Here is a 115343-nt window from a genome sequence, read left to right as displayed (position 1 = left end):
GGCTCAAAATATATGTGCTATTGCGCTGCTTCATAATATCGTTTTTCTATTTCTAGAGCTTCCACGAATTTGCTCGCTAGCTCTCGCCCACCCTTATGATTAAGATGAGTATAATCTTTGGCGGCCTTACCCTGAGCTGCCATCTGTGTAATGCCGCCTATTGAGCGCATAGCCTTGAGCAAGCTCCAAAAGGGCAACCCTAGGTCTGCCGCCAGCATCTCTTGCTGCTTGTGCAGCTCTATGATAGCCGGCATAGTGGTCATTGAGCCAGACGAACGCTGGGCCCTATCCGACACACCTAGTAGCATGACGTCGGCCTCGGGATAGAGCTGTCGTAGATGTTGTATGGCTCGCTTCATTTGCTTGGCATACCCACGATAATCTCGCTGTTTGGCATTGGCCACATTGAGGCCGTACTGTAGAATAATCAGATCGTACGGGCGTAAACGCCCAAACGTTTGGTTCAGATCAACGTCTAGGGAGGACAACAATAGCCCTGAGTTCCCTCGTAGCGACATATTGTCTACCGTAACGCCACGGCTCTGCTCTAGGGCTATACCATAGCTCGTCATGGAGCCAGCTCCGCTGGTGAGCGCCATCTTGATGCTCGTAGTCGGAGGTGTGGCATAGGTATAGGTGGACATAGCTACGCCTTGCTCTGTGGCTGGGAGGTGAAGCTCTTCCTCACCACTATCAGTCGTAATCTTAACGGAAAGAGGCTCCGTGGCTTGATAGTACATAGTGGCACGATCGAATGCACCCATTCCCTTAGGCAGGCTATAACGAGACCATGCACTACCCTCTGGACGAAAGATATGCCCAGAGATAATATGACGCTCTCGCTTGCTGTGTAACATTGACTGATCCTTCCAACCTCGGAAGTCATGCCGTACCGACATACGAAATCCAGCAGTCGTACTGCTCATCGGCATCCACCCCACACCCGAACCTCCATATAGGGTCTGGAGCTTAGAGCGCAAAGCATCGGTAAAGATATCTCCCTCAACAAACGAATCTCCCAGCACAGCAATACGAACCGATGCATCTAAAGATTGGCACTTAGCAAGACTAGAGAAAAAGCGTCGAAGACCCGTACGGGTTTGGCTATAGTCTACAATCTCAGTGCTGATACTATCCTCTTCTGACCAGCTCTCTGTATGGATCCGTTCATATACTTGAGCCCGTCTTACCTGCTCTTGCTCTATCGCCTGTGCGTCACTGTGTGATGCATCTTCCCCTTCCAGCTCTATAGTTGGAGTTTCGTACATATATACATCTAGATCGATAGTATCAATCACCTCTGTGGATCTCTCGACACGAAGATCTGCCAGCATATCAATAGGCTTAGGCTCCCAGCCTCCAATACTCCTAGGCAAGTAATATAATAGTAATAGCCCCAGCATCACAACTAGTAATAGGGCATACATACGATAGAAGTAATCTTTCGTTTTTTTCATCCAGCGTCAATCAATATCTGCTTATTTGCTTCTCCTCACTCGAGTCTTACTCTTCTCTCGATCTCGCTTAAGGCGTTTTCGCTGCTTAGCTTCCTGCTTAGTTCGCTTCTCTCGCTGCTCAGCCTTCTCTTGCATCTCATCGTAGCTAATAGGAGGTCTAGCTAACGCAGACTCACGAGGCACTTGTAGGGGATCTGAGGCAATGGCAGTTGTATCAACCGCAGCTGGCACTGCTGTGCCGAATCCGAAATCTAGCTTCTCTCCCGCAGCAGACCTAGTCTGTGCCTCTCCGTTGGTTCGCTTGCTTTGCTCCGACAGCCAATAGTCGGCAAGCTCTCTCGCCACTTGCACATTTACAGAGAGTAAACTGTCTACCCCATGTAGTAGAAAATCCAAATAGTTCCACAGCATATCGGCTCTATTGAGCCGAGCAATATTAGTCTGCGAGATGGGAAGTATTGCCAAACGACCCAAAGTGCCGTAGCTATCATCGGAGATAAGCTGATTGAGGTATAACTCCAGAGCATACGTTGTGGTAAATTTACCTACCGCTACAGCCGGCATATCAAGCTCATTCAACGCCCTAAGTGGGACTAGCGATTGCGTCTGTTTCGTGAAGTTGTACACTGCCAAGCGATAAATCAACTCAGGAGTGGAGAGCGAATCCATACCGATCAAGAGCAGTGCATAGCGATCACTTGCTCCACTAGGAGAGAACACCTCTGCTTGATCTATCTGAGTAGAGTCTACCCCTCCAGTGGCAACAGACCAATTGATTGGCTTAGGGTGACCGGCATAGATAGGGCGCCCCTCTCTCAACCCTTCAAGCATGGCCTCTACCAAAGTCTTGATCTCTTCTGGTGGTGTTATGGTCTGCAGCTCTTGAAGCTTCTCGCAGAAGCCCACAGCATTACCCGCACTAGCTTCTGCCATAGCAGAGAGAAAGAGCAGACGAGGCAGGTGCTCACTAGTCGGATAAGTTCGTTTGATCTCGCTGTAAATACTAAGAACGCTATCGGGCTGCCCATGATGATAGGCCTCGAAGGCTCGTACATACCGCCGAGCGACAGTCTGATCTCGATCTCGCAGACGCTCTAGATAATTGGGCGTAGACAGCTCTTGAGCGAGCTGAGTATTGGGGGAAGTAGCCAAATATCTGCGACGGACTTGATCTGCTTGTCCTTCATCTCCCTGCCTCAGATAGAGCAAATAGAGTCGATAGAGTATTTGCTCCGCATATTTCGTTTTTGGGAAGCGCTCTAGTACCTGATGATAAATCTTGGTAGCATCTCCTAGACGTTCTAGTTTATCCGTTAGTACACGCCCCATCTCTACGAGATTCTGCTCGATCCGGGCTTCGCTCTCTTGCTGTGCCTGTGGCGTCATGGGCAACCTAGAGAGGTAATACGCAGGGTTGTGCGGATCTTCGGTAGGTTGGGTCTCTTCTTTGACCTCACTTTGATCCGACATATTGACCTGCCCATCACCTGAACGAGCAGTACTATCGGCCCCTCCCGGGAGCTGTGATTGAATACGATCTAGGACAAAGCCATCATGCTTACGCAGGCGCCAAAGGTCCTCTAGCTTACGACGGCCCCATGTTCGCTCGAAATCTTTGCGCCCCTCGCTGAGCAGGGCATAGTTGTAGAAATAGAATTCTCCGCTCTCCCCTATCACTTTGGGAATAGATGGAGCACTGGGGGTAGTCGCCCCCGGCATACGTGCAGCGATATCCTGATTGCGCTGAGCGATAGAATCTCTAGCCCTCTGAGCAGCCTCCTCTGCTTCCTTGGCTTTGAGCACCCTGATCACACTGTCAATCACTCGGGCTCTAGCCTTCTCGTCCATGCGAGCCAAAGCGAGCACACTATCCTCTCGGTGCAGAACCTCTGCGGGCTGAGCCAAAGAGTCCAGACCTTGTGCTAGATAATTGTATGCCTTGTAGCTCGGCTCAAGCTGGGACAGAGCCGGTATGGCTTGGGTGTATGCGGCTCGGGCTGGGAGATATTGCATGCGTTGCAGATAAATCTGTCCTAGAGCGATATTGGCCAGAGCATAGTCTTGCCCTTTATTTTGGCTCGTATCTATGGCAAAGCGAAAAGCACCAATAGCCCCGAGGGTATCCCCCGAAGAGAGATAGGTGCTACCTATGGCGTAGTAGATTTGGTCGAGTTGAGTTCGATACTTACCTCGGCGAGCCATCGCCTTGAGTGACCTAAGAACATCTGTATGCCCTCTAGGCGATAGCTCTGCTCGTCTGATGCGGGCAGCAAAGTCTAGTGCAGGTCTAGGAGAGAGAGAGAGCACCTTACCGTATGAACGGTAGGCTGCTAAGGCATCGCCCGAGCTCTGCTGTAGCTGTCCGAGCAAATAATACAACCTAGCCTTCTGAGCGGCTAAGGGTTCTACCTGTGCAGCCAAGGAGAGCCAAGGTAGAGCTAAAGCCTGCTCCCCCTGAGCCAGATGGTGCTCTGCCATAGTAAAGCTATACAGAGGTTTAAGATCGTTATAGTGACTTCTATTAGTCGTATCAATGAGGGCTACTAACTGCTTACCCTCACTCGCTCGGTCCGCAAGACTGAGGCAACGGACCTGCCAGAGCAAAGCTACATCTCGAACCTCTGGCGAAGCCTCATAGAGGCGAGCAATGTAAGCGAACGTAGCCATAGCCTCATCGACATCAGCATTGTAGAGCTGAGCCTTGCCTAGCAACAGCCAACTTTGATGCAAAAATGGATTATACTCGCCTCTGAGCTGCTCTGCTACGGCCTTGGGATCCTTCCGCCAACCGGGTTTGCGTGCGGGTTTAATGCGAATGCTATGTTCTTTAATGGCCTTCTGTGCCTTCTCTACTGAACGATCGAATGAGCCTCCAGACTTCTTATCCGTACCTCGTACCTGTGCTATCTTATAAGCAATGAGGTCTGGGGCGATAGGGCGTGTGTAGCTCTCGTTTTCACCCTCTAGTAGTGAGCGGTAAGCCTCGTCGAAGGCGGTCTGTCCGTTGTAGTGTACGTTATACCTTGTCGTCAGGTTATGGTATAGACGGGTAGCACTATTGTTTTTCTTAACCGTACAGCCCCAACCTAGCCCGAGTGCTATAAAACATAGGACTAGCCACAATGGATGGAAAATAGAGGAGCGAAAAACAGCTTTCATACGGTCATCATATACGGTTGTCTATACGATACGCAACTGTAGCCGACGCAAAAGCTTCGCACAGCCCAACATTAAGAATAGGACCAGTATGATCAGTACCCCCGAGGGGACAGCTAGCAAATAGTAACTAAGCAGAAGACCCGAGATATTCGCAAACAAACATACCAAGACAGAGCCAAGCATTAGCCGCTTGAAGTCGGCGACAAAGAGCCCTACTATACTCTGTGGCAGAGTGAGCAAAGACATCAAAAGCATAATCCCCACTAGCCTGATGCACAATACCAAGCCTACTGATACGATCACAAGCATAAACATATTCCAGCGGTCCGCTCTCACACCTCGTGTCCGAGAGAAGTCGGGATCGAAAATGGAATATAAAATGGGACGATAGAATAGACCCAAGCAAAGCAATAGCAAGGAACCAAAGCCCGCAAGCCACAATAAATCAGTCGAGCTAACCAGCAAGATATTACCAAAAAGGTAAGAAGAAAGGCCCGTTGTATAGCCGGGTGTAAGAGTTAGAAACAGAACACCCAATGCCATACCAAGAGCCCAAACACCAGCAATAGCAGAGTCTTCTCTGATCTCTCCACCTCGGCTCAGAGAGCTAATGCCAAGAGCGGCCAGTACGGCAGCTACTCCAGCAGATAATATGGGGCTAATACCTAAGTAAACCCCCAGTCCCAGCCCTCCGAATGAAGCATGCGTAATCCCTCCACTAACAAAGACTATGCGGCGTACCACAATATAAGATCCTATCAGCCCACAAACTAGAGCTGATAGAACAGACGCCCAAAGTGCGTTTTGGAAGAATTGAAACTCAAAAATGCTAGCCACGCCCAGAGCCTACTACTTAATTAATGATGATGTGCGTCTGGCCCGTGCTCCATATGGTAGGCTCGGCACTCGCCTACGATGAGGAAAACCTCTGGTTTAAGATCCTCGGGAAGCTCTATCTGACGTAGTTGCAAGCTACGCACCCATCCTGCCACATCATCTTGGTTTAGTGTGATGAGGATATCTCGAAACTCATCAACTGCCTCGGCTGAATAGTCGCAGGCCTGAGTACCATGGAAGCGGTCGAGCTCCTCGTCATCGTAGTAGACAATCCGTGTGCTGACTGCAGAGAGCAAGCTATCTCGCTCGCAGGTCATGTGCATACCACAGCAACCGCCTACACTGACTGGACGCTCGGGCTCAACTTCCACTGCCTCGCCACGTGCGATTTTAGCTTGACGAATCTGTCCTTGTATCCAGTCGACCAAGGCAGCGACAGCCCCAAGGGCTAGAAGGGCGATAACTGCCCATGTTATATTCATACTCTTGTTCCTCTTAACTATATCACTTGCTAAATAGGGCTTCGCAGATGATTGGGGACACACATCAAACGCCCAGATGTATCTATCTATTGCCTCGCAAGTTTACAACAAAAGTACAATAAAGATGTTTCAATCCACGCATAGACCATTTTAGCTTCAAGGGACTGTACCGAAAACTCACTTCCAGTACAGCCCCTTGGCTTGACTAAATCACTCTAATATCTAGAAGTGCTGAAGCATCTGCTTGAGGCTTTCCTTGGCATCGCCGAGGAACAGATGCACGCCCTCGGCTCGTGTGTACAGAGGATTGGGGACGCCTGCATAACCGGGAGAGAGGTCGAAGTTGCAGATGACGATCTCTCGAGCTGCGTCTACACTCAAGACAGGCATACCATAGATTGGCGTGCCCTCGGCCTCACGAGCAGCGGGGTTAAGCACGTCATTGGCACCAATCACAACTACCAAGTCCGCAGTCTTGAAGTCATCATTGATCGCGTCCATTTCGTACAGATCCTCGTAGTCTACATCAGCCTCGGCTAGTAGCACGTTCATGTGCCCCGGCATACGACCTGCCACGGGGTGGATGGCGTAGCGCACTCGAGCGCCTTGGCTAGTTAGCTTATTGGCTAGAGCTCGCACCTCGTGCTGAGCCTGAGAGAGTGCCATACCATAGCCGGGGACGATGATGACTTCACGAGCTGAGCGAAGCACCTCCGGCAGACGATCTGCTGTATTAGACTCTGCCTTGCTCGAAGCTCCCTTCTCGTCAAAAGCTGACAGCAGTCCCTCGAGGCTTTCCTTAGCATCACCGAGGAGCAGATGCACGCCCTCGGCTCGTGTGTACAGCGGATTGGGGACGCCTGCATAGCCGGGAGAGAGGTCGAAGTTGCAGATGACGATCTCTCGAGCCGCATCTACACTCAAGACAGGCATACCATAGATAGGCGTGCCCTCGGCCTCACGAGCAGCGGGGTTAAGCACGTCATTGGCGCCAATCACAACTACCAAGTCCGCAGTCTTGAAGTCATCATTGATCGCATCCATCTCGTACAAATCCTCGTAGTGTACATCAGCCTCGGCTAGTAGCACGTTCATGTGCCCCGGCATACGACCTGCCACGGGGTGAATGGCGTAACGCACTCGAGCGCCTTGGCTCGTTAGCTTATTGGCTAGAGCTCGCACCTCGTGCTGAGCCTGAGAGAGTGCCATACCATAGCCGGGGACAATGATGACCTCACGAGCCGAGCGAAGCGTATCTACGAGCGTTGGGCGTGCTGACTCACTGGGCTTAGACTCGTCTGCGACAGGAGCTGCTGTACTCTGTGGCTTGCTCGCAGTTTGTGACTGTGGTTTGGAGGTGTTTAGTCCCTCTCCAAGTAAGATGGAGGCTAGGCTACGGTTCATAGCTCGGCACATGATCTGTGTGAGGAGCAGACCGCTAGCTCCCACGACACCTCCGATTGCCACGAGTAGCAAGTCGCCCGTAGCCATACCTGCAATGGCACCTGCCAAGCCGCTAAGCGAGTTGAGTAGAGAAATGGTAATAGGCATGTCTGCACCACCGACACGAATGGCGAAGAGATAGCCAAAGAGCGTCGAGAGCACGGTTACTATCCCAACGGTGAGTGCATCTGACTCTAGATAGCCCAAGAAGATCATGACCGTGAGCGCACCGCTCATGCCGATGCACACGTTGGAGATGAAACTATGGGCAGGGTAGACAATAGGACGCTGGGGTAGGAGCTTGTGCAGTTTGCCTGCTGCCACAAGACTCCCCACTAGAGTCATCATACCAATCAAGATCGCTAGAACCGACGTACCAGCAGCGAAGCGAGGATTGTCGCTCGTCATGATACCTAGACTCATGCCTTGTAAGCTGAGGAAACCGACAAGGGCCGATGCGCCACCTCCAATACCGTTGAGCAGAGCCACAAGCTGTGGCATCTGTATCATCTGCACACGTCTGGCCAAACGCAAACCGATGAGGCTACCAATGGCGATGAATAAGTAGATCGTCCAAGCAGAGAATACCTGATGATAGACCAAAGTAAAGATAATGGCCAGCAGCATGCTTAGAGCACTGAGCTGATTGCCTGCTTTGGCTGTCTGCACACGGCTCATCATCCAAATACCGCCTAGCACCATGACGGTAAGCAAGGCGCATATACCATAATATATGTAAGGTGTCATGGGCCAAAACTATTTTTTGCGGTTGAACATGCGTAGCATACGGTGCGTCACAGCGAACCCGCCTACTACATTGACTGTGGCTAGGATAATGGCTAAGCCTCCTAGTATCTGGCTAAGCCAGAGATGCCCACCTGTGGCACTGAGCAGAGCCAGACCTGTGGCAGAGACAGCACCAACGACGGTAACGCCACTCAGAGCGTTCATACCCGACATCAGAGGCGTGTGTAACAAGCTAGGGACATTACGAATCAATAGATACCCGACGACCGTAGAGACAGCCAATACTATGAGATAGAGCAGTGGGGACATAAGTGTTGTATTCCTAAATAGTGAGTTATCAATAAGCCGAGGCTGTGCCCCTGTGATGCTACTCGCAGCGACACAGCCTCGTAGACTAGTTGCAGATTGTCTGATTACTTGGCTGCCATAGCCTCCAGCGTACCAGCGTGCACGATCTGTCCGTCGCGTGTAACGAGGATCTTGGCACAAATCTCATCATTCATGTCTAGATGTACGGCACCGTCCTTGACGAGGTACTTGACTAGATTGTACATATTGTTGGCAAACATCCATGTAGAACTCTTTGGGAGCATGCCCGGGATATTTTTGATGCCTTCTAGGATTACTCCATGCTTGACGGCTCTCTCTCCTGCTGGTGTTATCTCGCAGTTACCGCCTTGGTCAATAGAGATATCTACGATCACTGAGCCCTTCTTCATTTGGCGAACCATATCCTCGGTGATGAGTATGGGGGCAATTTTTCCGGGGATTAGGGCGCTACAGAATATCACGTCCATGTCCTTGATGACCTCCATAAGGCGCTTACGTTCCTCCACCAGCACATGCTCGGGCAGTGTATTGGCATAGCCACCCTCGGCTACGGCTAGCTCGGCTGGCACGCCAAGGTCCACGACCTTGGCCCCTAGGCTCTGTGCTTGTTCGACGGCAGCAGGGCGAATGTCGGCAGCATAGGTCTGGCAACCTAACCGTTTGGCCGTAGCTAGAGCTTGTAGTCCTGCTACGCCTACGCCGATGATCAGAGCCTTAGCAGGGGGGATCATACCTACGGCAGTACCCATCATCGGCATAAAGCTCGCCAAGTCGTTGGCTGCCATCAAGATTCCCTTGTAGCCGGCACAAGTACTCATCGAGGTGAGTGCATCTAGGTTCTGAGCACGACTGATACGTGGCACGCCATCGAGCGTCAGACCAATGACTCCCTGCTGAGCTAGTCTGCGTACCATGTCGTGATTAACTGGCGAAGCTGGGTGAATGAAGGTGATGAGGTATTGACCCTGATGCATCATATCGACCTCGTGTAGCCCGAGCTCATGGTTCATCTGGGGTTCTTTTACTTTGAGGATAATGTGTGCCTGATCGTAGATTTCACGTGGCGAATCAACTAGCTCAGCGCCTGCTGATGCATATTCTTCGTCATGGTAAAGTGCGCCAAGGCCTGCATTCTTCTGAATGAGTACTCTGAATCCGTCCTTAACAAACTTGGAAACAGTCTCTGGTGTCGCAGCTACACGAGCTTCGCCGTGCATAATTTCTTTTGGGATACCAATGATAAGCATCATTTTTAACTTTTTAAGCGTTAATATATCGTACACTTTTGTTTATATCCAACACAATGCTGCAAATATACTAAAGAAATACTAGCATCAAAGAGAAACTCAACAAAAACACATCTTCAGTTTGTTCGCAATCCTAATACCTCGGAAGTTTAGCCCCAAACATCATGCTTAGGTGCCTGCACAAGGAGCCACTGATCGCTCATGGCGTGCTACCAGAGGCCTGCCCCTCGGCACATTGCTGGTACTATACCCTACTCCAGCGGGCGAAGCTCAAGCCATGGTCCGTCATTTATGCCCCGCAAGGGGGCTACATGGGGCAAGACACACAAGTTTGGCGCCTCGTTTATCCCTCACAATCATTTGGTTTATAAAATAAACTGAATTACATTTGTAGAGTCATTGCGCACTTAATGCAGTGATATTTGTAATTACTAGTAAGCAAAGCGGACGGCTACAAGCATTTAATCACATCGTATTACTTATCTCAACACGCACACAATGGCGGCAGAAAATCTCAACCCAAAGCAAAGTCTAGAGGTCATCGAAGCGATGATCAGCAAGACAAATCGTAGAATCAACACCACGGGGGCGACCCAATTCCTCCTCTGGGGCTACGTCACAGTCCTAACAAGCCTGCTACACTACTCCCTAATGCCTTATATGACGTCTATACATCACGCCTATATCTGGCTACTTATTCCGTTTGTCGGTGGCATTATCTCTTGGCTAATGGCTCGCAGAAAGCGCCATCAACCGTATAGTAGCAGTCAGATAGACTACTTCATCAATACTGTTTGGCTCGTGAGCGGACTCAATGCCCTTGCTTGCTCCTTTGTCTTAGGGTTCTTTACGTTAATTGCAATCATCATTCTTCTAGGCTCGGCTTCGGCGATTACGGGCTTTGTCCTACGCATCAGAGTGCTACAAGTCTGCTCTATCTTGGGTATGGCGATTGGTTATGGCAGCATCATACTCGACCGCACTCTAGACATGCTCTCTTACAGGGATTATAGTCTGGTGTTTGGAGCCGTCTTTTTCGTCATGCACTGTATCCCGGGGCATTACCTCTATGCGCAAATACGCCGAGAGCTCAAGAGTACACCTAATGCGTCTGTCGTATGAGCGACGTGATCAACTTGCCAAGCCTCGACCCACTACTCCTCTCCGAGCTCAGACTCTCGATCATGTCGATCTTGCTCTCGCTAGAGGAGGCGGACTTTCTCTATATTAAGGAAGCAACAGGAGCCAGCTCGGGCAATATCAGCGTACAGATAGACAAGCTCGCATCGGCAGGCTATATCACCATTGAGAAGGGCTTCATCGGCAAGCGAACACGTACTACGTGTCGGCTCTCGCCGCTTGGGCGAGAGGCTTTTGTCAAGCACTTCGAGGCTTTGAAATCATATCTCCCTAATTCTAATAAGTTATGACCATCTCTACCAGATTTATGTGCATCGCACTGCTGATGACCTGCTCGAGCCTAGCCGAGGGCCAGACCCTAATCAAGGGACGAGTGCTCGACGGGCGTGGGCGCCCGATACGCCTAGCGAATGTGTACCCGGCAGACTCTTTCGACGGCACAGCGACCGATTCGCTCGGCCACTTCTCTCTCTCGACGGAGGCACCGCTCCCTCTAAGCCTCGTCGCCTCGCATCTGAGCTACGAAGCCGATACCATTGTGCTCAAGCGTATGGAAGACGCCCAAGACCTCACCTTTCGCCTCAAGGAGAAGCTATCGCTGACGCTAGAGGAGGTTGTAGTGAGTGCCTCTGCTCTACGCTTCAACGACCGCAAAGGCCAAGCCGTCATGAAGCCGATGGACGTCTACACCAACCCAGCAGGCTCGGGCGACCTAGCCCTATCTATGCGGCAGATGCCGGGCTTGCAGCATGTGGGGCAGACAGAGGGCTTCTTCGTGCGTGGAGGTGCTGCGTGGGAGACGAATGTGAGCATCGAGGGGATACGTGTCCAGCGTTTCTTCGGCAAGAATGGACACAACACCCCCACGAGGGCACGCTTCGAGACGGGTATGTTCCAAGGACTAAGCCTAGCCACTGGCGGCTATGGTGCAAGCAAACAGGGCGGTCTGAGCGGATTGCTCGAGCTACAACTCTCGGGGCAGTCGCCTTCGTCGCTCAATGTATCGCTCGCATCGGTCTTCGCTGGCATCGGCTGGGGCTACCTCTCACCCAAGAAGACGACCTATATTGAGCAGGGAGTGAGCGTCATTGAGGGCTCTGCCCTTAGGCTGATGCTTAGGGACGAGTACAAACTGCCCGAGGCTCCTTTCGGTATGATCTATCATGCTCGACTAGCTTGGTCACCGACAAAGCAGGACGACGTCAAGGCGCTCGTGATGATGCGCCGAGATAAGCACACCTCACTCGCCCCAGCTCCCACACCCTATGGCACCACCTCGGAGCTATACAAGGGACGCAACGACTATGCTTTCGGCATGGGGCGCTGGCGCCATCATTTCCAAGACGGCTATACCAAGACTACACTTGCCGTTGGTCTTGGCTGGGACGACAATAAGCTCCACATAGCCTACCCCGACTGGCAAAGCCGCAGCCTCGAGATGACGTCACGAGAGCTAGATGCCCAGATACGTTTGAGGCTAGACACACGCCTCTCCTCGCTCAAGGTGGCTGGTGGTCTGGACTATGCCTACGTCCGTGCCAAGGCTGCTCTACGGCAGAGGCAGGGCATTGGCTCGATAGCTGATGCGACCTCATCGGCTTGGGTTGAGGCTTTCTACCCTATTAGCCGCTCACTATCGCTTGAGGGTGGGCTAAGGCTGGAGCATTCGTCCCTCATTGGCTCGGCCACACTGCTTCCACGGGCTGCGCTTGCTCTGCGCTTGCATCAGACTGGTACCCTAAGCCTAGACCTCGGTAGATATGCAGCCCTAGGCGACTACTACCTGACACATGGGATACAGCCCAACGCTCGAGAGGAGGCCTATCAAGCCAACCTAACCTACGAATGGCGTCCCAAGCTGCATCATCTGCTACGCTTACAGATCTATAACAAAGAATACAGCAGCCTCACTCGCCTGCATCACAACTACCGAGTGGACAATCTAGGCCGTGGCTATGCTCGTGGAGTCGATGTATTCTGGCGAGTTACACGCCTTATCCCCAACGTTGAGCACTGGCTCTCCTACACCTACACCGATGCCCGTCGTAGCTGGCTGTATGCTCACGAGCTAGAGCAACCCGACTTCGTCGCCACGCATACAGCCTCGGCCGTGATCAAGTATTGGTGCAAGCCTATCTCTTCGCTCTTCAACCTCGCCCTAAACTACCGCACGGGTATGCCCTATCATAATCCTAACAGCAAGGCTCGAGGCTACTACAACGAGCTCAATGACGAGAGTTTCGGTCTGAGCTTCTCGTACAACTATCCGTTTATGCTTGGCCGTATGGCAGGTGTGGTCGTGGCTAGTGTGGAGAATATCCTCAATGCTGCCCCAACCTTCGGCTACCGCTACTCGCCCGAGCCTAATGCTCAGGGGCACTACTCGGCTACACGCATCACTACACCCTATCGGCAGGTCTATATGCTCGGCTTCTTCGTCAATATCGGTGTAGATAGACGAAAGGAAATCATGAATACAAACCTCTAAATACATTAATAATAATGAAGCGAATAACGACTCTCCTACTCTGCGCTCTGCTCTTGCTCTGCTCGGTGAGCCTTGGCGCCCAAAGCTCAGCCTACCAACGTGCGATGACCGAGCGTACTGCCAAGCTAGACTCTGCCTCGATTGAGGTCTTGCAGAGCTTAGCAGCGGACTTTGACCGATTTACTCTGATGACGGGAGCAGACTGGACAGCTCCCTATTACTCGGCTTACTGCCGTGCCATACAGGCCTTTGCCGACAGTGAGGCAGCCGACCGCCTCGCCGAGCAGGCAGAGCAATACCTAGAGAAGGCGACGGAGCTAGGGGGCGATGCTTCCGAGATTGCCTGCTTGCGTAGTATGCTCTTCGCCGCTCGCCTGCAAGTCAATCCGCAGACACGCTGGCAGATCTATGGGCCAGAGAGCGCTAAGCAGCTCCAACTAGCCCAAGAAGCCAACCCCAATAACCCGAGAGTCTACCTGCTACAAGCCCAGTCCGTGGCCTATACGCCAGCAGCCTATGGCGGAGGTAAAGACAAAGCGCTACCGTCTATAACCAAAGCACTAGAGCTGTACACGAAGCAGTCGCCCGAGCCAGCCTATGCGCCACACTGGGGAGAGGAGCAAGCTAAGGCACTCTATCACTTCTGCACAGCCGAGGAGGCGAGATAAACCCACCTCAATGAAGATATCTAAGGGGTTGCATCAAGGTAAAACTTGGTTGCAGCCCCTTCTCCATACCCTAGAGTTAGTACCTATAAATCCTCTAGTAGCCTACAATGATTGATTTCATCTATTACTTACCTTCTGGTATTATAGTACTCATTAGTCAGTAATACGCATCATTTAGCTCTAGAGCAGACGTCTTATAAGCAAGCTATTGGTGTCGCTACTCTAGAGAAATATCGGCCTCAACGACTTCTCCAAGCATCATTTCACAAACACCTAGTTATCATTGACTTAGCATAGACCTATCAAAGCCTAAAATTTGAGACGTCTCAATCCGAAAATTCAGACGTCTCAATCGTGCTGTTCAGACGTCTCAATTTTCGGATTGAGACGTCTGAATTTTTTGTTTGAGATGTCAGTGCATTTTTTAGCATTTTTTTGAATGATTTTCGGGGGGCGTTAGTCCGATTATTCGCACTTGTAATTAACACTTTTTTGAGCCGAAAAAAATCGCACCACAATCCATGCCATCTATTGGTTTGGCTCGGATATTTGTTATACATTTGTCTGTTTCCTTATGAAAAGCACTCTAGTGAGGGTAAAGCCTTCAACTTCTCTAGAGGAAAAACATCATGAAGGCATATACAATTTATTATGGCTAATAGACCATTGGCTTACGTACTCGTTGAGCGGAAAGCAAGTTTCGGGAAGATGGCAGGCAAGACTGTCCTACAAGCTCGTCCCACTGGTAGAAAACGTATTGATCATCGCAACTTCTGCGAGGAGGTGGCTCGTGCAACCACTTTTACCGGCGCAGAGGTGGAGGCAGTGCTTCGTCTAGCTGCCGAGATTGCGAAGCAGCACGTGGAGAACGGCGATATTGTGGACTTTGGGGACATCGGTACGCTCAGTCCGTCATTTCAGAGTAAGCTAGTTGAGAAGGGCAAAGAGAAGTTCAATGCCAATGTGCACATCACTAAACCCGTCGTGCGGCTTAGTGCATCACGCAAATACTTCGCCCTTAGCAACGTGAGCTATGAGCAAACACTCGTCAAAGCCCGCAAAAGCATCGACACACCGCCAAGCGACACCGACAGTGGTGGCAGCAACTCTGGCAGTGGCAGCGACAGCAGTAGTGGTGGCGGTGGCAAACTGCCAGAGGCAGGCTTGTAAACTCGCCTAAGCTCCAAGACAAACATCGCAAGCGAGCGACTCTACACAAGGCACTCCGTGACCTACACAGCGTCCAGTAGGGCCGAATGACTTATCCTAAAGAGTACACCAAAGGGGCTACGTCTAAGTATTATCTAGACGCAGCCCCTTTGGTATGTCGTGCTCTCGGTCGCCTACCGACTACTCTTGGTAGTAGAGCCGCTGTATGCGGTGCGAGAGTGTGGTGAGTATCTCGTAGCTAATAGTGCCACAAGCCTGTGCCATCTGCTCGAGCGAGCGCGCCTCGTCTGCGAAGATGAGGACCCGATCGCCCTCTCTGGCCTCTGGCACATCGGTTATATCAATCATACAAGCGTCCATGCAGATGTTGCCGATAGTTGGGCACAGCCGACCTCTGACGGCCACAGACCACGCACCATTGCTCAGCATACGCCTAAAACCATCGGCATAGCCAATGGGGATAACGGCTAGGCGTGTGGGACGAGCCACCTCCCCCCGACAACCATAACCTACCATCGAGCCAAGTCCGACGTCTTTGATTTGTAGAATAGTAGTAGAGAGGCGAGCCACAGACTTGAGGTTGGGCTGCTGCGTAGGGCTAACGCCATACAGACCGATGCCTAGCCGAGCCATATCGAAGGCATATTGGGCAGCGAACCGCTCCAGACCAGCCGTATTGAGCAGATGAAGCAGGGGGCGATAGCCGAGTCCCTGCTCAAGGGTTGCGTGCGCCTCGAGCAGATAGTCCGCCTGTGCCTTGGTGAAGTCGTCCCACCTTGCTTCGTCTGCCGAGGCCAAATGGCTGAATACACTCGCCACCGATAGGCTCTCGGTTCGCTCGAGCAGGGCGAGCACTTGTGGCAGCTCATCGAGCGAGAAGCCTAGGCGGTGCATACCACTATCTATCTTGATGTGTATGGGTCTACGCTCTAGGCCTCGTGCCTCGGCTTCCTCGATCAGACCACTAAGCAGAGCCAGACTGTAGACTTCGGGCTCTAGATTGTATTGGAAGAGTGTTTCGCTACTCGATAGCTCCGGGTTCATCACGATGATAGGGCTACGGATCCCCTCCAAGCGTAGTGCTTTGCCCTCATCAGCCACCGCCACGGCCAGATAGTCCACACGGCTCTCCTCAAGTGTGCGTGCTAGCTCGAGGGCTCCGATGCCATAGCCGTCGGCCTTAATCATGCAAATAATCCGCCCTTGACGTGGTAGCAGGGAGCGGTAGTAGGCTAGATTGTGGCGCACTGCCGAGAGATTGACCTCGAGCGTAGTCTGATGCTCTAGGCGAGAGAGCTCTCGATAGATGCGCTCGAAGCCAAAAACTCTAGCTCCTTTGAGCAGAATACAAGCCCTATGCAGATCGTACAGAGCAGATGAGCCAAGTAGCTCCTCGGTCGTAGCGAAGTGCGTGCAGGCAAACGAACGGCGCTGCTCGAGCAACCTGCCGATAGTAGGCCCGACAGCGAAGACTTCGGCGACCTGATAGGCCTCGAGTAGCTCCGCCACCTGAGCGTAGAGCTCGTCGGCAGAGAGGGGGCTCTGCTCTATGTCGGACAAGACGACCACAGCCTTGGCATTGGAGCTCTGCACACGTCTGCGCTGGAAGTCGAGCGCCATACGCAAGGCATCGAGATCGTTGGAATAGGAGTCGTTGATGATCGTATTGCCTCGATAGCTCTCTTTAACCTCCAGACGCATCTCCACAGGACGCAAGCGGTGCAGCAGACCGATGGCAGTAGGCAGATGATCGGGGCATAGTACAGCGATCGCAGAGAGCGACGTCAGCGCATTCTCTATGCTCGCCTCGTCGCTCATGGGCAGTAGTGCCTCGTAGACTTGCCCCGAGTGGTGTATGCGCAGTAGCGTTTCGTCGCCACACTTCTGGCTCTGCTCTAGCCAGAGCAGGGCAGAGCGATCGGTACGGCTCCAGCCACGCAGACGCCCAAGTAGCCCCAAGCGCTCGAGGCTGGCACCGATGAGCGGGTAATCAAGCGGAGCAATAATAGACTCAACCGAAGCGAAAAGTTTGAGCTTCTCGTCTAGAAGCGCCTGAGCCGAGGCGAAATGCTCGGCGTGCGCACTACCCAAGCTCGTCAGTATGCCCACCGAGGGCGCAATCATATCGGCCAAAGCCTGCATCTCACCGGGATAAGAGATGCCCGCCTCGATGAGTGCCAGCTCGTCCGATGCCTCCAGCTCCAGCAAGGATAGGGCAACGCCAATCTGCGAATTGTAGCTACGAGGCGAGCGACAGATGTGCTTGTAGTAGGGGCGCAGTAGCGTATAGAGAAACTCTTTGACTATGGTCTTGCCATTGCTGCCAGTAATGCCGACCACAGGCAGGTCAAAATGCGCACGATGATATGCCGCCAGCCTCTGGAGCGCACGAATGGAGTGCTCGACCCGAACGAAATTGGCTTCGGGGCAACTCGACAGATAGGCGGCGAAGTCGTCCTCAACAATGAAGGTACGCACACCTCTCTCGTACAGCTCTCGTATGTAGCGGTGCCCATCGCCCGATGAGGTGCGTATGGCGATGAACGCAGTACCGTCGGCTCTAGAGAGCGAGCGGCTATCGGTTAGCCATATGTGTAGCTCCTCACTCTGTACCAACCGAGCTTGTCGGGCGGAGAGGAGATCGGCAAGAGCGTCTGATGTTATATGCATAGTACAATACTCATATTATAATTGATCTAATCGGAGAACCACGAAGACAAGTCCGCCTCGGGGAAGCGGCGCTCGAAGGCTCTAAGGCGCACGAGTAGCTGCTCTCGTCTAAGGTCAGCCTCGGGGTGATCGGCATGCAAAGGGCGATGCTGGTACTCGCTACGCAGACGCGCCAGATGCGTCATGGCCTCCAAGCACTCGGGCGAGCAAGCCCACTGGACGAAGCGATCGCCCACGATACGTGCCGTCTGGGCAGTGGGGTGCAGCATATCCTCGGCGTAGAAACGGTAATCTCTCAGCTCGTCCTGTACGATCTCGTATGCAGGGAAGTAATGTATGCGATCGGGGAATAGCTTGTGTAGCTCCTCGTTCATCAGCATCAGCGTAGCCTTGCTCAGCTGATTGCCATGCGCTCCGTCCCTAAGATGACGCACGGGACTAATCGTGGTAATAATCTGTAGCTCGGGGCACTTGGCCAGTAGTGTGCCGAGCACGTCCTGCCACGGAGCGACCAATTCGCCCACCGAGAGGAGGCGGCGCTGGAAGTAGTAGTCGGGGAGTTTGTGGCAGTTATTGACCACTCGGCTACTCTCCTTGAGGTAGTAGACGAAGGCAGTGCCCCAAGTGAGCAGGAGGAAAGAGGTCTTCGGCAGGGCCTGCACAGCTCGCTCATAGTCGGCATTGATCAGACTAAGGGCTCTATCGGGGTCTGCACTGGAGTAAGCTCCGTGGTGATCGAAGCTGTGGAATAGACCATCGTGCTCGATAAGCTCGTCTAGGGTGTAGGCTCTATGCTCCATAAGCCGCATGAGCGACCTCAAGATAGAGAGCGGATTGTACTGTATGCCGAAGGGATTAATCACGATGCTGTGCCCAGCATCACGCAGCATGGCTCCGATGTGCTCGCTAAAGCACGAGCCTAGACTCATCACTCCCTGCCCGTAGTCTAGTGGGTCGAAGGTGCGACGAGGCGTCTTAACGACTGTCTGTAGCTGTGTCATTGCTTGTCTTCTATTTATATACGACAAAAGTACTAAATAGCCAGCTAGCTCTGTGTCTATACAAAACAAGTTGATAGAGGAGAGCCAAAGCCCCCTCTATCAACTCGCCTTACTTCGTATGATACGTATCTAAGCTATGCTAGCCCTCCCAGAACGTGAGATCTGGCGCTTGAGCTTCGACCCGCTTCTCCAACTTATCGGGCAGATTGTAGAATAGATCTAGCCCTGTCTTTTCCTCCAGCTCGTCGATGGAGATGACTACCGACTCAGTAGCAGGGAAGTTCGCTTTCTTCCTACCATATATCTTATGCTCCACCCAGAAGGCTAAAGCTTGGACTGTAGTCCCCTTACGAACGAGCATCGCCATCCAGTAGTAGCTTGGCCTTGCCATTGGTACTCCTTCGGGTAACGTGTACGTGCCGCTCTTAATCGAACCGCCCTTGGCGACATACATCACATCTCTGAAGCTATTATCTCTCCCCCACTTCTGCACCTTATCCTCTAGATGCTGCCAATAGCCTTGATTGAAGTCCGAGAGCTGTGGGCTCACATTCGAGAAATAGAACGTTTGCTTCTCTGCTTCTTGCGTCATTCGCCTATCATTGGAGGCCACCATGTGCCCACGGTCATAGCTGTTCTGATCCAATTGATTGTTGTGCGGATACCATTGTGCAAAGAGATCGACCGTGCTCCATGATTGAGGAATGTGCGTAGAGTCCCATAGCCATTTGCCACTACGCTTCACTCCTTTGCCCTTAACAGAGTTGTGGCTGTCGAAAGTGAACGCTACCCAACGAGGGTGACGGATGTCGGTATCGTATTCGGTTGAGTAGTTTACCGATCCGTCTTGCAGTGTGTAAGTGATGTTGTAGATGTTTGCGCCCATAATCCATCTAGGTAGCTCGTAGCGCACGCCTTCGAGCGGGAAGTCTTCGTTGTCTGCTGGAGGTGTTGGAGGCGTTGGGGGAGCTGGAGGTGTGTCAGGTCCGTCGGGGTTGGGATTAGGCTGATGCCCTCCGCCACCTGAAGACAGATCTATATAGTCATTACCCCAGCCAGCCTCAGTCTTAGGGCCATAGAGGCGCTTATTCTTTTTGTCGATGTACCAGTCGCCTTCCTTACCGAGATTGTCTTGTGGAGCTCCTTGACCTCCGTAGATGCGAGAGCCGTCACGGCCGGGATCGCCTTTATCGCCCTTAGCGCCGTCTTGGCCATTCTTGCCGTCACGACCGGGATCACCCTTGTCCCCCTTAGCGCCGTCTTGGCCATTCTTGCCGTCACGGCCGGGATCGCCCTTGTCCCCCTTAGCGCCGTCTTGACCATTCTTGCCGTCACGGCCGGGATCGCCCTTGTCACCCTTAGCGCCGTCTTGACCGTTCTTGCCGTCACGGCCGGGATCGCCCTTGTCACCCTTAGCGCCGTCTTGGCCATTCTGACCATTGTCGCCCTTCTCTCCTTTCTGACCGGCAATGCCCTTGAGGCTGATCGGCTTGCCCCAGCCTAGAGCCGTTTTGGCTCCATACAACTCCGAAGTCAGCAGGTCGATGTAGTAGTCGCCAACCTCTCCCAAACTTGGAGCTGGAGCACCTTGCCCCGAATGAATGACACTACCCTTACGTACCTCTATACGCTCAATGATCTTCTCTGGCGTACAAGCACTGAAGGGTAAGACGAGAACTGCGGAACATATTAGTCCCCAAAGCAAGTGTTTAACTGATCGTTTCATGGAAATAACGATTAATTAGTATTAAAAATCAATTAATTACTTCTTCATAGTTAGACAAAAATGCAGAAGCCGTAGCCTAATCCGAAAGACGATCATTTTCTACAGCTTCTGCGTTGTACATAATTGTGATTGCTTTTAGTGATCCTAAGATACCTAGCGGTTGAGTCGTTTGCGCTCCGTTTCGTCAAGGATAATCTTACGCATACGTTGCGAGTGTGGTGTAATCTCCACATATTCGTCGGGCTTGATGTACTCCAGCGCATCTTCCAGACTAAATACTACGGGTGGCGCGAGCGCTACTTTGTCATCACTGCCCGAGGCTCTCATATTAGTTAGCTTCTTGCTCTTGCAGACATTGACCACCAAATCGCCCTCTTTGCTGTGTTCGCCGATGACTTGGCCAGCATAAACTTCCTCTTGTGGAGAGATGAAGAAGCGTCCACGACTCTGCAAGTTGTTGAGTGCGTATGCAAAGGCTGTACCCGTCTCTAGGGCTATGATCGAGCCATTGTTGCGCCGGTCGATATCTCCCTTCCATGGCTGATACTCAAGGAAGCGGTGCGCCATGACTGCTTCGCCTGCCGAGGCTGTCAGTACCGCATTGTTTAGCCCAATAATGCCACGAGAGGGAATGTTGAACTCGAGGAAAGTCCTATCTCCCTTAGTTTCCATCATCGTCATCTCTCCCTTGCGGCGAGTGACCATGTCAATGATTTTGCTGGCGCTCTCTTCGGGCAAATTGACCGTCAAGTGCTCGATAGGCTCATGCTTGACGCCGTCTATCTCACGGATGATCACCTGAGGCTGACCTACTTGTAGCTCATACCCCTCTCGACGCATCGTCTCTATGAGAACCGAGAGATGGAGCACGCCTCGCCCATAGACGAGCCAGCTATCGGCCGTATCGGCTGGCTCTACACGCAGCGCAAGGTTCTTGTCTAGCTCACGCATCAGGCGATCATGTATATGGCGGCTAGTAACGAACTTACCCTCCTTGCCATAGAAGGGCGAATTATTGATCGTGAAGAGCATACTCATCGTAGGCTCATCGACAGCAATCGTTTCTAGAGCCTCTGGGCAAGAAACATCGGTAATACTCTCGCCTATCTCGAAGCCATCAATGCCCACTAGGGCGCAGATATCTCCCGAGGAAACGGAGTCTACCTTAGTGCGTCCTAGCCCCTCGAAGATATTAACCTCCTTGATGCGCATCTTGCTGGTCGAGCCATCACGCTTGCAGAGCATCACGTCCTGCCCCTCTCTGAATGTACCACGGTGCACACGTCCCACGGCAATACGCCCCACATAGCTAGAGAAGTCTAGAGAAGTGATGAGCATCTGGCTAGGGCCGTCAATCTGCTCGGGCGGGGGGATTTGCTCAAGGATTGTGTCGAGCAGTGTGGTGATATCTTGGGTAGGCTCGTTGAAGTCTTTGCTCATCCAGCCCTGCTTGGCGGAGCCATATATTGTTTCGAAGTCTAGCTGGTCCTCGCTTGCTCCGAGGCTAAACATCAGGTCGAAGACCATATCCTGCACCTCACTGGGGCGGCAGTTGGGCTTATCAACCTTGTTGATCACAACGATGGGCTTCAGACCCATCTCAATGGCTTTTTGTAGCACGAAACGAGTCTGAGGCATTGGCCCCTCGAAAGCATCTACGAGAAGTAGACAGCCATCTGCTAGGTTAAGTACACGCTCCACCTCGCCACCAAAATCGGCGTGCCCGGGCGTGTCTATGATATTGATCTTAACATCACGGTAGCGAATGCTCACATTCTTCGATAGGATCGTGATGCCTCGCTCACGCTCTAGATCATTATTATCTAGGTAGGTGTCTACCTCAGCGGCTTTGTCGTCTCTAAAAAGTTTCCCTGCCAGTAGCATCTTATCCACGAGTGTAGTCTTACCGTGGTCTACGTGGGCGATGATGGCAATGTTTCTAATATCTTGCATTTATCTCATTAATTCTTGGCTGCAAAGGTAATACAAAATCTGAGGGCACTACATCAACAATCACCACTAGAAAGTAGGAATAGAAGGGGTTGTCACGAGGGACTGACTAGCATAGAGCATCTATGCAGTTCCAGAAGCTCCGAGCTAGGCTGTGCTTGCCAGCCAGATTACGTTCACTCGGAGGGAGCATCATACCATATGCGCAGTTGCTCGGTCTTGATACATTTGCGTTAAGGACTGTAAACTCCTTGGCACCAAACCAGAGATGATGCCCAAGAGGTTGAGCCGAAGCGATAGGTGATCGTGGAAAGATTGAAGGACTAACTCCCGGCAATTGATGGACTAATACTCTAGGAGATGTCCATCAATCTGATCAAGTTAATGGGAAGAAAAACCGAGATGGAAGGGACAATCTGACTATCTGGCGCAAAACACAAAACCAGACATCTGGTTATCAGCACATTAAAAAAACCATGTTTAAGAGGGGGATTCTCCGACTATGGGGCGAGAGAGCCGAAACGACTCTAAACGCCGTGTAGCCCCTCCTAGGGGGCAAATACGGGATCTATACTTTTTTCATCAAGCCACGAAAGACTTTCCCATAGACATTCTGAAAAGTGATCAAAAATATAAATATCGCCACTTGCAGAAATAGCTCTAAAATTGGGGAGCAAGGATATCGTAGCGGTAAGCCAAGGCCTACCTCTCCTGCCAAGGGCTGGCACACTTAGAGGAGAGCGACGAGCCTTGGGCACTACGAACGAGAGTTATCCTCTTGGGGCTTCTGCTCTCGTAGCCTCTCGTAATCTTGCCGATCCATCATATTGTGGTAGAGTAGTGCTTCCTCAAAATCTTTGTCCTCTGGACACTCTAGATGCATCTGTATGCCCAAGGGGTCGAGGTGTATGAGCGAGAGTATACGATCTTGGGCATCGTAGCCCACGACTGCCTCACCGTCCTCGCTACCAGCCCAGTGACGAGCCACCATAGTGCAGTAGGTCGAGAAGAACTTAATGGCTCGCTCTGCCAGAGCTTCTCTATCTCTACAATAGGCCTCCGCTTCTGCCTCATCGACATAGTAGGCATCTACCCTTACACCTCGCCGATCAATCTTGTACTTACCCAAGAAGAGTTTCTCCTCTCTAGGCTTATTTGCTGTTTTCTTCTTCATTGCCTCTTTTAGGTTGGGGATCATATCAAACACAAACTCTCAGTCGGCAGCTCTACACGCCCACACAAATCGTATGCAATCTCAAGGTGCGTGGGCAACAACCTGCCAATCAGCGTAAAAATACGAACTTCGATAACAAAAGGCCAATCCCTAGGGTCCAGAACTAGCTTTGCTCGATCCTCCTATCCCCTGCCCTCTCGCATCTAGACCTCCACTAGAAAGGATAAACAGCCCTACCCTAGAAGATTGGATTTCAGTATCTAGTACCAATCCACTAAACTTATAGCTAGGATTTACCTAGATGCGTCTTATCGGCCATGAGTATTAAAGACTATATATGTATCTTTGCTCGTTATTTCTTCGGAAGAATGTAAGAATAGAACGGATATGTCTAAGAACCGCAAGCGGTATCAACAATATACAATCCCACTAGGAATCCTCCTAATCCTTATTTTATCGGCCTGCGTCTTTCGCCGTCCTATACCCCTTGCATCTCCCAAGGTAGAGGCAGAGCAAGGCAATACGCTCGATACAATCCTTCTCGCAGTACCCGACAGCCCTGCAAAGGCTATTGACACGATCTCTCTACGCATCGATAGCCTCTCGGCAACCAACGATAGCCTTCGCCTACTAGATAGCATCTTCATAGACTCCCTACGCCCTAGGACAGACAGCCTTACCGTAGCAGACAGCATCTCAGTGGTCGATAGCTTACAGAACCAAGCAGATAGCAGCAAGCGCAACCCCGTAGTAGATGGTTTCGACGACATCATCGAGTACAAGGCCAAGGACTCTATCGTCATGATCGGATCCAATCTAGCATATCTCTTTGGGCCAAGTACAGTGGACTACAAGGACAAAGGACTGGAAGCTAACTTTATGCGTATGAATGTAGACAGCAACCTTGTCTACGCTCACTACGTACTAGACAGCCTCGGTCGCCCTACGGCTCACCCCAAGTTTAGGGACGGCGACCAAAGCTATGAAGCCAAGACGATGAACTACAACTTCAAGACAGCCAAAGGGTTCATCACTGGGGCCGTAACCAAACAAGGTGAGGGCTATGTCGTGGCTGAGCGCACGAAAAAGGATACAGAGGGGCACATGTACATGGAGGGTGGCACCTACACCACGTGTAGCGACCTAGAGAGCCCCCACTTCTGCCTAAAACTCACCAGAGCCAAGGTACGCACGGGTAAGAATATCGTCGCAGGGCCATCTTATCTAGAGATCCTAGGCGTACCGCTACCTATTGGTTTGCCTTTCGGATTTTTCCCGTTCTCTAGCTCCTACTCCTCTGGGATCATCATGCCTAAGTACGGAGAGGAAGCACAGCGAGGCCTCTACTTGCGAGAGGGAGGCTACTACTGGGCGATCAACGACTATGTAGATCTAGCGATCACAGGGGACTGGTACAGCCGGGGCTCATGGGGGGTAAATGCTAGCTCCAACTATCGCAAACGCTATAGCTACAATGGCGGATTTAACCTCAGCTACATCGTTACCAAAACGGGTGACGAAGATGTGGCAGGCGACTTCACTTCGACCAAAGACTTCCGCATCAATTGGACGCACTCGCAGGACGCCAAGGCAAACCCCAACCAGACCTTCTCGGCAAGTGTGAACTTCTCCACCAGTAGCTACAACCACAATTCACTCAACACGCTCTACAACCCCAATCTCTCTGGTCAGAACACCAAGAGCTCATCTATCAACTATAGCCGTACGTTCGTCGGCACACCATTCCGCCTCTCAGCCTCAATCGATGCCTCTCAGACCTCATCGACCAAAGAGGTAGCCCTTACCTCGCCCAATATCTCGGTAAGTATGAACCGTATCTTCCCATTCAAAAGGAAGAAGCGTGTGGGCAAAGAACGGTGGTACGAGAAGATCGGACTCAGCTACTCAGGACAACTACGCAATAGTATCTCGGCCAAAGAAGACGAAGTATTCAAGAAGAACCTCATCAAGGACTGGCGCAATGGTGTCAGCCACAGCATTCCGATCTCGGCATCGTACAAGATATTTGACTATATAGATATGACGCTTAGCGCCAACTATACGGAGCGCTGGTATAGCTACAAGTCAGTCAAAGAGTACGACCCCACGCAAGACAGGCTTGTAAGCAAAAGGAAGTACGGCTTCAACCGATCCTACGACTTCAGCACATCGGCTAGCCTCAATACCACACTCTATGGTTTCTTCAAGCCTTGGCGTATCTTCGGCGACAAATTGCAGATGATTCGCCATCGTATGACTCCAAGCATCGGGATCAGCTACCGCCCCGACTTCAGCGAAGACTTCTGGGGATCTTGGCGGCACATCGAGTACACAGACAAGAATGGTAATAGAAAGCAAGAGATCTACTCGCTCTTTAGCGATGATCATATCTTCGGAGGAGCAGGCCGAGGCAAGAGTGCATCACTCAACTTCAGCCTAGACAACAATATCGAAGCAAAGATCCGCAGTAAGCAAGATACGGTAGAGAGCTTCAAGAAAGTCAGCCTTATCGATAACTTCTCCGTCAGCACAAGCTATAATATGGCAGCGGATTCGTTTCAGCTGAGCGACATCAATGCACGTATCAACCTCAAGCTCTCCAAGAGCTTCAACCTCAACCTCAGCGGATCTTTCGACCCTTATATGTACGGGCATACGACTAGCCCCGATGGGACGAAGCGAGAAATAAGACTCAATAAGCTACGTGTCTTCAACGGCAGAGGAATTGGCTCGCTCAGAGGGACGGGGACATCATTTAGCTATACCTTCAATAATGGCACTTTCGAGAAGCTCATGAAGCTCTTCAGTGGCGAGGACAAGGACAAACAAGGTAACAGATCGGGGAAAGACTCGGGCGAAGGCACCGACAATATGCAGGGACCCAACCAAACGAACCGAGATACATCTCTGGGAGAGATAGCAGCCAATCAGAATGCTAGTCAAGACGGAGGATCGATGTATGGCAATCAAGACGATATACAGTACGATGCAGACGGCTACGGTATAGCTTCTGTACCTTGGAATCTCTCAATCAGCTATGGGGTCAATCTCAACCGAACGACTTTCGACTTCGATCGTGACGAGTATAACTATGGGCTAACCCACAGCTTAATGTTCTCGGGCAGTATACAGCCAACGAAAAATTGGTCGTTCAACTTCAATGCGAGCTATGACTTCCTCAGCAAGAAGATAGCCAACATGACCCTCGGCATCAGCCGAGACCTACACTGCTGGAGTTTCACTGCTAGTGCCATTCCGTTTGGCCCGTACAAGAGCTACAATCTGACTATCGGAGTCAAGAGCTCACTACTCAAGGACCTCAAGTACGACAAGCATAGCCGTCCTAACCCATCAGTCTGGTATTAGTAAGGTCTAAGTTTGGAAACTCTATTGTACAGAGCGGTAGACTTCGTCACTTTTTCCGTACCTTTGCAAAGATGTTCCCTAAGAAACGATATGAACTAGAGGCAACATCTAGAAAGAACTTGCATGTTACTGACACTAATTAAAGGTATCATCATAGGTATTATCATCTCAGCTCCACTAGGACCTGTGGGTTTGTTGTGCCTGAGAGAGACCATATATGGCGGACGCAAGGAAGGTTTGCTCACAGGTGTAGGAGCCATGATTAGCGATGTCCTATATGGTTTTGTTGTTTACCTAGGTGTGGGCCTAGTCTTGGACTTCGTCAATGCGTACGATGCCGCTCTGCGCATTTTGGGCGGAGTGATTATTATGATTTTTTGCTATGTGGTTTTTCGCAATGCTGGCAAGGGCGTCAAGCATCAACCCACCAAGCGCCTCAGCAAGATACATGGCCTGCGCAAAGTCGTAACGGCTTTCCTCGTCACACTCTCGAACCCTTTCATCATGCTCTTGATCCTACCACTATATACGCGCTTCGGATTTGTCCGAGAGAGTAGCACGCCCGGGCTAGAACTAGCCCTTGCCCTGACGGCCATAGGCATCGGCTGTATGCTATGGTGGGTACTGCTGACTTACTTGGTTACGAAACTCTCACAGCGTATGGGGGACCGTGGTGTAATGTGGATTAGCCGTGGTGTAGCGACAATCCTATTCATCATCGCCATCATTGGTATCTATACAGGGATTGAGTCCTATTACTTGGCTCACTATTAGTGGCGTCTAACCAACGAAACAGCTACATTAATATGAAAAGAACAACTATCCCATTCGTCGATCTATCCTCAACTTCTATGACCGACCTCCCGCTTCTTCTCGAGAGCAGAGGGCGTCGCCTACATATTGACACCTTACCATGGGAGGCCGACTTCCCATATCAACCGATAGCGGTGGTAGATATTGCCCACTGCCATGAGGGTATTGCTCTGCACTACTTCGTCAGAGGTCTAGATCTACGTACACTATCGGAGGGAGATGGTCACTATGTTCACGAGGATAGCTGTGTGGAGTTTTTCATGCAACGTGAAGAGGGGGAAGCCTATATCAACTTCGAGTTTAATGCAGCAGGTGTCTGCTACGCCTCTCATCACCCAAGAGTTGGCGAAGGGACTGGCTTCACTGCTGAGGAGTTTGCGACAATCCGCCGCCATGCTACGTATGCCGATCAGAAGCTAGACCAAACAGGCCTGCATACGTGGGAGCTAACTGCCCTAATCCCATGGACAACCATGGGATATGCCGAGGGAGAGCGCCCACAGTCAATGCGAGCTAACTTCTACAAGTGTGCAGACGGTACAGCACACCCACACTACCTATCTTGGTCGCCAATCGTAGAGGAGCAACCAGCCTTTCACAGACCTCAGTTTTTTGGTGAGCTGATTTTTGAGCAAGCCTAGAGTTGGCTGTAATGTTTCTGTCCGCTAAGGTAATATCGGCGAAGCAGACTAAATGTTTTGATACCCTCGGGGTTCGGAACCTTTGTTTGGGCTAAGTTCTCTCGTCGATCAGCCTCGAAGTCGGGACGCATCGTACGATAATCTCTATGCGCCTGCCAAACTGCCCTAGCATGGCGCACTTGCCCACGCAGCAAGAAGACCAATAGAGCCAAACAATCCAACAAAATACGTACCCGAAGTACTGCCTCAAGGCGTGCTTCGGGTAAATTTTTGTAGAGCATAAGCAGATTATTGCGGAAGTTGAGGTAGGTTTTGCGCGGATGCTCCGCTGCTAGACTAGCACCTCCCACATGATAGACTATCGAATGGGGAGCTAGAGCAATTCTCCCTCCCCGAGCTACTACACGCCAACAGAGATCTATCTCCTCTTGATGCGCGAAGAAGCGAGCATCGAGCCCCCCAGCCTGCAAGTAAGCCTCTCGGCGAATGATCAGACACGCACCAGATGACCAGAGCAGATCTGTCGCAACTTCATCATACTGCCCCCTATCCGCCTCCAAGGTATCGAAGATACGCCCCCGACAAAATGGGTAACCATATACATCTAGATAGCCTCCAGCAGCTCCTGCATACTCAAACATCTCAGGCGAACGATAGGCACGTATCTTGGGTTGTACTGCCGAGATGTCCGAAGAGTGTTCAAGCAAAGCAAGAGGCTCATCGAGCCAGCCTGCGGTCAGGGCCACATCACTGTTGAGGAGGACGATTACCGAGTGCTCAAGCATCTCTATTGCCCTATTGTAACCGAGGGCAAACCCATAGTTTTGGTCAAATGCAATACATCGAACATCGGGATAATGGCTCTGTAAATAGGCGACCGAATCATCGGACGAACCGTTATCAACAATGATTAGCTCCGCTTCGGCTGGCGTAAACGCAACCCAAGAGGGCATAAACTGCTCGAGCAGTCTACGGCCATTCCAGTTCAAGACAACGACAGCTACACGCCTGAGTCTTTCCATCGGACTAGTTGATTTGAGAGGGAGTGGATTGCGCCTCGGGGGGCTTGAGCTTCCACCTGCGATGACTCCAGAGCCAGCAGGCGGGATCTCGCCGAATAGTTTGCTCCAGCTCATGGATATAGAGCTTGGTGAGCTCATGCCTTGGCAGCAAGTGTGGGGTAGCGCTCAACAGCTTCATTCGGCCAGTATAACAACGATTGTTATGACGAACGACGTCCATATACACCACGGGCAACTGATATTTGGCAGCCAAACGCTCCGCTCCGTCGAGGAACGCAGTAGGCTGATTGAGGAAATCTGCCCAAAGGCCCACTCGACCGTCCTGCCCGGGTGTCTGGTCTGCGATGAAAGCAATGGTATGCCCAGAGTCTGGGCTCTGACGCATCAGCTGAATCAATCGTCTACCGACTTGGTCTTTGGGGGTCGTCATCGAGCCGAGTGCAGAGCGCATCTCTAGCTGTACCCGATCTAGCGCCTCATCTTTGAGGGGGCGGTAGAGCTGCTCCTGCTGAATGCCAATCTCGTCGAAGTAGATTTGTCCTGCACTGAACAACTCCCAATTACCACAGTGCCCCATGAGAACAAGGGAGAGAGGTTTGCCCTCTGCTTTGAGCATGGCGAAGATCTCCATACCCTCGACAAGCATATGCTCCCGCTTAATGACCTCGGTGGGCTGAGCTAGTAATTTGGGAGAAGAAAGGAACTGAAAAACCAAATGGTCATAGAAGTCGTGAGCAATACGCTCTAGCTCGGCAGTACTCTTCTCGGGGAAGCTACGCTTGAGATTGTCGTAGACCACAGCACGGCGATAGGCTATGGGGCCTCTAAGCAGTGCAGCAATACCTTTGCTCAGGGCTGTGAGTACGCCCCAAGGCAGACGTCTGAGCAGAGCAAAAAAGGACTTGTACAACTGGTATTTCATACCGCAAAGGTAGTTAGATTAGGAATAATCCCGTATCGCTCAGCCCTGTAGTTTGTACCAGCTCCATTGACCCGACCCGATCGGCTTGATATGGGCGGCCAACACGTACATAATTGTCGGAGTAGCCCGTCATCCAGCCATCGTCATTGCCCTCCTCCCAGATCACACGCATCTCTCGACCTATATTGGCCTCGTAGAATGCCCTGAGCTTATCCTCCGAGAGCCTCTGCAATCTCTGGCTACGCCTGTGCTTTTCTCTTGGGTCTACGCTATGGGCAATGCGCAGAGCCATCGTACCTGACCGTTCGGAATAGCTGAAGACATGGAGCTGAGAGCAGTCCAACTCTGTGAGATAATCTACACAAGCCTCATAGTACTCTGGGAGCTCGCCTCTAGTACCCACGATCACATCTACCCCAATGAAAGCCTCGGGCAGACGCTCTCGGATATAGGCGACTCTACGAGAAAACAGTGCAGTATCGTATCTACGACGCATCAGCTTGAGGACCTCATCACTACCACTCTGCAGAGGGATATGGAAGTGTGGTGCTATACGTTGGCTCTCGGCACAGAAATCAATAATATCCTCTGTGAGCAGATTTGGCTCAATCGAGCCTATACGGAAGCGCCGAATACCAGAGATAGTATCGAGAGCCTTGAGCAAATCGAGGAAACTCTCTCCTGTGCTACGACCAAAATCTCCGATATTCACCCCTGTAAGTACAATCTCCAAGCCCCCCAACTGCTCGATGCGTCGAGCCTCCTGCACAATCTGAGCAATAGAGCCATTACGGCTACGGCCTCGTGCTTTGGGGATAGTGCAGTAGGTACAGTGGTAGTCGCATCCGTCCTGCACCTTGAGGTAGTGGCGGGTACGCTGGTCGCTCGAGGAACTGATGTGGAAGTGCTCAATATCCTTGGTCGCCGTCGTAATCGTCTGAGCTTGATCTTGCTCTCGGCTCAGCTCCAGCTGACTAAGATAGTGCACGACATCGAGCTTCTGCTCGGAGCCAAGTACCAAATTGACGCCCTCGATCTGGGCGACCTCCTCTGGGCTAAGCTGAGCATAGCAGCCCGTTACCACGACGAAAGCCCCGGGGTGCTCTCGATGGGCCTTACGAATCATATAGCGACACTTCTTGTCCGCCAGCTCCGTCACTGAACAAGTATTGATCACACAGATATCGGCATGCTCTCCCGTGCGCGCAGTGCGCACGCCTTGTGCCAACAAAGACCTCCCGATGTGAGAGGTCTCTGCGAAGTTTAGCTTACAACCCAGTGTATAGTAGGCTGCAGTTTTGTTCTCAAATATAGAGTGATCTGTCATCTAATGTTGATTATTGCTAGAGCGAGGGGCAAAGATAAGCATAAGATAGGTGCGAATAGAACCCACTAACGCAATGCCCAACCCAGTATAGAAGCCAGCAATGAAAGTATAGCTAACGAGCCCCGAGTAGCGTAGAGCAATACCTAGGGTCATCATGAAGGCCATAATCGCCCATGATGATGGGGTAAAACAGCGATAAATTGGCAGAAACTCCCGACCACTCTGCTGTATTACCTTGATATTTTTGGCCACGACCCTAGGGAATATCCCCAGAGCAAAGAAGATGTACGCCCCAAAAGCCCAGTAAATCTTGGCCGAAGAGGCAAGATTCCAGACCCCGTAAGCAATATACAGTACCTTGGCGCCTGCAACAAGCCACAGCAGGCTAGCTATGATGTAGAGTCCTCTATGTGATATTTTCGTCATTGTATGTGAATATTACTCCATCTCCTCTTGTAGGAACTGATCCACATCAGGTATGTTCACTGGAGTAATAGCACTATCCATTCCTGCTGTGTGATCTAGCCCCACACCTCTCTCCTCTTCGGCTTCTTGACCCGAAAGTGTACCAAAGGTACTAATAACTTCCTCAAGTCCTTGTACAAACTTGTCGATATCTTCCTCATAGACAAAGACACGCTGGCGCTCTCTCTGCCCAGTACGGGTATTGATACGACTCTCGGAGATAACCAAATAGTTATTCCCCTGCTGATCCTGCTTCGCATCTAAATAATAGAAACGTGATCCAGCCTTGACACACTTGGAGAAAAGCTCCTTAGATGCCGAATATTCTTTTTCTTTCATACTATAATCTCTTCCTCTAGTTGTATTAAGAGTTATCATTATTGAGACCTAATCCACCTATTAAAATTGTTCCCTAGCGAGGTGCATTCTACATCATAACTACCAATATAGTACTTTTTGTTTGGTCATTAGTTAATATTTCTAAACACTAATCGAGCAAGAAACATCATTTTATATGTTATTTTTTGATAAACAAGACCAACACAATAAGCCTTTTCCCCTAGTTAAAAGCGAATTAAACAGATCAGCCGCCAACGATATTTTTCACACAATTGGGTGCAAAGAAACTTACGCCTATATACGCACAGACTCGAAGCCTAGCAGACACTCAAGCTCTCGACAAGGTATAGGATACCACGAGAGGGACAAAAGGCCGAGAAATTAGCGATGGCAAAGATAGGTTAAGCGGCAAAATTCTCTAGAGCAAACTTAGCTCTATATAGAGCAAGGTTACCTCTACATAGAGCAAGCCTATCTCTATGTAGAGCTAAGCTTGCTCCAAAGTTTCCGCCCAAGAAAGCGCAGGGCGCTCGTCCCCCTATACAAAGACTACTGCTAGCAAGCCCAAAGCCGTTCACCAGAATATGGCTAGTGGACGACCTGCATCATGCATAAACGGCTGTGGGGTCTACGAAGTTTGCTCCGCACGAATTTAGTCGTCTGCCTGAGATCAGACACCTAATTTGTGGCACCCTTGGCTCAATCTCTGCATTTTCCATTGACACATCTCGTACTCTTTACGCAGGCTGCTGCAGCAATAAATCCTACAACAGCTCCTCTCCTACCAGCGAACTCTCCCAAACACAAAAAGCGATGTGCCGAAACTTACATCTCGACACATCGCCTATAATATGCAAAAAAGCCCTCAAGAAACTCCAGCACAGAGGGACTTTAACCAACAGACTAGAGCTGTCTAACTAGATAAACGTAGACAGGATAGTGATCGCTGTAACCATTCTGAAACTGTCCATAGCTGAAAGTACGGAAGGGATACCCCTTAAACTGCCCAGTCTTCTGCGTCAGCATAGAAGAGTTGCAGATGCGCCCATAGGCCTTCGTCGTCTTATCCTCGAGCAGCTTGAGCGTAGACAGATCCGAACCGATGAGGTTGCTGGTCACGACGATGTTGTCAAATAAGTTCCACACATCACGATAGGCCAAAGTACCTAACCCTTGGCGATGTAGCTTGGCCATGACATTGAATAGATCTCCCTCTCGGATCTCGTCGAGCTGATTCTTACTCATCAAGCCTTTGGTCAGGCTAGGCGACACGGGATCGTCGTTGAAGTCGCCCATGAGAATGACCTTTTGGTCTGCTCCGATGCTCGTAAGCGAGTCCGTCACCCGCTTCATCACTTTGGCCGCCGACATACGTCTATTAAGCGAGATCTGCTCCCCTCCTGCACGGCTAGGCCAGTGAGCGACAAGTATGCTGACGGGCTCGCCTAGGATAGTCCCATTGACCTCCAGCACATCTCTAGTCTTGATCTCTGGTTCGCCCGAGATATTGACGGGGTGTGGGCGAGCATCTGTAAACTTAAACACAGAACCTCTATAGAGCAGGGCGCAGTCGATACCACGTCTATCTGGCGAGTCGAAGTGTACGATACTATAACCATGAGCAGCAAGCGTAGGGTGAGCAATCAGATCTTCAAGCACCTGCCTATTCTCTAGCTCGCAGACCCCAAGGATATCGGGGGCTCTATCCTCGGCAATCTGATTGATCGCCGCAGCCATATTATCCAACTTCATCTGATAGCGCTCTGGCGTCCATTGATTAGAGCCATTGGGCAAAAAATCGGCATCGTTGTTGGGGCCATCTTGAGTGTCGAATAGATTTTCGAGGTTGTAGAACGCCACTGAGATCTTGGCATACTTCTGTGCATATCCTTGCCCGACGCCTAGAAGCATCAGGGCTAGAGATGCTGTGAGCATTAGCTTCCGCATAACAAAAGAGCTTTAATATAAAATTCATAACTTTGAGCCAGTCAAAGATCTGATTGATTACTTGGACTTTCTCGACTTGGGGCAAATTTAATAAAACTTATTAGAAGCTGAATTTCAATGGGAACGTCCGTGTAACTAGATGATTGTATCGGATCTTACCTACTTATATAATGTATAGACATGAAGCGATTACTTACAGTATTGGCAATGGGTCTAATAACCGCTGGCTCACTCTCTGCTCAACAGACGCAGCGAGGGCAGGTTGTAGACCAAGCTAGTGGCAAGTCGGTGGAGGGCGTATCAATCTCCGTGTGGGGGCCCGTACGCACACGACTGCAAACCGACCGTAACGGATACTACACACTCGAGAAGCTACCTCAGGGACGCTACACGATCACCATCACAGCGCCCGGCTATGAGGCACAGCAATTCGAATACATACAGACAGCCTCGGGAGCCAAGCTCCCACTGCTACGCCTTGCACCCATACAAGACGCACAAGGATTCTCCACCGAAGATCTAGACATAGTAGAGGATCTATCCGAGGGCGGCAGCTCACGTACTGATCTTGGGTCGCTACTATCTGCGAGCCAAGACCCATTCAACAACGCAGCGAGCTTCGCCTTCAGCCCAGCTCGCTTCAACCGCCGAGGCTACGACTCTCCCTACACAGCTCAGTACCTAAACGGTATCCCGATGAACGACCTCAATACAGGCTACTCGGTATGGTCGCTCTGGGGTGGGCTAAACGATATGACCCGCAACCAAAGTCTAAGCGAAACGCTGGAGCCAATAGATGTGGCTGTCGGGACAATTGGTCTGACAAGCAATCTACAAATGAGAGCCTCCAAATATCGAGCTCAGCGACGCCTAACCTACTCCAATAGTAATAGGACCTACAGCAACCGTGCTATCTTCTCTTGGACTACGGGGCGTATGCAAAACGGCTGGTCACTGGCTCTCTCTGGTAGCAGACGCTGGGGCAATGGACTATACTCTTATGTACGAGGGCAACACTACGATGCCAGTAGCTACTTCCTAGCCATAGAGAAGCAACTCGGCGACAACCACAGCATCGGTTTGGTTGCCTTCGGTGCTCCCACACGCCGAGGCGTAGCGAGCGCATCGACCCAAGAGGCATATGATCTAGTAGGCTCCAACTACTACAACCCCAACATGGGGCGCCAAGGGCGTAACTGGCGCAATGCTCGTGAGCGAGATAACCACGAGCCCGTCGTACAGCTCAGTCACTACTACGACAATCTAGCCAAACATCTACAAATCAACACGACTGCGAGCTACCGCTTCGGCTACAACAGCTATTCGTCGCTCAACTGGTACAATGCTCCCGACCCTCGCCCAGACTACTACCGCTATCTACCATCTTACTTCACAGAAATGGCTACTCCGGGCAAAGAAGACCCCGAAACGGCCCTGCTGTACGAGGACTACTGGCTAAGCGACCCCAATACACGCTACATCAATTGGGAGAAGCTCTACCAAATCAACCGCAGCAATACTGCTCCTCTCTACAACTCGGAGGGTAAGTTACTGGCCGAGGGTAAGCGTGCACTCTATATGATAGAGCGACGCCACAGCGACCAGCAGGAGTTTGCTCTGGCCTCCTCACTCAACTGGATCGCGAACGACTGGCTTAGGCTGGATGCAGGCGTCAACTACCGCCACAATCGTACAGAGCAGTACACCAAAGTAGGTGATCTACTAGGGGCGGACTATGTGTACGACATTGACAAATTCGCAGATCGAGATTTCGGGGGTGACCCTAGCAAGGCTCAAATGGATCTGCGCAACCCTGACCGCATCGCCCGAGAGGGGGACCGCTTCGGCTACGACTACGATGCCATTATCGACAGAGCGCAGGGCTGGCTGAATCTCAAATACAACTTCCGCCACTTCGATGCCTACACAGCCGTATCGCTCACATACACCTCTATGTATAGACACGGCAATCAGCAGAGAGGTCTATTCCCCAACAATTCACTAGGAGCTTCTCCCCGCACGGACTTCACCGACCTTGCGGCTAAACTTGGGCTAACCTACAAGATCAGCGGCCAACACTTCCTCCTGCTCAATGCCGCCTACGTGGAGCAAGCCCCTACGTTCACTAGTGTATTTATCTCTCCTCGTACTCGAGATACACGTATCTCAGATCCCAAGAGCGAGCGCATGCTCTCGGCCGATCTGAGCTATGCGGTTCGTCTACCTTGGCTACGTGGTCGCTTGACTGCATTCTATACCCGAATTGCAGACAAGACCCGTACGATGAACTTCTACTCCGACCAGCATGCCGCCTTCTCCAACTACACCCTCTCGGGCATTGCAACCCGACACATCGGAGCCGAGGTTGGCCTAGAGGCCAAGCTATCCCCTACTCTCACACTCAATGGAGCTATGGCTCTGGGGCAGTATGAGTACGACAGCAACCCTGAGTATATCCAGACGATCGACAACGTAAACCGCATCGTCGAGCAAGATGTCGTGTACTGGAAGGGACTCAATATCTCGGGAACGCCACAGACGGCTGCCACGCTTGGTCTAACCTATCGAGCCCCTTGGTACGGAACATTTGGGATCAATGCCAATTATTTTGGACGCAACTACATCTCCATGGCTCCTGTACCTCGCACCGATGCTAGTCGTGCCTTCCTCCCAGAGAGCAAGATCCTGCCCGAGCGCCTCAAAGATGGGTTCACGGTAGATCTTTTCGCAGGCTATTCATGGCGTATCAAGCGTGATGTATTCCTCCGCCTCAACCTATCGGTGAGCAATGTACTCAACAATAAACAGATCCACAGCGGAGGCTTTGAGCAGCTACGTACACGCTCCTACACCAACGAGGCAGGCGAAAGCACCCTACATACACCATTCGCCTCCAAGTACTACTACCTCTATGGGACGAACTTCTTCTTCAACACGTCGCTTCAGTTCTAGGGTATAGGTTCTTCAGACACATAATATATGATACAGATTATGAAATGGCATCAAACATTGGCTGTCCTAGCTATGATACTCGGCCTAACGACAGCTTGCAACTACAATAGACCAGACGAACCAGCCCCCCAAAGTGGGCAGGACTTGATTGAGAAGCTCAAACCTACTCATACGGTAGCTCAGCTCAAAGCCCTCTACCCCGGCTCGCCTCTCACTATCGCCGAAGATGTGATCGTGAGTGCCACGATGGCCTCGGACGACACCGAGGGCAACCTCTACCGCACCTGCTACATACAGGACGAAACAGGAGGTCTAGAACTCAAGCTATCTTTGGGTAACCTTAGCACTATTTATCCGCAGGGGAGCAAGATTTATCTGCGAACTCGTGGTATGACCCTCGGCCGCTATGCCCATCATATCAACCTTGGCTATAGATCTCTTGACCCCAAGTATGAAACGGCATTTTTCCCCGAGAAGCTCGTCCCCGAGGTTCTATTCTTCGTCAAGAGCGGCTCCATAGAGCCTCGCTCACTGAGCATCTCGGGTGTAAGCCCCCAATACGCAGGTACACTCGTGCGCATTGAGGGGGTGCAATTCCTCGAGAGCGAGCTCAACCAAACCTATGCAGCACCAGACGACCGAAAAAGCCAAGGGTACGTCAATCGCACTCTAGTGGATCGGACTGGCAAAACCATCATCGTACGCACCAGTAGCTATGCCAAGTTTGCTGGTCGTAAGCTCCCTCAAGGCTCGGGTAGCATAACGGCTATCTTGAGCTACTTCCGTGACACGCCTCAGCTGCTCCTACTCAGAGAGTCGGACGCCAAGATGAGTGCTGCTCGCTTCTAATGTCCATAATCAATCATTCAATATTCAATGAAAATCTTAGGTAACATCCGTATGCGCTCACTCCATCTATTGGCTGGAGTGCTAGCTTTGGGTAGCATGTTCGCCTCTTGTAAGGACAACGACGATGCCTACCAAACTCCCAAGCTAACCGTGGAGGGAGTCAAGAACGAAACTATAGAATACAACAAGGACGGCGGCTCTGCCAACTTTACCCTACAAACCAATCGTAAGTGGAGTATCTCCAACTCTAGTTCTTGGATAGATGTGAGTCCCAAGGAGGGAGCATCCGGCTCGCACACCATTACAGTAAAGGTGCTACCCAATACTTCTGGCGCTCGTCTAGGACAGCTACTCGTCAAGGCTGGGACGAAGACTCAGGGCATCAAAATCAAACAAGCAGGTATGGACGGCTCCGACGATCCTCAGCTCGAGGGTATGCCTCTCTCCGAGTTCCTAAAAACCTACGACAAGGGGACAGATATCCCCAGCATCAATGATGATGTCTTCTTCGAAGCTGTGGTACTTACCGATGTCGCTCAAGCTAATCAGCCATTCAGTAAACTCATTGTAGTACAAGCAGGCGAAGTCGGTATCCCCGTGATCCTAAAAGACGAAGTACGTGATCTAAAGCCCGGAGAGGTAGTGCGCATCAAGGCCAAGGGGGCTAAGTTAGCGTATTTCAATGGTGTTTCTCTACAGCTCACCTTGCCTAATGAAGCCAGCCTAGAGCGAAAAGGAGAAACACGCACGCTAGAACCTAAGGCTCTGACGATCGCTCAGATCTACGAAGGCAAGTACGACAATATTCTCGTGCAGGTATCGGGTGTGCAGTTCATCAACACAGATGGTACTCTTGTCAAAGACTCTAAGACAACTAACCATCAGATTACGGACTGCCAACCTACCCCAGAGGGCAAGAACAAGGTAAGCGTGACGGTCTTCAAGAATGCTAAGTTTGGCTCAGAAGCTATCCCAGAGAAGCGTGGTAGCATCACTGGAGTCCTACAACTTACTAAGGACAAAAACGACAAGACGCAAATCCGTTTCTACAACATTGCTCCTCGCAACCTAGCCGATATGCAGATGACAGAGGATCGTTGCCAAGAAGGGAGCATTCCCGAGCCACAGCCCGGAGAAACAGTCAAGATGAGTCTTGAAAACTTCATCAAGAAATATGACACTGGAGCCGATGCTAAGGTGGAGGAAGCCGTAGAGCTCACTGTAGCTCTGCTCAACGACTTTGAGGGCAACAATATGCAGAGCCTGCTCAACCTCATCGTGCAAGAAGGTAATCTTGGTATCACGCTCCGCCTCCCCAAGGGTAGCAAGCCACAGTTCGCCAAGGATGCGGAGCTCAAAGTACTCGCTCATGGCGCTACTGTGAAGAGATACAACGGCTCTCTACAAGTTGACTTCACAGATGTAGCCGATGCACTAACGGGCAATAAGATCTCCGCAACTGGTCAGACCAAAGCTATGACACCTGCTGAGCTAACCGTAGAGCAGCTACAAGCTCAGAAAGTGGAGAATATCCTCGTGAAAATCAGCAAGACTCAGCTCAAAGACACCAACGGCGTCCTCAACGACGACACGAAAAAGACGGCATATCTACCTCTTGACACCGACCCTGCAATCACAGGTAAGGTTACCTTCTCTCTAGGTATCTCGGCTTACGCTCCATTCAAGGGCGACACACGCCCCTCCGGTAGCGGCTCTATCGTTGGTATCCTAAGCAAAAACATCAACAAAGATGGCGTATGCCAATATACTCTCTGGCCAAGAACTAAGGCTGATATGGCTCTGACTTCTCCTCGCTTCGGCGAAACCCCCAAGCCAGACCCAACGCCAGACCCCAAGCCAACACCCAATGGCGCTGATCTAATGATCATCACTTATGTAGAGGGTGGAGGCAGCAATAAGTATATCCAGATCTACAACCCTACGGATAAAGCTATCGACCTAAAGGAAGGAGGCTACAGCCTGCAAATGGATAACTACGGCAAAGATGGCAAGGAGGGGGCTAAAAAGTCGGGCATCAAGAAAACGGCACTCACGGGCAAGCTAGAAGCCAAGCAGACACTCGTATTTGCCAACCCTAGGGCAAACGCCTACAAGGGTGATGTAACCCAAGATCAGGAAGCATTGAACTTCAACGGCAATGATAACGTAGCACTCTTCAAGGGAGATACGATGATTGACGTAATCGGTACGTGGGGAGAGGTTTGGCTAAATGGCTCTAATGGAGCAGGCAAGGATATAACACTACATCGCAAGGCCGACATCAATAAGCCTAACGCAACCTACACTCCTGACGAATGGGTCGTGCTCCCCAAAGATGATATAACGACCCTAGGCAAACGCTAATCAAGCATAGACAATGAAGCAATTCAATTCAGTAGCAGGGTGTATAGCCCTGCTACTTGCTTTAGTCCTCACGGGCTGTATCGGCAGTAATCGTGGAGAGCCCGAAATTACGCTCAAGGTTTCTCTAAGCACTTCCGACTCTCACGCCAAAGTCAAGCTACTCAACCATTCGAGTAAGACATTCTTCTTGCAGGTAGAGAGCAATGGAGCTTGGCGCATCGAGAAAGAGCCGAGTATCTCCTCTAGCTGGATCACACTTGATGCAATGGAGGGCAAAGGGAATCAGGCTATTATCGTGAAGATCAAAGAAAACCTAGGCGAAGAGCGTAGCGTCGTCCTCAAAGCTCGCATCGGCAATAGCACAGATAGCTTCCAAATTATTCAGCAGGGGCAGCACAAGCCAAGCCCACAGCCCGATCCCGAACCTGCCCCCAAGGACGAACATATACTAGGCGATCTCAATCTCATTGAGCTACCTCGTCTAGCTGGAGGAGTGCACAACTACTTCATCACGCACTACCTCAAAGATGGTTCGGTCAATTACTCTCTTGAGTACGATACCGAGCGACGACACTCCCGCTGGGTTGCATTCACCTTCGACAAGAACAACTCCAAGAAAGTAACCAAGCGATCGGACGAATGGGACTGGGATCCTAAAGTACCCAGCCAGTTCGATACAAGTGACTTCTTCAGAGGGAGCGGCTTCGATCGTGGACATCTCGTGGCTTCGGAAGATAGAGTACACAGCAGAGAGGCGAATGTACAGACTTTCTACTACACCAATATGAGCCCACAGAGAGGTCCTCTAAACCAAAAGTATTGGGCCAAACTCGAAGACCTCATTAGAAGCTGGGGACGAGATAACAATTTCCGTGATGTCCTATACGTAGCTAAAGGAGGAACTATATCGGACAATCTCATAGAGGGACGTCGCCTAAAGGGCACAATGGTAATCCCCCAATACTACTGGATGGCAGTCGTAGCCCAAAGAGGGAGTGACTACCAAGGTATCGCCTTCTGGGTAGAGCACAAAGCCCACCCAGATAATACTCGTCACTTAGGTAAGGCTATCAAGATCCGTGAACTGGAAGAAAAGACTGGACTAGACTTCTTCCACAACCTGCCCAACACTATTGAGGAGCAAGTAGAGATGCAGGTACCCTCTACCATACTCTGGCCTAGACTGTAGACAAGCTCACGTATATTGCAAGAATGGATAAAAGGAGGACGCCAGACGGCGATCCTCCTTTTATTATTTGATCTTGTCCTCGGGCAAGGCCTACATGCTCCGAGGCTTGGGTATCACCCTACATTAAACTTCTCCTGCCTCTCGACTAACCTCGGGCTCCAAGGCTTATACTTGACGTCGTAAAACAAAAATGCTTGAGGAGTGTATGTTCAAGCCTATTCAAGCCGGTCTATTAGCCTTCTATATGGCCGCATAAATGCCCACAAATACATTTATTTTTTTTAGCTTTGTCCCTAAGTAAATCACTTTGTCAATAGAAGTATGTCTATACGATACATATCGATGTGTACCGCAATGTTGGTTGGTTGGAGTGCGTCACTTCAAGCCCAAACCGAAGTTAGGCGCTACAATGCGACGGCGGACACCGACTATGGAGTTGTCTACCGCCTACCACGCACACAGCTAGAGGTGATCGCCACTGTACGCGAGCGTATATATACACCGGGCGTATATGCCATTTGGGCGGAGAAGTATCTCGGGGTGCCTATGCCCAATCGAGCAGAGAGGCAATACGAGATCACTGATGTGCAGATACGCACCTATGGTGTAGCCGACACTGAGAAGCAGTACCTCATAGCTTTTGACAAACGTACTATCGCCCCCTTCGTTTCTCTGGGGCAAAACAATCTCATCTACAACATCAATGGACGAGAAGAGCCTAAACTAGAGGCTAAGACACAGCTCCCCACGCCTACACTCCCCGATAGGGCACTACCAGCTCTGCCACGAGAGTATAGCCTAGCGACCTCGGAGGCCAAACAAGCAGAGCTAGCTGCTGCATATCTGTACGAGGTGCGTGAGGCCGCTATGAGCATCGTCACCGGAGAGGTAGAGAGTATGCCCAAGGACGGAGAATCCATGCGCTTGATCCTTGACAAGCTACGCACGGAGGAGAAGCGCACCCTACGCCTATTCGCAGGGGATACAACTGAGCGCTACACGCAGCATCGCTGGGAGATAACCCCAGAGTCCGAGGATATGAACGGCCGTATCTTGTGTCGCTTCTCGGAGGCAGAGGGGGTACTCGATGCTATGGCACGAGAGGGCTATCCCGTGCTTTTTAGTTTACAGATCACAGAGCGAGCACCAGAGCTAAACAACAAAGACCGTAAAAAACATGAGAAGCTAGAGGGCATTACCTACAACGTGCCGGGTGCTGGCATAGCGACTGTTGATTACTCTGGCAGACCCCTAGCTAGACAATCCGTCCCTATCACTCAAGTTGGTGGAGTGCAAGTGCTGAGCAAGAAAATGTTCAACGTCAAGGACGCTGGCATTACAGCCGTCTATTTTGACCCCAATACTGGTGCCCTAGAGCGCATCGTCAATGAGTAATAAATAAACCCAATAATAACTTTCTAACAACTATCACCTATGTTCAAAAATCACCCTAAAGGTTTGATCGGGGCAGCACTAGCCAATATGGGCGAGCGCTTCGGATTCTACATTATGATGGGCGTTCTGCTGCTCTTCCTACAGTCTAAGTTCGGGCTTAGCGGAGAGAGGGCAGGCGTTGTGTACTCTATCTTCTATGCCTCTGTGTATATCTTGGCTCTAGTAGGAGGGATCATCGCAGACTCTCTGAAGAACTATAAGGGCACGATCTTCGTTGGTTTGTTGATCATGACTTCGGGCTATCTACTGCTCGGCGTACCCGGTGGCACCAACGAAACATGGCTATGGATCACATACGGAGCTCTCGCTCTGATCTCATTTGGCAATGGTCTATTCAAGGGTAACCTACAAGCACTCGTAGGCCGCATGTACGATACTGATGAGTATCGCCACATGCGTGACTCTGGGTTCAGCCTTTTCTATATGTTCATCAACGTAGGAGCTATTTTCGCCCCCCTATTCGCTGTGGGTATCCGTGGCTGGTGGCTCAAAGCCAATGGTGTGGCTTATGACGCTACCCTACCAGAGCTCTGCCACAAGGTGCTAGACAACACTGCCACTGCGGAGCAGATGACGCGCTTCGAGCAGCTTGCCATGCAGGCCTCCAATGGCACGATGACCGATGCTTCAGCCTTCGCTCAGCAGTATCTCGATATCTTCAACACGGGATATCACTATGCGTTCTGGGCTGCCGTAGGTGCTATGCTCATCTCTCTGGTGATCTACATCTTCAACCAAAAGCAATTCCCAGCAGACCAAAAGAAGGCGTCTGTACAGCAGGCCGCTACGACTGCAACACGTCAGGAGGTAACGATGGCCGCTAGCGAAATCCGTCAGCGTATCCTAGCCCTATGTGCCGTGTTTGGCGTGGTAATCTTCTTCTGGATGTCTTTCCACCAGAATGGTGTTTCGCTCACACAGTTCGCCAAGGACTACATCAACCTCTCTAGTCTACGTCTAGACCTTGGCTTCACAGTGATTGAGGGCGTAGAGGTATTCCAGTCGGTTAATCCATTCTTCGTGGTGTTCCTCACTCCATTTGTGATTTGGCTATTCAGTTTCCTCAACAAGCGTAACCTCGAGCCCTCTACACCCAAGAAGATCGTGATCGGTATGCTCATCGCTACCCTAGCCTTCGTAGTTATGGCAGTAGCCTCTATGACGATGCCAGCTGCCTCCGAGCTAGCTGCCACGGGTGGTCTAGATGCGGCGATGAAGCTATCTCCTTGGCTCATGGTACTGACCTACCTAATCCTAACGATCGCCGAGCTGTTCATCTCTCCTATGGGTATCTCATTCGTGTCCAAGGTAGCACCTCCTCACTTGCAGGGTATCATGCAGGGTCTATGGCTCTGTGCTACTGCCGCTGGCAACTCCCTGCTATTCGTGGGTATGATCCTATACAATAGCCTACCTATCTGGATGGTTTGGGTATGCTTCGCAGGTGCATGCGCCTTCTCTATGTTCGTGATGCTTGGCATGGTGAAGTGGCTCGAACGTGTAGCTAAGTAACACCTAGACAAAAATCAAACGACAGAGATGCATCAGCCTCTTCGTCTATCGGTCGCCCGACTTTGGTTCCGCAGATGGAGCCGAAGCCGGGCGGCTGTCTTTCATTCTCTTGGCACTGCTGTCATGATTGGGCGTCTATCTAGTAGTGTACTAGATAGCCTTGCTCGCAAGAGCCGTACCCTAGCCGTAGAGAGTGAGGCGAGAGGTGAGGTGTCCTATCAAGCAAAGCACGAGGGTGAGGACGAGGAGCCGCTCTTCTATACTACCGTATATAACTGGCAAGCCTTGTACACGCCAGCCCTTGGCCTGAGCAACAACCAACATAGCGCATCGTCTATCTCTATGATAGATGATGCGTATATAACATATAGTAAAGGGGGCTGTGTCAAAATTGAATTTTGGCGCAGCCCCTTTTAAGGTATCCCAGAATGTACAAAATGCAAGGCGCTAAGACTGAGTCTGACGAGAGCATACTTAAAGTATGTGACCGAAGCCGACGACGAAGTCCGTGCGGAGCAAATATCGCAAGTAACAGAGCAGTTTGTACATTACGGCACATCGCCTTTTTGGGTGTTTAAGTATATGCAAGGATTGCGTATTCTGTGACACACCATCTTTTTATTCATTTATCACTTAAATATGATTTCAGAAATTAAGGAACGTATTCTCTCTGGCGGAGCTATTAGCCAAGACGAAGCACTGGCTCTGCTCACTACCCCCAATAAAGAGGAGCTCTACGAAGCAGCCCACGAGGTCACCAGACACTTCATGGGTAATGCCTTCGATACCTGCTCGATCATCAACGCCAAGAGCGGCAACTGCCCAGAGGACTGCAAGTGGTGCGCCCAGAGCGGACACTATGCGACCTCGGCCGAGAGATATAGCCTCGTCAGCCCCAGTGTCTGTGTGGCACAAGCTACCTACAACCACAAGCAAGGCATCGGACGCTTCTCCCTCGTGGCCAGTGGTCGCAGACAGACCGACAAGGAGATCGACATGATCTCGATTAGCTATCGAGCCATCAAAAAGGCCAACCCAACACTCAAGTGCTGCGCCTCACTTGGCTTGCTCTATGAGCATCAGCTCAAGAAACTCTTCGATAGTGGCGTGACGACCTACCACTGCAATATGGAGACTGCCCCGAGCTACTTCGCCGAGCTATGTACCACGCACAGCCAAAAAGACAAGGAGGAAACGCTCGCAGCAGCTAGGCGTGTCGGCATGCGCATCTGTAGCGGTGGCATCATCGGTATGGGCGAGAGTGCAGAGCAGCGTGTGGAGTTAGCCTTCTACCTCAAGAGCATTGATGCGATGAGTATCCCGGTCAATATCCTCCAGCCTATCACGGGGACGCCACTTGCCGAGGCTACACCTCTGAGTGAGGAGGAGATCCTCACGGCCATTGCGATTTTCCGCCTTGTCAATCCTCGTGCTTTCCTCCGCTTCTCGGGCGGCCGTGCACAGCTTAGCCCCGAGATGCAGCGACGAGCCATCTATATTGGTATCAACTCTGCTATCACTGGCGATCTGCTGACCACGATCGGGCAGCAAGCCAAAGACGATATGGCGATGATCGAGGAGTGTGGGCTAGAGAATAGGACTGTAGACTGGGAGGTCAGCTACGACTACTAAAACCCTAGAGCTATGAATACAGAGAAGCTACTGGCCATAGACCGACGACATCTGTGGCATCCCTATACCTCCACGATCGATCCACTACCCGTCTACCCGGTAGAGCGCGCCGATGGCGTGTATATTACGCTCAAAGACGGGCGCAGACTCGTCGATGGCATGAGTAGCTGGTGGGCAGCTGTACACGGATACAATCACCCACGGCTCAACGAAGCTCTGCGCCAACAGAGCGAACGTATGAGCCATATTATGTTCGGTGGACTAACCCACGACTCAGCTGGAGAATTGGCAGACGAACTTCTCAAGATCTTGCCCAAGGGTCTAGACTGCCTCTTCCTAGCAGACTCTGGCTCTGTAGCTGTAGAGGTGGCACTCAAGATGGCCATTCAGTACCAAGCTGCTAGAGGAGAGCGGCAGCGCTTTCGCTTTGCCACTCTAGCAGGAGGCTACCATGGCGACACTTGGCATGCAATGAGTGTCTGTGACCCCATAACGGGAATGCACAGCCTATTCTCGGGTTCTCTCCCTCGGCAGCACTTCTTGCCTAGACCTATCTCTAGGTTTGGTGAGGAGTGGCAGGAGAGCGATCTTGAGCCGTTGGAGCAGCTCATTGAGCAGTATGGAGCGGAGCTTGCCGCCCTAGTGCTAGAGCCTATTGTACAGGGGGCTGGGGGTATGTACTTCTACCACCCCGAGTACCTACGTAGGGCTCAAGCGCTGTGCCGGGAGGCTGGAGTACTGCTAATTTTTGATGAGATTGCCACAGGATTTGGGCGTACGGGCAAGCTCTTTGCTGGGGAGTATGCTGGCGTCGTCCCAGATATCATGTGCATCGGCAAGGCACTCACTGGCGGATATATGACCCTCTCGGCGAGTATCACCACGAAGGCTATCGCAGATACCATTTGCTCGGGCGAGGCTCGCTGCTTTATGCATGGGCCTACCTTTATGGGCAATCCACTTGCCTGCGCCGTGGCCACCGAGAGTATCCGCTTGCTGATGGAGAGCCCTTGGCAGGAGCGGGTCGCTCAAATAGAGGAGCAGCTTAGGGCAGAGCTCGCACCAGCCCGAGGTCTGGCATCGGTTGCCGACGTCCGGGTACTGGGAGCTATCGGAGTGGTTGAGATGAAGGCGCCTGTCGATATGGCTTCGCTACAAGCTAAGTTGGTGGAGCAAGGTATCTGGGTACGCCCATTCGGGCGATTGGCCTATCTGATGCCTCCCTTCATCATCAGGTCCGACGAGCTTAGTCAGCTTACCTCGGGGCTCATCTCTGCACTGCAAGCCCAATAGGGGAACGAACCCATAATCCAAGAGGCGGAAGGGGCTGTGGCAAAAAATTAAACTTTGTCCACAGCCCCTTTTGCCAGATCTGAAGACATACCTCCATACACACTCTATTATTTGGAGTAGAAGTCTTTCTACTTTTCTGTTAAGATATGTAAAGAAACAACCCTCAAATTTGAAGAGGAGAGAGGTTAATTTAGGGGGAAAGACGAAGGGATTTCACAAAATTGAAGGGCTTATTTTGGAGGATTGGTGGGCTAATCGCTTGGGCTATGTCCTACAATCCGAGAGGATTGATGGGAAGAAAATCTAAAAACGACCACACGAGCGCACGAAACCTCAGCAATCACAAACATATTCCACTCTATATTAGCAAATTAAGAAAATCCGTTTTAGGAGGACATTTCTCCTTAGCCAACACTAGAGGTCCCAATGAATCTAAACGCAATCTAGAGCCTTCTAGAGGGCAAATAAAGGCTTAACACTCTCCTTTTGGGTAGCCCCTCTATTTCCCCACCAACATTCTGAAAACTGATCTAGAATATAAATCTTGGTGAATGCAAGCCAAAACCTCAAAGAGCAGCAAACATCTTACATGAAGAACCAGCACAACGCATATTTTAGGAGCTTAATTGACCAATTATCTGCAAAAACTATTACCTTTGTGAGGAGAGGCTAAGCAGATTCAATTTGCAATAAAAAGCCGATGTAACCTATTTGAAACCATTCAATACTGAACGCCTATGAAGACGATGAAACTAGCTCTGGGTATAGCCCTCGCAAGTTGCTGCTTAGTCGCTTGCGACAGGGAGATGACATCTCCCCCACTCCCAGAGGACAATCGTAAGGCCTTTGAGCTACCAGAGTCTAAGCAAAACCCCAAGGGCAAGCAAACTGGGCCAGAGAAGCCCCTAACGGCAGATCTGATCGCCCTCAAGAACCTAGGGCTAAAACCTCTTGACATTGACTCTGCGGCTCTACCTCCACTGCCCACGCCTAAAGACCCTAGCAAAAATATCGGGCTAGACTCGATCTATACATACAAGAAGGGGCTCTGGAAAAAACACTTCGAGGAAACAGGAAAACCCTTAGTGACTGGTGAATACAGGGTCATCAGTGAATACATTATTTGGGGTTATGGCAAGCCAGAGGGAATCCTACTAGGCTGGAGGACTCACATAGCAGACTGCAGAACAGATGGTGACCCTGAGTGGTGGAAGGATAAGCCAGCCATTCCTCTGACGCTATCCTATGGGGCAAGTCCTAGATTCTGCGATGAACACTCTCACTACAACGACAAAGTCGCTGCACATCGCTTTGACTCCCTAACAAGACTACATGGGGTAGTCAAGGGTAATGAAGCCTTCCACGACCACACCCCTATGCCCTACGACCTAAGACATATGCGCATTGCACATAACGGTGTAGATATCTCCCCTCTATTCAGCATTCGCTACGAAGATTACAAGGAGGTAATCCGCACGGGACAGTACAACAAATGGTACTCTCGTGATGTGCGTATCTCAGATGTTGGTATGGATGTGTTGGATTGGATCTTCAGCAGTGCCTTCGAAATCTATCCACTGACCCAAGACTACCCCAAGTTTACGGTCATCTTCATTCTCAAAGATGGCACAGTAATCAGCCGAGAGGTAGAGCATCGAGTATAGCTTAGCATCACAAACGATCTCGAGGGTGTATCACCGTGTACGAAGTGTTTACCATACAGCTTACACGGCGATACACCCTCGTTGGTATGTAGAGGCACGTGGAGATATGACGATTGTTGTGTATCTTCGCTGTCAGTAATATGTAATTGGATTATTTCACAACCAAAATATAACGGCTTTTTATGTTTTCTGGAATCGTAGAAGAGTACGCCCAAGTAGTGGGACTAGAACGAGAGGGCGACAACCTGCACATCACGATGACCTGCTCGTTTGTTGATGAGCTGAGCATTGACCAAAGTATCGCACACAACGGCGTGTGCCTAACTGTCGTACGCAAGACGGACAAGAGCTATACCGTCACTGCTATCAAAGAAACCCTAGAGCGTAGTAACCTAGGACTGCTCAAGATCGGCGACCTAGTCAATCTTGAGCGCAGTATGACTCTTGGAGGTCGCCTAGATGGGCACATCGTACAGGGCCATGTGGACCAAACAGCCGTATGCCTAGAGGTACGTGAAGCTAATGGGAGCTGGTACTACAAGTTTGAGCACGAAACCTCTGCCGAGATGGCAGCCAAGGGATATGTGACTGTAGAGAAAGGCTCTGTGTGCGTCAATGGAGTTAGCCTAACGGTAGTGAACTCAACGCTCAATGGCTTTGAAGTTGCCATTATCCCCTACACGCACGACCACACCAACTTCTGCCGCATTGAGGCTGGCACTGTGGTCAATCTAGAGTTCGACATCATCGGCAAGTATCTCTGCAAGATGCAGGCTTACCTAAAGTAAATCCTCCCTCAAAAGACTGGCTATGCTTCGACTCAAATCAATCCTCTTAGGGTGTGCTGTGCTCGCCAGTTCTCAGGAGATAACGCATGCCCAAGAGGAGGGCAAACGCATAGGTTACATCGAGGTACAGACTCAAGGGCGCAATAGCCCCAAGGGTCTAGCACCTCGATTTAGCTATATGCACAGCCAAGGAGAGGGGCTACGCATCGACTTCGACCTACTCGGGTCGGAGGAGCCTATCCTAGCCTACCGCATCAGACACTGCAATGCAGACTGGAGCATCTCCTCTCTCAGCCCCATCGAATATCTAATTGGGTTCGACGGCAACGAGCTTCCGTACCCAACCTCAAGTCGATCCACTCTACAGCCATACGTACACTATAGCCTAGAGCTACCCAATGAGCAAGTTCAATTCAAGCACTCGGGCAACTACATTGTGGAGATCTACGACAGCTCCGAACCCGACACTCCGGTCGCTACAATCCCTTTCGCCGTCACCGAGCAGCTCACCGAGGTCAAGGCAGAGCAGACTACACAGACGTGGGTCGATGCTCGTGCCAAACATCAGCAGGTCAATGTAGAGGTAAGTACCCGAGGGCTACAAATCAATCGGGCGGAAGAGGAGATCAAGATCGTCGTTCTACAAAATGGGCGATGGGACAACGCTCAGAAGCTCTCTGTACCCTCGTCACAAACCCTTGGCACTCTGCGCTACGACATGAATAGAGGAGCTCTCTTCGCCGCAGGCAATGAGTATCACAAGCTCGAGCATCTTACCGATCGAGGGGCTGGTATGGGCATTGATCGCATCTGGGTCGAAGATGGATTACATGCCCTAGGTCTATATCCGCAGCGCATGCGTGCAAGGGATTCATACCTCTACGAGGAGGATCGCAATGGGCGTAGCATCGTTCGGTCCCTCCAGACAGACGTCCCCGAGGTCGAAGCCGACTATCATCTGGTGCACTTCTCATATTACGCTCCGCCTCTAACAAGCGGACGCATCGTACTAGAGGGACAGTGCTTCGCCCATCTACCACTAGAGGAACGTACCCTGAGATACGAGGCCGCGAGTGGTAGCTACCATGCAGAGATACTCCTCAAGATGGGCTATCAGGAGTATCAATACCTATACCTGCCAGAGGGTGCTCAAACCCTCTCCTCAACCGAAACCGAGGGGAACCACTACCAGACGAGCAATGACTACACCGTACTGGTCTACCTAAGAAGTCCTAGGGACAGAGCCGATAGGCTCATCGCTGTGGCCGAGCTGTAGAAGGTGAGCTGTACGAATTTGCAGACCCACCAAGACGAGCCCTACTCCCCGTGTCCGGGACGCTATGAAAGAGAAGAAAGAGATAAGGGGAACTTTTATCACAAAATTTTAATTTCGTGAAGATTGAGAGCCAAATTGCACTATCTTTGTTCTTTGTGCTAGAGAGTAACTCTCAACTCAGTTTTCATCGAACCCCAAGACAGTCTATGTAAGCGATTTGTGACACAATCACTACCCGTGAGGCAATGCCACGAATGGTTTGGGTAGAGCTAGTTGCGATGCAGATGCACTAGGATACGTCCTTTGTCATCATCGCACTAGATACGACACCCAAACAAAAATATCGACTGTAAAAAGAGATTTTATTATGAAATATGTGTACTTCATCGGTATAGGTGGTATTGGCATGAGTGCAATCGCTAGATATTTCCATAGCAAGGGCTATGGAGTAGCAGGCTACGACCTCACGCCTAGCCCGCTAACTCGCACCCTAGAGAGCGAGGGCATAGACATTCATTATAGTGATGACATTGACCTCATTCCCCTGCACTATAGAGCACTAGATACGCTCGTAGTCTACACGCCCGCCGTACCAGCGACGCATCAAGAGCTTTGCTACTACAGAGCTCAAGGCAATCGGGTACTCAAGCGCTCGGAGATCCTCGGCGAAATTACACGCCTAGAGCGTGGACTCTGTGTGGCTGGCACACACGGCAAGACGACAACCTCGAGCCTACTGGCTCATCTACTCTACAGCAGTAGTGTGGGTTGCAATGCCTTCCTTGGTGGTATCTCCAACAACTATAAGACCAATCTGCTCCTAAGCGAGCACAGTGATCTAGTCGTGGTAGAGGCGGACGAGTTTGACCGTTCGTTTCACCGCCTAAGTCCGTATATGGCGATCATTACCTCTGCCGACCCCGATCATCTCGACATCTATGGCACACCCGAGGCCTATCGTGAGAGCTTCGAGCACTTCACTTCGCTCATAGCCTCCGAGGGTTGCCTAGTCATGCGTCGAGGCATTCCGCTCACGCCTCGCCTGCAGGAGGGCGTTCGCCTCTATCAGTATGCGATGAATGAAGTCGCAGACTTCTATGCCTCCGAGATACGCGTGGAGCACGGACATCTATTCTTCCGCTGGCACTATCCCGAGATAGGCGGCACACCTGCTGGATCGCTGGTTGTCGAGCTTGGTGTTCCTCTATTGATCAACGTGGAGAATGCCGTGGCAGCAATGGCGGTAGCCTTACTCTCTGGTGCTACGCTCGAAGAACTAAGCCAAGGGATCAAGAGCTTCAGAGGCGTACATCGACGCTTCGACCGAGTCGTCGATAGCGAGCAATATGTCTTGATCGACGACTATGCCCACCACCCCGTAGAGCTTGAGGCCTCTATCGCCTCCGTGCGAGGCTTGTACCCCGAGAGCAAAATCATGGGGATATTCCAACCACATCTCTACAGCCGCACACAAGATTTTCATCGTGAGTTCGCCGAGAGCCTAGATAAACTGGACGAAATTATTCTACTGGACATTTACCCCGCTCGTGAGCTCCCAATCCCGGGCGTAACCTCTAGCATGATTGCCGAGCTGATGCAAAACTCGCACGTAAGTGTTATGAGCAAAGCAGATCTGCTCCCACACCTAAGCAACCTCGAAGAGCTGCCCGATGTGATCCTGATGGTCGGTGCAGGCGACATCGACCGCCTTGTGCCAGATGTAGCCAACCTACTAAAGTCTAAGATATGAAGAAGATTGTCCTGAGCGTCCTTGCGCTCCTACTGCTTGGCTACATCATCGTGGCAAGTCTGGGCATCACGAGTGAGGAAAAATCTAAGGCACGTTGCCAGCACATCGACATTGAGATCGTGACGGAGCCGGGCAGACAGCTATTCATGGACGAGGGCGACATTCGTGGCGAACTGGCACAGATGAAGCTCAACCTCGAGGGCAGTCTTTTTGACTCGATCGACATCAACCAAGTGGAGATGAAGCTCAGAGAGAACCCTATGTTTCACAATGCAGAGGTGTACACCTCTCGCAGTACAAGCAAGCTCAAGATACGACTAGAACAGAAGGAACCCCTCTTCCTCGTACAGAGTGCCGATAGTACCTACTATGTCGCACGCAACCGAGGTATTATCCCGATGAATCCACGCTACTCTGTCTACGTACCCGTCATCACAGGGCACATCTCCAAGTCCTACGCCACTAGAGAACTGTACGACCTGATGGAGCTCGTCGGCAAGGACGACTACTTCAGACATTACTTCGGACATATCTACGTAGACGAAAAGGACGGCATCGTGCTGACACCTCGTGTGGGTAGAGCGAGGATTATCCTCGGTAAAGGGACCAATTGGGAGAAGATGCTCGACAAACTCCGTGTCTTCGATAGAGAAGTAATCCCACGCAAAGGCTGGAATACCTTTGAGTATCTCAAACTTGGCTTCGGTGATCAAGTCATCGCCAAGGAGTATGGAGCAACGATATCCACCCAAAAAACGGAGGAGATCTACGACTAATGGGGCAGCAATACGCAAATACAATAACTCATTAACAGAAAGTACAGATCTGACAATGAATACGAAGAAGAAAGAAAAGACATACGTTGCCATCAATCTCGGCAGCTCATATATCACGGGGATAGCGGCACATAAACTCTCAGGGGGCCGCATCTCCCCCATTGCTATCAGCCGTAAGCCCAGCAACAGAAGCATTCTGCACGGAGCAATCCACAACGTAGACGAGGCTGCTCGGATCATCGGACAGATCCTAGACGATCTAGGACAAAAGCTTCCCGAACGAGAAATCATCAAAAGCGTCTATGTAGGACTTGAGTGCCGCTCAATGCAATCGAGAGTTTATCATACCTCACTCAGTCTAAGCGAGGAGGGAGAGATCATTACCCTCGATCACCTACAAACACTCGCAGACCAAGCCAGAGATGCACAATATCCCGGCATGGAAATCCTACGTATCTCGGACCCTCGCTACTATGTAGACGGCAAACAAGAGGGCAGTCCTCAAGGAGTACGTTGCAGCCGTTTGGAGGCTAACTTCCAGATTATCATCGCTCGAAGAAGTATCGTAGCCAATATCCACGAAACCTTCGAGAATAAGCTCGGACTCAAAATCCACGAAATCCTAATCGCCCCACAAGCCGAGGCCGTAATCACCCTAAGGCCAGAGGAAACAATGCTCGGGTGTGCCTACATCAATATCGGAGGTGGCTGTACGAGTATTTCGATCTATGAGAATCGTCTACTCTCTGCCCTACACATTCTCCCCCTAGGAGGCATCAACGTGACCAAAGACCTCACGCACCTACACCTAATAGAGGCAGATGCCGAGCGGCTAAAGGTGGAATACGGCTCTATGAATCTATCAATCGCCAAGGACGAGGTCATCAAGGCAATCAGTACAAGTGGCTCGCCCGACAAACATCTCAATAGATACGAGCTTAATCGCTATATCTCCGCTCGCATGACAGAGATCATGAGCAACGTGATGCATATCATTCAGCTCTCTGGTTACGAAGAACAAATCAAGTCTGGGCTAGTCATCAGCGGTGGAGCGACGAATATCGACCACTTCTTCGATATCGACGATAAGCTCCCCATACGTCAAGGCAGGGCACGCCGTGAACTCATCAGCGAGGCGGTAGCAGAAGCCGACCTCAAACTCTACCAGACCGAGTTGGGATTGATCTACCAAGCCAAGGAGGATTGCGTCGATCAGGAATACAATAGCCTTGAGAATCTCTTTGATGAGAGTGAAGACAAACCCACCCAGCCGATAGCATCAATGCAAGAGAAAGACGAGGGCACCAGCTCTGTAGAGAGCACCTATACCTTCGCAGCAACAGACGAAGGTGTACAGGACGATGACTTTGAGCCAGCTGTCACACAAGAGCGAGCGAGTGTCAAGGGGTTCTTCAGTCGTTGGGGCGATAAACTCCGCAGTACGCTCAATCAGCTCAACGGAACAGACGAAGACGAATAAATCTACGAACCTACATAAACTGACTTAGAGAATATGATGGAAGAAGTAAGAGGCGGTACGCAGTTCAACTACAGTACCAGTAGCGTACGCAAACTCATCAAAGTAGTAGGCGTAGGTGGTGGCGGTGGCAATGCCGTAACTAAGATGTTTGTTTCGGGTTCGGTCCCCGGAGTATCCTTCATGCTCTGCAACACCGATAGCCAAGCACTGGAGGATAGCGCCGTAGTAGAGAAAATCACGATTGGTCCAAACATCACCAAAGGACTGGGCGCGGGCAACAAGCCCGAGCGTGCGGCCGAAGCAGCTCACGACAGTGAGGCTGAAATCCGCCGAGCACTCACCAGTGACGATACACAAATGGTCTTCATTACCGCTGGTATGGGCGGAGGCACTGGTACGGGAGCCGCTCCAGTAATCGGGCGAATAGCGATGGAAGCTGGGCTCCTGACTATCGGCATCGTGACAATCCCCTTCGTTTTTGAGGGGCGACGCAAGATTTTGCAAGCTCTAAGAGGGGTGCGTGAGATGCAAAAGAGTGTCGATGCACTGATTGTAGTGAACAACGAACGTCTGATTGACGTCTTCGGTGACCTCTCAATCGACGATGCTTTCGACAAAGCAGACGAAACGCTAAGTAATGCAGCACGAGGTATCTCGGATATGATCAACCAAAGCGGTAAGATCAACCTTGACTTCGCAGACGTGCAGACGACACTCAAGGCAGGGGGTGTAGCCATCATCAACACGGGCTATGGTAAGGGAGAGAATAGGCTATCGCAAGCGATCCAAGACGCACTCTACTCACCGCTACTAAACAACAACAATGTACTCAACGCCAAGCGTATCCTTATCAACGTTTACTCGCCCAAAGGCAATCCGCTTACCGCAGGCGAGATGAGTGCTATGGGAGAGTTTACGAGTACTCTGGCGAGCGACTTCGAAAACATATGGGGGTACGTCAAAGACGCCGATCTGCCACAAGACGAAATAGCGGTGACAATCCTTGCCTCGGGATTCAACTACGAAACCACAGCACGCAGCCTAGGAGGGTTGGATATGGTAGACCCAATCGCCACACGAGATATCATCGCCCAAGAAGAAGAGGAGGGTAAGCTGATTACCGAATACTATGGCGACAAAGACCCAATAGGCCAGAAGCGCTACCACGTGAAGCCATTCCTACTCGATCCAGATGAGCTAGACGACGACGATATGCTTACGATCCTTGAAGAAACACCCTCGCTCAAGCGTGACGCACGTCCTCTAGAGAGCCAACGCACGAGCAAGGGCAAGAAGCGTGGCGCAACCAACGCTCCACCACGACTCGACTCACACATCTCCTCGAGCCAACCCCAAGAAGAGCCTGAGAAGCCGATAGCCAGCGACTCCGACGTGATTCGAGGATTCAACTAGCCAAAGCTGTAGCCACAGATTAGGAGCATACACCCTAGATCTGTGGCTACTTCATTATACGTATGATCATAAACTTAAGCCGATGAAACTAAAAACTCTCTACAAAATGGCTCCCCTAGCTCTGGGGTTCGTCCTCTCCGCCTGCTCGTCCTCGAGTATTGTGCGCAGCGATGAGCCTGCTCCAGTCGAGCTAGTGAACCCCTACATGGGCAATATCAGTCATCTGCTCGTACCAACCTACCCAACTGTACATCTACCCAACTCGATGCTACGGGTCTACCCAGAGCGAGCGGACTACACAGGTGAGGTCATCAAAGGGCTACCGATTGCCGTTACTAACCACCGAGAGCAAAGTGCTTTCAACCTCAGCCCGCTCTCCTCTCTCTCGGACTCTCTCCCAAGAGTTGCTACATATATGTACGACTCCGAGCGCATCAAGCCTTATAGCTATAGTGTCTATCTACTGGAGCCCAAGGTACAAGTCGAGTTCGCTCCCTCGCACCAAAGTGCGCTCTATCGACTGACCTACGATGCCCCCGAACAGGGCCAGTGGGTGATGATGAGCAGTCGCTCGGGTGAGCTGACAGCGGAGGCAAACGCGATCTCGGGCTACCAAATAATCGGCGACTCAACTCGTGTCTATGTCTATATGGAGTTTGATCGTAAACCCAGGAGCATGGGTGTGCGTGGTGCTCAGAGCGGGCGATTCGTCCTCGCCGATAGCACAGCCCGAGGCGAAAGCGTTGTAGTGGAGTTCGATGGTAAGCAACAGTCCCTCTACATGCGCTACGGCATTTCATTCATCAGCGTCGAGCAAGCCAAGCGCAACGTCTTGAGAGAGATCCAGAGTTTCGAGATAGATATGGTCACTAAGGCCGCTCGGCACGAATGGAGTAAGGCTCTAGGTAAGATAGAAGTCGAGGGAGGGACCGAGAGTGAACGCTCGGTTTTCTACACCTCTCTCTACCGCACCTACGAGCGCATGATCAATATCTCGGAAGATGGCCACTACTACAGCGCAACCGACGGACAGATCCACGAAGATGAAGGAACGCCATTCTACACCGATGACTGGATTTGGGATACTTATCTAGCGGTGCACCCATTGCGTATCCTGATAGATCCCATACGCCAACAGCATATGCTCACCTCCTACCTGCGTGTAGCAGACCAAACTAAGGAGGGTTGGCTCCCCACTTTCCCAGAAGTAACGGGTGATACTCATCGTATGAATGGTAACCATGGGATTGCTTCGTTTGCCGATGCACACGCCAAGGGACTGACGGGCTTCGATCTGGGCAAGGCCTACGAAGCCGCCAAGCGGACCATGGCAGAGAAGAGCTTCCTACCATGGACTCGTATCCCCAAGGGACCACTCTCCATGTATATGGACGAGCATGGCTACTTCCCCGGTCTACGCATCGGAGAGAAGGAAAGTGACCCACGTGTGACCAACTGGGAGAAGAGGCAGAGTGTGGCCGTTTCACTTGCTGCCCACTACGACTACTGGGCTCTCGGCGAGATCGCCAAGCAACTCGGACACGACGAGGAGGCCAAGGAGTATCTACGCAAGTCATACGACTACCGCAAGCTATTCAACTTCAAGACAAGTTTCTTCCACCCCAAGGACGACAAGGGCAAGTTCATCATGCCGTTCGACTACGAGCTATCTGGTGGCTTAGGCGTTAGGGACTACTACGATGAGAACAATGCCTACACCTATCGTTGGGATCTGAAGCATAACCCAGCCGATCTGATCCACCTAATGGGTGGTAATACCAACTTCATCAACAATCTTGATGAAACATTCCGCACACCTCTGAGTATGAGCAAATGGCAATTCTACAGCCAGATCCCCGACCAAACGGGCAACGTGGGACAGTTCTCTATGGGCAATGAACCAAGTATGCATATCCCCTATCTCTACAACTACGCAGGTGCACCATGGCGCACCCAGCGTGCCATACGCAAACTCATCGGCTCTTGGTTCCGCAACGATCTGATGGGAGTACCCGGAGATGAAGACGGAGGAGGCCTAAGTGCTTTCGTTGTCTTCTCTATGATGGGCTTCTATCCAGTTACTCCCGGTATGCCAGTCTACAACATTGGGGCACCCTTCTTCTCCAAAGTAACTATTCACCTCTCTGGCGACCGCCGCTTCGTCATCACAGCCCAAGATGTTTCTGCCGAGAACAAGTATATTCAGAGTGCTAGGCTCAACGGCAAGCCTCTAAACAAGGCTTGGTTCAAACACAGCGACATTGCCGATGGCGGGACACTCGAGTTCGTCATGGGCAATAGGCCCAATCCTGAGTGGGGCAGCAAGACGCCTCCACCCTCTGCCGACAAGATAGACCTCAAGTAATGCAAAACTTACTCTAGGCACACAACGTAAGCTCCTGCACTCATAGGCAGACAAAACGAGAGGGGCTGTGGCAAAAATAAATTTTGCCACAGCCCCTTTTAGGTTCGTCACGAGCAAATGTCACAAGCCACCTGAGCCGTTTACCTCTTATATGACACACCATTCACTTCGTATGATGAGGGAAACACCTCTCGTCTACTACATCATACCAATAAAAAAGCAGTGCCAGAACTTACATCTCGACACTGCTCTGGTGATTGGGCTGGGATTCGAACCCAGGACCGATAGCTTAGAAGGCTATTGCTCTATCCAGCTGAGCTACCCAACCAGCTCTTCATTTACGAAAGCACTGCAAAGATAATCAATAATCTCAGTATTACCAAGGTTACTTCTGGACTTTGCACGAAAAAATCCCGCTCAATAGGTCGAATACTCGACCTATTGAGCGGGTAAGAGCCACGAGGGCTGCTGGGATTACTTGTTGCGCTCGATTAGAGTTTCTACAGTTTCAATCTCCAAGCAGTGAGCCGCACCAGTGACACCGATCGTACCACTCATGTAAGCAGCCTGATAGTCCTTGGTGATTACGCCCGTATTAATGAAGTGTCTAATACCTGCCACGAGGCGAGCCTTGTCGCTAGCGTTCTCTCCTTCGTAGTGAGCATTAACACCATAGCTTAGAGCCAACTGGCGAGATAGAGTTTCGTTGTAGCAAATAGCACACACTGGCACAGTAGCACGGAACGAAGACAGATAGCGAGCCGTGCGACCAGTATAGCTGTCTGTGATGATCGTCTGTGTCTCGATCTTCTCTACGCTCTTGACCGCCTGCTTGGCTAGATAAGCCGTAGTCGTGCTCACCTCCTTGGAGTGAGGCACTTCATCGTCGTAGGTAGAGTGCAGAGTGGCCTCGGCCTCCTCAATGATACGAGCCATTGTCTGTACAGCCTCTAGTGGATACTTACCATTGGCAGTTTCGCCAGAGAGCATCACAGCATCTGTGCGGTAGTAAACAGCGTTGGCGATGTCGCTCACCTCGGCACGGGTAGGCAGAGGGTTCTCCATCATCGTGTGGAGCATCTGCGTAGCCACGATCACAGGCTTCTTGGCAGCGATACACTTCTTGATGATCATGCGCTGGATACTAGGCACCTTCTCGGCTGGCACCTCGATAGCGAGGTCACCACGAGCGATCATGATACCGCCAGCTACTTCGATGATCTCGTCGATGTTGTCTACCCCTTCTTGGTTCTCAATCTTAGCGATGATCTTGATGTCGCTGTTGTGTGCATCAAGGATCTCCTGAATATCGAGGATATCCTGCTTGTTGCGTACGAATGAGTGAGCAATGAACTCGATGTTCTGTGGGATAGAGTGCAGGATATTGCCACGGTCCTTCTCTGTGAGCGAAGGTAGATCAATACGTACTCCGGGTACATTGACGCTCTTGCGACTACCGAGCTTACCAGTATTCTGGCAAGTCGTGAATAGCTTATCATCTTCCTTGGCCTCTACGAGGAATACGAGTGTACCATCATCGAGGAGGATACGAGCACCTACGGGTACGTCGTGCACGAAGTTTACGTAGTTTACGTTGATGATTTCGTTGTTAGTCTTAACCTCTGGGTTAGCCATGAATACGACCTTGTCACCTGCAGAGAATAGGCGCTTCTCTTCTGGATCTCCTTCTAGAGTGGTCGTACGTACCTCTGGCCCCTTAGTGTCGAGTAGTACAGCTACATCCTTGCTTACGGCACGTGTATTGTTGATCACCTCTGTGATACCTTCCTTGGTCATGTGAGCCGTGTTCATACGAACCACATTCACACCAGCCTCGACAAGGGGGCGAAGGAACTCCACGCTGCAACGCAAGTCGGAGATGGTAGCGACAATTTTAGTCTTCTTCATCTTTTCTTGGGTAATTAATTGGATTATTCTTTAGAATTTACACATTGCAATTTTGCTAGCAAAGCCTCCAGAGCCAATCTATAGCTATCCAAACCAAAGCCAGTGATCACACCGAGGCACCCAGAGGCAATACGTGATTCGTGTCTATAACTCTCACGAGCATGGATATTGCTCAGATGAACCTCCACCACGGGGATCTGTATCGCTCTGATGGCATCGAGCAGGGCAATAGATGTATGCGTATAGGCACCTGCATTGAGTATGATACCCACACAGCCCTCGTCTTGCGCTTGGTAGAGATAGTCTATGAGAGCCCCCTCATGGTTGCTTTGTAGATAGATTAGCTCCACATCTGAGTAACCTTGTCTGAGGTCATCAAGGAAACGATCGAGAGAGGCACACCCATAGATCTCTGGCTCTCGAGAACCGATACGAGCCAGATTGGGGCCATTCACAACGACGATACGCATCCTCCTCATTGATTGGTTATTCGCTAGTTTCATTAACTTTGCAAAGGTAACTAATTATTTTTAATTTATCTCATTGATTCCTGAGAATATTACGGAGAAATATCTCTACTACTTGAGGCTAGAGCAGGGGCTAACGCCCAACAGCTGCTCGGCTTACCTAGAAGATGTAGGCAAACTGATCTCTTGGAGCGAAGCGCAAGGCTTGGATCTGACCAAGGTGTCGTACCAAGACCTGCAGCACTTCGTCGCTAGTCTGTACGACCTAGGCATACAGACTAGATCTATTGCTCGGATCATCGCTGGGGTAAGGAGTTTTTTTCGCTTCCTAGTCCTTGAGGACTATATCTCGGCAGACCCAAGTGAGCTACTCGAGAGCCCTAAACTCGGGCAATACTTACCCTGTGTCCTATCCACCGACGAGGTAGATAGTATCATAGAGGCAGCAGCAAGCAAGGGCGGCATAGAGGGGCTAAGGAACAGAGCCATCTTGGAGATCCTTTTTAGCTGTGGGCTACGGGTCAGTGAGTTGTGCCATCTCAAGTACAGCGATTTGTTTTTGGAAGAAGCCTACCTAAGGGTATATGGCAAAGGGCGTAAACATCGTCTAGTACCAATGAGCCCCTCGGCGATAGAGGTGCTTAAAGATTACCTCTCCGCCAACCGCCCTACTCCCAAACGAGGGCACGAGGACTATGTCTTCTTGAGCAAGCGTGGTCAGGCTATTTCTCGCAATATGGTCTTCGTCTTCATCAAGGAGGCTGCAGTAACTGCCGGAATTACCAAAAACATTAGTCCACACACCTTTCGCCACAGCTTCGCCACAGCTCTACTTGAGGGTGGAGCCAACCTACAAGCTATCCAGCTCATGCTAGGACACGAAGACATCGGTACAACCGAGATCTACACCCATATAGATAGAACCAAGCTACGCCAGCAAATAGAGAGCTTCCACCCTAGGAATAGAAAGCGCAGTAGTACCTCCAATACCTCGGAGTCGCCCCAAAAGTAGGCTCTAGCCTCTATATATCCGCTCTTGACTGACCTAGCTAGATGCACACACTCCGATAGGGATAAGCTGAAAACACATATAGAGCCTTATGAGCTCTCTGGCCTCGGGCAACCAATAGATTTACTGCTCTTTGAGCTACAGCTCCGATTAGCTTGGGCATAATATGGGACATCACTATACCCCACCCACTCTACTTAAGACCTTCGTTTGTCTATCCATGTGTCAAGAAACGTTAATACATTGGTAAAAACTCAGACTAATGCAACCTCAATTATTAAAGAATAACGAGGCTTCTCAAAATAATTAATGGGAAGGAGCACCTAAACCGATGGACTTACTCGCTAGGATATGTCCATCAACTCTACAAGATTGATGGGAAGAAACACCAGAAACAGTGGGGACAGAGCCTAAAATCGCCTCCAAAAACAAAGACAAAATACTCGTTATAAATCAATTACAAACAAAGCCCCTAGAGAGGCTTTTTACTCACCGCTGGAACAAAGTACCCAAACGATACTGGAGGCCTCCTAGGGGCTCCTAGGGGGCAAATACGAGGTCTAATGATTTTCGGCGCAAAGATCCAAAACGAACTCGTCCAAGGCTCAAAATGTAAATATATGTATTCCCCCTCTACACTCCATATAGCTCTATGATCTGACGACACCCCCCCCCAAGTGCATAGGTCATAGGGCGAGAAGATGACCGATTGAACCAAAATCCCAATACATCAAAAAATATAACTACACTTCTCCCCCTCTCTAGGAGATCAGGATCTCCTTCTCAGAATATCGCTACATCTCCCGAAATCAAAGGGCTCGACTATGTTTCCCCAAGGCAGCATACAGCAAGGGAAGCCCTAAATATTAAATACATCAAACAAAACATGCACAAAATTAATTTGGCTAAAAAAACACAAAATATATCTTTGCAGCCCAAATTATTGATTTAGGGCAACTCGATTAGAGGCGCTCTTAGACTACTTAATTTAATTTATTCTTTATTATACAGACAGTTATACTACAAGCCTATTGTATATCAAAATGGTTTGCTCTAGTCTCAGCGTTTCACTCTCGGGGCTCTCTCTTTTTTACATATTGACCAGCGAGTAGGCACATCCATTTTTATTAGAAAAAAACATCAATCATCAAGTTAATACTATTAAACTTATGTTATCGAAAGAAAAGATCGATGCAAGGCTGCGTTACGTACCGCCTATTGCATTTGGGGAGGTGAATTTATCTCTAACCAGTTTACTTGTTACATTCTCCATCACTGGAGAAATAGAGGATTTCGATGGAGAAATCGAAGAGCTATAGGCTATCTAAGAAATCATCTACATAAAAAACTATAGTACACAAACAAAGAATATGAAATACCTAAGAATATTACAAACCCTGAGTGCTCTATGCTTGGCCCTAAGTGTATATGCCTGTGGCAAGGATATAGAGCCACAAATTGAGCAAGAAGGGGGAGGGGGCAAGAAAGGTCAGAAAGACGCAAAGATCGAAATAAGCCTAAGCTCCGAACTCAGTGGGCACGAACTTCGCTCGATGGGGCTAATCTCGGACGAAGAATTGAGGGCTCTAACCTTCGATACTAGCAAGGGGAACAAGGCCCCCAAGATCTTCTTGACGGGGAATAACGCTCTAGACAGGAAGGCCCTCGCCACAACTATTTTTCTACGCATGGGCGATCAGCTTGTTGGCTATGCAAATATCGAGTGGGACGAGATCACTCATGGCCCTGATGGTAGGATCAAGCTCTCTGCGAGAAACAAGACGGCTACACTTATGCCTATAAATAATGGAGGGAGCGTCAAAGAGCCTGCCCTTGGAGAAACATGGTATATGGCAGCTGTGATGGGTGGTGGCAAAAGAGAAGGAGCAAAAGTAACCTTCAAGCCCAATGGTGTACAAGAAGTGAATAAGCAAGCCAAGGAGCTACAAGTTCCCTTCGTGTCAAAATGGATTAAAGCAGGTCTCGACAAAAACAACTCGGGAGTACCCACCTTATCTGGGGCCTTTACATTTAGCCCAATGGGAGTACTGATCAAGGTAGAGATCTCAAACAAAACAGACTTTGACTATAGGGCGTATGCAAACACTACCCAAACGAAATATATTCCTCATCCTTTGGGACGCGGCGCCCTCCAAAACATTGGCACCTATTTATCTCCAGAGCGACCTCGTTTCAACTTACGTACCTCTGCCAATAAAAGGATGGCTCCCTACTATATGTCCGAAGACCTCTCTAGAGGGTTGCGTGATCTGACTCTTGATTTTTCATCAAAGAATGGAGAAAGCGTCACAAGAACTACTCCCATATCCGATGGATTGGCCTCTTTGATGCCAAACCCTAAACAGCCCGTTACTATCATAGGGACGGGGGCAGGCAATCAGACAAGCAATCGTAGCAGAAAGCATATGCTCTTCGACTCCACTACGGGTAAAGATGTGGCTATTAGCGAAGTTTACGCCAAGTCTGTTATTTACTGGGTTTGGGGACAAAACAACCTCAATGGCTCTCCCACCACACTTGGTCTACTAGAATGGGAGTTTCCAGACTTATTAGCCAAGGGGCCTAGATTTGAACGTGTGAATAGCAAAGGAGGATCAGAGAATATGCAAGAGCATTTACTCAACGAGAAAAGAGCTTATTCTGTTCACTTTACCATAAAAGAACGCCCAAGCATGCCCACAGAGTGGATTCTAGACGAAGATCTCAAAGAGAGTGGCTCACTTGGCAATCCAACTGGAGACCTCTTTGACTATGATGGAGTTGTTTTTGATTGGAGTGCAGAGGGTCTGGAGCATAAGAAAGACCCTAGAATCCAGCCTAAGGTAGCCTACCCCGACATTGACGAGGCAACATACAATCGTTCTACCGATATTATGAAGTATGTATTCCCCCCTGCGAATAATATCTTTGTACCTATTGGACTAACGGGCGCTGATGATATCGATGTATTTTCCTTCAAAACTCGTTTTGCCCCACGCAAGAGATCAATCCCAATCAACTATTCTCCGTTTGACCAAAATCATGAGGTGGTAGAAGAGATCTACATCGGCAATGGTGATGGCAAAGTCTATGCCATAAGATTTGGAAGTGTTAATTTTTATACTCAACCAAGTGCCTCGAACCCTCGTGACAATGAAGTAAAAATAACGGGAGATAAGAGGCCTCTGCAGGGAGGGCAATTTTATACCACCGACAAGCTCCCAGTTTACTTCGACGGAGATCAGTGTACAGCTTATCTATATGAGTTCGTAGATGATGGCAGCAGACAACCCAAAGAAGCGGACAACAAATATGGAAAAGTCTCCGGTTCAGGCAAACACCTCAGGGTAACAACCAAATATGTTGGCAATGCATTAGACCAAGCTGAGATACTACAACGAATTCAAGATACAAGCTTCTGGGAGGGTACCGCAAGCCATTTTGAAGTAAAACTTTTCTACCCTCATAGCGATACTACTAGAAGCCGCCATAAAGAGATGGATCCTAACACCTTCGGTACGTATTTTGGGGATATATTCAGTGGTTTGAGAAGTAGTAGTAGTCCCCTTAGTCCCTCCTCGAGCTACACCAGTATAGAGCAATTTGCCTTCTCTAAAACGGGTATGTATGGCATACACTCAAAATCATATTACTCGGAGAATAATGATCCAGCGAAGACCAGAAGAGATCTGAGTCTAAGTAAAAAGGGTTCAGGATTTAATCTGAGGTCAAGTGTACGCCTATCGAAAAAAACTCTAGAAACGCATCAGAGAGACGTAGTCACTTGGTACCAGTACTACCGTACAGATGACGGTGTCACTGATTATCCAAAACACTAGGGCTAATAAGGCAATACGCGTAGACCTCACGATAAGCAAGGAGGTACTTGCTCATATTGCCAAGGTCTAAAGACTATCACGGAGGGCGTGCCACGTAGAGCACACCCTCCGTGGGTCTTTTGCACACTATACAAGACAGAGATAACTTGGTAAGCAATACAGATTTTTTGCCTAAGTTTGTAGGGATTTTTTGCAGATGTGTCCTCCTATTGCGTGTGACGAGGAAGCAGCTTAAAAACTAAATAATTGAGGTGCTCAAAATAGTAGATAGATATATCCTCAAGGGATACCTCCCCATGCTCCTAATGAGTTTCTTGCTCTGTTGGTTGATTGTGGTGATGCAATTCTTATGGAGATACGTAGACGAATTGGTCGGCAAGGGGTTAGATGTCTTCATCATCGCTCAGATCCTCTTCTATGCTGCGATGTCTTTCCTACCCATGGCCTTGCCTTTGGGCATCTTGCTCGGTTCCCTTATGTTCTTTGGCAACATGGGTGAGCGCCTAGAGTTACTAGCCATGAAAGCCTCTGGCATGTCCCTCTATCGCATGATGCTCCCCCTCTTTTTTGCGGTGTCGCTGCTTGCTGTGGGGCTATTTGCTTTCCAGAATGACTTTATGATCACCTCGCAGGTGCGCATGTGGACCCTGCTCTATTCGGCTCGCTTCTCCAACCCCGAGCTAGAGATCCCCGAGCGGGTCTTCTACAATGGCATCGATGGGTATAGCATCTTCATCAAAGGCAGAGATAGACAGCATGCCGGGCGTATGCTTGATCTAATGATCTACGACCACTCCCAAGGGAGCGACAAGGCACGTATCATTCGGGCTGACTCTGGGCGCATCGTTATGGATTCAGGTAAGACCTACATCACGTGGCGTCTATATAATGGACAGAGCTTCGAAAATCTGGAGGAACCAGAGTATATGGAGGCTACGCCTACACCTCGTGCCATTGAGTCATTCTCTTTCAAAGAAATCGTAATCCCCTTCGATGCAAACTTCCGCAAACAGGGCGAGGAGGAGTTGAGTAAGCTCTTCATCGGCAAAAACCTCAATCAACTCCAAGCAGCCATCGACTCCACTGGATTGGTTCTAGATAGTATCCGCACCTTCACTGAGGAAGCGCTAACCAACAAGGATTTCTCCCAGCGTTACTCTCACTCTATGCCTAGCCCCTCAGATACCTCTACATGGGCCAAGCAACAGCTAGAAGCGCTGAATATAGACGAACCGCTCCAGCGAAAGGTCAATATAGACAGCCTCATATATCTACCTACCCTTGGCGATACACTACGTATGCTTACTAGGTCTATCAGTGATCTGCGTATGGTTGAGTCCGAGGCTGACGGACGGCTATATAGCGACCGAGATGTCTTCAACACGTTTCGAACCAATGGGCAGGAGTGGCACCGCAAGTTCACTCTGCCAGCTGCTTGCCTCGTCTTCTTCTTCATCGGGGCTCCACTTGGTGCAATCATTCGTAAGGGTGGGATCGGTATGCCTGTTGTTGCGTCGGTACTCTTCTTCATCATCTACTATATCATTGACACCTTTGGGTTCAACATGACGAAGAATGAGTCGGTATCCGTTGCTTTCGGAATGTGGCTCAGCGCCTTGGTGTTATTCCCAATAGGAGCATTCCTAACCTACAAAGCTTCGCTAGACTCTACGAGCCTCAATGTAGAGACCTACGTCAATCTATGGAGACGCCTCACGGGTACCTACGTCCCAGTGCGTGTAGTAGAGCCTATCGAAGGTGAGTGCGAACCGAATTACCAGACCGTACTAAGCGAAGCTCGAGTACTATTGGCCGAGTCTGAGGATTTGCTCGCCTCTAAGCTAATGAATAGCTCCATCGCACACGTCCTAGTCCATGGGCAGAAATATAGCCATGCGCCAGTGAGTGTATACCAGCACGTTGAAGCATTGGCCGATAAACTAAGAAGAGTTAATCATCCACTTATACTAACCAAAACAAACGATCTACCTCTCCTACCCAAGAGCCTAGCTCCCTTTGGGCTACCTAGTACTAGGGGTCGTAGCATACTGCTACTGACTCTGCTACCTATATCGCTACCGCTACTATTGCTACTGCGCATTCATCGTGAGCGCCTGCATAGTGGACTTAGGGCGATGAATACCGCTCTATCGGAGCTGATCCCTCTATTGGAGAGGAGTATAGAAAGTAAAGAAACCAATTAATGACGCTTATGAGTGAGTTTAAGCTAAGCACTATAGAGGAAGCCCTAGAGGACTTCCGCAAGGGTGAGTTCCTCATTGTAGTAGACGACGAAGATCGTGAGAACGAAGGCGACTTCATCATTGCCGCCGAGAAGGTAACTCCAGAGAAAATCAACTTCATGATGCGCTACGGCCGTGGCGTCCTATGCGCCCCTATCACAGAGGAGCGTGCCGCCCAGCTAGAGCTAGAGATGCAGGTGCCAACGAATACTTCTGTACACGAAACCCCATTCACTGTCACAGTCGATCGTCTAGGTCGTGGCTGCACAACTGGGGTGTCTATGTACGACAGAGCACAGACCATACTCGCCCTCGCAGATCCCGAAACTAAGCCCACAGACCTTGCTCGCCCGGGACATATTTGTCCGCTTAGGGCAAGGAGCAAAGGTGTGCTACGCAGAGCTGGGCACACCGAAGCTGCTGTCGATCTCGCTCGTCTGTCTGGTATGCAACCTGTCGCTGCTCTGATCGAAATCATCAACGAAGACGGCACGATGGCACGTATGCCTGATCTGATAGAGGTAGCCAAGCGATTTAATCTAAAAATCATTACAATTAAGGATCTCATAGCCTACCGGCTGCGTACAGAGGTGATCGTAGAACGTGGCGAAGAGGTGATGATGCCCACCGCTTTCGGTAAGTTTAGACTGATCCCTTTCCGCCAAAAGTCGAATGGCCTAGAACATATCGCCCTCTTCAAGGGGGACATCGCCGATGGAGAAGAGGTGCTCGTACGTGTACACTCTAGCTGTATGACTGGAGATATCTTCTCCTCTCAGAGATGCGAGTGCGGCGAACAGCTCCACAAAGCCATGCAAATGATTGAGGAGGCTGGACGAGGTCTCATTGTCTACCTCAATCAAGAAGGCCGAGGCATTGGTCTAATGGACAAGATCAAGGCCTACAAGCTACAGGAAAATGGTCTAGATACCGTAGACGCCAATCTACACTTAGGCCATGATGCCGATGAGCGTGATTACGGTGTAGGTGCACAAATCCTACGAGAGCTTGGGGTACATCGTATGCGTCTGATGACTAACAATCCTGTCAAACGTGTTGGCCTAGAGGCATACGGGCTTCAGGTAAGCGAGGTGCTACCAATAGAGGTTGCTCCCAACGAGCACAACGAGCAATATATGAGGACGAAGAAGGAGCGTATGGGGCACGTACTCAAGCAGCTCAAGTAGACTCAGGGAGGGGACTTTAGGCAGAATGAATTTGAGACAGCTCCGCATGCACGATCGGAGCAAAGGCACGACCTAATATTATAGAAAATAAATAACTAAATTTGTGTCGCCTAATACACACCGATTTAGGCGACAATAGAGATTTAATGTGTAACGAAACAAGTACAATGGATAAAGTAAGCTATGCCCTAGGGCTGAGTATTGGACAGAACTTCGTAGCCTCTGGCTTCGAGGGACTCAACTACGATGAATTTCTAGCAGGTCTGAAGAGCATCATGCAAGGCGAAACTCCTAGTATGAGCTTCGAGGAAGCCAAGGGAGTAATCAACCAATACTTCACAGAGGTACAGGCTAAGGCTGTCAAGCTCAACAAAGAGGCAGGCGAGGAGTTCCTCAAAATCAATGCTCACAAGGAGGGAGTAACAACGCTAGAGAGTGGGCTACAATACGAGATCATCAAGCAGGGTGATGGCGCCAAGCCAAAGCTAGAAGATACAGTTAGGTGCCACTATCATGGTACGCTCATCAATGGGATTGTCTTCGACAGCTCTATAGATCGCGGAGAGCCTGCCGAGTTCCCTCTACGTGGCGTTATCAAGGGCTGGACAGAGATCCTACAACTCATGCCAGTAGGCTCCAAGTGGAAAGTAACGATCCCCTCGGATCTAGCATACGGAGATAGAGGTGCTGGGCAGCACATACAGCCCGGTAGCACGCTCATCTTCATCATCGAGCTTCTAAACATTGTATAAATTACTCGGACGACTACGTTATAATATCTATATGAAGACGCAACTCAAAACAATCTGCGCCTCCAGCCTAGCGCTACTAGGCGCAGTAGCTTGTTCTCCAAAAGTAGCTAAGCAAGTTGTCCCAGTTGGTTCCGTTTTAGCTAACGAGGTGGACTCCGCAGCGTATGTATTAGGCTTTGTCAATGGCGATGGCTTCCGTCGTAGCATCTCGGATTTACCCGGAGATTCTCTAAGCAAAGACCTCATTCTCGAGGGCTTCTCGGCGGGCATGAAGGAGCAAAACGAGCGCTTTAAACTAGAAGATGCTCAGAAGTTCCTACAAGACTACATCAAGAAGATTCAGGAGCGAGAGCTACAAGAACTCAAGCACCGAAATGACTCGGCCTTGCTAGCCAACAAGACTAAGGAAGGCGTCAAAACAACCGAGAGCGGTCTACAGTATCGTGTACTTCGCCCAGCTACTGGCATCAAGCCAATGGTACAGGACACCGTAGTTGTCGATTACGTAGGTCGCACAATAGACGGCAAAGAGTTCGACAGCTCCTACAAGCGTGGGCAGTCTGCCACCTTTAGCCTACTACAAGTGATCCCCGGCTGGACTGAAGGGATCTGCTTGATGGAGAAGGGTGCGAAGTATGAGTTCTACATACCAGCCTCTCTAGCCTATGGAGAGCGTGGAGCAGGGCGTGACATCGCTCCCCACTCAACACTAATCTTTGAGGTCGAGCTCCACGAGATCAAGCCATACGTAGAACCAACTCCTGCTGAGGAACCCAAAGCAGTAGCCCCCAATGCCAAGAAAGCTAAGCGTAGCTCAGGGAGAAAGAAATAACAAGAATAAACTATATAGAATAAACAACAATGAAAAAATTTTCAGTAGCAGTAGCTGCCCTTGCACTAGTATTGGGTGGCTTCTCTTGCAGCCAGAAGGCTGGTAACCCATCAAGCGGATTGGATAGCATGTCTTACGCACTCGGTCTTCTACAAGGTCGTCAGATGGCAGAAACTATTAAGTATTCACGTGAGCAGGGTCAGGATATTGACTCGATGAAATTCCTAGAGGGCTTTGAGAAGGCTGTGAGCAATCCCGAGATGTTTAGCTACTTCGCAGGTGGTATCACAGGTGCGGGTCTAGCTCGTCAGATCGAGGGTGATTCTCTCAACATCGCACAGCTTGTGTCTGCCTATCGCGCAGCGCTACAAGGCGACTCTACCAAGATCACGATGAACGACAGCATCGCTCAGGATTTGATGATGCGCTTTGGCCAGATGAAGCAAGAGAAGGAAATGCGCAAGCAGGCTGAAGAAAACGAAAAGAAGTTCGGAGCCAACAAACAAAAGGGTGCAGAGTTCATCGAAAACTTCAAGAAGGAAGAAGGCGTGCAGACAACCGAGAGTGGCCTAGCCTATAAGGTAGAGCAACCCGGTACTGGTGCTACACCAACTGCCGAAGACAAGGTAAAGGTTAAATATAGAGGTACGCTTATTGATGGCACAGAATTCGACAAGAATGAAGAAGGCATCGAGTTCCCTGCTAACGGTGTGATTAAGGGCTGGACAGAAATGCTAACTCTAATGAAAGTTGGCGAGAAGGTAAAGGTAGTGATTCCCTACGACCTAGCTTACGGAGAGCAGGGTAGCTACTCAATCGATCCTTTCAGCACGCTCGTATTCGAGATTGAGCTGCTTGATATCGTTAAGTAACCTATCATCTTTTCTCTAGCCCAGAAGCTAGAGTGCTATACACCCTAAGGCGGTGTGCCAGTTGTTTCTTGGCGCACCGCCTTGTTTTTACAGATACTCCTAAGGCTTTGCCAGAGCCCCACTGAACTTTCCTCCCTCCTTTGAGAATAGGGAAATAAAGAAACTTGGGCCTGCACTACCCAAGGCAGTACAAACCCAAGCTCACACTCAGAAACGACCAGAATTACTTCTTCAATCTAAGAACATAGGGAAGCTCAGGAATATTGCCCTCTGCATCCAAAAGCTGAATAGAATCGCCACGTAGATATGCTCTCTTTACCATATCGGGAGACGTGGTATAGGTCAGCACCAGATCCTCACCTTTGAGAGAGAACGTTCCTTCCTCACGATACTCTCCTGTTTCATTATTACCAGCTTCTACCTTACTCAGCTCTACAAACGTCATATCACTCTTGAGCTCTAGCATTACTTCGGAGCCCGTAGCATCAGCGTTGGGAATTATTCCCGTATAGACGCCAATTCCTAGAACTGCGGCCTCAACAGTGTGAGTAGCAGCGACGCTGTCGGACGCACTAGTTTGAGTCTTGCCACCACTACAGGCTCCCAAAGCTAGAGCAAGGAGGGATAGAGTTAAAATCTTTTTCATTGTCTTGAATTTAGTTATACATTGAACTTCGTATTTCACACAATCATCGCACCTCTGCACAATAACCCTGATGGGATATGAACGCAAGAAAATCGTTTTTATTCTACGAATATACAGAATTATTTATTTCAATTTCAAAAGTTAGACGTTGAACTTAACCTGAAAAGCTAAAGCCTGAGCCGCATTCTCGCCATCAATAGCGGCAGAAACAATCCCACCAGCATAACCAGCTCCTTCTCCTGCGGGATACAATCCTTCTAGGTCTAGATGCTGATAAGCTCTATCGCCTTCATACAAACGAGGGATACGAACTGGAGATGATGTCCGACTCTCAACACCGATGAGTTGAGCCTCCTCGGAGATAAAACCTTTAGTCATTCGGTCGAAAGCCTTAAAGCCCTCGGCGAGCCTATGAGTAATAAAGCGAGGCATCCAGTCGTGCATATTGCTAGAGGTTAGCCCCATATTATAGGATGTAGAGGGAAGTGATGAAGACAAACGTGCATTCAAAAAGTCTGTTAGCCTCTGTGCTGGCGCTCTCAACGAGCGATTGGCCGCTAGGTAACTCAAATGCTCAAACCGCTCGCACCACTCCATTAGCGCCAATGGAGTAGTCTTATCTGAGATCTCAACCCCTGTATGTATCATATCCTCGGGTCGTAGCTCTACGACCATACCTGAGTTCGCCCATTTGGAGCCTCGATTCGCAGGGGACATTCCATTAACCACCGTTTCCTCTGGTGCTGTTGCTGCAGGAACGACAAATCCACCGGGGCACATACAGAAGCTATACACGCCACGCTCTCGAACCCGCGTCTTATAGACATACTCAGCAGCAGGAAGATACTTGCCTCTCCCCTGGCGATTGTGATAGCGAATTTGGTCGATCAACTCTTGAGGATGCTCTAGACGCACACCCACAGCGATAGGCTTAGCCTCAAGAAATATACCTGTACGATGTAGATAGCGATACAAGTCACGAGCTGAGTGGCCAGTGGCCAGAATAACTGGCCCCCAAAATGCTTGCCCCGTAGAGGTAACAATACCACGAGTTCGACCTCCCTCTACAATTAGCTCGTCCATACGACAGCCGAAGTGTACCTCTCCTCCAGAGGTGATAATCTGCTCTCGCATCTGTTTGATGATCTTAGGTAATTTATCCGTACCAATGTGCGGATGAGCATCAACAAGTATCTTAGGATCTGCCCCAAACTTACAGAAGACACGTAATATCTTCTCTACACTACCACGCTTCTTACTGCGTGTATAGAGCTTACCATCGGAGAATGCACCAGCTCCACCCTCACCAAAGCTATAGTTGCTCTCGGGATCAATCTCTCCTGTTTTGTGTAGCAAGGAGAGATCTCGTCGGCGCTTCATAACTTCCTGACCACGCTCTACAATGAGCGGACGAAGCCCTAGCTCAATCAGCCTTAGGGCAGCAAAGAGACCACAAGGCCCTGCTCCTACCACAACCACTGCGGGCCTAGAGGAAACATCTGGATAAACAATATCACTGAAATCATCTATCTGAGGTTTCTCTCCCTGCATGTAAACATCAATCGTCAAGTTAATAACAATGTGGCGCTGGCGAGCATCAATAGTGTGCCGACGAATCTGTACAGAGGAGATCTCGTCAATCCCACAGCGAAGAAGTTTGGCGGCTTGGGCTCTGATCGTAGCATCGGAGGCAGCCTTCTCTGGGCTTAGGCGAAGCTGAAGCTGTTGCATATTAATTAAGTGAACTATTTCTTCGTGTCTTTTACCTCTAGAAGTGGTAGATACTTGCCATAACCTTTGGCACGCATCTCTTCCTTAGGTACAAACTTGAGGCTAGCACTATTGATACAGTAGCGTAGACCTCCCTTGTCGGCTGGGCCGTCGTTGAAAACGTGTCCTAGATGAGAGTCGCCCATCTTACTACGTACCTCAACACGAGTCATGCCATACGAGCGATCCAGTTTCTCATCAAGTAGTTTGTTGTCAATCGGCTTAGAGAAACTAGGCCAGCCACAGCCCGAATCGAACTTATCAGTTGAGATGAAAAGTGGCTCTCCCGTTGTGATATCCACGTAGATACCTTCTCTGTATTCGTCCCAGTAGTCATTATCAAAAGGACGCTCCGTAGCGTTCTGTTGCGTCACAGCATACTGAACTGGAGTCAGTTTACTTTTAAGTTCAGCATCATTCATCTTGCGAATTTCTACCTTTGGCTCTGGATTAGCTTGTTTAGCTAACGTAAATAACCCGGGCTCTATGTGGCAGTAACCCGTAGGATTGTTATCTAGATAATCCTGATGATATTGCTCTGCTGGGTAAAAATTGAGTAGAGGCTCTTGCTCCACAACTATTGGCTGAGTGTACTTGCGAGCTAGTGCCTTGAGAGCAGTTTGTATCACGGGGACATCGGACTCATCTACATGATAGATTCCTGTGCGGTACTGCGTCCCAATATCATTACCTTGACGATTGAGTTGGGTTGGATTGATTGTATAGAAGAAAAGCTCTAGCAAAAGCTTGAGCTCCACCTCCTCGGGATTATACTCTACCTTAACCGTTTCGGCAAAGCCTGTATCTTTGCGGCAGACCTCCTCGTATGTAGGGTTAGAGGTATGTCCATTGGCGTAGCCAACTTCTGTACTAACGACTCCTCTTACTTGCTTAAAAAAGTGCTCCGTGCCCCAGAAGCATCCACCTGCAAAATAGATCACACGGCTATTCTCCGTTGTCTTTGTATTCATATTCTGTTCCTTTTTAGTTTGTGTCCATCCCAGCAGGGCTAGCAGGGTTACGGCCAGTAACCCTAGGCTCATAGCTGTTCTTTTCCTCATAATTACTTTTTCGTTTAGAGTTTATATACGTTTGGTTTATCAATAAAAATCTATGTACAACACTCAATACATCTACTTTACCTATGTATATGATAACCATCGCCAAGGGGCAAGTTGTTTATTACTATCTGTACAAAGATGCAGAGCAGTAGATATATCAAGAGAGCCTCTATTACACATTAAACGCAAGCGATCACTCTCTGCGTATACTCTACATCTATTTTTCTTACTAGCCATCGCACATCTTATAGTACTCTATCTATAATGTAGAAGTACAAAAATGGGCTGCGCCGAATGCTCGACACAGCCCACTTATCTCAAGCGCTGTAGAGAGAGTAAGCCTCGTGGAGACTAATCTCTGCGGCGACGCTCGCCTCTATCTGGGCGTGGGCGACGCTCTGGCTCAGTGTAGCCCTCTGGCTTAGGAAGCATAGCCTTACGGCTGAGCTTGAACTTACCAGTCTTAGGGTCGATTTCGATGAGCTTAACCTCAATGTTCTGCCCTTCTTCTAGACCTGTTAGCTCAATTGTTTCGAAGCGCTTCCAATCAATCTCTGAGATATGTAGTAGACCGTCCTTACCAGGCAAGAACTCAACAAAACAACCGTATGGCATCACTGAGCTGATACGCCCTTGGTAGACCTCGCCAACCTCTGGCATTGCTACAATCGCTCTGATCATACCTAGAGCAATATCAATTGAGGCCTTGTTGGTACCACTGATTTCGACAATCCCCTGTCCGTCTACTTCCTCGATAGAGATAGTAGCACCACTCTTCTCCTGCATACCTTGTATAATTTTACCACCCGGGCCAATCACGGCACCGATGAACTCCTTGCCTATACGTAGCGTTTCGATGCGTGGAGCATGTGGTTTAAGATCTGGACGAGTTTCTGGTTGAGCCTCCATAATTTTACCGAGGATATGCAGACGGCCTTCACGAGCTTGAGCAAGAGCATTCTCTAGGATCTCATAGCTCAAACCATCAACCTTGATATCCATCTGAGTGGCAGTGATACCTTTCTCTGTACCCGTCACCTTGAAGTCCATATCCCCTAGATGATCCTCATCGCCTAGGATATCTGAGAGGATAGCATAGTTCTGTCCCTTGTTCTCGCTAATTAGCCCCATCGCAATACCTGACACTGGACGAATAATGGGAACACCTGCATCACGCAAAGCAAGCGTACCAGCACATACAGTGGCCATAGAGGACGATCCATTGGACTCTAGAATATCGCTGATGATGCGTAGTACATATGGATAGTTCTCTGGCAACACACGCTTTAGTGCACGATGAGCAAGGTTGCCATGACCAATCTCACGACGACCCACACCACGCTGAGGACGAGCATCTCCAGTGGAGAATGGGGGGAAGTTATAGTGGAGCAAGAAGCGCTCTTTACCATAGTTGAGTACATCGTCTACGAGCTTTTCGTCATTCTTGGTTCCAAGCGTCACAGTCGTGAGTGACTGAGTTTCTCCACGAGTAAAAACAGCCGATCCATGAGGCCCAGGTAGATAGTCTGTTTCAATCCAGATAGGACGTATTTCGGTAGTCTTACGCCCATCTAGACGCTTACCTTCGTCTAAGATGGCACGGCGCATTGCTTCTTTCTCTACATCGTGGTAATAGCGGGCGATAAGAGGAGCTTTCGTTTCTAGTTCCTCTTCGGTGAAGTTAGCCTTGTACTCCTCTACAACGGCTTCGAAAGCTGCTGTACGAGTCTGCTTATTGGAAGCTGAGGTTGCGATAGCATATACCTTATCATAGCACTTAGTACGTACATCGGCACGTAGTTCCTCGTCATTCTCTTCGTGGCAGTAGGTACGCTTCTTGAGCTTCCCACAAGCCTCGCTAAGCTCTAACTGTGCCTGACACTGTACCTTGATAACCTCGTGAGCGACCTTGATAGCTTCAAGCATTTCACTCTCTTGCACTTCCTGCATCTCCCCCTCAACCATCATGATGTTATCAAGAGTAGCACCGACCATCATATCAATATCCGCTTTGGCAAGTTGCTCAAAAGTAGGATTGATTACGAGCTGGCTATCTACACGGGCCACACGCACCTCACTAATTGGGCCATTGAATGGGATATCCGACACAGCCAGAGCTGCAGAGGCAGCTAGACCAGCTAATGCATCAGGCATATCAACGCCATCGCTGGAGTACAACGTTACATTTACAAACACCTCTGCGTGATAATCGTCTGGGAATAGAGGACGAAGAGCACGGTCTACAAGGCGGCAAGTCAATATTTCGTAATCGGAGGCTTTACCTTCGCGGCGAGTAAACCCGCCGGGGAAGCGTCCGATAGCTGAGAATTTCTCTTTGTATTCTACCTGAAGAGGCATGAAATCTACACCCGGGTTAGCATCCTTGGCTGCCGTCACTGTGGCTAGGAGGACGGTATTACCCATAGTAACCGTTACTGCCCCATCTGTTAGCTTAGCTAGTTTGCCTGTTTCGATAACGATCTCACGTCCGTCTGGCAAAGTGATGGTCTTCCTAATTGGATTCAGCATAATCTACTGTAATTTATTTATAAACACTCTGTATTGTCGGGCGCAAAGATACTAATAATAAGCGGCCCTCTCAACGATTATCACGATTATTTTGCTGCTATATCTCTAGGTACACACAATCTAAGTATGCAACACCACAGACCTACCCCATACCATAATTCCAACCCCTCAGGCTATGGATTACAATCACAAACACTTCAATCAAGAGAGAGCGTATTGGGCTTCACGCCCCAATACACCCACTCTGGTAAAAAACAGAATAATCCGTTTATCTTAACAAAGCCCCTGCTATACGTCCGCAGGCCTTACCATCACCATAAGGGTTATTGGCTCGGCTCATTTGGCTATAGGCAGACACATCGGTCAGCAAAGCCTCGACAGACTCGACGATACGCTCATAGTCTGTACCGACGAGCTTAACCGTACCGGCCTCCACAGCCTCGGGACGCTCAGTCGTATCACGCATCACGAGCACAGGCTTGCCAAGACCGGGGGCTTCCTCCTGAATGCCTCCGCTGTCAGTGAGGACAATAGACGAACGCTCCATCAGCGAAACAAACTGCAGATACTCTAGCGGCTCAATGAAGAATAGATTGCCGAACCCCTGCAAATCCTCACCAAAAACCTCATGAATAGGCTTGCGCACATTGGGGTTAAGGTGCATAGGATAGACGAAATCGACCTCTGGGAATCGTTCGCTCAGCGTCTTGATCGCACGGCAAATGTTTAGGAAGCCTTCGCCGAAGTTCTCTCTGCGATGCCCCGTAATCAGCACCAATCTACGCTCTTGGCTAAGGCGAGACACATCGTAACCAGCCTCAAGGAGCTGCTCATCTACTTGCTTCTGCAAGGTAGAGTCTTGCTTGATGCGCTCTACGACCTGCTGTAGGGCATCGATTACCGTATTGCCCGTTACTAGGATTTGCTCCTCACTAACGCCCTCTGCAAGCAGATTCTTTCGGCTTAGCTCCGTAGGGGCAAAGTGATAAGTAGCGATACGTCCTGTCAATTGACGGTTCATTTCCTCTGGCCATGGGCTATAAATGTTGTGCGTACGCAAACCTGCCTCCACATGACCCACTGGGATCTGCTGATAGAAGGCAGCCAATGCCGCAGCCGTGCTCGTAGTCGTGTCGCCATGTACGAGCACGACATCAGGCTGTGCCTGCTTGAGCACATCACGCATACCTAGCAGCACTCGGCTCGTCACATCGTAGAGGTCTTGTCCCTCCTTCATAATTGCGAGGTCGTAGTCTGGTGTAATCTCAAAGAGACTCAATACTTGTGCAAGCATCTCTCTGTGCTGCCCAGTAACGCAGACAATCGTCTCAAACTCATTTGCTCTAGCTTGGAACTCCTTGACTAGCGGAGCCATCTTGATTGCTTCGGGTCTTGTCCCGAAGACTAGCATCACCTTTTTCATAGGTCTATATTTGATTTGTCATCACTCTGAATAGGAAGCGCACGAGATGAATCTGACGCTTAATGCGGCTAGGTTGCTTAATCAAGCGATAAGCAAACTCCAAATTATGGCGAATCCACCATTCTGGCGCACGATCTACACGCTCAGTGTAGACATCAAAGCTACCTCCAAGGCCTTGATAAATGGCCTCGGGATGTTGCCTCTGCATACGTTCCATCAGCAACTCTTGCTTAGGCGAGCCCATAGCTACGAAGATGACACTAGGCTTCTTCTCGGCAATATCGGCGATTAGAGCTTCATCATCTCCGCTCTTGAGGTAGCCATCTCTATAACCAACGATATTGATTGTGGGGAAATCTTGACGAAGTTTCTGCACGGTCGCCTCAATAACCTCGGGCTTACCTCCCACAAGGTAGAAGGTTTTCTCCCCACTATATCGCTCAATAATCTTCAGCCAAAGCTCGCAGCCAGCTATTTTGCAGGCGTGCTGATAGCCTTTCTTTTTGAGTGCAAACACAGCTCCAGACCCATCAGAATAACCAAGATTACGATTGTAAATAGCTTTCAGCTCATCCGTCGCATGTATGATTTTCTCCGCATTGATTGCAACCAATATAGCCGGATGTTCTGCCACATAACTAATCAACTCACCTGCAGAAGCAAAGGGATACACCCCTACCCCTCCTAGTAGTATTTGCTGCATCAATTATTCTTTATTCAGTAAATAATAAGACATTGCGTAGAACATGAAGGCATTGCTCCACCTCATGTAAGGGATTTTGGAGCTAAGGCCGGGCTTCATTTGATAGTAGAAATAGCCTTTCTTATCCTGCATATTGCTGATAGTCCAATCCATTACTCGATTTGCTAGCTCATGATGTTCGCCATAGCAATGAAGTCTTGCCAGAGATACAAACAATTGTCCGGGGCAATGAATATCAATCGGATAAGTTCGATTGTGATAATACTTGGGCATTCCATCTTGCTCAAAGAAATGCTCTAGATAATACGACAGCCCACGCTCTATATTCTCTGCAAAGGAAGCATCTCCCGTTAGCTCTTGATAGGCAATGAGTGCATCTAGATTATAACCTGTGTGGAAGCTATCAACCCAAGACTGCACAGGGAGCATCCCATAGACCCAAGAGCCGTCTTCGGCTTGTGCTTCACAGCATGCCGATACCGTTTGGCGAGCTAGGGTACGATATTCTTCATCCTTAGTATAATGATAACAGAAACTTAGAAGACGCGCCCCAAGCAGAGAAGCATTAAAGACTGTATCATTTCCCTCTAGAGGGCTATAGGAAAATAAGACCCCATCCTTATAGGGAGTGCGCTGTAAATCCTTGATTACAAATTGAGCTGCCGAGAGAGCTACATCGAGATACTGCTGCTCACGAGTAACCTCATAGGCCTCTATCAGTGCAGTAGCGCAGAAGTTGGTAGCCACAACTGTCGGTGTATATTTGGGAAAGAGGAATAATCTACGTGCCTGCCAATCGAAATTGTACCCCCAGCAAGCCCCACTATAACCACCCTGTGAGCGAAGTTCTAAAAGTAAATCTGCTAGTTTCTTGATTTGAGCACGGAGTTCCTCAAGAGAACCTAGTTCCCTAGCCAATTGAGGCTCTCGCTCCACAAGACGATAGAGGTTACAATAGCCTTGGAGAAACAGCCCAATCCCCTTAGCATTATACTCCTTAGGAACTAAGGCTAAATGCCTTAGGTTAATTGGGCAACGCTTAAACCCCTGAATAACAATCAGACGACATAGAGCTGATTGCTTGAGCCATGGCAAGGCTTGAAAGACTTTTGAGTTTAATCCATCGTATGGATCCCAACCTTTGAAGCCCTCTTGCTCGCAGTATTTCTTTAATTTGAGGAATGAAGCTAGCATATAGCTAGATTGAATATCAATTATTGTGTACAAATAGGGATAGCTCACTCTTTATAGATTGGAGTAAGCTATCCCTTTAATAAGGACTACAGTCCAACGTGACCATCTCCATTAGACGAATCATCATCGGAGGGAGGAGGTGTCTGGCCTCCTTCATTCTTCTTGCTCTTCTTAGGCTTAGGCTCAATGCGCTCGTAATCAACATTGGTCAAGGTGAAATACTCCTTAGAGGGTTGCAGCTTAACCACAGGCTTAACGATATGCTTAGATGCAAGGAATTTTTCTTCTACAGGCACGAGTATACTTTTGAAGCTAGGCTTAAGGACTCCTAAATCTCCAAATTCAACCATATGACCCTCTGCTACTATATCTTTCGCTATTTCTGTAGAATAGTTAATCACTGCAGCAACTTCTTGCGCCGTAAAGGTAGTTCCTTTGGCTACACGTTCGCAAAAATGACGAAAGCCCACGCGACTACGCCCCGAAGGTAGGGCAACTTGCACCATCTGCCCTTTGCTCTTACCTACCGTGCTCTTGCGCCGGTGTAGTGTGTAATTTAATGTTTTGTCTGCCATAGTGTGTAAGGTTCGCCCAGCCAGTAAAACCAAACTTTAGGAAATAGTTATAATTATTCCTTAAAATAGTCGTAAGTATTTAAGAGAATAGTTAAAACTATTGAGGTGAATAGTTAAGACTATTGCCGAAGATAGATAATACTAAACTACAAACGGTCGGACTCTCACCGACAAGCCCCTCCTTGGAGGACTTAATTATAGTTATTAAACAGAAAACAAACAGGCCTCAATAGCTTGCGAAATCTTAGTTCGCATCGCCCTAAGGCTCTATGGCAAACTTAGTAAAAAATACTTTCTAATCAGTATTAAAGCACGAACAAAAGCTATTTTAAATCAGAACAATCTAAAGTTTTTTTGACTTCTGATTATACCACTCTGCTATTGTTATTGACCTAAAGTCATTCTTAATCTGCTTCAGCAATTGCTCAAAACTATCTCCAGAGACAAAACTCTTGGGGTGACCAACAAGAACAAATTCTTCTCGAGTCCGTTGATTCTTGGCCTGCTTCAAAAAGCGACGATGTAGACTAGTAGAGAATAGACAGAAGTCCCAAGTCTGCCATTCAGTCTCTACGAAGTAACTTATCTTGCCTAAGATGCCACCCTTGTTAGCTGTTTTGGCGGAATAAGTATCGGCTGCAGATTTACGATTTTGGAAGAGAGCCTTAATTCGATCTAGAGATAGATACTTCTGCAAGCGGCGAATGGGGAAAGAAACGATAGGTAGCTCCACAATGTCCGTTGTGCGGGGAGCTGGATATTCTAGCTGATTCTCCACATACCAATGGCCCAAGTCGGGAGCTACGGCGGTATAATCGTAGTTGGATAGCGAGCCAGACTCAAAACCTCCCGGGTAAATAGAGCTATCTACCTTTAGTCCGATTTGGCGCATCACTCGCACAATCTCTTCGGACGGCTGTGCGTTATAGCCACCTGCACGCAAAGCAATACAATTGTAAAGCGGATCAACAGGGCGAATAATCTCCTCTATTGTTTCTTTCCCTCGCTTAAGTAGATTCAAAAGAGAGTCTTTTCCTTCGCCTTGATATTGTCCTAGACACCAATTGGAGAGATTAAGTACCCACTGATTATCTCGATACACAGCATCAATCCACTGAGGATGTAGATGTAGCTGAATGTCATGCCCCTGCAAATAAGCCTCACGAAGCTGTTCCTCCATAGCCAAGACAGGGCTCTCAGTGTATCCCATTTTATTACCTTGTTCCCATTCGTGCTTGAGGTACCAATACTCCACCACTTCGAAGAAAATCGTGTACTTAATATCATGTCGCCTAGCTATAGCCAAGAGTTCCTCAGTAGGCTTGATAATATGGTCGAAGACATCGCCAGTACCATTGCCGTACAATTCGTAGTCTAGTGTAAATAGTATCTGCTTCATCGCTTAAATCTATTTTGACCAGCCTCAAATCGCCTCTTAGTAATATCTGAGAGCTCTGTATTATCAGCAATCCACACAAAAGATTTACCAAAAGGCAAGCGATGATAAGACTTAGCTTTTAAGTTCCTTGTATACTCAGCAGCAGGTTCTAGTCTATCTGAGATATAAGACTGATGAACAAGGGTCTTAACTTTAATTAGCTCTTGATTAGGAAGAATAATATCTAGATCATATTTCTTCTCTTGATAGTATAAATCCCTAGGAGCATCCCAAACATCTTCAAAAGTATGAAATATGGGGATATTACCAACACCAAGACCGAGTGACTTAGAACCCATTTTCAATAGTTTCCCATATGGAGAATCCCAATAGAAAGGGGTTTGAGAGAACTCATGCCCAAGAATAATTTCTTGTGCACCATTTCCCCAAACACAAACGGCCTTAGTGGGATGGATACTCATGTACACATCCTCCATTTTCGAGAAGACATTTGTTACAATCCCCATCCCAGACTTAGTCTTAGTCATATCAAATACTTCACCGCTTGAGGCCCACTCAAAAGAATTCTTAGGGGGATAATAGGGCATCATGATAAGCCCCCTCTCTGTAACAATAGACTGCAAGAGCTCAATAACATCCTTGGGTGAATAATCTTCGGCACCCAAAGAGCCAAAGCCAGAAGACACTATGAGTTTATCTCCAGGACGAATCCCGAGATCATCAATGAGAACTCTCCTTAGATCTTCCAATGATGTAGTCCCCTTCCCAATGCCATGAAATTTACGCTTCCAACGTCTTAGAAGGGAACGGCTCTCGGAAGTAAGAAGCATCCTCAATAGTTTTTTTACATACATATGATAAAACTTCCTTGTTAGTTTAATTATTAATGTACATGTAGCTAAATAAGGTCTCAGCCCAATATCATCTTATATATTTCGGCTAAACAAGTATACTATAAGGAGCAAGCCCAAGAACAATTATGGTCTTATTATTCATGCTAGCTAATCTGAAAAGAGGATTATACCTCAAGAAACTTTAACAATGATCAAGTTTAGAAACAAACTGAATGAACTTACCATTCGGCTGATAAATCAGCTTATCTACATAGCGAATAGACACATACTCCTCTCCATCCATAACATTCGCAAGGAAAGATTTTATAAACTCTTCATCCTGTTGGTTATATTCCTCAGATTTTATCACAGTTGCGATTAGCTCACCCTCTTTCTCTTGTATGTATTGCAGGCCTCTTACTTTCTCAAGAAAGGCACTATGCAGATTAATCGCAGACATAGGGAGACGTACCCCATCATGCCTTACAACCAAAGACATATTCCATCTGCCATAGATTCTAGAGAGAATAGTACTTGTTCCTATCCCCTCTATGTAGCGCAATCCTTGATACTCCGCTTTATCACCAGTTTTGTACCTAAGTAGTGGCATACATCGATTGTACAAAGTACTCCCGACCATCTCACCGACCTCGCCTATCTTGACATCTTCACCATCATCCGAAAGGAGCTCCAAATAACCATATTTAGGGAACGAATATAGTTCCTCGGAGTTGTCTCGATTAGCTGCAAGAATAAGTTTCTCACTATGCCCGTAAGTGATGCTAACCTGCAAGCCAAGCTTTCTGAAAAATATCCATTGCTCATTGGTTATACCCTCAGAGCTAAGAAGACAGCACTCGAGCGTACCGACACCAAGCCCAAGGTCTACACATCGCTTTAAGAATTCGTGCGCACCAGATGGATAGGCAAAAAGGAATCGAACCTTGAATTTAACAATCGTCGCATGGATAGTGCGTGTATACTCATCTGTTCCTCGAAAGGCATCGAAGACTATCTCACGAGTAAAGGGATTAATCGCGTATGCTTGATTATTGGATAGCTTATTATTCCTTATCGTGGCTCTTAGGTTAAATTTTCGTCCCGTCCAAGCTCTAGCTTGACGACTAAAAAACTCCTCCACGATATATCGGTTCTGCGGGAATAAAAGCTTTAGAGGTTTTCCACTAGTTCCCCCAGTCGTCCCTGAAACATAAGCAAAAGAAGATATCTCATCAGTGATAAATTCATCCCAGTGTTCCATAACTTCATCTTTGTCTATAGGCTTTATGATAGCCTTAAAGTCTCGGATTGAATTTATCGAACAGCCTGAGTACCTCTGCCTATAATAGGGAACGTGTTTGATCGCATAATCTACCATCTCCAGAAGTCTATCTTCTGGAATTATAGTCTCAGAGCTACGTTTGAACTTCTGATAGCTCGGACCATATATATATTCCCCAAGGCAATTTATCTTGAGAATGAGATAATTAACCCAGTTTGGGAATCTAGTTGATTTTGTTTTTAAGTAATCAGCAAGGCTCATAACCTTAATAGTTAAATCTTTTGATATATCTTATACAAACATTTTGAGACTTCTTCAATTGAATATTCTTTTGAGGCCTCTCTTGATAATTTTCGTTTGTTCACAAAAGATTCTTTAGAAACAAGATCTAGAAGTATCTCTGTCAGCATTTGTCTGTCTCCTGGAGTCATCAGATAGCCATAATCATCATTTACCACCTCGGGAATAGCACCAACTTTCGTAGCAACAATCACAAGGCCATAAGTCATCGCCTCAAGAATAGCCATCGGTAGGCCTTCTGCATACGAAGGCAATACGAATACATCCGAGTTAAGTAAAAGATTCTTTTTCTTATCGCCAGATACCCAGCCATGAAAAGAAACAAGTTGCTCTAGCCCCATTTGCTTGACAGTATTCTCAAAAGTAGCGACATCCCCATTGCCTCCGACATTAAGCAATACTCTGCCCTCAAACTCTTCCTTATGATCAGCCAGAACTTGAAGCAAATCATAAATCCCTTTCTGCTGATCCAATAGGCCAAGGAAAAGCAGTCTCAGAAGAGGTGTTTGCTCCCTATGTCTTAAGTCTTCACTACTAGGCAGTACAACAGGATTAGGAACTATGCGAATAAGGGGCTTCTGTGTAATACTCTCGAAGAAATTCTTCCAAGACTGAGATAGGACAATCAAACAATCTGCCTGCTCCAAGACCCATCTAATGATCTTGGGATTAGTCTTATAGAAATCCTTAAATCCTCCTCCATGGATATGGAGAATCACCTTACGACCCAAAAGCTTCGAGAGTAATGCAAAAATCGCCGAGCGATAGAAACTATTATAGGAAGCTGTATGTATATGTACAATCTTGATCTCTCTATTACAGAGCAGTTGTCTAATCAACTGCCATATAGAGATCAAGAGTATCCCAACATTTCTCAGGCCACCACCTCCCGAGTTCGCAATAAAGCGAAAGTCCTTGAATATATACTTATCATATATATCCAATACTTGAGCAATTCCACCTCCAACGGGCTTATAATTACAGCCGATAGACAAGACAGAGCTTACCTTAATATCCTCTGCCATACACCAAAAATCTTAGAAAGATTCTCGTATAAACCTCCTCCATCATTAATAGATCTCCGTGGAATCTGTAGCCAATCTCCACCCCAGTCTTTTATAGAAGTTGCCTCCGTGGTGAAAGCATACTTGTATCCAGCAGCCTTCACGCCCTCTACGACCTCGGGGCTAAAGCTACCATTGGGATAACTAAATACGTCTATCGATTTCTGAAGAAATGATTCCAAGTAATTCTTAGAATAGACTAACTCATACTCAAGAATATCTGCAGGGCATTTCGTCAAGATAGGATGCGTATGGGTATGCGATTGTATATCTACAAGAGGATGCTGAGCAAATTGACACAACTCATCCTCTGTCATAGCCGAACGCTCCAAAGTCACCAGTGTTTTACAATGCTCAACCTCGGCTAAAAAATCTTCACGAGACAGTTTTTTAAGACCATTCACATAGTTCAATCCTCTGAAAGCTAGAGGATATTCCCACCAATAATTGCCAGACAGAATAGGCTCTGTGCTGACGAAGAGTGTCATTGGGACATTGTATTTCTCCATAATCGGAATCAGCTTCAGGTTGTTTTTCCAACCATCGTCAAACGAAACAAAAGCGATAGGTCTATGAGCTTTCGCTTCTGTAGGAGCCGAAAGTATTGAAGTAAATTCTTCAACAGACACAAATCGATATCCCATCCGATGAAGAGATCTAATGATCTTTTCGAAAAGATCTTCGGACGGATTATGAAAGTAGAGCGAAAGTATATTCTCTCTCTTCCCCAACAAACGGTACCAGAGATAAAAAATAACCCCTAGAGATTCTCGGAAGCATTTATTTATCATAATATCCAAGCTCATATTTATTTACCATCGCATCAATACTATATGTTTTACGGACATAGTTTACAGCCTTATCGGCAGTACTGATTACTTCATCATAGTGGTTCTTTATATAAAGAATCATCTCGGCCAGATTATTAGGGTCTTCACTCTGAAAGTAATAACCACAAGTTCCAGATTGAATTATCTCCATAGGACCATCTATATTCGAAACGAGCACAGGGACTTTCGCCGCCATTGCTTCTGCAACTGTTAGGCCAAATCCTTCAAATCTTGAAGGTTGAACTAATAGGTCAAAATCTTTAAGATGGGCATAAACAAAGTCTCGAGACTTAGCTCCATAGAAGAATATTTGATCAATTATCTCATACTCCTCAACAAGCTTCTTCATCGGCTCTAAGCCTGGACCATCCCCTATAAAAGTAAGCTCAACTTTCACGTTGTAATTCTCTTTAAGTAGTCTTATCGCTTCTATGAGTACATCTTGACCTTTCTTATTCACATCAAAACGACTAATCTGCACGATTTTTATAGGCTCCCCAAGTTGAATATTGAGAGGTTCCGAAGATCTTGTTTCAATCTTATCACAATCAATACCATTAGGAGCTAATATGACGGTGTTAATAGGTAGATCAATACGTCTCTTCATATCCTCATAGACAGCTTGAGAAATGGCAAAAATTCTATGAAACCTCTTATGATAATTAATCGGTACGTCAACATCGTGAATCGTCGCAAAAAATTTATGCTTCGGATAATGAATAATAGCAGGCAAAGAGTACGAATGAAGGTGTAGTACGTCTGGCTTAATGGAGTGTAATAACAACCAATTTAGTTTAAGTATAAACCAAGGACTTCTACTTCCTGGTTGTCTATTTAGTCGTATAATTTTAACTCGTGAGTCTATTTTGGATGCCAATTCTTCATTGAACAAATCGTTGATGAGAAGGAGATAAACACAGTGCTTCTGTATTTGTCTATTCATCAAATCAACTAACAATGCCTCTGCGCCACCCATAGGGAAGCCATATTTACAATGTACGATCTTCATATTTATTCTGAGAGATGATAGCTACTATAATAGGGAAAGAGGATACCATGAGGATAGAGAAAAACAATCCTGGTTCAAAAAAGAAATAGATATGAGAACTCAAAAGAAAAGACTTCGCAATAATTGGGATATTCCGATAAATACTTCTAATAAAGATTATATATAGAGTAGAGTAAATAATCCCCATAGAATACAGGGTGTTTATCCAAGCATTATGCAATGCATAGCTATTAACATCATGAGTATATTTACCTATAGTATCTAGTCCATTACCAAACCATCTAATGTTAAAATGATTGACTACAGACAAAACTTGCGCAGACCTCCCTGCCGTATCAGCTTTTTTTCCAAAAAGAGCAAAGTCTAAAGCAGCCAAGTTTGGTTCAATCACGACAAGAAAAAGGAAAGCTCCACCGACCAAAATAAAGAACAACCAAGGAACGAGCTTTCCCTTTCCCCTATTGAGTAGAAAATAAAACACATAAGCGAGCAAAACAAACAGCAATGTATTGCGAGAGTGGTGGGCAAATAGCATCACCAAAAACATTATTGCAACGAACCAACGTAACTTTCGATTCTCAATAAAAATAAATGTTGCCGAAAGTACAACCGTAGAATATGCGGCAAAAGTATTCGAGTTATGAAAGAAACCACTAAAATAATCGACAACACGAGTAGCTGCAAAACTATTAATCAATTCAACGGGATGTAAGACAATACTGAGTAACCAAAATAAGATGAGACTAATCGCAATTTTGCGTCCAGCGACTCTAACCTTCTGTAATGTTACAAAGAAGAAGATAGAGGACAGATATAGAGCTATATTCTCTAGTCGTGCATCTGTTAGAAGCAGATATCCAGAGTAATAAAAAATAGAGCCTAGTATAACAAAAAGGTCAGTGAAGGAGAACTTGAGGCCACGAGAAATACTCCAAACAATAAATACGAGCATTAAGACAAACATAATGATGCCCTCTATGGATAAAGGAGCAGCCTTGTTCGCAGTATAAACAATACTTGAGGCCATAAAGCCACCAAGCAACATTGTATTCATCGTTATGCCTCTCATCGAATCGAATTGATTATTTATAGCGATAGTAACCCTCTGGAACTATATCGCATGGAATATAATAGATGGGATTATCTGTTAGACGAAAGTAATCTCCAATTATAGTATTAGCATCAGAATCTTCAATTCTATACATCTCTTCAGCAATGAGTTTGGCTGGAGTTCCCCCAATCAAAGAGCCTTTTTTTAGATCGCTATAATCTTTACTTACCAAACTATTCGAAGCAACTATCGTAAAACTGGGAAGCACAGCCCCTGCCGATACTGTTGACGAATTTCCGATCCAACACTGATCACCTATCATAATTGGACGTGTATGGTTCTGAACGGTCATTTTATTGAAATTTGCAACATAATGAAAACTTCCATCCAAAATTTGACTCCTATGTGCTATGCGACAGAGTTTCCCTAGGGACACTCTTGTCAAGCAAGTAATATTGCACATATCTGAGATGCGGAATCGCTCATTTATATCAAGTACTCCATAAGTAGAAACTAATATTTTATTTCCTGTGCCTATTTCCCCTTTCCCTCTAAAAATAATCAATCCTTCATTGTATAGCTCTGACCGAACAGACATATTTGAAGGAGCACCAGGCAGTACAATATTAAACTTAATCATACCAGTCTGCACTCTCCCTTCAATCCGTATTCGTCCAGATAATGAATAGAACCGAGGTCTTCCATACACAAATATTGGTAGTCTAATGGCTTGAAGGAATGGTAGCGAACGAAAGTTTAGCCACAATGTCGCAAAGGGATTAAACCAGTTCGTAAATAAAAAACGTTCTAACCGACCAAGACCATATCGGCTATCAAGCACACTTATGATCTCTGCAAACCTTCCAGAACGATACAAATTCCTAAATGTTTCTATCTTCTTTTTCATCACCAAATGATAGATTTTATTTTTGCCTTAATCCATAATCGCTCATCAATATTTGTCCCAAAGACATAGGTGCAAGCAAGGCTTATGAATAGGCTAATACAACTAAAAAGAATAAGCGATACAATCTCATCGGGAGAATATAGCATCCGAAGCAAATAATGACCGATACCAGCAGAAAGGACTACATACAATATTGGTCTAATGACCGACATCATATATTCCCACACAGAGAGTTGTATATACCTTTTGAGAATAACGAGGGACACAACGACATAGATAAATCGGATTACTACGAGGATGATAAGTGGCAACACTGGATTGGGATACCACAAAAGACCTACATAGCTAATAGGAAAGGCAAGAGAGTAAACTACTCCACCTACAATAATGTACCTACGGAGCTCTCCGATTGCCTGTATTGCATTCCACAGAGGATTAGTAAGAGAATTGATCAAAGAGAAGATCAAAGTCCAAACAATGAACCTCCCAGCCAAAGTAGGAGGTTCAATCAGCCAAATAGAAAGCATTAGCTCTCTTTGAAACATGACGGGGAGGCTCAATACTAACATCAAAAAGAATGAAAATCGAGAGCTATCAAACGTCAACTTAACGAATGAATAATAATGTCCAGAAGCAAATAGTTTAACTATTTGAGGCTTAGTCGCCGTTATAAACCCTGTATTAAAGTTATTTATAGCCTGCTCCACTTGAGATGATATCCCTCTAGCTGCATTTACCGACACTCCAAAAAACGTGTTCATGAGCATACTTATTCCCTGCCCATTGAGTGCCCACACGGCCGTGCCAAATGTATTCCAACCAATAAATCGAGAGAGCTGTACGAACATCTTTTGATCCCAATACATCCTTATTCTACACTCATCATACTTACAGATGCAATAGATCGCATAAAAGATCTGTACAAGGATAGTCATACCCACATATAGAGAAGCATAGAGCTTCAAGCGATCAGTATCTGCAATACCAAGCAGCAAAGCAATAACCAACTTAGCTAGAGCCTCAAAAACACCGATGTATGCATAGATCTTAAAGTTTTCTCTAGCAACTAAAACAGAATTAAAAACTATCCCATTAATCGTAAAGAATAAAGAGATAACTGTTGCGTGAAAAACCCACAAAGCAGCATCCAGCCTCTCAGCCGGCACAACAAGTTTATTATAAATAAACCAAAGTCCAATTACTTCGGCCAATAATAAAACCAAAAGCGACAGCAAAAAAAATGAGGTTTGGCTCAATGCAAATACTCTACTTGCTTCTTCGATTTCCTCTTTCCCGAGAGCTATATTAAGAAATCTCTGAGTTGCATTTGAGAGAGAGGATGAAAAGAATGCAAACATTAGAGCCATGCCTCCAACCACACTATAGATACCAAAATCTATCTCTCCTAGTGCTGAGAGAATTACTCTAGAGGTATAAAAAGTTACTCCCATAATCAGAAACATTCTGATGTATAGGAATAACGTATTTTTAGCTATGCTTTTATTATTTACGGACACGTCTATCTATTAGAAATGAAATAGACCCTACTTTTTGAAGACGCCGCAGAAGTCGAGGATGACTTTGTCGGTGCGGTATTCGAGGGACTTGAAGGGGGTATGAGCCGTTAGGAAGGCGACAATATCCGCTTGCTCGTAAGCTTCACGATAATCAGTTAGCTTGAAAGTCTTGTGTTCCGAGACATTAGGCTCTACAATCAACACTTCTGCATTATTCAGCCCTTGCATCACACGCATAGCGATATACTTAGCGGGCGACTCTCTTAGGTCATCAATATCAGGCTTGAAAGCAAGCCCCATCATAGCCACTACTGGGGTACGACCATGCTTGAGTTCAAAATTCTGTATAGTCTTGCTTATCTTCTCCGCACACCAAAAAGCCTTATAGTTATTAATCTCTCGAGCCTCTGCAATCAGTTTGGTCTCTAGCGGGAAAGCGGAAGAGATAAAGTATGGGTCTACGGCAATACAATGCCCGCCTACCCCACTACCGGGCTGCAGGATATTCACTCGTGGGTGCTTATTGGCTAGCTCGATCAGCTCCCAAACATTGATTCCTGCCTTATCACAGATGAACGAGAGCTCGTTGGCGAAAGCGATTTGCACATCTCGGCTCGCATTTTCGGTGAGCTTGCAGAGCTCGGCCGTACGGGCATTCGTACCATGTAGCGTCCCCTTGACGAAGTGACGATAGAACTCTTTGGCTCGCTCTGTAGCCTCAGGAGTAATCCCCCCAATCACTCTATCATTATGCTCTAATTCGTAAATCACATTGCCAGGGAGAATACGTTCTGGGCAGTAGGCAATATGGAGCTGTCCCTTGAGCTCTGGGCGCTCATGATAAATCAGCTCGGCCATCTGCTCGGTCGTGCCAATAGGCGAGGTAGACTCAATGATATAGAGGTCACCAGCCTTAAGTAGAGGGAGAAGTGCTCTTGTAGCAGCCTCTACGTAAGTGATATCAGGCTCGTGATCACCCTTGAAAGGCGTTGGCACTACGATGAGATAGGCATCGCTCTCCTCTGCCTTGGTTGCAGCACGAAAAGTACCTGCGGCCAACACCTCTTGTAGCAGAATCTCCATGCCAGCCTCTACGAAGTGCAGCTGCCCTGCATTAGTTCTCTCAACGATGGCGGGATTGATATCCACACCTAGTACTTGTAGGCCACTCTTGGCCGTCACAATCGCCGTTGGCAAACCAATGTAGCCAAGGCCTATAAAGCATACTTGTTTCATTCTATTTATTGGGGGTAGGCCAGCTGAGGCCTGTATCATATTTCTATTTACTTTTTTGCGTAGTAGCCATGAGAAGCACCATAGCCTCGGTTATAGCCATATCGGTTATCAAGTTCGGTACCATTGACAACCAAAACCATATTAGGGTATCGGCTCTCTCTATAGTAGCTCTCAAGCACAGGCAAAGAACTCTTGTCGAGTAGCCCCACACGAGCGACAAAAACGGTCATATCAATGTGCCTGCTAATCAAAGTGGCATCAGCTACGATGGCAACTGGAGGACAGTCGATGAAGATATAATCGTACTCTTGTCTAAGTGACTCTAGAAGCTCTGCAAAGTTTTGACCTGCCAAAAGCTCTGTAGGGTTAGGCGGAAGTGTCCCCACTGGCAAGATATACAGGTTATCTAACAGAGAAGAGCTAATCAAACCATGATAATTGGTCGCACGCCCTGCAAGTAAAGCAGACAAACCATCTCCCTCAACTGGGCCAAAAGCTGACAAACTCGCCACACGCATGTCTGCATCAATCATCAATACTCTATGTCCCTTGGCTGCGAAACTAGCAGCAAGATTAAGGGTAATAAAGGTTTTACCACTATCAATGTTGATTGAAGTCGTAGCAATCACACGGGCACCCTCCTTATTCGTCAGCATAAACTCTACGTTTGTACGCACTAAACGAAACGCTTCGTTGATCATATTTCGATTGTTCTCTTGGACAACAAACCTAATATCTTTTTTCATAGACTTCTTTTTCTTAAAGAGTCGGCCCAACCAACCTCTCAAACCCGATATAGTTGGCTCAAGGGCTGGTAGCTCGCCTGCTATAGGTATGGTCATACCTTCTAGATCGCGACAAGACCTTAGAGCAGTATTCATACTCTCCGATAGGTAAATGAGAGCGACAGGTAGAAGTAGCCCAAGGACTAAAGCTGCAAGCAAAATATTGCGACGAAGAGGAGAGATTGGCATCATCTTGCCGATGGGAGGCGTGATGACCCGAGTATTGTATGCAGAAAAGGCTTGAGAGAGTTCGTTCTCCTCTCGCTTCTGAAGTAAGAACAGATAGAGAGCTTCCTTGATCTTTTGCTGTCTCTCTACAGAAATCAGATACTCAGCCTGTGTCGGATTGGCCGAAATACGTGCCGTCGCCTGTCCACTACGCGTCTTGAGACTACGCGCCTGATTATCTAGTGTGAGAATCTGATTGTCTAGTGAACTCAAAATAATCGAACGCATAGCACCAATCTGAGTTGTGAGATCTTGTACAATAGGGTTCTCGTCACTACTATTAGCCCTAAGGCTATTGCGCTCGAGCATCTTTTGGTTATACTCCCCAATCTGCTGATCAATAAGCTTATTGCCAATGCCTGATATAGCGGGTATGAGTTGCGTGGCATTGGTATCAGTCCCTAGGTGCTGACGGATATACCTAGCCATATAGAGCTGGTTACTCAGGTCTAACAATTGAGCCTCTGCCTCGCTCGTTTGATCGAGGTATATACGAGTCGTCTCCTTGAGGTCTGGGATTAAGTTGGCGCTCTTGAAAGAAGAGATGTCTTTGTCTACATGCCCTAGCTCCTGCTCTATGACGGAGAGACGCTCGTTGATAAACAGAGAAGTGCTTATAGCAACCTGATTTTTGTCCTTAACCCAGCTCTCATTGTAGACGTTAATGAGCATATTCAAGAAGTCCTCGGCACGCTGTATTGAGCGATCCTGATAGGCAATGTCAATGATGCTTGCCTTATCATTGTTGATTGAAGCCTTAAGACCAGAGCTATATAGCTCTTGTACGTTATACAAATTCTGATAGCTCACATATATTTGAGATGGTCTAGTCTTCGACTTGTCTGCGAGATAAGACTCCGAACGCACAATCACAAGCTTTCCTATAGGAGCAGATATCGTATCCCCTAAAGAGCAGGTAATCCTTTGCGTTTGTAGCTCGTTATCATTAAGCATCAAGTTAGATATTGCAAACTGCCCATTAGCTAATATCGTAAGTGTCAGAGAAGCATTATCTGTATCCTTAAGACCGAGAAACTTCACTCGGTAAGGCAACTCTTGACCATAGAGTACTTCCTTGTAGTATCTACCATCTGCGTAATACTCGACATTGAGCCCCAAACGTCGAACAACCTCTAGGGTTAATGTAGGCGACTGTATCGAGATGAGTTCGTTATTGACATTAGTGTTACTCTGCAAGAGTCCCATATCCCCAAAGGAGAACTGATCATTGAGAGACAGTCCCTTGCCTTTAGAATCATCTTTGATCAAGAGAGTCGCAGTACGTTTGTAAACGGGAGGCGTAATCAGTATATAAAGAATCGCTCCCCCAAGAAATAACCCAAGAGAGAGTACAAACCAAAACTTGCGCGCCCAGCACATCGCCCAAAGGTCTCTTAGGCTCAGAAAGCTATCCTGCTCGGCCAATGCACCCTGAGCAGATCGACTATTTTCTTCTTGTTTCATACATTCCTTGTATAGTTAGGTATAGTATTAGGTAATAAGTCTATTTGAACTTGGCTGCATTAAGTATCAAGATAGACACAGAAGTCAAAGCAGATGTCAGAGATAGCCAAAATGAGGTAGAGCGCACTGTATTTCCATTTACGGTAGATTGCCTTGCTCTTGTCTTATTAGGCTCTACATAGATAACGTCGCCTTGGCGCAAATAAAAGGCAGGCGATCGATAGAGATCCGAACCAGAGTTCAAGTCAATATCAAAAATGACTTGCTTGTCATCGATGATTCGCAGCAACTTAATATTATTTCGCTTACCATAGATGGTGAGATCTCCTGCCATACCGATGGCATCCAAAATGGTGATATTATCTCTATCCACCACAAAACGCCCCGGTTTATTAACCTCTCCTAGGACAGACACAAATAGGTTTACGAACTCGACAATAATAACAGGGTCTTTGATCAGATTGCGATTTACCAGCTCTGTCTTGATCAATGAGGCAACCTGCTCACGCTCTAGCCCTGCAATCTTCAACTTACCCACCACGGGGAAATCAATCATACCCAAGGCGTCCACAGTATAAGCCGAAACATACTGATTGAGGGTAGGCGCATTACTCTTACCCATTTGCAGTGAGATAATAGGCAGGTTGAATAGAGAGGATAAAATAGGGTCCTTACTATGAACAACTATGGAGAGTTTATCTCCGGACATAACCTTAATTGGGGACATCTCAACCAAAGCCTCCCCTGCTACATTCATATCCTTGAAGTAAGGGATATGTCTAGAAGAGCCACAAGAGGCGAGCAGAGATACCAAACATAGGCCTACGAGGGCTTTGAGCACACCATGTCTATTGTTAATCATCGCTTTGAGTTGTATTAATCTTCGAAAGTGTATTCTGTTTATTCAAAATCTGATGCCTTAGGGTACCATTAAGAATTACCCATAGAACTATGTTGGATAGGAGGAGGAGATTGATATCTAGTACCTCGACGAGATATACATTGAGCACTGTGAGGGTCAGAGATAGCATCACCAAAACGAGCAAAACCTTACGCTGAGATAGACTAGCGTCTTGCAAAAGATGGTGTATGTGGCTACGATCTGGGTGAAATGGACTCCTACGATTGAGCATACGCACAATGAACACCCTAGCAGCATCGAAGCAAGGTAACACAAGTGGAGATAACACCACGACGAACCAAACATCGGGAGATGCATAAGGCTGCATCTCCGTTATGGATAGTAGCTTGAATATAGCAATACACAAACTAAGCCCCAGCGTCAGCGAACCCGTATCCCCCATAAATATCTTGCGCTTTGCCTCTAGTTTGCCATAAACATTGAAGAAAAAGAATGGCACTACACAAGCCAACAAACCTAGTATACTAAAAGCATACAGATACATATTCAGCTGAAAGAATAAGTAGCCATAGTAGGCCAACGCCATAGCCACCAGAGAGGCAGCCAACCCATCAATACCATCAATCAAATTGACCGCATTGATGATAAAGGTAATAAGTAATATGTTAATGAAGTAAAGAAAAGGCGTAGACTCCAACTTGCCAACCCCTAAGACTCCATAGAAATTGTCCGCATAGAGGCCTGCCTCAACGAGTAAGAAAGCACTTAGTATCTGAGCTAAGAGCTTCCATCTATGATTAAGATTTCTAAGATCATCTAGCACTCCCACAACATATAAAATGACAACAGCCAAAGGCACATACAGCAGTAGCTCTGTGCCTTTCTCCTGAAGGGTACTCCAGAGGATCTGCTCCTCAAAGAAGTAGTCTATCCCAACAACTATCGTTACAGCAAGAAAGACTGCTGGGATAAATGCAATCCCTCCTAGGCGAGGGATCCCCCCTGAATGCTTCTTACGCATATCGGGTAGATCGAAAAGCTTTGCCTTGTAAGCATAGCTCATAATACCAAGCAAAAAGTACTTGGAGAGTACCAAGCTTAGAATAATGACCTCAAGAGAGTGTAACAACCAATACATATCTATATATCCTTTAATCCTAGATGGCTAGGAGTAGTAGATCTAATTGCTATATTTTGCGGGCAAATATACAATAAAAATATCCGATCAATACAAATATTAAAATTAAGCAACCAGAAATATATATAGAATAAAATTTATTTTTAAGCATTCATTGAGAGCGCTCCATGAGCTCTCCCGAGGAAATCAAACAGACATTTTGACACAGAAATAATAAAACACCACACATATTACCACAAAACCATCATAAAAAACAATAGAAATTCACCCATCTCAAAGTATTATGCCTCACTATTTGTTTTCCGGGGTTGTCCTAAAAACGAAAATATATCTAATCTTTTATTTTTACGTATATTATACTTAGATGCGATCATTAATAAGATAAGCAAAAAAATACACCAAAAATTGAGGTCGTAGATAAGTACGAGCATGTAGTATTATGAATACAAATGATTAACCGAAGCAAGATATTTGGTCTCGATCTACCTAGCTTCCTAGAGACACCCGAACATGCTTTGGGGATATGAGGCAAGCCTCCTCCCAAACCTAATTGCCCTAGGCTCGCAGTCCTGCGAGGCCTAGGGCAATAGGGATATATATAATGTATGGTAGGCTTAACTAAGTGCTAGAACCAAACGCCTCCATTTTCATCGGACTTCTCAGATGTAGTCAGCTTGTAGTTGAACTCCTTAATAAGCGATATAGCATCTACCCCAAAAGCATCCATGAAATCCTTTAAGATTCGGCGATCATTCTGAGAGGCTAACTTATCTATGGTGAAATTCTTAATTGCTGCTTCGAACTCTTCATCTTCGAGACTAGTAATATTATCCTCGATAGCATCATGAGGATATTCAGCATAGACAATGATAGGCAGAGAGATACGAGAAACCACAGTACCTGCCTTAGCATCATGCCAAGCCTTAACAGTCTTGTTTTTCTCATCTGCCGATGCAAACTTCCTCAACTCAATATGGAGCGTAAATGACTTAAAGGCTTTAGGGAACTGAAAGTAACCCTTGAGACCCCTTGGGTTGGTGTGGAAAGTAAATGGAGCTCCCTGAGCATCTTTATCTCCAGTGTGGTGAGGCTTATCATGAGGAGTTGTATCCTTATAAAAGTATTCCACAAGTGTCTTAGGATCCGTGTCAGTATCCTCGTCCACACCTTTACTTCCCCACTTGCTTACATTAGTTAGAGTGAAGAAGTGTTGATACAGACCGTCATTAGCACCTGAGGCAATCTGTTCGTTGATATTCTTACCTGACGCATCCAAGTAATCTATCCATAGACCATAGACACGAGTAGCTAGTCCTTTGTCATCTAGTTTATAACTTACTACGCACCATTTATCTCTCTGCCCACTGGGCACCGTCCAGCCCCCTTTTTCATCACGCTGCATTGTGATTGGTTGCTCGAAGGCTAGATATTTGAGGAATTTCCCTGCAGTTGGGACATAGTGGAAAGCAGGATCAGAGGCAGGAGCATGTAGATGGCCGCCATACAATCCTAAGCGAACACTAGCAGGAGCGAAGCTATCAGAAGCAACTGGGGGGAGCTGCCCGCCTTCTTCTTTCTTTGGTTCCTCCTTTTGCTGCTCGCCTTCATTTTTCTTTTGCTCTTGCTCTGTAGAGGGTTTGTCTGGAGTCTTAATCTCAGGAGTCTTTTTGTCGCAGGAAACAAACCCTAGGGACAAAGCTAAAGCCAAGCTTGTCAAGATTTTTTTGTTCATGATCTACTATTATATTTTGACTGAGTGATGAATAATTACTGAATCTGTATAGGCAAATGCACCTCAATATCAGGCTGCTCGGTAAGGATCTGCCTACGTGTTGGTTTATAGAATTTGGAAGTACTACCATCCTCCTGATACTTACTTTGACCGTGATGCACGAGCCTTACGATCATATTAAGGTCTGTCTGCGTTCTTTTATTGAAGCGTAGCAACCCCTTTAACCCTGTGGGATTAACATTGCCAACAAACTTAGAGTTGTCATCATTGATATCCTCTGTATCGCAGTAGCGATAGTCCCAAGGGGTATCAAAGAACTTGGTGACACGCTTTGCTTCGTTATTCTTATTAAATCGCTCTGCTTGGAAGAAGTGCTGATGAATCTTATCCTGCCCTTCTTGCACAAACTGATAAGTCATCTCTTCGCCATTATAGCTGTAATATCTGATCTTGAAAGAATAGACAGTAGCCGTATTCTCTGTTTCTTCCGAAGCCTTGACAGCAAATTTCTTGACATAGCCAGCTCCGTCGACAATATGCCAACCCTTCTCCTTATCTAGCTTGTAACGTAGTACTTGCTGAGTACCTTCCTTGTACTTAGGGGCCGTGATCGGCAGATTATACTTAGTATTGTCCAAGTCCCCTTCGCCCCATTGTGCCACAGGGAGGGTCCCTTCTACCAAGATGAAGTCAGCCACAAAGGGGTCATCGTGCTTTTTATTCAGCACCTCATTCTCGGGCTTCTTGGTTTCGCCCTTCTGCAATCTGTCTAACCTCTGCTTGTCGCAAGCCACAATGCCTAGAGAGAAAACGGCCAGCAGTGCTCCTGCCAATACTTTACTACTTCTTTTCATATAACTTTCATTAACATTTAATGTAACTGATCTACCTACTAAAAACGCCACGAAAGAGATAATCTTATATCTCGTCCCAAGTCGTGAGCATAATATCTTGCTCTATTGGTGTATTCCTTATACTCCTTGTTGAAGACATTGTCCCCCGAGAGGGTACACTCAAGGCTGTGACGCTTATTGATCTGCCAAACAAGCCCGAGATCGAAGGAGAAGAGATTATAGGCCTCTGGAGAGGACGCAATCAAGTCTTTCTTCGGGTCAAACCGGTTCTGTTTGGCGACAAATCGATGCCCTAACTTAACAGATGCAGAGAACGTCTTGTTCAGACTAGGAGTCCACTCGACATAATGATCAATACGCATTGGAGGAATGAAAGGGAGATAGGCCTGAGATGGCTCCTCGTTCGCCCAAATCAATGCTGTGATAAGGCCGTAAGACCAATCCGAGAATGGTTTGATGTTTAGTGAGAAGTCTGCTCCTCTAAAGAATGCGTTCGTCTGCTTGTACTCAAATATCGGATAGAAGCCCGACACTACTGCCTTTACCTTGGGTTTGCCCGACTCATCTATCGAGGGTTGATCATAGATAAAGTTATTGACCCACTGAAGATACAGATCGAGCTGTACATTGAGCCACGAATTCTGGTAAATCAACGCATTGACCCACTTATAGCTCTGTTCACTTGACAGATTGGGATTACCCTGTACATAGGCTCCAGCACCATGCGAAACACCATTACTATACAACTCGTGTACGTGGGGAGCACGCCACGCAGCTCCAAGGTTACTAGTCAAGCTCAGCCCGTCGAGGAAGTGGTACTTCCCACCGATGCTATAAGTCCAGTTCGTAAACTCTCGATGCCCCCCATAGTATTCGCCGAAGGCATCATAGCCAGCCGCCTTAGTGTCCTGATGATCTAGACGAACTCCAACCTCTGCACTCCACTTGCGGGTAATATACTTCTGCATAGCGTAAGCCCCCAAAGTGGCTTCGAAGTAGTTGGGGATTAGTGGCACTACTCCATTGCCCGGCACACTATAGTTATCCGTAAGCACATGCTGCGCGCCGATCTCGCTCTGCCAATACCCATAGGACAGCTCCCAGCGGAGTCGATTCTGCAAGGATAGTAGCGATAGGTCTACCTCTGGGATATGCGAATTATTATTGCGTCGGATGCGATACTCCTTGCGAGCATCCTCTTGCATAGAGATCTGATGGAAGAAGATCCCCCATGCTGTATTCAAGGTCGTTTTGTTGCTCAACAGATGATGGACTACACGCTCTCTCGGGTAATCGATCTCTCGACTAAATGGGGTAATAACCTCTTGCGGAGGACGCCCCAGAGCTATTCGCTCACGCAAAAGCTCTTCGTTGCCTAGCTGTGCAAATTTAGGATTGGCCGAGTACTCATCGTAGCGACTGTAAAAAGGCTCTATACGAAAACGCCCTCTGTCGTACCCTAAACCAACAGCAAAGTTTCGCTCAAGAGAGCCAGTATTATTGAGGAGATAGTTAGCCGAAGACTTATCTCCACTCGTGCCATAGGTACCATGTACACGCCAAGCTATATCTCTATAAAAAGGTAGAGCCCCCTCCAATCTAAGCGTCTGCATAAGCCTGCGCCCATTGCTCCCAACTAGAGTATTGGTTGCACCCGAAAAGGTCTCTCTGCGATACGGTAGAGCTTTCTGCTCTAGGACGATCGTTCCGCCCATGGCCTCTGAGCCGTATCGCACACTCTCTGCTCCTTTGATCACGTGGATTGCCCCATTACTATTCATATCAACCTCGGGGGCATGCCCTTCTCCCCACTGCTGCCCCGCTTGTCGCACACCATTATTAACAATGAGGATACGATTGCCGTGCATACCATGGATAACCGGCTTGGCGGTGTTAGCGCCTGTCTGTATCGAGCTCACACCACTTACGCCCTCGAGTAGGGCTGCCAAAGACTTGCCTATCGACTTATTGATCTGCTCCGAACCTATTTTGCTAGCAACTGCATTAACCGAGGTGCTACGACGCTCGGCCTTGACCAAGACCTCGTCTAGGCTGGACTGCTCTGGTGTAAGGTAAACAGTGTGCCTACCTCTGCTCTTGAGTATCTGACTGACGGGGACACGCTGCTCTCGGTAGCCTACATAGCGGACGAGGATAGAGCCCTGATTATTTAGATTCTTGGGAAGTACAACCTGCCCTTTCTTGTCGGTAACGAGTGCCGAAGTAGGCGAAAGAATGACATATGCAGCCTCTACGGGGGCTTGACTATCCTGCTCAACGACTCTGAGGACAATACTTTCACTCTTCTGAGCCCAAGACAGAGCTGAGAGCTGAACTAGCAAACACGATAATAAAATGATTTTTCTAAAAGTATCTCGACACATAGTTAAGATGAAGTGTAGTCCACTAAGCGCAAAGGTAAAGAGTTTTTCATGTACTCTCAGCAAAAAAACAAGATAAAATCTCAGCGATACTACCCACACAAAACGTCATCTGGCTCACAACCTCAAACAAATCGGGAGGACCAGCTACGTCCTCACTCTCTGATCAAAGACGAGGTGTACTCCGCTCTACTCATAAACATCATATCACATTGCCAATGCTCAGACGATACATAGCCTAACAAATCTTAAAGGGGCTGCGCCAAAGTCTAACTTTGGTCACAGCCCCTTTGAGGTCTATCAGAGATTTACTCTACATAGTATATGGGTATTTAGTCTGCTATACTATCAGAGAGCTACCTTGAACGCTTCGTTACCCACGATCACTACATAAGCCTCCGAGGCCAAGCCAGTCATCGTAATATCAGAGTTGCCAGAGTCGTCTACCAAGAGCGTTGCCCCAGACATGTTAAATATGGTAACCTTTGTCTTCATAGGATTCTTGATGTACAACGTCCCGTCTACGGCATAGACATCAGCCTGTACTAATCGATGAAGCACCTCTGTGCCTACTTTATTCTGCACGGTTACATAGTCCGAGTATTGACTTTTCTTGAACTTGGCTTGGGCAAACTGATTCTCGGGATCTTTGCCACGAACAGCTACGACACGTACATGAATAGGGGTAACTAGCTTAGCAGCGGGTCCTACGATCTTGACATCATGCTCCGATCCATCTACGAGCTGCTTCAGGTAACAAGCATCACGGAATACCTCTCCCCTCTTGTAGTTTTGAGTAATCTTCAAGTTATCTACGTAGAGGTTATCGTACCCCTTCACTGCGAAAATACCCAACTTAGAGCGCTTGGCTCCCTTGGTGAAAGGCAACTCATAAGTAGTCCACTTGGGACTTACCTTCTCGGGATATACAAGCTCTACTTGCTTAAATAATCCTATCTCTTCGTCATAGGTAAAGAGAGCTATCGCAGCCTCCGTTTGACGAGAATCAATGACTTTACCGTCATTATCTTTTGTCTGACCGATGGCACCCCAAAGATCGACTTTGACCTTGAACTTACCTTCATCTTTGGAGAGGTCCATCTCTTCGGACTGTAGACTCACGATCTGATTAGAATTGAAGTAGTGCCAACCGTCCAAGCAAATCATGCCTTTGTAGGCCGCATGATTATATCCCAACCAACCTGCTTGAACCGTTTCTACTGCACGCCCCGTCATGCTAAATACCCGCGCTTCGGGGTCTGGGTTTTCGGGGGTAAATTCAGATAATTCTCCTTTTTCGTTCCTCACGTTGGCAAAGTCTTCATCTGCAATGACAAACTCTCCGTCCTGCTGAGCTGTACGATCGTAGTATGCCCATACATTATAGGCTGTCGCCGAGGGCACTTTAGCCCAAGATACATTGAACGCTCCATCGACAGCTGGGCCTTTGATAGGATTAACCACAGGAGCTTCCAGCTCATCTAGCTCTTTGTAGGGAGCAGGGACAGACTTCTTATCACCCTTAGTAGCAGCCAAAGTATAGAAGTAAATCCCCCCTGAGGTGAGGCCAGAGAGGTTATAGACCTGTGTATCTCCTCCCGAGATCTTTCGCTCTTTCACCACATACTCCCTGCGGGTAGGCTGAGGCATTCCGGGACGTGGCGCTGGCTCTCCCGAAGGCATCAAACGATACACACTCAGCAGATAGCCATCGGCTTCCTTGACTTTAAGCCAGCGAATGTCTACCGATGCCCCCTTATAGTTAAGAGGTTCTCGGATAATAGGCATTGCCACAAAAGGCTTAACGATAGAAATCTCAATCTCATCAATGAAGACTCCATAGTCCTCATTTTGTGCCCTCTTGACGATATTCACAATCATACTGTTGCCAGCACCCTGAAAGAGAAAGTAGTAGTCCTTCCATTCGGTAGAAAGATTGGTAACATGAATAGGCTCTCCAATTCTCCATGTTGGGGACATATTGAAGGTTTCTGCCGCCTCTACTGTGAGCATCGCTCCCTCGCCATCTTGTAGAGGTCTTGATGCACGAGCTCTTATCTTGACAAAAAAGTTACCTTGTTCCTTGGAAAGGTCTATCAGGTGTGTGTTGATCTTCGCCTCTCTCTCGGCCATATAGAGTGTACCGCCAGCCGAGTAGACATTGCCAGCCCCCCATATCTCTCCATTCTCGGCATACTCCCTCTTCATATTGAACCAAACGGGGTACTCCGATATCGGTGTTTCGTCACTATCTAGATATATTCTGGTATTGAAGTCTGGTTTTTCCTCGGTACCCATAGTTAGTTTAGAGAATGTTTCTCTGACAACCACCGTCTTCTCCCCGTACGTTTCGGGAGTTTCTGCTGCGGGAAGTCGCATATTCACTGGCTCTTGAGAGGGGAGCGCTACTCTTCCCTTCACTTTTTCTTTTATGGCACTTTGAGGATTCTCAAACGAGTAGTGAGCGCTTGTCGCTTCCAAAGTAAACGACGAAGCAAGCACTACACTTGCCAACACAGAAGCAATTGTAATTAGTCTTTTCATCCTTCTAAAAAAATAATTGTTAGACTTTTGTGATATATCCCTTTCCTCAACATAAGGAGATTGAGGATTTGGGTAGAATCTATCAGACAGTTATCAGGGGCACCATTAAGGGCTTCGGGCACAAATAGGGAGGAGGGCCTGCCTTATGATCAAGGTCTATTCGTCCGCTTGTGCGGGCCTTTACAAGGAAACAACACCGCCCCCCTCTTTGGGGAGATACGAATACTTGTACTAAGATAGGTAGTTTGTTTCAAATAAACAAATGTCAGCAAAAAACAGCGGATTGTCTTGAGCATAGCGTCTTAGCTCTAGTTAGCTCTAGGCGAAATCTACTAGCCTACAAGGGATATTCCTTGCCATGCAAAACAAGACCTACCTTCGTCTTTACAAGCTTATTATTCTCCATTGCACAAAGACCATAACTTGAACTTAAGGTTCTATTCTTCTCTCTAGGAGAGTTCTCTAGGCTATTGAGATCTGAGTAAGCTCTAGTTTGCACACACATAAATCTTCTCTTTGGTTAAAAATCGCAAAGAAAAATGCCCTCAAAAGATCGAGCAAATGCCACGAAACCTCTAAAGGCAACCGCAGCTGCTCGCAAAATTGAAGGACTAACTCCGAGAGATTGTAGGATTCATTCATCAAGATGTGTCCATCAATTCAAAACGATTAATGGGAAGAAAACCCCAGAAACAAACTACAAACACATAAATCCACTCTCCAAAAAGACACAACGTATTATATATAAGATCATTATAAAAGCCCGTTATAACGGGCTTTTTCCAACCGATGGAGCACCAAGGCCAAGACAAAGCAAAATCGAACCTAGGAGCCACTAGACGGCCTATACAAGGTCCCCCCTTATACACTGAAACATCAAGAAGTTTTCCCATCAATAATCCGAGATGTGACCCAAAATATAAATTGAGGCGATGAAACCAGATTGCCTAAATAATGGCTCCAATAAGCTATCGAGATTGACTTGTTGCAAGACTACTCTCACATCAAACAACTTACTAATACAGCCCCTTCACGCAGATCCGTGCAAGGCTATTCACACAATTACACAAAAAGAACAGTCGATACAAAAGTGCAATTAATACAGCTTAATGGGTATCGCAATCAATTTAATCGAAAATATGTACTTTTGCTCGGAATTAACAAAACCTCGCCTTACCCCGAGTGGGCAACGCTAGGCGAGCTATTATATTGAATATGAAGATTCTGCAACAGCGCTTGGCGCAGTACACAGAGCCCCAACAGGCTCAAGCGGCAGGGATTTATCCATACTTTCGCAAGATAGAGAGCGATCAGGATACAGAAGTCATCATTGATGGGCGTAAGGTGCTTATGTTTGGCTCCAACTCCTATCTTGGCCTCACGAATCATCCAGAGGTCAAGGCTGCAGCCGCAGAGGCCTTAGAGAAGTATGGCACTGGGTGTGCTGGAAGCCGTTTCCTAAATGGCACACTAGATATACATCTGGAGCTGGAGAAACGTCTGGCCGAGTTTATGGGTAAGGAAGATGCTATCATTTTCTCCACTGGGTTTCAAGTTAATTTAGGTGTCATCTCTTGCCTGACTGGGCGAGAGGACTTCATCATCTGGGACTCCCTCAATCATGCATCTATCATCGAGGGGATCCGCCTCGGCCTAGGCAAAAGCCTCAAATACAAGCATAATGATATGGATGCTCTGGAGCGTAGGCTCCAGCAGTGTAGCCCAGATAAGGTCAAGCTAATCATCGTTGATGGGGTTTTCTCCATGGAGGGTGACGTGTGCAACCTACCAGAAATAGTAAGGCTGGCCAAGAAATATAATGCAGCGGTCATGGTAGACGAGGCTCATGGAATCGGCGTCATGGGTAGCCATGGTCGTGGCGTCTGCGACCACTTTGGTCTAACCAAGGACGTGGATTTGATTATGGGTACTTTCAGCAAATCCTTCGCCTCAATTGGTGGCTTCATCGCTGGAGATGCTACACTGATCAATTATATTCGCCATCACGCTCGCTCGTATATCTTCAGTGCGAGTGCCACACCTGCAGCCACTGCGGCTGCTATGGCATCACTAGACATCATGCTACGTGAGCCCGAGCGAGTGGAGCAGCTACAAGCCAAGACGACCTACTGCCTAGAGCGATTCCGCACTTTTGGCTTCGAGATTGGCAACACGTCTACACCGATCATTCCGATTTTTGTACGTGACAATAACCTCACGTTCCTCATCACTCGGGAACTCTTTGATGCAGGTGTCTTCGTCAATCCCGTGGTATCTCCAGCAGTTGCACCAGAGGATACACTCATTCGCTTCTCTCTAATGTCTACGCACACCTACGAGCAGCTAGACACAGCGATCGAGCGTATCTACCAGATCTTCCAAAAGCATGGTTTACTCAAATAGAGCTTAGCCTCTAAATACAAGAACTCCCCCTAGACAATCCAACTGGACATCTAGGGGGAGCTTTTATTAAGAGCTTTATATATTCGGTAGCCTAGAGCTTATAAGACACACCAATGTGTGCAGCAGCAATACCATAGCCGAACTCTAGGTTAGCAGCTAGTCTATCGGTGAAGTAGTAGCGTGCACCAATGAAGCTATTCCAAGCTAAACCGCTATTTGTACTGGTAGCATCTAGAACTATAGGACCAGAATAGCCATAGTGGCTATTACTCGTCACTCTATAACCAAGCATCAAACCAATATAGGTGTCTAGCTTGTCTACGAATTGGTAGTGTAGAGCACCACGGCCACCAAGCACGAAGTTGGAAGACTTATAACCCTGCGCTACGTTGAGGATTGAGGTCTTATAGTCGAGTCCGTAGTAACCAGCATAGGCACCAACACCGATAGAGGACTTATCATCAAACAAATTGTCCTTGATGCTGTACTCAAAAGAGGCGGCGATGGGAGGAACAACCATGCTACCAGAGCTGTAGACTCCTAAACCAATACCTGCACCAACAACCTTAGTGCCTTGAGAGAAAGTGTCGTTCTGAGCTTGAGCCCCTAGGCCTAGCAACATCGCACCGATGAGAAATAGTTTTTTCATTTTTAGTGTAATAATAATTTTATTCTTCCGTCTACTCTATTGGAGGCTTTTCGACATACGCCTGCATTTAATAGTTAAACACAAAAATAGAATTTGTCCGTCAATATGTAAAATATCTCACATATTGACGGACAAATTCTATTACCTTTTTCGCTCTCTGAGCTCCTAGCGCAGATTGATCTGCGTCCTAAAATCGCCAGAGGCAACAATATATCGTCCTCTAGGCAGCGTAGACAGATCTATACGTGTCGTCCCCTCACCCACTTCGGCTTGCAGAACCAGAGCTCCCGAGAGTTCATATAGGCGTACAGTATCAGCTTCTTTCAAAGTGACATTAACATGATCGGTCGCATCTGTAGGGTAAATCTCGGGCTGCACAAACACACCTGCCAAAGAAGCTGCACCATCTACGCTCCACCCCTTCTTCTGGGCTGCATTCTTGTTGGCTGCGGAGAGCTGATTGTTCTCATTACTTTTCGCCACAACGTTGAAAATGGCAGCCTGACCTTGACCATTAACATCTGGCAGTTGCCCCACTAGACTCGTCATGAGCTTATCATTGATACTATTGCGGGTCGCATCGATATATCTAATCTTAGGACATTTTGCCACTGAGAGCAACCGAAGTTTTCCACCAGAGCTCACATCGACACGCTCCAGAGAGCCAACCTCATCTAGTATCACCGCAATCAAATTGGGGCAGTTGGTCAGAGTAACAGATTTAATCGTACGCGCTCCAGACATATACAACCTCTTGAGGTGTTGGAGGCCAGTAAAATCGACGTCGTCAAACCAAGCCTTAATTGAGAAGATCTCTTCAATCAGTGGGCTATTCTTCAGATTCAGCTTAGGAAAGAAAGCAGCCTCACACTGCAGATACTTGAGTTTGGGCAGATTGTCCAAATTAACTTCATTGGCTCCACAGTTCGTGATGTAGAGCTCCTCTAGCTCTCCGCCACTTGGCAGGATAATCCGTTTGATATGCTGGGTCTGTCCCGTCCCACCAAGAGGCTTTCTTAGGCCATTATCTTGCATCTGTACTGGACGCTTGCCCAGTACTAGGACCTTCAGCTTGGACAGCATAGAGAAGTCGAAGATACGCTCCTCGGGGCGTGACCTAAAAACATTGGGCGTCGTCAGGTCTATTTCTTCCAGATTGAGAGCTCCCGAGAAATCAAACTTCTGCAAACCTGCATCAATAAGGCGCAGCTTCTTGAGCAGACGTTGATCCCCCGTGATTTCGACAGAGAAGATATTGGAGTTCTCGATATGAAGCTCTACAATATCTCCACCGATCAAGATAGGCTGGCCTTTAGTCCCTGTGTACCTACCTGCTCCATTATACGCCTCCTGAACACCAGAGATGCGGATATTATTACCTTCTATCTTGGCTATTTGGAGCGTAACGTGCTCTTCTTTGGGGTCGATATTCAACTTGATATCACCTTGAGCCGCCAGCTGAGAGGAGGCCAATAAGGCAACACCTAGGGCTACTAAATACCTATAACCTGTGAATAAAGTTTTCATCATTCGTATCTTGTATTAAATTAACACTTATGTCTAAGGACAATAGCCTCAGATCTGTTTACTACGTAACAAAGTTACACAAAAATATCCCTGCCGAAGCAGCAAATGATTTTGGATTTCTTGTAAAACAGCTATTTACGCCACTTCTTCGTTTTCCTAAACTCTTTATAGCGCTCATTGATATAGTCGATCGCATACTCGATCATCGTATCACGACCTTGGGCTATATCCTCTCTTCGCAGAGCGACTTGATAGTCCGGAGCAATGCCTAGCTCTATATTATTACCCTCCATATCAAACGTCTGGGTCGAGGAGAAACGAATACCCCAACCATTGGGTAGCTCACTAGACATCGGCAAGCCTCCTCCGCCACCCGTGCGATCGCCTACGACCGTAACCAGTGGTAGCCCCTTCATCTTGAGCGTAAAATCATTCGCAGCACTATATACACCTCGGTTCGTCAGGAGCACTACTGGCTTTAGCCACACTACTCCAGACTGCAGAGGGGCGAGATGAATGGGAGTGGGTGACGAAAAATCTTGATGTCCGGGGCCGATTTTGTGCCGTGTGGTACCGACAGTTCGAGCCTCTCTCATAAAATAGCGGGCGAATAGATCACTCGTAGACACATTGCCCCCTCCATTGCTTCTGATATCGACAATCAGCGCACGACACTTACTCAGACGACTTAGAGAAGCATTGAGATTACTCGAACTCAGCGAAGAGGCAAAACTAGAGAATCGCAGATAACCGATGCTGTCGTGAACGTGATCATTGTGCTCGATCATGGAGTATCGCAGCCCACCAGCGATGCGATACTTATCCCCAAGGTAGCGGCTAACGAGATCGGAGGAGAAGTTGCTCGGATAGTCGGTTTGCCAATTCCAGTAACGTCCGTAGTCGAAGGGAGTAATCAGATTGACATGCCCGTCCTTGAGCTCGGACATTAGTTCCGTCATTACCAAGAAAAGCGAATCATTGGTCATGCCTCTACGGATCTTGGGCAAATGCTTGTGGTACATATCTCGCCACGATGAATCTTTGGGGAGCTTGAGGTCGAAGAAAGAGTAATGCTTGTCGAGCGTTTCCCACAAAACATTGTAGTTATGTAGCGGATCTGCTGAGAAGTCTTCTCTCACAGAGCACCCACTAAACACAAGCAGTCCGATCAGTAGGCTGGCAATTATCTTAGCTTTCATCATTACAGGGGGATCAAGGAGCGTTCGTCCGTAAGTAATCTGCGCCCTCCCATAGGCTTAATATAGGTCGTAACGCCAAAGTAAAAGGTATGGTCTATCTGACTATTGTAGGTATGGTTGAGCGTCCACTGGCGGACTTGAGCACGATATCCGAGAGAGAGGTGTCCGTAGTCCCAAACAGGGATGTCAATTGCGAGGCGAAATTGATGAGCAAGTGTATTGCCTAGATGAATCAGACGGAAGCGATCGAGCGTTTGTCTGTGCTCTCTCTCGTAGAGTTCATAATAGTTCTCTCCAAACTCTTGAGCAAAAGCAGTCCCAAGGAGATCCATGCGGCTAGACAAACGAACTCTTGCAGGGAAGCGTCGCCATGGAAGTTGGTACCCATAGTGTACATTGGCCGTGAGTGCTAGATCCACTTTGGCAGTTGCGGGATTATTGCCATTACGAGAGCTGTACAGTGTTCCTAGACCACCCGTTACACCAGCACCTACATACAATCGCCCCCAAACACCTGAGCCAAGGCGACACATCAGGCTACGCTCTAGACGAAGCTGTAGCCGCCTAATGGAAGCATTATTGGCCGGATTGAGGGTTTGTCCATAGTCGAGAGCCACAACCGAATGGTGTAGCCATCTAGTATCGGCAACACGAGAGGTCGTAGGCCACCAAGAGGGAAGTAGCTCTCTCTCTCGAACCAAACTATCCTTGCGATATCCATAGCGCATTCTCTCTGCTAGATAGCTGAGTGTATAGCCTCCGTAGCGCAGCGGAGAGAGATACCTATCTTCGAGCAATAGCCCTCCTACACCTATGTAATAGCTACGCTGCTGCAAGTTGTAGCTAGTCAGCCTAGGCTCACGAGACAAAAGCTCGGAGGCTAGTTGCTTGATTTGCGCCTCGGCCGACGAACCAATCGCAAGCAACAATGCCAAGCAAATACTAAGCTTCTGTAGCTTCATCTTCACCATCAAATAATCCTTGTTCGTAGTGGCCATCATCGTCACTGTCTTCGTATCGAGAGGCCTGCGCCTCATTCTGCATCTGCAGAGGGCTTTCCTTAAGAGCTGGCAACTCTTCAATGTAGCCAAGCGGATAGGTAGCTAGGCGTTTGCCTCTTGCTCTGATACTTTTGACCATTGCAAAACTCTCCACATCTACCTCACTTGATTTTCCCTCCTCTGGTTGCTCATCTCGAGAAATCTGTAGGCGTGGATAATAGGTATCTGTTAGGAGTATCAATCTATTCTGTGGATTATCTCCTAGGATCTGCTCTCGCTTCTGCTCGTGCTCTATGGGGAATCGCTTGATGTATGGATATCCTTGCTCAGCGTCCCAATAGACAGCTGTCCAGAGCTTGCGCTCGTCATGCTTCTCTAGTTTGATAATCCCCTCCTCGAAGTGATTTGTATCACTAAAGTCTGTGGTATAGCATTCACCACTCTCCAAGATAACGAGAATGCGATCTCGGGCATCGAACTCTCCCAATCGCTCTCCTTGGCCGTTATAGTTTAGCCGCATCACATCACGATCGAACCATACTTCCCGTCCTCCTAGAGTAGAGAAACCTTTGCTATGCAGCTTGATGCCACTAACCTCGGCCTTAGTTACCAAAATACCCACAGCCCCCTTGCCTTTGATTGCGATATCGCTGAAGTCACGCTCAAACTCGAAAAGCCTCTGCTTGCGGCTATGCATCTTGAGCTTAATGGTAATCTTCTCCGCCTCTCCATTGCTATTAGCCGAGAAATAGAGAATGCGGGACTTATCACCCCCACGAGTAAGATCGTAGATCTTCTCTCGTATAATGCCCGAGAGGGCAAAGCGCTTGGCATAGCTCGCTCCGGTAGCCCCATCTTTGTAGACGACATTATATATGGTACGATCATCGCCACGTAAGAATCGAGCCACGTGTACGACTTCCTCCCTACCATAAAATCGCTTGTCCTCTACCTTGAAGACCATGTATTTACCCGATCGAAAGAACATCACGATGTCGTCTAGCTCCGAACAGTTGGCCACAAACTCTCCGTCCTTGAGCCCTGTACCAACGAAGCCCTCTGAACGATTGATGTAGAGCTTGCTGTCCAGCTCGGCAACTTTGACGACCTCTATCGAGCCGAAGTTCATAATCTTAGTTCGCCTAGGATAGGCAGCACCATAGCGAGCCTCAAGGTGTTCATACCAACGGATACAATAGTCTGTGATATGTTTGATATCGTGCTTGATGCGCTCTATGTCCTGCTGTATCTCGAGCATCTGCGCCTCGTGCTTGGGGAGATTGAAGCGCAGGATACGTGCCATTCTAATTTCTAGGAGGCGTTTGAGGTCGTCCTGTTCGACAGGGCGGATAAACTGAGCTTTGAATGGTTCAATCCTTCGATCAATGTGCTCCAAGGCTGCTAGCTCACTACTCGCCTCTTCAAATTCTCGATCCTTATAGATACGTTCCTCGATGAATATGCGCTCAAGCGAGGCAGAGAGATACTGCTCCTCTCGCTCGCTGAGCCTCATTCTGAGTTCCATATCGAAGAGCTTCTTCGTGCGCTCCACGCCGTATCGCAGCAGCTCGCTGACGTTGGTAAAGAGCGGCTTGTCGTCGTAGATCACACAGCAGTTTGGGGAGATGCTCAGTTCACAGTCGGTGAACGCATAGAGTGCGTCAATTGCCTTATCCGAAGAAACGCCTGCTGCTAGAGTAATACGTATATCGGTCGTCGCTGCCGTCATATCATCGACACGCTTGATGCGTATCTTACCTTTCTCCACAGCCTTGAGAATGCTCTCAATAAGCGATGTTGTAGTCTTACCTGCAGGCAACTCCGATATGGAAAGGGTACGGCTATCTATTTTCTCAATCTTAGCACGGCTCTTGAGCGATCCCCCACGCTCGCCATCATTGTAGCGTACCACATCAACCAGCCCTCCAGTGGGGAAGTCCGGATATAGTGCAAAGGGTTCGCCCTTGAGATAGGCACAAGCCGCCTGACACAGCTCAACGAAGTTGTGGGGCAAGATCTTGGACGAAAGCCCTACGGCAATCCCCTCTGCGCCCTGAGCAAGCAGGAGCGGGAAACGTACTGGCAGGGCAACGGGCTCGTCAGTCGTACCATCATAGGTTTTCTTCCACTGCGTGATGCGTTCGCCGAATACGGATTCCAGAGCAAATGCCGATAACTTCGCCTCGATATATCGACCAGCAGCTGCCGAGTCCCCCGTAAGGATGTTCCCCCAGTTGCCTTGGGTGTCTATCAGATAGCCCTTTTGCCCCAACTGAACAAGTGCATCGTTGATAGAGGCATCGCCGTGTGGGTGATACTTCATCGTCGTCCCAGCGATATTCTGCACCTTGATCAGCTTGCCATTATCCAGCACACGCATATTGTGTAGGATCCGTCGCTGCACGGGTTTGAGTCCGTCATCTATATGCGGCACGGCCCTCTCTAGGATCACATACGAGGCATAGTCGAGAAACCAAGTTCTATACATTCGGCTCAGATAGCTGAGCTCTGGCTTATACTCGGGAACAACCTCGGGCAAGGATTCATCGGCTGGCACACCGAACTCCGATGGCTGATCTGTGGGAGCTTCTGCTTCTACCGTGTTGAGAGGAGATAGGTCTTCTTGTTCGCTTGGGGGGAGTATATCTTCGGGGCGCATCTTGTTTGATTAAATTGCTATTATGCAAAGATAAGCAAGATTTGGCGCACTAGCCGCTCCTATCTTCCCTCAATCGGCCTGTATATCCCAAAGAGACCGTTGCACGGCATTTTGCCTCTTTTGGGCTAGAAACGTCGTATATATCTCTGATTATTACTATCTTTAATATGTAATTAACTGTATTGACATG

The 115343-nt window shown here is 48.3% G+C and carries 85 protein-coding genes and 1 tRNA gene (1 of these 86 running past the window's edge); 34 read left to right on the top strand and 52 right to left on the bottom strand.

The features are described 5' to 3' along the window. From HQ41_RS02170 to HQ41_RS02135, 8 genes are all read right to left on the bottom strand, one after another. Nucleotides 1-34 carry the beginning of a GDSL-type esterase/lipase family protein gene (locus HQ41_RS02170; protein ID WP_052405236.1) on the bottom strand. 812 nt of this gene lie to the left of the window's left edge, so 34 of the gene's 846 nt are visible here — the first part of the coding sequence; it begins with the start codon at nt 32-34; its stop codon lies off the left edge, out of view. Next, a complete protein-coding gene (locus tag HQ41_RS02165; protein ID WP_044187251.1) occupies nt 18-1457 on the bottom strand; it encodes a hypothetical protein in 1440 nt (479 codons plus the stop codon). Before HQ41_RS02165 ends, HQ41_RS02170 begins: the two co-directional genes overlap by 17 nt. A gap of 21 nt (nt 1458-1478) precedes the next feature. Beyond that, nucleotides 1479-4616: a lipopolysaccharide assembly protein LapB gene (locus HQ41_RS02160; protein ID WP_044187248.1), complete on the bottom strand. Its 3138-nt coding sequence runs from the start codon at nt 4614-4616 to the stop codon at nt 1479-1481. A 21-nt stretch (nt 4617-4637) separates the two neighbouring features. Next, the gene (locus HQ41_RS02155) at nt 4638-5453 is read right to left on the bottom strand and encodes a metal ABC transporter permease (protein WP_044187246.1); all 816 of its coding nucleotides are present in this window, start codon (nt 5451-5453) and stop codon (nt 4638-4640) included. Between the two features lie 20 nt (nt 5454-5473). Next, nucleotides 5474-5935 (bottom strand): phospholipase, encoded by a 462-nt coding sequence (locus HQ41_RS02150; RefSeq protein WP_369794211.1) that lies wholly within the window; start codon nt 5933-5935, stop codon nt 5474-5476. A 222-nt stretch (nt 5936-6157) separates the two neighbouring features. Beyond that, nucleotides 6158-8125 (bottom strand): NAD(P)(+) transhydrogenase (Re/Si-specific) subunit beta, encoded by a 1968-nt coding sequence (locus HQ41_RS02145; RefSeq protein WP_044187244.1) that lies wholly within the window; start codon nt 8123-8125, stop codon nt 6158-6160. A 9-nt stretch (nt 8126-8134) separates the two neighbouring features. Continuing rightward, entirely contained in the window at nt 8135-8434 is a 300-nt protein-coding gene (locus HQ41_RS02140; RefSeq protein ID WP_044187242.1) for an NAD(P) transhydrogenase subunit alpha, read from the bottom strand. A 104-nt stretch (nt 8435-8538) separates the two neighbouring features. Beyond that, nucleotides 8539-9705, bottom strand: coding sequence for an NAD(P) transhydrogenase subunit alpha (locus HQ41_RS02135; protein ID WP_235300201.1), 1167 nt, complete (start codon nt 9703-9705; stop codon nt 8539-8541). A gap of 495 nt (nt 9706-10200) precedes the next feature. On the opposite strand from HQ41_RS02135, the gene HQ41_RS02130 reads away from it, so the two are divergent. The 5 genes from HQ41_RS02130 to HQ41_RS02110 all read left to right on the top strand — a co-directional run bounded on the left by HQ41_RS02130 (nt 10201) and on the right by HQ41_RS02110 (nt 15168). Further along, nucleotides 10201-10824 carry a hypothetical protein gene (locus HQ41_RS02130; protein ID WP_044187239.1) on the top strand — a complete coding sequence of 208 codons (624 nt, stop codon included), beginning with the start codon at nt 10201-10203 and terminating at the stop codon, nt 10822-10824. Then, on the top strand, nt 10821-11132 hold the full coding sequence (locus HQ41_RS02125; protein WP_044187237.1) for a transcriptional regulator: 312 nt from the start codon (nt 10821-10823) through the stop codon (nt 11130-11132). Before HQ41_RS02130 ends, HQ41_RS02125 begins: the two co-directional genes overlap by 4 nt. Continuing rightward, nucleotides 11129-13330, top strand: a complete 2202-nt coding sequence (locus HQ41_RS02120) for a TonB-dependent receptor (protein WP_044187234.1) — start codon at nt 11129-11131, stop codon at nt 13328-13330. Before HQ41_RS02125 ends, HQ41_RS02120 begins: the two co-directional genes overlap by 4 nt. A 14-nt stretch (nt 13331-13344) precedes the next feature. Further along, entirely contained in the window at nt 13345-13998 is a 654-nt protein-coding gene (locus tag HQ41_RS02115; RefSeq protein WP_044187232.1) for a hypothetical protein, read from the top strand. Between the two features lie 651 nt (nt 13999-14649). After that, entirely contained in the window at nt 14650-15168 is a 519-nt protein-coding gene (locus tag HQ41_RS02110) for a histidinol phosphate phosphatase (protein WP_081964722.1), read from the top strand. A 180-nt stretch (nt 15169-15348) separates the two neighbouring features. Here HQ41_RS02110 and HQ41_RS02105 read toward each other — a convergent pair whose 3' ends face one another. The 5 genes from HQ41_RS02105 to HQ41_RS02080 form a co-directional block, all read right to left on the bottom strand. Then, the gene (locus HQ41_RS02105; protein WP_044187230.1) at nt 15349-17838 is read right to left on the bottom strand and encodes a bifunctional UDP-N-acetylmuramoyl-tripeptide:D-alanyl-D-alanine ligase/alanine racemase; all 2490 of its coding nucleotides are present in this window, start codon (nt 17836-17838) and stop codon (nt 15349-15351) included. Nucleotides 17839-17864: 26 nt separating this feature from the next. Further along, nucleotides 17865-18839 carry a GSCFA domain-containing protein gene (locus tag HQ41_RS02100; protein WP_044187226.1) on the bottom strand — a complete coding sequence of 325 codons (975 nt, stop codon included), beginning with the start codon at nt 18837-18839 and terminating at the stop codon, nt 17865-17867. A 139-nt stretch (nt 18840-18978) separates the two neighbouring features. After that, on the bottom strand, nt 18979-20565 hold the full coding sequence (locus tag HQ41_RS09245) for a DNA/RNA non-specific endonuclease (RefSeq protein WP_081964721.1): 1587 nt from the start codon (nt 20563-20565) through the stop codon (nt 18979-18981). Nucleotides 20566-20718: 153 nt separating this feature from the next. Then, complete coding sequence (gene typA / locus HQ41_RS02085) at nt 20719-22518, bottom strand: translational GTPase TypA (protein WP_044187223.1); 1800 nt, start codon at nt 22516-22518, stop codon at nt 20719-20721. 754 nt (nt 22519-23272) lie between these two features. Then, nucleotides 23273-23689 (bottom strand): hypothetical protein, encoded by a 417-nt coding sequence (locus HQ41_RS02080; RefSeq protein ID WP_044187220.1) that lies wholly within the window; start codon nt 23687-23689, stop codon nt 23273-23275. A 387-nt stretch (nt 23690-24076) separates the two neighbouring features. On the opposite strand from HQ41_RS02080, the gene HQ41_RS02075 reads away from it, so the two are divergent. The 3 genes from HQ41_RS02075 (at nt 24077) to HQ41_RS02065 (ending at nt 28509) form a co-directional block, all read left to right on the top strand. Next, entirely contained in the window at nt 24077-27055 is a 2979-nt protein-coding gene (locus HQ41_RS02075; RefSeq protein ID WP_044187216.1) for a putative LPS assembly protein LptD, read from the top strand. A gap of 123 nt (nt 27056-27178) precedes the next feature. Next, entirely contained in the window at nt 27179-27829 is a 651-nt protein-coding gene (locus HQ41_RS02070; protein WP_044187213.1) for a LysE family translocator, read from the top strand. A gap of 32 nt (nt 27830-27861) precedes the next feature. After that, nucleotides 27862-28509: a carbohydrate-binding family 9-like protein gene (locus HQ41_RS02065; protein WP_044187210.1), complete on the top strand. Its 648-nt coding sequence runs from the start codon at nt 27862-27864 to the stop codon at nt 28507-28509. On the opposite strand, the gene HQ41_RS02060 is transcribed toward HQ41_RS02065, so the two are convergent. The 6 genes from HQ41_RS02060 to HQ41_RS02035 all read right to left on the bottom strand — a co-directional run bounded on the left by HQ41_RS02060 (nt 28506) and on the right by HQ41_RS02035 (nt 34531). Continuing rightward, the gene (locus tag HQ41_RS02060; protein WP_044187208.1) at nt 28506-29531 is read right to left on the bottom strand and encodes a glycosyltransferase family 2 protein; all 1026 of its coding nucleotides are present in this window, start codon (nt 29529-29531) and stop codon (nt 28506-28508) included. The genes HQ41_RS02065 and HQ41_RS02060 overlap by 4 nt on opposite strands. 4 nt (nt 29532-29535) lie before the next feature. Next, complete coding sequence (locus tag HQ41_RS02055; protein WP_044187205.1) at nt 29536-30453, bottom strand: lysophospholipid acyltransferase family protein; 918 nt, start codon at nt 30451-30453, stop codon at nt 29536-29538. 13 nt (nt 30454-30466) lie between these two features. After that, nucleotides 30467-31780 (bottom strand): tRNA (N(6)-L-threonylcarbamoyladenosine(37)-C(2))-methylthiotransferase MtaB, encoded by a 1314-nt coding sequence (gene mtaB / locus HQ41_RS02050; RefSeq protein ID WP_044187203.1) that lies wholly within the window; start codon nt 31778-31780, stop codon nt 30467-30469. Continuing rightward, a complete protein-coding gene (locus HQ41_RS02045; RefSeq protein WP_044187201.1) occupies nt 31781-32206 on the bottom strand; it encodes a hypothetical protein in 426 nt (141 codons plus the stop codon). A 12-nt stretch (nt 32207-32218) separates the two neighbouring features. Beyond that, a complete protein-coding gene (locus HQ41_RS09240) occupies nt 32219-32584 on the bottom strand; it encodes a DUF3276 family protein (protein ID WP_052405234.1) in 366 nt (121 codons plus the stop codon). A 903-nt stretch (nt 32585-33487) separates the two neighbouring features. Then, nucleotides 33488-34531 (bottom strand): endonuclease/exonuclease/phosphatase family protein, encoded by a 1044-nt coding sequence (locus HQ41_RS02035; protein ID WP_044187199.1) that lies wholly within the window; start codon nt 34529-34531, stop codon nt 33488-33490. A gap of 207 nt (nt 34532-34738) precedes the next feature. Between HQ41_RS02035 and HQ41_RS02030 the strand changes: the two genes are divergently transcribed. The 17 genes from HQ41_RS02030 to HQ41_RS01945 all read left to right on the top strand — a co-directional run bounded on the left by HQ41_RS02030 (nt 34739) and on the right by HQ41_RS01945 (nt 59289). After that, on the top strand, nt 34739-37483 hold the full coding sequence (locus HQ41_RS02030; protein WP_235316878.1) for a TonB-dependent receptor: 2745 nt from the start codon (nt 34739-34741) through the stop codon (nt 37481-37483). A gap of 39 nt (nt 37484-37522) precedes the next feature. Then, on the top strand, nt 37523-38332 hold the full coding sequence (locus HQ41_RS02025; RefSeq protein ID WP_152567306.1) for a DUF5689 domain-containing protein: 810 nt from the start codon (nt 37523-37525) through the stop codon (nt 38330-38332). A gap of 27 nt (nt 38333-38359) precedes the next feature. Then, nucleotides 38360-40696 (top strand): DUF5689 domain-containing protein, encoded by a 2337-nt coding sequence (locus HQ41_RS02020; protein ID WP_044187190.1) that lies wholly within the window; start codon nt 38360-38362, stop codon nt 40694-40696. Nucleotides 40697-40709: 13 nt separating this feature from the next. After that, nucleotides 40710-41885, top strand: coding sequence for a DNA/RNA non-specific endonuclease (locus tag HQ41_RS02015; RefSeq protein ID WP_044187188.1), 1176 nt, complete (start codon nt 40710-40712; stop codon nt 41883-41885). 342 nt (nt 41886-42227) lie between these two features. Further along, complete coding sequence (locus HQ41_RS02010) at nt 42228-43280, top strand: DUF4831 family protein (RefSeq protein WP_161780571.1); 1053 nt, start codon at nt 42228-42230, stop codon at nt 43278-43280. 39 nt (nt 43281-43319) lie between these two features. After that, nucleotides 43320-44852, top strand: a complete 1533-nt coding sequence (locus HQ41_RS02005; protein ID WP_044187182.1) for a peptide MFS transporter — start codon at nt 43320-43322, stop codon at nt 44850-44852. A 27-nt stretch (nt 44853-44879) separates the two neighbouring features. Then, complete coding sequence (locus HQ41_RS02000; protein WP_152567305.1) at nt 44880-45269, top strand: hypothetical protein; 390 nt, start codon at nt 44880-44882, stop codon at nt 45267-45269. 222 nt (nt 45270-45491) lie between these two features. Further along, the gene (gene bioB, locus HQ41_RS09840) at nt 45492-46484 is read left to right on the top strand and encodes a biotin synthase BioB (protein ID WP_044187177.1); all 993 of its coding nucleotides are present in this window, start codon (nt 45492-45494) and stop codon (nt 46482-46484) included. Between the two features lie 12 nt (nt 46485-46496). Further along, the gene (bioA, locus tag HQ41_RS09835) at nt 46497-47777 is read left to right on the top strand and encodes an adenosylmethionine--8-amino-7-oxononanoate transaminase (RefSeq protein ID WP_044187175.1); all 1281 of its coding nucleotides are present in this window, start codon (nt 46497-46499) and stop codon (nt 47775-47777) included. Between the two features lie 737 nt (nt 47778-48514). Further along, complete coding sequence (locus HQ41_RS01980; RefSeq protein ID WP_044187171.1) at nt 48515-49441, top strand: hypothetical protein; 927 nt, start codon at nt 48515-48517, stop codon at nt 49439-49441. A 182-nt stretch (nt 49442-49623) separates the two neighbouring features. Next, a complete protein-coding gene (locus HQ41_RS01975) occupies nt 49624-50229 on the top strand; it encodes a riboflavin synthase (RefSeq protein ID WP_044187168.1) in 606 nt (201 codons plus the stop codon). Nucleotides 50230-50251: 22 nt separating this feature from the next. Continuing rightward, nucleotides 50252-51505, top strand: a complete 1254-nt coding sequence (locus HQ41_RS01970) for a DUF5103 domain-containing protein (RefSeq protein ID WP_052405232.1) — start codon at nt 50252-50254, stop codon at nt 51503-51505. 367 nt (nt 51506-51872) lie between these two features. Beyond that, nucleotides 51873-53255 carry a UDP-N-acetylmuramate--L-alanine ligase gene (murC, locus tag HQ41_RS01965; RefSeq protein WP_044187166.1) on the top strand — a complete coding sequence of 461 codons (1383 nt, stop codon included), beginning with the start codon at nt 51873-51875 and terminating at the stop codon, nt 53253-53255. Continuing rightward, entirely contained in the window at nt 53252-54031 is a 780-nt protein-coding gene (locus HQ41_RS01960) for a cell division protein FtsQ/DivIB (RefSeq protein WP_044187164.1), read from the top strand. The genes murC and HQ41_RS01960 overlap by 4 nt, the downstream gene beginning before the upstream one ends. A 55-nt stretch (nt 54032-54086) precedes the next feature. Continuing rightward, nucleotides 54087-55511, top strand: a complete 1425-nt coding sequence (locus HQ41_RS01955) for a cell division protein FtsA (protein WP_052405231.1) — start codon at nt 54087-54089, stop codon at nt 55509-55511. Between the two features lie 33 nt (nt 55512-55544). Further along, a complete protein-coding gene (ftsZ, locus tag HQ41_RS01950; protein WP_081964718.1) occupies nt 55545-56924 on the top strand; it encodes a cell division protein FtsZ in 1380 nt (459 codons plus the stop codon). An 82-nt stretch (nt 56925-57006) separates the two neighbouring features. Further along, nucleotides 57007-59289 (top strand): GH92 family glycosyl hydrolase, encoded by a 2283-nt coding sequence (locus HQ41_RS01945; protein ID WP_044187161.1) that lies wholly within the window; start codon nt 57007-57009, stop codon nt 59287-59289. 251 nt (nt 59290-59540) lie between these two features. On the opposite strand, the gene HQ41_RS01940 is transcribed toward HQ41_RS01945, so the two are convergent. The 3 genes from HQ41_RS01940 to HQ41_RS01930 all read right to left on the bottom strand — a co-directional run bounded on the left by HQ41_RS01940 (nt 59541) and on the right by HQ41_RS01930 (nt 61667). Then, nucleotides 59541-59617, bottom strand: a tRNA-Arg gene (locus HQ41_RS01940). 146 nt (nt 59618-59763) lie between these two features. Beyond that, the gene (gene pyk, locus HQ41_RS01935; RefSeq protein WP_044187158.1) at nt 59764-61197 is read right to left on the bottom strand and encodes a pyruvate kinase; all 1434 of its coding nucleotides are present in this window, start codon (nt 61195-61197) and stop codon (nt 59764-59766) included. A 23-nt stretch (nt 61198-61220) separates the two neighbouring features. After that, nucleotides 61221-61667, bottom strand: a complete 447-nt coding sequence (locus HQ41_RS01930; protein WP_044187156.1) for a type II 3-dehydroquinate dehydratase — start codon at nt 61665-61667, stop codon at nt 61221-61223. 73 nt (nt 61668-61740) lie between these two features. Here HQ41_RS01930 and HQ41_RS01925 point away from each other — a divergent pair, with 73 nt between their 5' ends. The 8 genes from HQ41_RS01925 (at nt 61741) to HQ41_RS01895 (ending at nt 72398) form a co-directional block, all read left to right on the top strand. Continuing rightward, a complete protein-coding gene (locus HQ41_RS01925) occupies nt 61741-62676 on the top strand; it encodes a site-specific tyrosine recombinase (RefSeq protein ID WP_044187154.1) in 936 nt (311 codons plus the stop codon). A gap of 1166 nt (nt 62677-63842) precedes the next feature. Then, a complete protein-coding gene (locus HQ41_RS09700; protein WP_160225956.1) occupies nt 63843-63992 on the top strand; it encodes a hypothetical protein in 150 nt (49 codons plus the stop codon). 51 nt (nt 63993-64043) lie between these two features. Continuing rightward, nucleotides 64044-66512, top strand: a complete 2469-nt coding sequence (locus HQ41_RS01920; RefSeq protein ID WP_044187152.1) for a hypothetical protein — start codon at nt 64044-64046, stop codon at nt 66510-66512. Nucleotides 66513-66763: 251 nt separating this feature from the next. Beyond that, nucleotides 66764-68716, top strand: coding sequence for an LptF/LptG family permease (locus HQ41_RS01915; RefSeq protein ID WP_052405229.1), 1953 nt, complete (start codon nt 66764-66766; stop codon nt 68714-68716). 8 nt (nt 68717-68724) lie between these two features. Continuing rightward, nucleotides 68725-69942: a bifunctional 3,4-dihydroxy-2-butanone-4-phosphate synthase/GTP cyclohydrolase II gene (locus HQ41_RS01910; RefSeq protein WP_044187262.1), complete on the top strand. Its 1218-nt coding sequence runs from the start codon at nt 68725-68727 to the stop codon at nt 69940-69942. 167 nt (nt 69943-70109) lie between these two features. After that, a complete protein-coding gene (locus tag HQ41_RS01905; RefSeq protein ID WP_044187149.1) occupies nt 70110-70694 on the top strand; it encodes an FKBP-type peptidyl-prolyl cis-trans isomerase in 585 nt (194 codons plus the stop codon). Nucleotides 70695-70725: 31 nt separating this feature from the next. Beyond that, nucleotides 70726-71526 (top strand): FKBP-type peptidyl-prolyl cis-trans isomerase, encoded by an 801-nt coding sequence (locus HQ41_RS01900; RefSeq protein ID WP_044187146.1) that lies wholly within the window; start codon nt 70726-70728, stop codon nt 71524-71526. Between the two features lie 29 nt (nt 71527-71555). Then, entirely contained in the window at nt 71556-72398 is an 843-nt protein-coding gene (locus tag HQ41_RS01895; protein WP_044187144.1) for an FKBP-type peptidyl-prolyl cis-trans isomerase, read from the top strand. A gap of 223 nt (nt 72399-72621) precedes the next feature. On the opposite strand, the gene HQ41_RS01890 is transcribed toward HQ41_RS01895, so the two are convergent. From HQ41_RS01890 to HQ41_RS01770, 25 genes are all read right to left on the bottom strand, one after another. Further along, nucleotides 72622-73044 (bottom strand): copper resistance protein NlpE N-terminal domain-containing protein, encoded by a 423-nt coding sequence (locus HQ41_RS01890; RefSeq protein WP_044187143.1) that lies wholly within the window; start codon nt 73042-73044, stop codon nt 72622-72624. A gap of 141 nt (nt 73045-73185) precedes the next feature. Beyond that, nucleotides 73186-74775: an NAD(P)/FAD-dependent oxidoreductase gene (locus HQ41_RS01885; protein WP_044187141.1), complete on the bottom strand. Its 1590-nt coding sequence runs from the start codon at nt 74773-74775 to the stop codon at nt 73186-73188. A 14-nt stretch (nt 74776-74789) separates the two neighbouring features. After that, a complete protein-coding gene (gene msrB / locus HQ41_RS01880; protein WP_081964717.1) occupies nt 74790-75875 on the bottom strand; it encodes a peptide-methionine (R)-S-oxide reductase MsrB in 1086 nt (361 codons plus the stop codon). Between the two features lie 351 nt (nt 75876-76226). Then, nucleotides 76227-78404 carry a polyribonucleotide nucleotidyltransferase gene (locus tag HQ41_RS01875; RefSeq protein ID WP_044187138.1) on the bottom strand — a complete coding sequence of 726 codons (2178 nt, stop codon included), beginning with the start codon at nt 78402-78404 and terminating at the stop codon, nt 76227-76229. A 268-nt stretch (nt 78405-78672) separates the two neighbouring features. After that, entirely contained in the window at nt 78673-79827 is a 1155-nt protein-coding gene (gene wecB / locus HQ41_RS01870; RefSeq protein ID WP_044187135.1) for a non-hydrolyzing UDP-N-acetylglucosamine 2-epimerase, read from the bottom strand. 4 nt (nt 79828-79831) lie between these two features. Further along, a complete protein-coding gene (locus HQ41_RS01865) occupies nt 79832-80530 on the bottom strand; it encodes a WecB/TagA/CpsF family glycosyltransferase (protein ID WP_044187132.1) in 699 nt (232 codons plus the stop codon). A 3-nt stretch (nt 80531-80533) separates the two neighbouring features. Further along, on the bottom strand, nt 80534-81724 hold the full coding sequence (locus tag HQ41_RS01860) for a delta-aminolevulinic acid dehydratase (RefSeq protein ID WP_044187130.1): 1191 nt from the start codon (nt 81722-81724) through the stop codon (nt 80534-80536). Between the two features lie 86 nt (nt 81725-81810). Continuing rightward, complete coding sequence (locus HQ41_RS01855; protein ID WP_044187128.1) at nt 81811-82299, bottom strand: histidinol phosphate phosphatase; 489 nt, start codon at nt 82297-82299, stop codon at nt 81811-81813. A 343-nt stretch (nt 82300-82642) separates the two neighbouring features. Next, complete coding sequence (locus HQ41_RS01850; protein WP_044187126.1) at nt 82643-83698, bottom strand: hypothetical protein; 1056 nt, start codon at nt 83696-83698, stop codon at nt 82643-82645. Continuing rightward, nucleotides 83695-84447 carry an AAC(3) family N-acetyltransferase gene (locus tag HQ41_RS01845; protein ID WP_235316877.1) on the bottom strand — a complete coding sequence of 251 codons (753 nt, stop codon included), beginning with the start codon at nt 84445-84447 and terminating at the stop codon, nt 83695-83697. Before HQ41_RS01845 ends, HQ41_RS01850 begins: the two co-directional genes overlap by 4 nt. A 286-nt stretch (nt 84448-84733) precedes the next feature. After that, nucleotides 84734-85792, bottom strand: a complete 1059-nt coding sequence (locus HQ41_RS01840) for a phenylacetate--CoA ligase family protein (protein WP_161780570.1) — start codon at nt 85790-85792, stop codon at nt 84734-84736. 293 nt (nt 85793-86085) lie between these two features. Continuing rightward, nucleotides 86086-87138 carry a glycosyltransferase family 4 protein gene (locus HQ41_RS01835; protein WP_044187120.1) on the bottom strand — a complete coding sequence of 351 codons (1053 nt, stop codon included), beginning with the start codon at nt 87136-87138 and terminating at the stop codon, nt 86086-86088. Continuing rightward, a complete protein-coding gene (locus HQ41_RS09450; RefSeq protein ID WP_081964723.1) occupies nt 87117-87983 on the bottom strand; it encodes a polysaccharide deacetylase family protein in 867 nt (288 codons plus the stop codon). The genes HQ41_RS01835 and HQ41_RS09450 overlap by 22 nt, the downstream gene beginning before the upstream one ends. Beyond that, nucleotides 87958-89016 carry a glycosyltransferase gene (locus tag HQ41_RS01825; RefSeq protein WP_044187117.1) on the bottom strand — a complete coding sequence of 353 codons (1059 nt, stop codon included), beginning with the start codon at nt 89014-89016 and terminating at the stop codon, nt 87958-87960. The genes HQ41_RS09450 and HQ41_RS01825 overlap by 26 nt, the downstream gene beginning before the upstream one ends. Next, nucleotides 88997-90070, bottom strand: a complete 1074-nt coding sequence (locus HQ41_RS01820; RefSeq protein ID WP_152567304.1) for a hypothetical protein — start codon at nt 90068-90070, stop codon at nt 88997-88999. The genes HQ41_RS01825 and HQ41_RS01820 overlap by 20 nt, the downstream gene beginning before the upstream one ends. Nucleotides 90071-90098: 28 nt before the next feature. Further along, the gene (locus tag HQ41_RS01815; RefSeq protein WP_152567303.1) at nt 90099-90707 is read right to left on the bottom strand and encodes an acyltransferase; all 609 of its coding nucleotides are present in this window, start codon (nt 90705-90707) and stop codon (nt 90099-90101) included. Nucleotides 90708-90973: 266 nt separating this feature from the next. Continuing rightward, a complete protein-coding gene (locus HQ41_RS01810) occupies nt 90974-92425 on the bottom strand; it encodes a hypothetical protein (RefSeq protein WP_152567302.1) in 1452 nt (483 codons plus the stop codon). A 93-nt stretch (nt 92426-92518) separates the two neighbouring features. Then, the gene (gene wecC, locus HQ41_RS01805) at nt 92519-93727 is read right to left on the bottom strand and encodes a UDP-N-acetyl-D-mannosamine dehydrogenase (RefSeq protein WP_044187110.1); all 1209 of its coding nucleotides are present in this window, start codon (nt 93725-93727) and stop codon (nt 92519-92521) included. A gap of 47 nt (nt 93728-93774) precedes the next feature. After that, nucleotides 93775-96204 (bottom strand): polysaccharide biosynthesis tyrosine autokinase, encoded by a 2430-nt coding sequence (locus HQ41_RS01800; protein ID WP_044187106.1) that lies wholly within the window; start codon nt 96202-96204, stop codon nt 93775-93777. 40 nt (nt 96205-96244) lie between these two features. Continuing rightward, nucleotides 96245-97066, bottom strand: coding sequence for a polysaccharide biosynthesis/export family protein (locus HQ41_RS01795; protein ID WP_044187105.1), 822 nt, complete (start codon nt 97064-97066; stop codon nt 96245-96247). Beyond that, nucleotides 97059-98204 (bottom strand): MraY family glycosyltransferase, encoded by a 1146-nt coding sequence (locus tag HQ41_RS01790; RefSeq protein WP_044187103.1) that lies wholly within the window; start codon nt 98202-98204, stop codon nt 97059-97061. The genes HQ41_RS01795 and HQ41_RS01790 overlap by 8 nt, the downstream gene beginning before the upstream one ends. Nucleotides 98205-98829: 625 nt before the next feature. Continuing rightward, nucleotides 98830-99936 carry a hypothetical protein gene (locus tag HQ41_RS01785; RefSeq protein WP_044187101.1) on the bottom strand — a complete coding sequence of 369 codons (1107 nt, stop codon included), beginning with the start codon at nt 99934-99936 and terminating at the stop codon, nt 98830-98832. A gap of 35 nt (nt 99937-99971) precedes the next feature. Further along, complete coding sequence (locus HQ41_RS01780) at nt 99972-100790, bottom strand: hypothetical protein (RefSeq protein WP_152567301.1); 819 nt, start codon at nt 100788-100790, stop codon at nt 99972-99974. Nucleotides 100791-100828: 38 nt separating this feature from the next. Beyond that, nucleotides 100829-103132, bottom strand: coding sequence for a TonB-dependent receptor domain-containing protein (locus HQ41_RS01775; protein ID WP_052405227.1), 2304 nt, complete (start codon nt 103130-103132; stop codon nt 100829-100831). 387 nt (nt 103133-103519) lie between these two features. Then, nucleotides 103520-105592 (bottom strand): hypothetical protein, encoded by a 2073-nt coding sequence (locus HQ41_RS01770; protein ID WP_152567300.1) that lies wholly within the window; start codon nt 105590-105592, stop codon nt 103520-103522. A gap of 1338 nt (nt 105593-106930) precedes the next feature. Between HQ41_RS01770 and HQ41_RS01765 the strand changes: the two genes are divergently transcribed. Continuing rightward, the gene (locus HQ41_RS01765) at nt 106931-108118 is read left to right on the top strand and encodes a pyridoxal phosphate-dependent aminotransferase family protein (RefSeq protein WP_044187091.1); all 1188 of its coding nucleotides are present in this window, start codon (nt 106931-106933) and stop codon (nt 108116-108118) included. 91 nt (nt 108119-108209) lie between these two features. Here the strand turns inward: HQ41_RS01765 and HQ41_RS09235 are convergent, their stop codons facing one another. The 5 genes from HQ41_RS09235 to HQ41_RS01740 all read right to left on the bottom strand — a co-directional run bounded on the left by HQ41_RS09235 (nt 108210) and on the right by HQ41_RS01740 (nt 115153). After that, on the bottom strand, nt 108210-108767 hold the full coding sequence (locus HQ41_RS09235) for a hypothetical protein (RefSeq protein ID WP_152567299.1): 558 nt from the start codon (nt 108765-108767) through the stop codon (nt 108210-108212). Nucleotides 108768-108932: 165 nt separating this feature from the next. After that, nucleotides 108933-110297: a hypothetical protein gene (locus HQ41_RS01755; RefSeq protein WP_044187086.1), complete on the bottom strand. Its 1365-nt coding sequence runs from the start codon at nt 110295-110297 to the stop codon at nt 108933-108935. A 128-nt stretch (nt 110298-110425) separates the two neighbouring features. After that, nucleotides 110426-111493, bottom strand: coding sequence for a S41 family peptidase (locus tag HQ41_RS01750; RefSeq protein ID WP_052405238.1), 1068 nt, complete (start codon nt 111491-111493; stop codon nt 110426-110428). Between the two features lie 2 nt (nt 111494-111495). Continuing rightward, nucleotides 111496-112455: a DUF3316 domain-containing protein gene (locus HQ41_RS01745; protein WP_161780569.1), complete on the bottom strand. Its 960-nt coding sequence runs from the start codon at nt 112453-112455 to the stop codon at nt 111496-111498. Then, nucleotides 112436-115153, bottom strand: coding sequence for a DNA gyrase/topoisomerase IV subunit A (locus HQ41_RS01740; RefSeq protein WP_044187080.1), 2718 nt, complete (start codon nt 115151-115153; stop codon nt 112436-112438). Before HQ41_RS01740 ends, HQ41_RS01745 begins: the two co-directional genes overlap by 20 nt. Nucleotides 115154-115343: the final 190 nt, after the last annotated feature.

The sequence above is a fragment of the Porphyromonas sp. COT-290 OH860 genome (genome assembly GCF_000768935.1).
In the GTDB taxonomy this organism is placed as follows: Bacteria; Bacteroidota; Bacteroidia; order Bacteroidales; family Porphyromonadaceae; genus Porphyromonas.
Note: the sequence above shows the minus strand (reverse complement) of the source record. Positions and strands in the feature narration are given on the sequence as shown.

Excerpts from the sequence above, each read along its gene's own strand:
- HQ41_RS09700 (WP_160225956.1), top strand. The coding sequence starts at position 63,843 with ATGTTATCGAAAGAAAAGATCGATGCAAGGCTGCGTTACGTACCGCCT.
- murC (WP_044187166.1), top strand. The coding sequence starts at position 51,873 with ATGAAATATGTGTACTTCATCGGTATAGGTGGTATTGGCATGAGTGCA.
- HQ41_RS02055 (WP_044187205.1), bottom strand. The coding sequence starts at position 30,453 with ATGAAATACCAGTTGTACAAGTCCTTTTTTGCTCTGCTCAGACGTCTG.
- HQ41_RS02120 (WP_044187234.1), top strand. The coding sequence starts at position 11,129 with ATGACCATCTCTACCAGATTTATGTGCATCGCACTGCTGATGACCTGC.
- HQ41_RS02025 (WP_152567306.1), top strand. The coding sequence starts at position 37,523 with ATGAAATGGCATCAAACATTGGCTGTCCTAGCTATGATACTCGGCCTA.
- HQ41_RS02030 (WP_235316878.1), top strand. The coding sequence starts at position 34,739 with ATGGGTCTAATAACCGCTGGCTCACTCTCTGCTCAACAGACGCAGCGA.
- HQ41_RS01955 (WP_052405231.1), top strand. The coding sequence starts at position 54,087 with ATGAATACGAAGAAGAAAGAAAAGACATACGTTGCCATCAATCTCGGC.
- HQ41_RS01745 (WP_161780569.1), bottom strand. The coding sequence starts at position 112,455 with ATGAAGCTACAGAAGCTTAGTATTTGCTTGGCATTGTTGCTTGCGATT.
- HQ41_RS02130 (WP_044187239.1), top strand. The coding sequence starts at position 10,201 with ATGGCGGCAGAAAATCTCAACCCAAAGCAAAGTCTAGAGGTCATCGAA.
- HQ41_RS02135 (WP_235300201.1), bottom strand. The coding sequence starts at position 9,705 with ATGATGCTTATCATTGGTATCCCAAAAGAAATTATGCACGGCGAAGCT.
- HQ41_RS01970 (WP_052405232.1), top strand. The coding sequence starts at position 50,252 with ATGCTTCGACTCAAATCAATCCTCTTAGGGTGTGCTGTGCTCGCCAGT.
- HQ41_RS01795 (WP_044187105.1), bottom strand. The coding sequence starts at position 97,066 with ATGATTAACAATAGACATGGTGTGCTCAAAGCCCTCGTAGGCCTATGT.
- msrB (WP_081964717.1), bottom strand. The coding sequence starts at position 75,875 with ATGAGGAAAAGAACAGCTATGAGCCTAGGGTTACTGGCCGTAACCCTG.
- HQ41_RS01980 (WP_044187171.1), top strand. The coding sequence starts at position 48,515 with ATGAAGACGATGAAACTAGCTCTGGGTATAGCCCTCGCAAGTTGCTGC.
- HQ41_RS02035 (WP_044187199.1), bottom strand. The coding sequence starts at position 34,531 with ATGCGGAAGCTAATGCTCACAGCATCTCTAGCCCTGATGCTTCTAGGC.
- HQ41_RS01835 (WP_044187120.1), bottom strand. The coding sequence starts at position 87,138 with ATGGCAGAGGATATTAAGGTAAGCTCTGTCTTGTCTATCGGCTGTAAT.
- HQ41_RS02000 (WP_152567305.1), top strand. The coding sequence starts at position 44,880 with ATGCATCAGCCTCTTCGTCTATCGGTCGCCCGACTTTGGTTCCGCAGA.
- HQ41_RS01750 (WP_052405238.1), bottom strand. The coding sequence starts at position 111,493 with ATGAAAGCTAAGATAATTGCCAGCCTACTGATCGGACTGCTTGTGTTT.
- bioA (WP_044187175.1), top strand. The coding sequence starts at position 46,497 with ATGAATACAGAGAAGCTACTGGCCATAGACCGACGACATCTGTGGCAT.
- HQ41_RS02165 (WP_044187251.1), bottom strand. The coding sequence starts at position 1,457 with ATGAAAAAAACGAAAGATTACTTCTATCGTATGTATGCCCTATTACTA.
- HQ41_RS01920 (WP_044187152.1), top strand. The coding sequence starts at position 64,044 with ATGAAATACCTAAGAATATTACAAACCCTGAGTGCTCTATGCTTGGCC.
- mtaB (WP_044187203.1), bottom strand. The coding sequence starts at position 31,780 with ATGACAGATCACTCTATATTTGAGAACAAAACTGCAGCCTACTATACA.
- HQ41_RS02105 (WP_044187230.1), bottom strand. The coding sequence starts at position 17,838 with ATGCATATAACATCAGACGCTCTTGCCGATCTCCTCTCCGCCCGACAA.
- HQ41_RS02015 (WP_044187188.1), top strand. The coding sequence starts at position 40,710 with ATGAAGCAATTCAATTCAGTAGCAGGGTGTATAGCCCTGCTACTTGCT.
- typA (WP_044187223.1), bottom strand. The coding sequence starts at position 22,518 with ATGCAAGATATTAGAAACATTGCCATCATCGCCCACGTAGACCACGGT.
- HQ41_RS01850 (WP_044187126.1), bottom strand. The coding sequence starts at position 83,698 with ATGAAGCAGATACTATTTACACTAGACTACGAATTGTACGGCAATGGT.
- HQ41_RS01840 (WP_161780570.1), bottom strand. The coding sequence starts at position 85,792 with ATGGAACACTGGGATGAATTTATCACTGATGAGATATCTTCTTTTGCT.
- HQ41_RS01905 (WP_044187149.1), top strand. The coding sequence starts at position 70,110 with ATGGATAAAGTAAGCTATGCCCTAGGGCTGAGTATTGGACAGAACTTC.
- HQ41_RS02145 (WP_044187244.1), bottom strand. The coding sequence starts at position 8,125 with ATGACACCTTACATATATTATGGTATATGCGCCTTGCTTACCGTCATG.
- HQ41_RS09240 (WP_052405234.1), bottom strand. The coding sequence starts at position 32,584 with ATGAAAGAAAAAGAATATTCGGCATCTAAGGAGCTTTTCTCCAAGTGT.
- HQ41_RS01860 (WP_044187130.1), bottom strand. The coding sequence starts at position 81,724 with ATGCTAGCTTCATTCCTCAAATTAAAGAAATACTGCGAGCAAGAGGGC.
- HQ41_RS01910 (WP_044187262.1), top strand. The coding sequence starts at position 68,725 with ATGAGTGAGTTTAAGCTAAGCACTATAGAGGAAGCCCTAGAGGACTTC.
- HQ41_RS02125 (WP_044187237.1), top strand. The coding sequence starts at position 10,821 with ATGAGCGACGTGATCAACTTGCCAAGCCTCGACCCACTACTCCTCTCC.
- HQ41_RS09235 (WP_152567299.1), bottom strand. The coding sequence starts at position 108,767 with ATGAAAAAACTATTTCTCATCGGTGCGATGTTGCTAGGCCTAGGGGCT.
- HQ41_RS01755 (WP_044187086.1), bottom strand. The coding sequence starts at position 110,297 with ATGATGAAAACTTTATTCACAGGTTATAGGTATTTAGTAGCCCTAGGT.
- HQ41_RS01960 (WP_044187164.1), top strand. The coding sequence starts at position 53,252 with ATGAAGAAGATTGTCCTGAGCGTCCTTGCGCTCCTACTGCTTGGCTAC.
- wecB (WP_044187135.1), bottom strand. The coding sequence starts at position 79,827 with ATGAAAAAGGTGATGCTAGTCTTCGGGACAAGACCCGAAGCAATCAAG.
- HQ41_RS02075 (WP_044187216.1), top strand. The coding sequence starts at position 24,077 with ATGTCTAAGAACCGCAAGCGGTATCAACAATATACAATCCCACTAGGA.
- HQ41_RS02100 (WP_044187226.1), bottom strand. The coding sequence starts at position 18,839 with ATGACACAGCTACAGACAGTCGTTAAGACGCCTCGTCGCACCTTCGAC.
- HQ41_RS01820 (WP_152567304.1), bottom strand. The coding sequence starts at position 90,070 with ATGAATACAATGTTGCTTGGTGGCTTTATGGCCTCAAGTATTGTTTAT.
- HQ41_RS01975 (WP_044187168.1), top strand. The coding sequence starts at position 49,624 with ATGTTTTCTGGAATCGTAGAAGAGTACGCCCAAGTAGTGGGACTAGAA.
- HQ41_RS09450 (WP_081964723.1), bottom strand. The coding sequence starts at position 87,983 with ATGAGCTTGGATATTATGATAAATAAATGCTTCCGAGAATCTCTAGGG.
- HQ41_RS01890 (WP_044187143.1), bottom strand. The coding sequence starts at position 73,044 with ATGAAAAAGATTTTAACTCTATCCCTCCTTGCTCTAGCTTTGGGAGCC.
- HQ41_RS02160 (WP_044187248.1), bottom strand. The coding sequence starts at position 4,616 with ATGAAAGCTGTTTTTCGCTCCTCTATTTTCCATCCATTGTGGCTAGTC.
- pyk (WP_044187158.1), bottom strand. The coding sequence starts at position 61,197 with ATGAAGAAGACTAAAATTGTCGCTACCATCTCCGACTTGCGTTGCAGC.
- HQ41_RS02080 (WP_044187220.1), bottom strand. The coding sequence starts at position 23,689 with ATGAAGAAGAAAACAGCAAATAAGCCTAGAGAGGAGAAACTCTTCTTG.
- ftsZ (WP_081964718.1), top strand. The coding sequence starts at position 55,545 with ATGATGGAAGAAGTAAGAGGCGGTACGCAGTTCAACTACAGTACCAGT.
- HQ41_RS02115 (WP_044187232.1), top strand. The coding sequence starts at position 13,345 with ATGAAGCGAATAACGACTCTCCTACTCTGCGCTCTGCTCTTGCTCTGC.
- HQ41_RS01855 (WP_044187128.1), bottom strand. The coding sequence starts at position 82,299 with ATGGCAGACAAAACATTAAATTACACACTACACCGGCGCAAGAGCACG.
- HQ41_RS01780 (WP_152567301.1), bottom strand. The coding sequence starts at position 100,790 with ATGAAAAGAAGTAGTAAAGTATTGGCAGGAGCACTGCTGGCCGTTTTC.
- HQ41_RS01825 (WP_044187117.1), bottom strand. The coding sequence starts at position 89,016 with ATGAAGATCGTACATTGTAAATATGGCTTCCCTATGGGTGGCGCAGAG.
- HQ41_RS02005 (WP_044187182.1), top strand. The coding sequence starts at position 43,320 with ATGTTCAAAAATCACCCTAAAGGTTTGATCGGGGCAGCACTAGCCAAT.
- HQ41_RS01790 (WP_044187103.1), bottom strand. The coding sequence starts at position 98,204 with ATGTATTGGTTGTTACACTCTCTTGAGGTCATTATTCTAAGCTTGGTA.
- HQ41_RS01895 (WP_044187144.1), top strand. The coding sequence starts at position 71,556 with ATGAAAAAATTTTCAGTAGCAGTAGCTGCCCTTGCACTAGTATTGGGT.
- HQ41_RS09245 (WP_081964721.1), bottom strand. The coding sequence starts at position 20,565 with ATGAAACGATCAGTTAAACACTTGCTTTGGGGACTAATATGTTCCGCA.
- HQ41_RS02150 (WP_369794211.1), bottom strand. The coding sequence starts at position 5,935 with ATGAATATAACATGGGCAGTTATCGCCCTTCTAGCCCTTGGGGCTGTC.
- HQ41_RS01765 (WP_044187091.1), top strand. The coding sequence starts at position 106,931 with ATGAAGATTCTGCAACAGCGCTTGGCGCAGTACACAGAGCCCCAACAG.
- HQ41_RS01930 (WP_044187156.1), bottom strand. The coding sequence starts at position 61,667 with ATGCGTATCGTCGTTGTGAATGGCCCCAATCTGGCTCGTATCGGTTCT.
- HQ41_RS02065 (WP_044187210.1), top strand. The coding sequence starts at position 27,862 with ATGAAAAGAACAACTATCCCATTCGTCGATCTATCCTCAACTTCTATG.
- HQ41_RS01815 (WP_152567303.1), bottom strand. The coding sequence starts at position 90,707 with ATGATTAAGTTTAATATTGTACTGCCTGGTGCTCCTTCAAATATGTCT.
- HQ41_RS01810 (WP_152567302.1), bottom strand. The coding sequence starts at position 92,425 with ATGGGAGTAACTTTTTATACCTCTAGAGTAATTCTCTCAGCACTAGGA.
- HQ41_RS01740 (WP_044187080.1), bottom strand. The coding sequence starts at position 115,153 with ATGCGCCCCGAAGATATACTCCCCCCAAGCGAACAAGAAGACCTATCT.
- HQ41_RS01800 (WP_044187106.1), bottom strand. The coding sequence starts at position 96,204 with ATGAAACAAGAAGAAAATAGTCGATCTGCTCAGGGTGCATTGGCCGAG.
- HQ41_RS02045 (WP_044187201.1), bottom strand. The coding sequence starts at position 32,206 with ATGACGAAAATATCACATAGAGGACTCTACATCATAGCTAGCCTGCTG.
- wecC (WP_044187110.1), bottom strand. The coding sequence starts at position 93,727 with ATGAAACAAGTATGCTTTATAGGCCTTGGCTACATTGGTTTGCCAACG.
- HQ41_RS02110 (WP_081964722.1), top strand. The coding sequence starts at position 14,650 with ATGGCTAATAGACCATTGGCTTACGTACTCGTTGAGCGGAAAGCAAGT.
- HQ41_RS01945 (WP_044187161.1), top strand. The coding sequence starts at position 57,007 with ATGAAACTAAAAACTCTCTACAAAATGGCTCCCCTAGCTCTGGGGTTC.
- bioB (WP_044187177.1), top strand. The coding sequence starts at position 45,492 with ATGATTTCAGAAATTAAGGAACGTATTCTCTCTGGCGGAGCTATTAGC.
- HQ41_RS01885 (WP_044187141.1), bottom strand. The coding sequence starts at position 74,775 with ATGCAACAGCTTCAGCTTCGCCTAAGCCCAGAGAAGGCTGCCTCCGAT.
- HQ41_RS02070 (WP_044187213.1), top strand. The coding sequence starts at position 27,179 with ATGTTACTGACACTAATTAAAGGTATCATCATAGGTATTATCATCTCA.
- HQ41_RS02020 (WP_044187190.1), top strand. The coding sequence starts at position 38,360 with ATGAAAATCTTAGGTAACATCCGTATGCGCTCACTCCATCTATTGGCT.
- HQ41_RS02140 (WP_044187242.1), bottom strand. The coding sequence starts at position 8,434 with ATGTCCCCACTGCTCTATCTCATAGTATTGGCTGTCTCTACGGTCGTC.
- HQ41_RS01875 (WP_044187138.1), bottom strand. The coding sequence starts at position 78,404 with ATGCTGAATCCAATTAGGAAGACCATCACTTTGCCAGACGGACGTGAG.
- HQ41_RS01865 (WP_044187132.1), bottom strand. The coding sequence starts at position 80,530 with ATGCAGCAAATACTACTAGGAGGGGTAGGGGTGTATCCCTTTGCTTCT.
- HQ41_RS02060 (WP_044187208.1), bottom strand. The coding sequence starts at position 29,531 with ATGGAAAGACTCAGGCGTGTAGCTGTCGTTGTCTTGAACTGGAATGGC.
- HQ41_RS01900 (WP_044187146.1), top strand. The coding sequence starts at position 70,726 with ATGAAGACGCAACTCAAAACAATCTGCGCCTCCAGCCTAGCGCTACTA.
- HQ41_RS02010 (WP_161780571.1), top strand. The coding sequence starts at position 42,228 with ATGTGTACCGCAATGTTGGTTGGTTGGAGTGCGTCACTTCAAGCCCAA.
- HQ41_RS01785 (WP_044187101.1), bottom strand. The coding sequence starts at position 99,936 with ATGAACAAAAAAATCTTGACAAGCTTGGCTTTAGCTTTGTCCCTAGGG.